The 113932-nt window shown below is 73.3% G+C and carries 105 protein-coding genes, 1 pseudogene and 1 riboswitch (2 of these 107 only partly in view); of the genes and pseudogenes, 66 read left to right on the forward strand and 40 right to left on the reverse strand.

The features are described from left to right. From O7602_RS02540 to truA, 3 genes are all read left to right on the forward strand, one after another. On the forward strand, positions 1-167 hold the end of the coding sequence (locus tag O7602_RS02540; protein WP_007073009.1) for a DNA-directed RNA polymerase subunit alpha. 856 nt of this gene lie to the left of the window's left edge; only the last 167 of its 1023 coding nucleotides appear in the window; the start codon falls outside the window, past its left edge; its stop codon occupies positions 165-167. Between the two features lie 34 nt (positions 168-201). Beyond that, positions 202-762, forward strand: a complete 561-nt coding sequence (rplQ, locus tag O7602_RS02545) for a 50S ribosomal protein L17 (protein ID WP_281586619.1) — start codon at positions 202-204, stop codon at positions 760-762. Between the two features lie 73 nt (positions 763-835). Then, the gene (truA, locus tag O7602_RS02550; RefSeq protein ID WP_281586620.1) at positions 836-1669 is read left to right on the forward strand and encodes a tRNA pseudouridine(38-40) synthase TruA; all 834 of its coding nucleotides are present in this window, start codon (positions 836-838) and stop codon (positions 1667-1669) included. Positions 1670-1731: 62 nt separating this feature from the next. Here the strand turns inward: truA and O7602_RS02555 are convergent, their stop codons facing one another. Beyond that, positions 1732-2883 (reverse strand): hypothetical protein, encoded by a 1152-nt coding sequence (locus tag O7602_RS02555; protein ID WP_281586621.1) that lies wholly within the window; start codon positions 2881-2883, stop codon positions 1732-1734. Positions 2884-2990: 107 nt separating this feature from the next. On the opposite strand from O7602_RS02555, the gene O7602_RS02560 reads away from it, so the two are divergent. The 4 genes from O7602_RS02560 (at position 2991) to O7602_RS02575 (ending at position 7341) form a co-directional block, all read left to right on the forward strand. Beyond that, on the forward strand, positions 2991-3596 hold the full coding sequence (locus O7602_RS02560; RefSeq protein WP_281586622.1) for a methyltransferase: 606 nt from the start codon (positions 2991-2993) through the stop codon (positions 3594-3596). Positions 3597-3637: 41 nt separating this feature from the next. Beyond that, positions 3638-5317: an ATP-binding cassette domain-containing protein gene (locus O7602_RS02565; RefSeq protein WP_281586623.1), complete on the forward strand. Its 1680-nt coding sequence runs from the start codon at positions 3638-3640 to the stop codon at positions 5315-5317. Then, positions 5314-6111, forward strand: coding sequence for a nucleotidyltransferase domain-containing protein (locus O7602_RS02570; RefSeq protein WP_281586624.1), 798 nt, complete (start codon positions 5314-5316; stop codon positions 6109-6111). The genes O7602_RS02565 and O7602_RS02570 overlap by 4 nt, the downstream gene beginning before the upstream one ends. Positions 6112-6378: 267 nt before the next feature. Beyond that, positions 6379-7341 (forward strand): aldo/keto reductase, encoded by a 963-nt coding sequence (locus tag O7602_RS02575; RefSeq protein WP_281586625.1) that lies wholly within the window; start codon positions 6379-6381, stop codon positions 7339-7341. Between the two features lie 51 nt (positions 7342-7392). Here the strand turns inward: O7602_RS02575 and O7602_RS02580 are convergent, their stop codons facing one another. Further along, a complete protein-coding gene (locus O7602_RS02580) occupies positions 7393-8457 on the reverse strand; it encodes a DUF559 domain-containing protein (RefSeq protein WP_281586626.1) in 1065 nt (354 codons plus the stop codon). Positions 8458-8666: 209 nt separating this feature from the next. After that, a riboswitch (TPP riboswitch) is annotated at positions 8667-8778 on the forward strand. Here O7602_RS02580 and O7602_RS02585 point away from each other — a divergent pair. From O7602_RS02585 to thiC, 7 genes are all read left to right on the forward strand, one after another. Continuing rightward, on the forward strand, positions 8773-9399 hold the full coding sequence (locus tag O7602_RS02585; RefSeq protein WP_281586627.1) for a thiamine phosphate synthase: 627 nt from the start codon (positions 8773-8775) through the stop codon (positions 9397-9399). (Overlaps the previous riboswitch by 6 nt.) Further along, entirely contained in the window at positions 9393-10523 is a 1131-nt protein-coding gene (thiO, locus tag O7602_RS02590; RefSeq protein WP_281586628.1) for a glycine oxidase ThiO, read from the forward strand. Before O7602_RS02585 ends, thiO begins: the two co-directional genes overlap by 7 nt. Continuing rightward, entirely contained in the window at positions 10514-10714 is a 201-nt protein-coding gene (gene thiS / locus O7602_RS02595; protein ID WP_281586629.1) for a sulfur carrier protein ThiS, read from the forward strand. Before thiO ends, thiS begins: the two co-directional genes overlap by 10 nt. After that, entirely contained in the window at positions 10711-11484 is a 774-nt protein-coding gene (locus tag O7602_RS02600) for a thiazole synthase (RefSeq protein WP_281586630.1), read from the forward strand. Before thiS ends, O7602_RS02600 begins: the two co-directional genes overlap by 4 nt. Before the next feature lie 80 nt (positions 11485-11564). Continuing rightward, positions 11565-12236: a thiamine phosphate synthase gene (locus O7602_RS02605; RefSeq protein ID WP_281586631.1), complete on the forward strand. Its 672-nt coding sequence runs from the start codon at positions 11565-11567 to the stop codon at positions 12234-12236. Between the two features lie 79 nt (positions 12237-12315). Beyond that, complete coding sequence (gene thiD / locus O7602_RS02610; RefSeq protein ID WP_281586632.1) at positions 12316-13104, forward strand: bifunctional hydroxymethylpyrimidine kinase/phosphomethylpyrimidine kinase; 789 nt, start codon at positions 12316-12318, stop codon at positions 13102-13104. Positions 13105-13121: 17 nt separating this feature from the next. Then, a complete protein-coding gene (gene thiC / locus O7602_RS02615; protein WP_281586633.1) occupies positions 13122-14705 on the forward strand; it encodes a phosphomethylpyrimidine synthase ThiC in 1584 nt (527 codons plus the stop codon). Positions 14706-14935: 230 nt separating this feature from the next. On the opposite strand, the gene O7602_RS02620 is transcribed toward thiC, so the two are convergent. The 4 genes from O7602_RS02620 to O7602_RS02635 all read right to left on the reverse strand — a co-directional run bounded on the left by O7602_RS02620 (position 14936) and on the right by O7602_RS02635 (position 19799). Beyond that, positions 14936-17650, reverse strand: coding sequence for a hypothetical protein (locus tag O7602_RS02620; protein WP_281586634.1), 2715 nt, complete (start codon positions 17648-17650; stop codon positions 14936-14938). Between the two features lie 75 nt (positions 17651-17725). After that, positions 17726-18034 (reverse strand): cupin, encoded by a 309-nt coding sequence (locus O7602_RS02625; protein ID WP_281586635.1) that lies wholly within the window; start codon positions 18032-18034, stop codon positions 17726-17728. Further along, complete coding sequence (locus O7602_RS02630; RefSeq protein WP_281586636.1) at positions 18031-18981, reverse strand: LLM class F420-dependent oxidoreductase; 951 nt, start codon at positions 18979-18981, stop codon at positions 18031-18033. The genes O7602_RS02625 and O7602_RS02630 overlap by 4 nt, the downstream gene beginning before the upstream one ends. A 2-nt stretch (positions 18982-18983) precedes the next feature. Continuing rightward, complete coding sequence (locus O7602_RS02635; protein ID WP_281586637.1) at positions 18984-19799, reverse strand: ABC transporter ATP-binding protein; 816 nt, start codon at positions 19797-19799, stop codon at positions 18984-18986. Positions 19800-20087: 288 nt separating this feature from the next. Between O7602_RS02635 and O7602_RS02640 the strand changes: the two genes are divergently transcribed. Next, positions 20088-21116: an ABC transporter substrate-binding protein gene (locus O7602_RS02640; RefSeq protein WP_281586638.1), complete on the forward strand. Its 1029-nt coding sequence runs from the start codon at positions 20088-20090 to the stop codon at positions 21114-21116. A 99-nt stretch (positions 21117-21215) separates the two neighbouring features. Then, positions 21216-22058 (forward strand): ABC transporter permease, encoded by an 843-nt coding sequence (locus O7602_RS02645; protein ID WP_281586639.1) that lies wholly within the window; start codon positions 21216-21218, stop codon positions 22056-22058. Positions 22059-22109: 51 nt separating this feature from the next. On the opposite strand, the gene O7602_RS02650 is transcribed toward O7602_RS02645, so the two are convergent. Next, positions 22110-23291 (reverse strand): ABC transporter substrate-binding protein, encoded by a 1182-nt coding sequence (locus O7602_RS02650; protein WP_281586640.1) that lies wholly within the window; start codon positions 23289-23291, stop codon positions 22110-22112. Between the two features lie 449 nt (positions 23292-23740). Here O7602_RS02650 and O7602_RS02655 point away from each other — a divergent pair, with 449 nt between their 5' ends. The 6 genes from O7602_RS02655 (at position 23741) to O7602_RS30945 (ending at position 29139) form a co-directional block, all read left to right on the forward strand. Next, entirely contained in the window at positions 23741-26770 is a 3030-nt protein-coding gene (locus O7602_RS02655) for a nitrate- and nitrite sensing domain-containing protein (protein WP_281586641.1), read from the forward strand. Next, the gene (locus O7602_RS02660) at positions 26767-27174 is read left to right on the forward strand and encodes a roadblock/LC7 domain-containing protein (protein WP_089155226.1); all 408 of its coding nucleotides are present in this window, start codon (positions 26767-26769) and stop codon (positions 27172-27174) included. The genes O7602_RS02655 and O7602_RS02660 overlap by 4 nt, the downstream gene beginning before the upstream one ends. Positions 27175-27236: 62 nt before the next feature. Next, a complete protein-coding gene (locus tag O7602_RS02665) occupies positions 27237-27599 on the forward strand; it encodes a DUF742 domain-containing protein (protein ID WP_089155225.1) in 363 nt (120 codons plus the stop codon). After that, entirely contained in the window at positions 27580-28197 is a 618-nt protein-coding gene (locus O7602_RS02670; protein ID WP_281586642.1) for an ATP/GTP-binding protein, read from the forward strand. Before O7602_RS02665 ends, O7602_RS02670 begins: the two co-directional genes overlap by 20 nt. 161 nt (positions 28198-28358) lie before the next feature. Then, on the forward strand, positions 28359-28739 hold the full coding sequence (locus tag O7602_RS02675) for a hypothetical protein (protein WP_281586643.1): 381 nt from the start codon (positions 28359-28361) through the stop codon (positions 28737-28739). Positions 28740-28893: 154 nt separating this feature from the next. Next, positions 28894-29139 carry a ferritin family protein gene (locus O7602_RS30945; protein WP_348651308.1) on the forward strand — a complete coding sequence of 82 codons (246 nt, stop codon included), beginning with the start codon at positions 28894-28896 and terminating at the stop codon, positions 29137-29139. Positions 29140-29148: 9 nt separating this feature from the next. Here O7602_RS30945 and O7602_RS02685 read toward each other — a convergent pair whose 3' ends face one another. Genes O7602_RS02685 through O7602_RS02705 form a run of 5 tightly spaced genes read right to left on the reverse strand, consistent with a single transcriptional unit; the run spans position 29149 to position 36717 of the window. Further along, entirely contained in the window at positions 29149-30237 is a 1089-nt protein-coding gene (locus O7602_RS02685; protein ID WP_281586644.1) for a uroporphyrinogen-III synthase, read from the reverse strand. After that, on the reverse strand, positions 30238-30585 hold the full coding sequence (gene nirD, locus O7602_RS02690; RefSeq protein ID WP_281586645.1) for a nitrite reductase small subunit NirD: 348 nt from the start codon (positions 30583-30585) through the stop codon (positions 30238-30240). It abuts the gene before it with no gap. Beyond that, entirely contained in the window at positions 30582-33113 is a 2532-nt protein-coding gene (gene nirB / locus O7602_RS02695; RefSeq protein WP_281586646.1) for a nitrite reductase large subunit NirB, read from the reverse strand. The genes nirD and nirB overlap by 4 nt, the downstream gene beginning before the upstream one ends. Then, on the reverse strand, positions 33113-34612 hold the full coding sequence (locus tag O7602_RS02700; protein WP_281586647.1) for an FAD-dependent oxidoreductase: 1500 nt from the start codon (positions 34610-34612) through the stop codon (positions 33113-33115). The genes nirB and O7602_RS02700 overlap by 1 nt, the downstream gene beginning before the upstream one ends. After that, positions 34609-36717 (reverse strand): molybdopterin oxidoreductase family protein, encoded by a 2109-nt coding sequence (locus tag O7602_RS02705; RefSeq protein WP_281586648.1) that lies wholly within the window; start codon positions 36715-36717, stop codon positions 34609-34611. Before O7602_RS02705 ends, O7602_RS02700 begins: the two co-directional genes overlap by 4 nt. Before the next feature lie 146 nt (positions 36718-36863). Between O7602_RS02705 and O7602_RS02710 the strand changes: the two genes are divergently transcribed. Continuing rightward, a complete protein-coding gene (locus O7602_RS02710; RefSeq protein WP_281586649.1) occupies positions 36864-37574 on the forward strand; it encodes a class I SAM-dependent methyltransferase in 711 nt (236 codons plus the stop codon). A gap of 8 nt (positions 37575-37582) precedes the next feature. On the opposite strand, the gene O7602_RS02715 is transcribed toward O7602_RS02710, so the two are convergent. Continuing rightward, complete coding sequence (locus O7602_RS02715; RefSeq protein ID WP_281586650.1) at positions 37583-38182, reverse strand: PIN domain-containing protein; 600 nt, start codon at positions 38180-38182, stop codon at positions 37583-37585. Positions 38183-38222: 40 nt separating this feature from the next. Further along, a complete protein-coding gene (locus O7602_RS02720; protein ID WP_281586651.1) occupies positions 38223-38687 on the reverse strand; it encodes a helix-turn-helix domain-containing protein in 465 nt (154 codons plus the stop codon). 202 nt (positions 38688-38889) lie between these two features. On the opposite strand from O7602_RS02720, the gene O7602_RS02725 reads away from it, so the two are divergent. The 6 genes from O7602_RS02725 to glmM all read left to right on the forward strand — a co-directional run bounded on the left by O7602_RS02725 (position 38890) and on the right by glmM (position 43527). Next, positions 38890-39150: a DUF6364 family protein gene (locus O7602_RS02725; protein WP_281590081.1), complete on the forward strand. Its 261-nt coding sequence runs from the start codon at positions 38890-38892 to the stop codon at positions 39148-39150. Further along, entirely contained in the window at positions 39128-39433 is a 306-nt protein-coding gene (locus O7602_RS02730; protein WP_281586652.1) for a type II toxin-antitoxin system PemK/MazF family toxin, read from the forward strand. Before O7602_RS02725 ends, O7602_RS02730 begins: the two co-directional genes overlap by 23 nt. A gap of 122 nt (positions 39434-39555) precedes the next feature. Next, complete coding sequence (locus O7602_RS02735; RefSeq protein WP_281586653.1) at positions 39556-40929, forward strand: nitrate/nitrite transporter; 1374 nt, start codon at positions 39556-39558, stop codon at positions 40927-40929. A 197-nt stretch (positions 40930-41126) separates the two neighbouring features. Then, positions 41127-41570: a 50S ribosomal protein L13 gene (rplM, locus tag O7602_RS02740; RefSeq protein ID WP_281586654.1), complete on the forward strand. Its 444-nt coding sequence runs from the start codon at positions 41127-41129 to the stop codon at positions 41568-41570. Between the two features lie 20 nt (positions 41571-41590). Beyond that, entirely contained in the window at positions 41591-42055 is a 465-nt protein-coding gene (gene rpsI, locus O7602_RS02745; protein ID WP_281586655.1) for a 30S ribosomal protein S9, read from the forward strand. Between the two features lie 116 nt (positions 42056-42171). Next, entirely contained in the window at positions 42172-43527 is a 1356-nt protein-coding gene (gene glmM / locus O7602_RS02750) for a phosphoglucosamine mutase (RefSeq protein ID WP_281586656.1), read from the forward strand. A gap of 67 nt (positions 43528-43594) precedes the next feature. On the opposite strand, the gene O7602_RS02755 is transcribed toward glmM, so the two are convergent. Genes O7602_RS02755 through O7602_RS02765 form a run of 3 tightly spaced genes read right to left on the reverse strand, consistent with a single transcriptional unit; the run spans position 43595 to position 46411 of the window. Continuing rightward, positions 43595-44701 (reverse strand): beta-eliminating lyase-related protein, encoded by a 1107-nt coding sequence (locus tag O7602_RS02755; protein ID WP_281586657.1) that lies wholly within the window; start codon positions 44699-44701, stop codon positions 43595-43597. After that, positions 44698-45885, reverse strand: coding sequence for a pyridoxal phosphate-dependent aminotransferase (locus tag O7602_RS02760; protein WP_281586658.1), 1188 nt, complete (start codon positions 45883-45885; stop codon positions 44698-44700). Before O7602_RS02760 ends, O7602_RS02755 begins: the two co-directional genes overlap by 4 nt. A 31-nt stretch (positions 45886-45916) precedes the next feature. After that, entirely contained in the window at positions 45917-46411 is a 495-nt protein-coding gene (locus tag O7602_RS02765) for an MmpS family transport accessory protein (protein WP_281586659.1), read from the reverse strand. 1176 nt (positions 46412-47587) lie between these two features. Between O7602_RS02765 and glmS the strand changes: the two genes are divergently transcribed. Continuing rightward, positions 47588-49501, forward strand: coding sequence for a glutamine--fructose-6-phosphate transaminase (isomerizing) (gene glmS, locus O7602_RS02770; protein WP_281586660.1), 1914 nt, complete (start codon positions 47588-47590; stop codon positions 49499-49501). A 38-nt stretch (positions 49502-49539) separates the two neighbouring features. Here the strand turns inward: glmS and O7602_RS02775 are convergent, their stop codons facing one another. Next, a complete protein-coding gene (locus O7602_RS02775; protein ID WP_281586661.1) occupies positions 49540-51156 on the reverse strand; it encodes an alpha/beta hydrolase in 1617 nt (538 codons plus the stop codon). Next, complete coding sequence (locus O7602_RS02780) at positions 51153-51458, reverse strand: hypothetical protein (protein WP_281586662.1); 306 nt, start codon at positions 51456-51458, stop codon at positions 51153-51155. The genes O7602_RS02775 and O7602_RS02780 overlap by 4 nt, the downstream gene beginning before the upstream one ends. A 203-nt stretch (positions 51459-51661) precedes the next feature. Between O7602_RS02780 and O7602_RS02785 the strand changes: the two genes are divergently transcribed. From O7602_RS02785 to O7602_RS02825, 9 genes are all read left to right on the forward strand, one after another. After that, a complete protein-coding gene (locus O7602_RS02785) occupies positions 51662-53131 on the forward strand; it encodes an NAD(P)H-hydrate dehydratase (RefSeq protein WP_281586663.1) in 1470 nt (489 codons plus the stop codon). An 84-nt stretch (positions 53132-53215) separates the two neighbouring features. After that, on the forward strand, positions 53216-54334 hold the full coding sequence (gene alr / locus O7602_RS02790) for an alanine racemase (RefSeq protein ID WP_281586664.1): 1119 nt from the start codon (positions 53216-53218) through the stop codon (positions 54332-54334). Further along, positions 54331-55425, forward strand: coding sequence for an alpha/beta hydrolase (locus O7602_RS02795; protein WP_281586665.1), 1095 nt, complete (start codon positions 54331-54333; stop codon positions 55423-55425). The genes alr and O7602_RS02795 overlap by 4 nt, the downstream gene beginning before the upstream one ends. Beyond that, complete coding sequence (gene tsaE / locus O7602_RS02800) at positions 55422-55907, forward strand: tRNA (adenosine(37)-N6)-threonylcarbamoyltransferase complex ATPase subunit type 1 TsaE (protein WP_281586666.1); 486 nt, start codon at positions 55422-55424, stop codon at positions 55905-55907. Before O7602_RS02795 ends, tsaE begins: the two co-directional genes overlap by 4 nt. A gap of 53 nt (positions 55908-55960) precedes the next feature. Beyond that, on the forward strand, positions 55961-56662 hold the full coding sequence (gene ung / locus O7602_RS02805; protein WP_281586667.1) for a uracil-DNA glycosylase: 702 nt from the start codon (positions 55961-55963) through the stop codon (positions 56660-56662). Positions 56663-56814: 152 nt separating this feature from the next. Continuing rightward, a complete protein-coding gene (tsaB, locus tag O7602_RS02810; RefSeq protein WP_281586668.1) occupies positions 56815-57495 on the forward strand; it encodes a tRNA (adenosine(37)-N6)-threonylcarbamoyltransferase complex dimerization subunit type 1 TsaB in 681 nt (226 codons plus the stop codon). Continuing rightward, positions 57492-57935, forward strand: a complete 444-nt coding sequence (gene rimI / locus O7602_RS02815; RefSeq protein ID WP_281586669.1) for a ribosomal protein S18-alanine N-acetyltransferase — start codon at positions 57492-57494, stop codon at positions 57933-57935. Before tsaB ends, rimI begins: the two co-directional genes overlap by 4 nt. 5 nt (positions 57936-57940) lie before the next feature. Continuing rightward, positions 57941-59008 (forward strand): tRNA (adenosine(37)-N6)-threonylcarbamoyltransferase complex transferase subunit TsaD, encoded by a 1068-nt coding sequence (gene tsaD, locus O7602_RS02820; protein ID WP_281586670.1) that lies wholly within the window; start codon positions 57941-57943, stop codon positions 59006-59008. Next, positions 59005-59259 carry a hypothetical protein gene (locus O7602_RS02825; protein WP_281586671.1) on the forward strand — a complete coding sequence of 85 codons (255 nt, stop codon included), beginning with the start codon at positions 59005-59007 and terminating at the stop codon, positions 59257-59259. The genes tsaD and O7602_RS02825 overlap by 4 nt, the downstream gene beginning before the upstream one ends. 64 nt (positions 59260-59323) lie before the next feature. Here O7602_RS02825 and O7602_RS02830 read toward each other — a convergent pair whose 3' ends face one another. From O7602_RS02830 to O7602_RS02860, 7 genes are all read right to left on the reverse strand, one after another. Further along, positions 59324-60061 carry a DUF4142 domain-containing protein gene (locus O7602_RS02830; RefSeq protein ID WP_281586672.1) on the reverse strand — a complete coding sequence of 246 codons (738 nt, stop codon included), beginning with the start codon at positions 60059-60061 and terminating at the stop codon, positions 59324-59326. A 101-nt stretch (positions 60062-60162) separates the two neighbouring features. Continuing rightward, on the reverse strand, positions 60163-61338 hold the full coding sequence (locus O7602_RS02835; RefSeq protein ID WP_281586673.1) for an ROK family transcriptional regulator: 1176 nt from the start codon (positions 61336-61338) through the stop codon (positions 60163-60165). Positions 61339-61369: 31 nt separating this feature from the next. Beyond that, a complete protein-coding gene (locus O7602_RS02840) occupies positions 61370-62629 on the reverse strand; it encodes an ABC transporter permease (protein ID WP_281586674.1) in 1260 nt (419 codons plus the stop codon). Beyond that, entirely contained in the window at positions 62626-63444 is an 819-nt protein-coding gene (locus O7602_RS02845; protein ID WP_281586675.1) for an ATP-binding cassette domain-containing protein, read from the reverse strand. Before O7602_RS02845 ends, O7602_RS02840 begins: the two co-directional genes overlap by 4 nt. Before the next feature lie 118 nt (positions 63445-63562). Further along, positions 63563-64663, reverse strand: coding sequence for a substrate-binding domain-containing protein (locus tag O7602_RS02850; protein WP_281586676.1), 1101 nt, complete (start codon positions 64661-64663; stop codon positions 63563-63565). A 175-nt stretch (positions 64664-64838) separates the two neighbouring features. Continuing rightward, entirely contained in the window at positions 64839-65318 is a 480-nt protein-coding gene (gene ybaK, locus O7602_RS02855) for a Cys-tRNA(Pro) deacylase (protein ID WP_281586677.1), read from the reverse strand. Positions 65319-65434: 116 nt separating this feature from the next. Next, positions 65435-66667 carry a methyltransferase domain-containing protein gene (locus O7602_RS02860; RefSeq protein ID WP_281586678.1) on the reverse strand — a complete coding sequence of 411 codons (1233 nt, stop codon included), beginning with the start codon at positions 66665-66667 and terminating at the stop codon, positions 65435-65437. A 257-nt stretch (positions 66668-66924) separates the two neighbouring features. On the opposite strand from O7602_RS02860, the gene groES reads away from it, so the two are divergent. From groES to O7602_RS02875, 3 genes are all read left to right on the forward strand, one after another. After that, positions 66925-67239 carry a co-chaperone GroES gene (groES, locus tag O7602_RS02865; protein WP_088998427.1) on the forward strand — a complete coding sequence of 105 codons (315 nt, stop codon included), beginning with the start codon at positions 66925-66927 and terminating at the stop codon, positions 67237-67239. A gap of 70 nt (positions 67240-67309) precedes the next feature. After that, positions 67310-68956: a chaperonin GroEL gene (gene groL, locus O7602_RS02870; RefSeq protein WP_281586679.1), complete on the forward strand. Its 1647-nt coding sequence runs from the start codon at positions 67310-67312 to the stop codon at positions 68954-68956. Positions 68957-69080: 124 nt separating this feature from the next. Beyond that, on the forward strand, positions 69081-70826 hold the full coding sequence (locus O7602_RS02875) for a sulfite oxidase (RefSeq protein WP_281586680.1): 1746 nt from the start codon (positions 69081-69083) through the stop codon (positions 70824-70826). A gap of 528 nt (positions 70827-71354) precedes the next feature. Here the strand turns inward: O7602_RS02875 and O7602_RS02880 are convergent. Then, positions 71355-71738 (reverse strand): WhiB family transcriptional regulator, encoded by a 384-nt coding sequence (locus O7602_RS02880; protein ID WP_281586681.1) that lies wholly within the window; start codon positions 71736-71738, stop codon positions 71355-71357. 252 nt (positions 71739-71990) lie between these two features. On the opposite strand from O7602_RS02880, the gene O7602_RS02885 reads away from it, so the two are divergent. Continuing rightward, entirely contained in the window at positions 71991-72803 is an 813-nt protein-coding gene (locus O7602_RS02885; protein ID WP_281586682.1) for a response regulator transcription factor, read from the forward strand. A 14-nt stretch (positions 72804-72817) separates the two neighbouring features. Here O7602_RS02885 and O7602_RS02890 read toward each other — a convergent pair whose 3' ends face one another. Next, positions 72818-73222 (reverse strand): DUF5319 domain-containing protein, encoded by a 405-nt coding sequence (locus O7602_RS02890; protein WP_281586683.1) that lies wholly within the window; start codon positions 73220-73222, stop codon positions 72818-72820. A gap of 142 nt (positions 73223-73364) precedes the next feature. On the opposite strand from O7602_RS02890, the gene guaB reads away from it, so the two are divergent. The 4 genes from guaB (at position 73365) to O7602_RS02910 (ending at position 79157) form a co-directional block, all read left to right on the forward strand. After that, positions 73365-74924 (forward strand): IMP dehydrogenase, encoded by a 1560-nt coding sequence (guaB, locus tag O7602_RS02895; RefSeq protein ID WP_281586684.1) that lies wholly within the window; start codon positions 73365-73367, stop codon positions 74922-74924. A gap of 36 nt (positions 74925-74960) precedes the next feature. Then, complete coding sequence (locus O7602_RS02900) at positions 74961-76079, forward strand: GuaB3 family IMP dehydrogenase-related protein (RefSeq protein WP_281586685.1); 1119 nt, start codon at positions 74961-74963, stop codon at positions 76077-76079. A 127-nt stretch (positions 76080-76206) separates the two neighbouring features. After that, on the forward strand, positions 76207-77577 hold the full coding sequence (locus O7602_RS02905; protein ID WP_281590082.1) for a M1 family metallopeptidase: 1371 nt from the start codon (positions 76207-76209) through the stop codon (positions 77575-77577). Positions 77578-77699: 122 nt separating this feature from the next. Continuing rightward, positions 77700-79157, forward strand: a complete 1458-nt coding sequence (locus tag O7602_RS02910; RefSeq protein ID WP_281586686.1) for a M1 family metallopeptidase — start codon at positions 77700-77702, stop codon at positions 79155-79157. A gap of 53 nt (positions 79158-79210) precedes the next feature. On the opposite strand, the gene O7602_RS02915 is transcribed toward O7602_RS02910, so the two are convergent. Continuing rightward, positions 79211-80311, reverse strand: a complete 1101-nt coding sequence (locus O7602_RS02915) for an LCP family protein (RefSeq protein ID WP_281586687.1) — start codon at positions 80309-80311, stop codon at positions 79211-79213. A 131-nt stretch (positions 80312-80442) separates the two neighbouring features. Between O7602_RS02915 and O7602_RS02920 the strand changes: the two genes are divergently transcribed. Next, positions 80443-82125, forward strand: a complete 1683-nt coding sequence (locus O7602_RS02920; protein ID WP_281586688.1) for a GMC family oxidoreductase — start codon at positions 80443-80445, stop codon at positions 82123-82125. Between the two features lie 119 nt (positions 82126-82244). Further along, the gene (gene guaA, locus O7602_RS02925; protein ID WP_281586689.1) at positions 82245-83801 is read left to right on the forward strand and encodes a glutamine-hydrolyzing GMP synthase; all 1557 of its coding nucleotides are present in this window, start codon (positions 82245-82247) and stop codon (positions 83799-83801) included. A gap of 7 nt (positions 83802-83808) precedes the next feature. Here the strand turns inward: guaA and O7602_RS02930 are convergent, their stop codons facing one another. Next, a complete protein-coding gene (locus O7602_RS02930) occupies positions 83809-84147 on the reverse strand; it encodes a PspC domain-containing protein (RefSeq protein ID WP_281586690.1) in 339 nt (112 codons plus the stop codon). A gap of 144 nt (positions 84148-84291) precedes the next feature. Here O7602_RS02930 and O7602_RS02935 point away from each other — a divergent pair, with 144 nt between their 5' ends. The 3 genes and pseudogenes from O7602_RS02935 to O7602_RS02945 all read left to right on the forward strand — a co-directional run bounded on the left by O7602_RS02935 (position 84292) and on the right by O7602_RS02945 (position 87081). Further along, positions 84292-85239 carry an NUDIX domain-containing protein gene (locus tag O7602_RS02935; protein WP_281586691.1) on the forward strand — a complete coding sequence of 316 codons (948 nt, stop codon included), beginning with the start codon at positions 84292-84294 and terminating at the stop codon, positions 85237-85239. Between the two features lie 116 nt (positions 85240-85355). After that, positions 85356-85769 (forward strand): annotated as a pseudogene (locus O7602_RS02940) (NUDIX domain-containing protein); the annotation flags it as partial. A gap of 346 nt (positions 85770-86115) precedes the next feature. Then, entirely contained in the window at positions 86116-87081 is a 966-nt protein-coding gene (locus O7602_RS02945) for a CDP-alcohol phosphatidyltransferase family protein (protein WP_281586692.1), read from the forward strand. 68 nt (positions 87082-87149) lie between these two features. On the opposite strand, the gene O7602_RS02950 is transcribed toward O7602_RS02945, so the two are convergent. The 3 genes from O7602_RS02950 to O7602_RS02960 form a co-directional block, all read right to left on the reverse strand. Then, positions 87150-88397: a phosphatidylserine decarboxylase gene (locus tag O7602_RS02950; protein WP_281586693.1), complete on the reverse strand. Its 1248-nt coding sequence runs from the start codon at positions 88395-88397 to the stop codon at positions 87150-87152. A 173-nt stretch (positions 88398-88570) separates the two neighbouring features. Then, a complete protein-coding gene (locus O7602_RS02955) occupies positions 88571-89170 on the reverse strand; it encodes a hypothetical protein (RefSeq protein ID WP_281590652.1) in 600 nt (199 codons plus the stop codon). Beyond that, the gene (locus O7602_RS02960) at positions 89167-91083 is read right to left on the reverse strand and encodes a PspC domain-containing protein (protein ID WP_281586694.1); all 1917 of its coding nucleotides are present in this window, start codon (positions 91081-91083) and stop codon (positions 89167-89169) included. The genes O7602_RS02955 and O7602_RS02960 overlap by 4 nt, the downstream gene beginning before the upstream one ends. Before the next feature lie 150 nt (positions 91084-91233). Here O7602_RS02960 and O7602_RS02965 point away from each other — a divergent pair, with 150 nt between their 5' ends. The 7 genes from O7602_RS02965 to O7602_RS02995 all read left to right on the forward strand — a co-directional run bounded on the left by O7602_RS02965 (position 91234) and on the right by O7602_RS02995 (position 99605). After that, positions 91234-92511 (forward strand): ATP-binding protein, encoded by a 1278-nt coding sequence (locus O7602_RS02965; protein ID WP_281590084.1) that lies wholly within the window; start codon positions 91234-91236, stop codon positions 92509-92511. 2 nt (positions 92512-92513) lie between these two features. Next, entirely contained in the window at positions 92514-93191 is a 678-nt protein-coding gene (locus tag O7602_RS02970) for a response regulator transcription factor (protein WP_281586695.1), read from the forward strand. A gap of 574 nt (positions 93192-93765) precedes the next feature. Then, positions 93766-95412 (forward strand): ABC transporter substrate-binding protein, encoded by a 1647-nt coding sequence (locus O7602_RS02975; protein WP_281586696.1) that lies wholly within the window; start codon positions 93766-93768, stop codon positions 95410-95412. 144 nt (positions 95413-95556) lie between these two features. Beyond that, entirely contained in the window at positions 95557-96483 is a 927-nt protein-coding gene (locus tag O7602_RS02980; protein WP_281586697.1) for an ABC transporter permease, read from the forward strand. 75 nt (positions 96484-96558) lie between these two features. Next, on the forward strand, positions 96559-97542 hold the full coding sequence (locus O7602_RS02985) for an ABC transporter permease (protein ID WP_281586698.1): 984 nt from the start codon (positions 96559-96561) through the stop codon (positions 97540-97542). Positions 97543-97567: 25 nt separating this feature from the next. Then, a complete protein-coding gene (locus O7602_RS02990; protein ID WP_281590086.1) occupies positions 97568-98596 on the forward strand; it encodes an ABC transporter ATP-binding protein in 1029 nt (342 codons plus the stop codon). After that, positions 98589-99605 (forward strand): dipeptide ABC transporter ATP-binding protein, encoded by a 1017-nt coding sequence (locus O7602_RS02995; RefSeq protein ID WP_281586699.1) that lies wholly within the window; start codon positions 98589-98591, stop codon positions 99603-99605. Before O7602_RS02990 ends, O7602_RS02995 begins: the two co-directional genes overlap by 8 nt. Positions 99606-99700: 95 nt before the next feature. On the opposite strand, the gene O7602_RS03000 is transcribed toward O7602_RS02995, so the two are convergent. Continuing rightward, positions 99701-100054 (reverse strand): chorismate mutase, encoded by a 354-nt coding sequence (locus tag O7602_RS03000; protein ID WP_281586700.1) that lies wholly within the window; start codon positions 100052-100054, stop codon positions 99701-99703. 290 nt (positions 100055-100344) lie between these two features. On the opposite strand from O7602_RS03000, the gene pcrA reads away from it, so the two are divergent. Beyond that, entirely contained in the window at positions 100345-102735 is a 2391-nt protein-coding gene (gene pcrA, locus O7602_RS03005; protein WP_281586701.1) for a DNA helicase PcrA, read from the forward strand. Positions 102736-102790: 55 nt separating this feature from the next. Here the strand turns inward: pcrA and O7602_RS03010 are convergent, their stop codons facing one another. Beyond that, positions 102791-103552: a M23 family metallopeptidase gene (locus O7602_RS03010; RefSeq protein WP_281586702.1), complete on the reverse strand. Its 762-nt coding sequence runs from the start codon at positions 103550-103552 to the stop codon at positions 102791-102793. A 251-nt stretch (positions 103553-103803) separates the two neighbouring features. Then, positions 103804-104523 carry a M23 family metallopeptidase gene (locus O7602_RS03015; protein WP_281586703.1) on the reverse strand — a complete coding sequence of 240 codons (720 nt, stop codon included), beginning with the start codon at positions 104521-104523 and terminating at the stop codon, positions 103804-103806. Positions 104524-104906: 383 nt separating this feature from the next. Here O7602_RS03015 and O7602_RS03020 point away from each other — a divergent pair, with 383 nt between their 5' ends. The 3 genes from O7602_RS03020 to sucD all read left to right on the forward strand — a co-directional run bounded on the left by O7602_RS03020 (position 104907) and on the right by sucD (position 107797). Further along, a complete protein-coding gene (locus tag O7602_RS03020) occupies positions 104907-105311 on the forward strand; it encodes a cobalamin B12-binding domain-containing protein (RefSeq protein ID WP_281586704.1) in 405 nt (134 codons plus the stop codon). A gap of 416 nt (positions 105312-105727) precedes the next feature. Further along, complete coding sequence (sucC, locus tag O7602_RS03025) at positions 105728-106906, forward strand: ADP-forming succinate--CoA ligase subunit beta (protein WP_281586705.1); 1179 nt, start codon at positions 105728-105730, stop codon at positions 106904-106906. Positions 106907-106909: 3 nt separating this feature from the next. Beyond that, positions 106910-107797, forward strand: a complete 888-nt coding sequence (gene sucD, locus O7602_RS03030; RefSeq protein WP_281586706.1) for a succinate--CoA ligase subunit alpha — start codon at positions 106910-106912, stop codon at positions 107795-107797. A gap of 55 nt (positions 107798-107852) precedes the next feature. Here the strand turns inward: sucD and O7602_RS03035 are convergent, their stop codons facing one another. Further along, entirely contained in the window at positions 107853-108122 is a 270-nt protein-coding gene (locus O7602_RS03035; protein ID WP_281586707.1) for a DUF4190 domain-containing protein, read from the reverse strand. Positions 108123-108282: 160 nt separating this feature from the next. Between O7602_RS03035 and O7602_RS03040 the strand changes: the two genes are divergently transcribed. Beyond that, positions 108283-109644, forward strand: a complete 1362-nt coding sequence (locus O7602_RS03040) for a DUF6350 family protein (RefSeq protein ID WP_281586708.1) — start codon at positions 108283-108285, stop codon at positions 109642-109644. A gap of 126 nt (positions 109645-109770) precedes the next feature. Here the strand turns inward: O7602_RS03040 and O7602_RS03045 are convergent, their stop codons facing one another. Continuing rightward, a complete protein-coding gene (locus O7602_RS03045) occupies positions 109771-110295 on the reverse strand; it encodes a DUF4190 domain-containing protein (protein WP_281586709.1) in 525 nt (174 codons plus the stop codon). Positions 110296-110329: 34 nt separating this feature from the next. After that, positions 110330-110626, reverse strand: coding sequence for a CD225/dispanin family protein (locus O7602_RS03050; protein WP_281586710.1), 297 nt, complete (start codon positions 110624-110626; stop codon positions 110330-110332). 173 nt (positions 110627-110799) lie between these two features. Here O7602_RS03050 and purN point away from each other — a divergent pair, with 173 nt between their 5' ends. Then, on the forward strand, positions 110800-111420 hold the full coding sequence (purN, locus tag O7602_RS03055; RefSeq protein WP_281586711.1) for a phosphoribosylglycinamide formyltransferase: 621 nt from the start codon (positions 110800-110802) through the stop codon (positions 111418-111420). Beyond that, on the forward strand, positions 111417-112988 hold the full coding sequence (gene purH, locus O7602_RS03060) for a bifunctional phosphoribosylaminoimidazolecarboxamide formyltransferase/IMP cyclohydrolase (protein ID WP_281586712.1): 1572 nt from the start codon (positions 111417-111419) through the stop codon (positions 112986-112988). Before purN ends, purH begins: the two co-directional genes overlap by 4 nt. Before the next feature lie 46 nt (positions 112989-113034). Here purH and O7602_RS03065 read toward each other — a convergent pair whose 3' ends face one another. Continuing rightward, positions 113035-113932 carry the 3' portion of a dipeptide ABC transporter ATP-binding protein gene (locus O7602_RS03065; protein ID WP_281586713.1) on the reverse strand. The gene runs 125 nt beyond the window's last position, so 898 of the gene's 1023 nt are visible here — the last part of the coding sequence; its start codon lies off the right edge, out of view — the gene reads right to left on this strand; the stop codon is at positions 113035-113037.

Here is a 113932-nt window from a genome sequence, read left to right on the forward strand (position 1 = left end):
TCCGCAACTTCGGTCAGAAGTCGATCGACGAGGTCAAGATGAAGCTCGCCGGGATGGGCCTGGGGCTGAAGGACTCGGCTCCGAACTTCGACCCGGCGCACGTCGTGGACGCCTTCGGCGAGGCCGACTACGACACCGACGACTACCGCGAGACCGAGCAGCTCTAGTCCGCGCTGCCGCCACACCTGAGGAGCACCAAGCATGCCCACGCCCACCAAGGGCCCCCGCCTCGGCGGCAGCCCCGCGCACGAGCGGCTGATGCTGGCCAACCTGGCCACCGCGCTGTTCCAGCACGGCAAGATCCAGACCACCGAGACGAAGGCCCGGCGGCTCCGCCCGCTGGCCGAGCAGCTCATCACCAAGGCCAAGCGCGGCGACCTCGCCTCGCGTCGGCGGGTGGCGGGCGTCGTCAAGGACAAGGACGTGGTCTACTCCCTGTTCGACCAGATCGCGCCCCGGTACGCCAACCGCAACGGTGGCTACACCCGGATCGTGAAGACCGGTCCGCGCAAGGGTGACGCCGCTCCGATGGCGATCATCGAGCTGGTGGAGGAGCTTGCCGTCGCCGAGCCGAAGGCGAACCGGAAGACCGCCGCCCGCAAGGCCGCCCAGCAGGACAAGGTCGAGGCCCTGGCCCCGGCCGAGGAGGCCCCGAAGGCGAGCGCCGGTGACCAGGACGCGGAGGCTCCGGTCTCCGCCTCCGGCGACACCGCCGCCGCCCGTGAGGACAGCGACGAGGCCACCGAGAACGACAAGGCCTGATCGTAGGCAGCACCGTCGGGCCCGGCATCCCCTCGCGGGGTGCCGGGCCCGACGCCGTCAACGGAGGTACGAGGTGGACGAGCGGACCCGGCTGCGGCTGGACGTCTCGTACGACGGCACCGACTTCTCCGGTTGGGCCCCGCAGCCCACCCGGCGCACGGTGGCCGGGGTGCTCATGCAGACGCTCGATCTGGTCCTCGGCACGGGTACGGCCACCGGCCTGACCGTGGCCGGTCGCACCGACGCCGGGGTGCACGCCACCGGGCAGGTCTGCCACCTCGACCTGCCGACCGAGGTGTGGCGCGCGCACGAGGGGCGGCTGCTGCGCCGGCTGGCCCGGCTCCTGCCCACGGACGCCCGGGTCCGCGCGATGACCGAGGTGCCGGCCGACTTCGACGCCCGGTTCTCGGCCACCTTCCGCCGTTACGAGTACCGGGTCACCGACGCGCCCTGGGGCGCCGAGCCGCTGCGCCGGCGGGACACCCTGGCCTGGCCGAAGCCGCTGGACCTGACGGCGTTGAACGAGGCCGCGGCCGGTCTGGTCGGCGAGCACGACTTCGCCGCGTACTGCCGGCGCAAGGAGAACGCCACCACGCTGCGCGAGGTGACCCGGCTGGACTGGCGGCGCGACCCGGACGGCATCCTGGTCGCCACCGTGCAGGCCGACGCGTTCTGCCAGAACATGGTGCGCAGCCTGGTCGGCGCCATGCTCGTCGCCGGCGACGGGCGGCGGCCGGTCCACTGGCCGGCCGGCCTGCTGACCCGCCGGGAACGGTCGAGCGAGGTCACCGTGGCGCCCGCGCACGGCCTGGCCCTGGTCGAGGTGGGTTACCCCACCGATCCGGCCGGGTACGCCCGCCGCGCCGATCTCACCCGCCGGCTGCGGGTCCCGGTCGCCGAGGGCTGAGCCCGCCGCCGGCCGAGCGGCCCGCCACCGGATCAGGTGACGGGCCGCTCGGCCGGCGCGGGTCAGTCGTCCGAGCCCTGCTGGCCAGCGCTGTCGTCGGGGTCGTCGGTGGGTTGGCCGGCCGTACCGCCGGAGGCCCGGCGTTCCAGCACCCCCCGGTTGAGGTGCAGCTCGATCAGGTCGTACATGATCTCGCGAGCGGTCGCGTCGTCGGTCGGGATCCGCTCCCCGTCGGTGCGGGTGACCAGGCAGAAGGCGAGGTAGTGGCCGCGTACCTGCCAGCCGACGCGGGCGGCGGCCTTCTCCACCACCTCGGTGTCCTCGCCCGCGGCCATCCCCCGGAACCGCCCCTGCCGGTCGTCGAGCAGCGGCCGGAGCCGGTCGCGTACCCGTTGGGCGCTGGCCAGGTCGGTCAGGTTGAACAGTCCGGCGGTGAGCAGGTGGTCGCCGTCGGGGGAGCGGAGCGTGCCCCGGACGACCTGGTTGCAGCCGAGTCGCGTCAGCAGGTCGGCGATCTCGCCGGTGGCCGACACCGCGCAGTTCGTACTCGCCTGGGTCTTGAGCACCTGGTAGGCGGGCTTGCCGTCGGTGATCACCAGTTGCTTGCCGGGGAAGAGTTCCTTGGTGGTGAGCGCCGCCTGGTCGGTGTCCCGGGAGTCCAGGTCGGACCGGTCGGGCCTGTTCGGGTCGGCCTCGCCCGGCGGGGTGGTCGGCGCGCTGGCCGGTGGCGTGGTGGCCCGGTCGTCGAGCAGCGCCGCCACGGCCAGCCCGGTGAGCGAGAGCAGGAGCAGCACGGCCGCGCCCCCGATCAGCGTCCGCCAGAGGCCGCCGCCGCGTCGGTCGACCCGTCGGCCGCGGGGCAGCTCGGACACGTTCGTGGCGCGGAAGGACGGGCTGGCCGGGATCGGCACGGTGGGCCGTGCGGTGGCCGCCGGTACCGGCTGCGGCACCGGTGGCGCGGGCTGCGGAACCGGAGCGGGCGCCGGCGGCGGCGCGGGTCGGCCCGGCGTCGGGGCGGGCGGCGCGGGGGCGGGCGCGCGGGCGGCGTCGGGGGCCGGGCCGGCGCCTCGGGCCGGCGGCAGCGACGGCGTGGGGAATCGGGAGGGCGACGGGCCCGCCGGCGGCGGCGTCGGGGTCGCGGGCCCGGTCGGGGCCGACCCGGGCTGCGGGTACTCCAGGAAGGCGTCCTCATCGGACTCGTACCGATACACCATGCGAGATAGAGTAGGGCCGATTGTCCCTTTCAGGGGGAATATCGGGAAATTCCGGCAGAGTGGCGTGCGCCGACGGCCCCTCGCCCGGCCGGTGCGAGAATGCCGGCGTGACCGGCGACCACTACTTCACCGCTGAACCCGCCACCCCGGCCCGCCCGCGCGAGGTCGAGTTCTCCGTCGCCGGGCGCGACTACGCCCTCAGCTCGGCCAGCGGCGTCTTCTCCGCCGACCGGCTCGACCCCGGCACCGCCGTGCTGCTGCGCAAGGCCGACCTGCCGGGCCCCGACGTCACCGGCCCGCTGCTCGACATCGGCTGCGGTTTCGGCCCGATCACCTGCGTCCTGGCCACCGTCGCGCCGACCGCCACCGTCTGGGCGGTCGACGTCAACGAACGGGCCCGCGCCCTCACCACCGCCAACGCCGACCGGATCGGCGCCGCCGACCGGGTCCGGGCCGTCGCCCCCGACCAACTGCCGCCGGACGTCACGTTCGCCCAGATCTGGTCCAACCCGCCGATCCACATCGGCAAGGCGGAACTGCACGACCTGCTGTTGCGCTGGCTGCCTCGGCTCACCCCGGACGGCGTGGCCTGGCTGGTCGTCGCCCGCCACCTCGGCGGCGACTCGCTGCACCGCTGGCTCGTCGAGCAGGGATGGCGGGTCGAGCGGCACGCCAGCCAGAAGGGCTACCGGGTGCTCCGGGTCACCCGGTAATCGGGTGTCGCCCGCACCACTGCCTCGGGCAGGATGCCCGGGTGGGATACGTGGACGTGGCAGGGGTCGGGCACATCCTCCCGGACGGGCGGCAGCTGTTCGGCGAGGTGTCGTTCCGGGTCGGTGAGGGCGCCAAGGTGGCGCTCGTCGGCCCCAACGGCGCCGGCAAGACGACCCTGCTCCGGATGGTCGCCGGCGACCTGCCGGTGCGCAGCGGCGCGATCGCCCGCTCCGGCGGCCTGGGCGTGATGCGGCAGTTCATCGGCATGATCGGCGACGAGTCGACACTCGCCGACCTGGCCCTGTCGCTCGCCCCGCCGGCGCTGCGCGACGCCGGGCGCCGGCTCGTCGAGACCGAGGCGGCCATGCGCACGGCCGAGGTCCGCGGCAAGTACAGCTCCGCCGCCGGCAAGGCCCAGCTCGCGTACGCCGACGCGCTCGCCGCCTGGGGTGAGAGCGGCGGGTACGACGCCGAGGTGCTCTTCGACACCGTCACCACGATCGTGCTGGACCTGCCGTGGGACGACGCCCGCGACCGGCCGGTCCGGACCCTCTCCGGCGGCCAGCAGAAACGCTTCGCCCTGGAGCTGCTGCTACGCGGCCCGGACGAGGTGCTGCTGCTCGACGAGCCGGACAACTTCCTCGACGTGCCGGGCAAACGCTGGCTGGAGGCCCGGCTGCGCGAATCCGGCAAGTCGGTGCTCTACGTCTCGCACGACCGGGAGTTGCTGGCCCAGACCGCCGACCGGGTGGTGGCCGTGGAGGGCGGCAGCGCGTGGGTGCACCCCGGCGGCTTCGCGAGCTGGCACGAGGCGCGGGTGGCCCGGCACGCCCGCCTCGACGAGCTGCGCCGGCGCTGGGACGAGGAACACCAGAAGCTGCGCGAGCTGATGCTGATGTACAAGCAGAAGGCCGCGTACAACGACGGGCTGGCCTCCCGCTACCAGGCCGCGCAGACCCGGTTGCGCAAGTTCGAGGAGGCCGGGCCGCCGCCCGTACCCCCGAAGGACCAGGACATCCGGATGCGGCTGACCGGCGGGCGGACCGGCAAGCGCGCGGTGATCGCCGAGCAGCTCGAGCTGGACGGCCTGACCTATCCCTTCGACCTGGAGATCTGGTACGGCGACCGGGTCGCGGTGCTCGGCGCGAACGGGACCGGCAAGTCGCACTTCCTGCGGTTGCTGGCCCGCGGTGGCACCGACCCCGACCCGGGCAACACCCCCGTCGACGGCGCCGCCGCGCTCACGCCTGTCGCGCACGACGGTGTGGTCCGGCTCGGCGCCCGGGTCCGGCCCGGGCACTTCTCGCAGACCCACGACCGGCCGGAACTGATGGAGAAGACGCTCGTCGAGATCCTGTGGCGGGGCGACGAGCACCGGGCCGGCATGGACCGGCACGCGGCCATGGGGGTGTTGTCCCGCTACGAGCTGGCCGGGCAGGGCGACCAGCGGTTCGGCACGCTCTCCGGCGGCCAGCAGGCCCGCTTCCTGGTGCTGCTGCTGGAGCTGTCCGGGGCCACGCTGCTGCTGCTCGACGAGCCGACCGACAACCTCGACCTGGCCTCCGCCGAGGCGCTTGAAGCCGGCCTGACCGCGTTCGACGGCACGGTGATCGCGGTCACCCACGACAGGTGGTTCACCCGCACCTTCGACCGGTTCGTGCTGTTCCGCGGCGACGGGGACGTGGTGGAGACGCCGGAGCCGGTCTGGGACGTCGGGTGATCGACGCCGAGCTGGTCGACCGGCTCTGCGCGGTCGACGGCGTGGTCGCGGTGGCGCTCGGCGGCAGCCGGGCCCGCGGCGACCACCGGCCCGACTCCGACTGGGACGTCGGCCTCTACTACCGGGGTACGCCGGACGTGGCCGGGCTGCGGGCGGTCGCCGCCTCGATCGCCGACGGCCCGGCGGACCTCACCGCGCCCGGCGGCTGGGGGCCGTGGGTGGACGGCGGTGGCTGGCTGCGCGTCGGCGGGGTCGCGGTGGACTGGATCTACCGTGACCTGGACCGGGTACGCCAGGTCTGGGCCGACTGCCGGGCCGGCCGCTACACGGTGGCGACGCAGGCCGGGCACCCGCTCGGGTTCTACTCCCACGCGTACGCCGGGGAGGTGGCGCTCGGCCGGGTGCTCGGCGACCCGACCGGCGAGCTGACCGCGCTGCGGGCCGAGACCGTCGACTACCCACCGGCGCTCGGCGCGGCGCTTCTGGCCGGCGGATGGGAGACCGGCCTGCTGCTGGACGCCGCGGCCAAGGGCGCGACCTCCGGCGACGCCGGGTACGTGGCCGGCTGCCTGTTCCGGGCGGTCGGCGTGCTGGCACAGGCGCTGCACGGGCGGGCCGGCCGGTGGCTGGTCAACGAGAAAGGCATGATCACCTCCGCCGGCCGGTTGCCCGGTGCGCCGCCGGAGTTCGCCGGACGCGCGCAGGCGCTGCTCGGCGCGGTGGGGCGTACCCCGGCGGAGCTGTCGGCGACGGTGGCCGACGCCCGCGCGTTGGCTGTCGACGTGCTCGGCTGAGCCGCCGTCGCCGGCCGGTGTGGGCCGGTGGCGCGGAATGGGCCGGTGGTGCGGGGTGGGCCGGTGGTGCGCTGTCGGGCCGGCGTTCCGGCGTCGGCCGGCGGGCTGGTGTGGCCGGTGGTGTCGGCGGGCGGGCTGGTGGGCCGGGGGCTGGCGGGGCTGGCGTCGGATGGAGGGTTCGACGTCCGGACGGTGGGTGGTGAGGCGGCTAGGAACTTGATGTCGGGGATGACTCAGCTCGGCGATGGTCCGCTCGCCGGGCATAGGGTGGATCTCGTGAGTGAGATGACCTATCGCCGGCTGGGCGACTCCGGGCTCGTGGTGTCCGTGGTCGGCATCGGCTGCAACAACTTCGGCCGCAAGCTCGACCTCGACGGCACCCGGGCGGTGGTGGACGCCGCGCTCGACGCCGGGATCAACTTCTTCGACACCGCCGACATCTACGGCGAGCCGCAGGGCGGCTCCGAGGAACTACTCGGCCAGGCGCTCAAGGGCCGCCGGGACGACGTGGTGGTCGCCACCAAGTTCGGCATGGAGATGAACGGGGCGAACGGGCCGGACCACGGCGCCCGGGGCGCCCGCCGCTACATCGCCCGCGCGGTCGAGGCGTCGCTGCGCCGGCTCGGCACCGACCACATCGACCTCTACCAGATGCACGAACCCGACCCGGGCACGCCGATCGACGAGACGCTCGCCGCGCTCGACGACCTGGTGACCGCCGGCAAGGTGCGCTACCTCGGCAACTCCAACTTCGCCGGCTGGCAGATCGCCGACGCCGACTGGACCGCGTCGTCGGCGGGCCGCACCCGGTTCATCTCCGCGCAGAACCACTACTCGCTGCTGGAGCGGGGCGTGGAGGAGGAGATCATCCCGGCCTGCGAGCGGTTCGGCCTCGGCATGCTGCCGTTCTTCCCGCTCGCCAACGGGCTGCTCACCGGCAAGTACAAGCGGGGCCAGGAGCCCCCGGCGGGCAGCCGGCTCGCCGGCGGCGGCCGGTACGCCGAACGGCTGGCCGCAGCGCGTTGGGACACCATCGAGGCGATCGAGGCGTACGCGGCGGAGCGCGGGGTGAGCATGCTGAAGGTGGCCATCGGCGGACTCGCCGCCCGACCCGCGGTGACTTCGGTGATCGCCGGCGCGACCACGCCCGAGCAGGTACGCGCCAACGCCGACGCCGGCACCTGGCAGCCCACCGCCGAGGACCTGAGCACCCTCGACGCCCTCCTCTAGCCCTTCCCACCCGCGCTGCCCTCCCACCCGCGGCAACTCGTGAGTGGAACGTCATGGACGTCTCCGGGCGGTTTTGACGTCCATGGCGTTCCACTCGTGGGCGGAGACGCCGGTGAGTGGAACGCCAAGGACGTCTGCGGGGCGGAGCCTGGCCAAGCCGCGAGACCACTCGGCACCGAAGTCAGCACGTGGGACGTGCGTCGGCGTGCTCGGGCCAGCACCGGCACAGCCGGCGCGGGGCCGGCCGTGCGGCGGTCCGGGGCCGGGCCGCGCGGCCGTGCGGCGGTGCGGGGTCAGCGGGGCCGGGTGGTGGCGCGGCGTTCCGTGAGGGCCTGGTGGACCAAAGGCGACCGTGGCCTCGGGGCGGCGCAGCACGTCGTCGGCGGTGAACCGGAGGACGACCCACCCGGCCGAGCGGAGCGCGTTCAGGCGTGCCACATCCCGCCGGAACTGTGTCCGTTCCCGGTGGTGGTCGCCGTCGTACTCGACCGCGATGCGCAGCGCCGGCCAGGCCAGGTCGACCCGGGCCACGAAACGCCCGCCGTGGCGCACCTCGTGCTGGGCGGTCAGCGGGCCGAGACCGGCGTCGAGGAGGAGCAGCCGGAGCCGCGTCTCCATCGGAGACTCGCTCGCCGGCTCGGCCAGCGTCAGCACCTCGCGCAGCAGCGACGAGCCCGGCCAGCCCGGGCGTTCCGCGGCATAGGCGCGTAGCGCGGTCAGTTCCACCATCCGGCGACGCAGCAGCGCGTCGACGGCGACCAGCGCCTCCGCCCGGGGACCATGGCGACCGAGGTCGAATGCGGTGCGCAGCGCGGTGGTCACCGGCAGCCCGGCGAACCGGGTGCGATCCCGCTCGGACACGGGTGACCGCACGATCGACAGCCGGGGATGTGCGCGCAGCCGGGCGGTCGTCGGCAGGAGCACGGTCACCGGATCGCCCCGGGTGAGCAGGTCGACACCGAACAGCCAGGCGGCGCTTCGGCCGGCCACGGCGGCGCCGGGCGGTAGTCGCAGCGCGGCTGCGTCGCACCACATCCGGGGGTCGTCGGCGCGGTGGGCGTCCCGGTGCACGTACACGTCCGGCAGCAGGCGGACCCACGTCGGGCCGCGCAGCATCCGCCGCGTGATGCGTCCCTCGGCAACTGCTCGGCTGGCTCGGAACGGACACGCGGACAGGTCACGCGGGACGCGGGCGCGGGTCGACATCCGGACAGCGTGTCGTGCTGCGACGCCCACCCGCCGACCCGATCCGCCGAGTGGCGTGGTCCTGGGAAAAACGTCACCCGCTCTTCCGTACGGCCGGGGGAGCGTCGTACGGTAGGCCGCAAGTGACCCACGGGAGCCCGGTGTGGACCGGGCTGAGAGGGGGGCTGCCAGCCCCCGACCGTCGAACCTGATCCGGGTAATGCCGGCGCAGGGAGGAGCGTTGCCGTGCCGTCCCTGGGACGACTGCATCTCATCACCGACACCCGACCGGGGCGGGATCCGCTCGCCGTGCTGCGTGCCGCCCTGCCGGTGGCGCGCGCCGACCTCGTCGTGCAGGTGCGCGTGACCGACGACGCCACCGACCGGGAGGCGTACGACCTGGCTCGTCGGGTGGTCGGGGCGTGCCTGCCGTACCGGGCGCGTTGCCTGGTCAATGACCGGTTGCACGTGGCGCTCGCGGTGGGCGCGGCCGGCGGTCACGTCGGGGCGGACGACCTGCCGGTGGCCGCCGCCCGTCGGGTGCTCGGCGCCGACGCGGTGCTCGGCGCGACCGCCCGGGAGCCGGGCGCCGCCCGCGCGGCTGTCGACGCCGGGGCGACCTACCTGGGCGTGGGCCCCTGCCACGCCACCACCACCAAGCCGGGCCTGCCCGCGCCGATCGGCCCGGACGGGGTACGCGCCGTCGCCGGGTCGGTGACCGTGCCGGTGATCGCCATCGGCGGGGTGACCGCCGCGTCGGTGCCGGCGTTGCGGGCGGCCGGCGCGTACGGGGTGGCGGTGGTGGGCGCGCTCAGCGGGGCGGCGGATCCCGCGCACACCACCGCCGAGTTGCTGCGGGCGCTGACGTGTTAAGCGGGGCCCCTTCCTCTACCGAAAGCGTTAAGCGGGGCCCCCGCCTTACCGATGTGGGGGTGGTGGGGGGCGGGCCGGTGGGGTGGGCGATCGCGTGGCGGTGTGCGCAGCGCGGGCTGCGGGTGGTGGTGCACGACGACCGGCCCGGGTCGGGCGCGTCCCGGGTGGCCGCGGGGATGCTCTCCCCGGTCGCCGAGGCGTACTTCGGCGAGCACGAGCTGACCGGGCTGCTCGTCGAGTCCGCCCGCCGCTGGCCCGGCTTCGCCGCCGACCTGACCGAGGCGAGCGGCGTCGATCTCGGCCACCGCACCGACGGCACGCTCGTGGTCGGGCTCACCGCCGACGACGTGGCCGTGGCGGGGCGGCTGTGGGCGTACCAACAGGGGTTGGGGCTGCCGATCACCCGGCTGCGCCCCTCGGCGCTGCGCGACCTCGAACCGGCGATGACCACCCGGGTGCGCGGCGGCGCGGTCGCGCCCGGCGACCACCAGGTCGACCCGCGGCGGCTGGTCGCCGCGCTGCGCACGGCGGCCGAACGGGCCGGCGTGACGCTGCGGCCGGCGCACGTCGGCGCGTTGTCCGAGGTGGACGCCCGGGTCACGGTGGTCGCGGCCGGCTGCGGCGCGGCCCCGCTCACCGGGCTGCCGGTGCGGCCGGTGAAGGGTCAGGTGCTCCGGCTCCGCGCGCCCGGCGGCGGTCCGCCGGGCTTCCGGCACGTGATCCGGGGGTACGCCGACGGCGAGCCGGTCTACCTGGTGCCCCGGGACAGCGGCGAGGTGGTGGTCGGCGCGACCGTGGAGGAACGCGCGGACACCGAGGTCACCGCCGGCGGGGTGCTGACGCTGCTCCGCGCCGCCGTCGAGCTGGTGCCGGAGCTGACCGAGTACGAGCTGGTGGAGACCGTCGCCGGGCAGCGCCCGGGCACGCCGGACAACGCGCCGATCCTCGGGGCGCTGCCCGGACGGCCCGGTGTGCTCGTCGCCACCGGGCACCACCGGCACGGCATCGTGCTCACCCCGGTCACCGCCGACCTGGTCACCGACCTGATCGTCACCGGCGAGCCGGATCCGGCGCTCGCCCCCTTCAGCCCCGACCGGTTCGGGAAGGAGCGCACGTGGAACTGATCGTCAACGGCGCGGAACGGACGCTGCCCGACGGCGTCACGGTCGCCGACGTGGTGCGTACGGTCACCGGGCAGCAGCGCGGCCTCGCGGTCGCGGTCAACGGCGAGGTGGTGCCGCGCGGCGGCTGGCCGGTGAGCGTGCTGCGCGACGGCGACCGCGTCGAGGTGCTCAGCGCCGCGCAGGGCGGGTGAGCGGGATGCCCCTGGAGATCGGTGGCGTCGCGTTCGGCTCCCGGCTGGTGCTCGGCACCGGCGGCGCGGCAAACCTGCACGTGCTGGAGGCGGCGATCCACGCCTCCGGCACCGAGTTGGTGACGCTCGCGCTGCGCCGGGTGGGCAGCAGCACGCCGGGCGGGCTGCTCGACCTGCTGGAACGCTGCGGGGTGCGGCTGCTGCCGAACACGGCCGGCTGCCGGACCGCGGTGGAGGCGGTGAAGGTGGCGCGCCTGGCCCGGGAGGCGTTCGACACCGCCTGGGTGAAGCTTGAGGTGATCGGCGACGAGCGCACGCTCCTGCCCGACGGGGTGGAGCTGCTGCGCGCCGCCGAGGACCTGGTGGCCGACGGGTTCACCGTGCTGCCGTACACCTCGGACGATCCGGTGCTGGCCCGGCGGCTGGCGGACGTGGGCTGCGCGGCGGTGATGCCGGCCGGCTCGCCGATCGGCTCCGGCCTGGGCATCGGCAACCCGCACCACATCCGGCTGATCCGGCAGGCCGTGGACGTGCCGGTGATCCTCGACGCGGGCATCGGCACCGCCTCCGACGCCGCGCTCGCCATGGAGCTGGGATGCGACGGGGTGCTGCTGGCAAGCGCCGTCACCCGGGCCGCCGACCCGGTGGCGATGGCCACCGCGATGCGCCACGCGGTCGAGGCCGGTCACCTGGCGTACGGCGCGGGTCGCATCCCCCGCCGCGACCACGCCCTCCCGTCCACCCCCGACGAAGGCCGACCGGACCTGTGACCGGCCCCGCTGCCACCGATCCCGGCGAGCACCCGCCCATCGAGAGCGATCTTGATACGCGCACGCCCCTCCAGGGGCGGATGCGTACCAAGGTCCGCCGGCGTCCGAGCGGATTGGTGCTGCTGACGGATCGGCGGGTGGCTCGGGGGCCGCTCGTCGAGGTCGTCGCCTCGGCCGTGGGTGGGGGAGTGCGGTGGGTGGTGCTGCGGGAGAGGGACCTGCCGCGCGCCGAGCGCCACGCCCTCGCCGTCGAGCTGCGGGCGGTGCTCGCCGACGTCGACGGCACGCTTGTCGTCGCCGGCCCCGACCCGCTCGACGGGGACGCCGTGCACCTGCCCGCCGCCGGCCCGTACCCGCCACCGCGCCTCGGGTTGGTCGGCCGCTCCTGCCACGACGCCGACGAGCTGGCCCGACTGACCACCGAGGACTACGCGACCCTGTCGCCGGTGTTTCTCACCCGGACGAAGCCCGGCTACGGCCCGGCGTTACGGCCGGAGGGGTTGCGCGCGCTCGTCGACGCGAGCCCGGTCCCGGTGCTCGCCCTCGGCGGCATCGAAACGCCGGAGCAGGTGTGGGCCTGCGTCGCGGCGGGTGCGGTTGGTGTCGCCGTGCTCGGCGCGCTCATGCGCGCCGAGTCCCCGAGCGATACCGCCACGACCCTGGGCAGTGCTTTCAATGAGGCGTCCACCCCGGTGTCGCGCCCCGCACCCGACGGCGGAGATCTCCCCGAGAAGGGCTGCGGCCGACCGTGACCACGGAGGGATCAAGCCTGACCGCCCGGAGTGGGCATGGTCGGCCGCAGCCCTCACCGCAACCAGAGAAGGAAAGACAGTGACGCCGACGACCATCCTCACCATCGCCGGTTCCGACTCCGGGGGTGGCGCCGGCATCCAGGCCGACCTCAAGACGTTCGCCGCGCTCGGGGCGTACGGAACGAGCGTCCTCACGGCGGTCACCGCGCAGAACACCCGGGGCGTGGACGCGGTGCTGCCGCTGCCCCCGCAGACCGTGCGCGACCAGCTCGACAGCGTGCTCGGCGACTTCGACGTGCGCGCGGTGAAGACCGGGATGCTCGGCACCCCGGCGGTCGCCGAGGCGGTGGCGGAGGCGGCCCGGGACGGCCGCCTGCCGCGGCTCGTCGTCGACCCGGTGCTCGTCGCCACCAGCGGGCACCGGCTCGGCGTGGTGGAGGCGGTCGAGCGGCTGCTCCCGTACGCCCAGGTGGCGACGCCGAACTGCGCGGAGGCCGCGGCCCTCACCGGACGCCGGGTGGAGACGGTCGAGGAGATGGTCGCCGCGGCGGAGGCGCTTGCGGCGCGCGGCCCGGCGTTCGTGGTGGTCACCGGCGGCGACGTCGACGCGGCAGGTGAGTCGGTCGACGTGCTTGCCGGCGGTGGGACGACGCGGCTGCTGCGCGCGCCCCGGGTGGCGACGCGGCACAACCACGGCACCGGCTGTTCGTTCGCGGCAGCCGTCGCGGTCCGGCTGGCGGCCGGCGACCCGGCGCCGGTCGCGGTGGCCGCCGCCAAGGAGTACGTGACCCGCGCGCTGACCGGCGCGCGGGGCTGGGAGTTGGGCGCGGGACGCGGCCCGCTGGACCACTTCGGCTGGTCCGCTTGAGCGACAGGGAGGCTGTCATGCAGGCACGTCGCAAGGTGTACGTGGAGGGGACCCGGCCTGATGTCCGGGTGCCGTTCGCCGAGGTGACACTGACCGGGGACAACCCGCCGGTGCGGCTCTACGACACCTCCGGCCCCGGTTCGGACCCGGAGGTGGGCCTGCCCGCGCTGCGCGGGCCGTGGATCGCGGAGCGGGGGGACGTCGCGCCGGTGCGGGGCGCCGGCAGCCCGCTCGCCGGAACCCGGCCGACCCAGCTCGCGTACGCCCGGGCCGGGACCGTCACGCCGGAGATGGAGTTCGTGGCGATCCGGGAGGGGGTGACGCCGGAGTTCGTCCGGGACGAGATCGCGGCCGGCCGGGCGGTGCTGCCGCTCAACGTCAACCATCCGGAGTGCGAGCCGGCGATCATCGGCAAGGCGTTCCTGGTGAAGGTGAACGCCAACATCGGCACCTCGGCGGTGACGTCGTCGGTGGCCGAGGAGGTGGAGAAGCTCACCTGGGCCACCCGGTGGGGCGCGGACACCGTGATGGACCTGTCGACCGGCAGGCGGATCCACGAGACCCGCGAGGCGATCGTGCGCAACTCGCCGGTGCCGATCGGCACGGTGCCGATCTACCAGGCGCTGGAGAAGGTCGGCGGCGATCCGGTGAAGCTGAGCTGGGAGGTGTTCCGCGAGACCGTGATCGAGCAGGCCGAGCAGGGCGTCGACTACATGACGGTGCACGCCGGCGTGCTGCTGCCGTACGTGCCGCTGGCCGTGGACCGGGTGACGGGCATCGTCTCCCGAGGTGGGTCGATCATGGCGGCCTGGTGCCTGGCGCACCACGAGGAGAACTTCCTCTACACCCACTTCCGCGAGCTGGTTGCGCTGCTCGCGCGCTACGACGTGACGTTCTCCCTCGGCGACGGGCTGCGTCCCGGGTCGATCGCGGACGCCAACGACGAGGCGCAGCTCGCCGAGCTGCGGACGCTCGGCGAGCTGACCACCGTGGCCTGGGAGCACGACGTCCAGGTGATGATCGAGGGGCCGGGGCACGTGCCGATGCACAAGATCAAAGAGAATGTGGACCTTCAGCAGGAGTGGTGCCACGAGGCGCCGTTCTACACGCTCGGCCCGCTGACCACCGACATCGCTCCCGCGTACGACCACATCACGTCCGCGATCGGCGCGGCGATGATCGGCATGTTCGGCACCGCGATGCTCTGTTACGTCACGCCGAAGGAGCACCTGGGCCTGCCGGACCGCGACGACGTGAAGGCCGGCGTGATCGCCTACAAGATCGCGGCGCACGCGGCCGACCTGGCCAAGGGGCATCCGGGCGCGCAGGGCTGGGACGACGCGCTGTCGAAGGCCCGGTTCGAGTTCCGCTGGGAGGACCAGTTCAACCTGGCGCTCGACCCGGAGACGGCGCGGGCCTACCACGACGCCACGCTGCCGGCCGAACCGGCGAAGACCGCGCACTTCTGCTCGATGTGCGGGCCGAAGTTCTGCTCCATGAAGATCACCCAGGAGCTGAAGGACTACGCGGCGCGGGGCATGCGCGGCAAGTCCGAGGAGTTCGTCGCCGGCGGCTCCCGGGTCTACCTGCCGCTGGCCTGAGCACCCGTCCGTCCGCCCGTGGGGTGGCCGGACGCCCGTTCGGCGAAGTGGCGGTATCCGGCCGGCAGGGATGCCACCACTTCGCCGTCGTGGCGTCGATCATTGACCGGAACTCGCTACCCACCCTGTCTCGCGTTCCTTCGCCTGCGCGGCGTCCCGAGTGGACCTGCTACTTGGTCCGCAATGTCCCCCTGGAGGAGCCGTTTCGGACCAAGATCTGGGCACCGGCCTCAGTCGCGGTGGTGCCGGCCGGTGCGCAGGGAGCGGGCGTCGTCGGCGTTGTCGTCGGCGGCGAGGCCGGCGACCCAGTCGACGTACTCCTCGTCCGGCGTGGCGCTCGGCCCGGCCGCGTCGTCGGCCGGTTCCGAACCGCTCCGGTCCCGGTTGCGCCGGAACAGGCCGCGTCGGCCCTTCGACTTCCCGCCGGCAGCCTCGGCGTCGTCCGGCCCGGCGTGCCGGCCCGGCGTCGCCTCCCGGTCGGAAGGCTCCGCACCCGGACCGGTCGTGGCCGTTCCCGCGTCGCCGCCCTGAGCCGGCACGGTCGCGCCGGATCCGGTCCGACCGGCGGAGCGGGCGTTGGTGGCGAGGGCGTCCCATCCTGTGCTCCGGCCCGGCTCGGGGGGGCCCTGGTGGCGCGGACGGGGTGCCGACTCGGCCCGGCCCGTCGCGCCGTCGCCGTCCCGCTCGGTCACGGCGCGGCCCCGTGCGCCGGCCGGCTCACCCGGCGCGGCCGGCTCACCCGGCGCGTTGGTCGGCTTGCCTGGCGCGTTGGTTGGCTTGCCTGGCGCGGGCGGCTTTCCGGGTCCGGTCGACGGTTCTCCCGGTGCGGTGGCGTCGGCCGGGCGGGTCGGGCGGCTCGCCGCCGGGGGGATCGGCCAGGCCGGCCGCACGTCCCCCGGTCGTTCGGGCACGTCGTCGAAGATGGAGAACCGCGGCCGGGGCGACGCGGGCGGGGTGGGGCTGTCGGCCGAGTCGGCGGCGAAGAAGAAGCTGCGCGGGCGGCGGGCCGGCTTCGGTGCCGCGGTCGGCGGCTCGGCCGGCGCGATGGGGTCGGCCTGGGCGATGGGATCGGCCTGGGCGATGGGGTCGGCCGGCGCCGGGACGGACGCACCGGCCGTGGCGGCTCCGGCTGCCGGCCGGGTGGCTGCCGGCGGGGCCACGGGCTGCGGGGCGGCTGCCGGCGGGGTCACCCGCTGCGTGGCGGTGGGCGGCGGGGCCACGGGCTGGGGGGCGGTGGGCGGCGGGGCCACGGGCTGGGGGGCGGCAGCTGGCGGGGCCACCGGCTGGGGTGCGGCGGGTGGTGGGCTCACGGGCGACGGAGCGGCGGCCGGCGGGGCGACGCGGCGGCCGGCGGGCCGCCGGGCAGCGGTCGGCGTGCCGTCGTTCCCGATGGGCGCCGGAGCAGGGCCGCCGGCCGGCCTGTCCCCGTCCACCGCCGGCTCCGCGGGGCGGTCCGTCGGCGTCGGCCCGTCCGCCGTCGGCGTGGACCGGGCGGCGGTGCGGCCCCGCCGCGGCCGGGTGGCCCGCGGCGTCGCGGCCGGCTTGGCCGCGTCGACGGGCGCGGCGTCGGCCGTCGCCGGCGCCGTGCGTGGCTCGGCATCGATCGGCGGCGTGCGTGGTTCGACGTCGATCGGCGGCGTGCGTGGTTCGACGTCGGTTGTCGGCGTGCGTGGCTCGGCGTCGGTTGCCGGCGGGGCCGTCCGGGGCTCGGGTCCGGTCCGGACCGGTTCGGCCGTCGCCGGTGGCTCGACTCCGGCCGGCCCGCCCGCCGGCGCCCCGGTGCCGCTGCCGAGCGGATCCGGCCCGGTCGGAGGCTGCGGACCGGGGCGACCGGCGGCCAGGACGTCGATGGCCGAGGTCCGCCGGCCCGGCGGCAACAGGCCGGGCATCGGCAGGCCGCGGGTTGCGCTCTCGTCGTTCGACCCGCCGGCCTCCGGCCAGTCCCAGTGCGCGGGTGCCGGCGCGCCGGCCGAGGTCGGGGTCGGGGTCGGGGTTGCGACGGCGGAGGCCGGGGTGGGCGGGGTGGCCGAGGCGGTAACCCCGGCCGGCAGCGGCGCGAGGATGTCGGTGGGCTCGACGGCGCCGGTGCCGCCGGGGACCGGCCGGCGCAGCACCGAGGTGGCGGTCGAGCCGAGGGCGCCGGCGACGATCGCGATCAACGCGCCGTAGTAGGGCGCGAGCTGGTAACGGTCGGCCGTCGTGCCCGGCCCCGCGGTCAGGTAGGCGAACGCCACGAGCACCGGCCCGGCCGCCCCGGCCGCGCCGCCGACAAGCGGCGGATGCCCGGCCCGACGGGCCAGCAGGCCGATCGCGCCGCCCGCGAGCAGGGCCAGCGTGGGCAGCAGCAGCATCGACAGGCGTTGCGCCGCGGCGGCATCCAGCCAGGACGGCTCGAGGACGCCGAGGCGTACGGTGGTCAGCGGCCGGTTGGCGACGACCGTGGGGGCGACGGAGAGCAGGGCCAGCAACCAGACGACCCCGGCGGTGCACGCGACACCCCAGCCGAACGGCGGCTTGAGCAGTACGGCGATCGCCGCGCCGGCGCCCACCACCGCGCCGAGGACGGCGCAGATGCCGGCGGCCCAGGCCGGGTCGACGGAGCCGCCCAGCTCGGCCGCGCGGGCCGGCTGCATGCAGAGCGGGGCGACGACGATCGCGCCCAGCGCGCTGACGCCGGCGACGGCGAGCAGCTCGGTGGTGCCGCCGGGCCGGTCGTCCCGGCGGCCGAGACGTTCGGTGAGGACGGCCCCGGCGACGGCGGCGACCGCGGCGACCCAGGCGACCCAGGCGAGCTGGGCGGGCCACCTGTTGACCGAGCCGTCGACGAACGCGCCGTCGAGGCGGACGACGCCGAAGCCGTACGCCACGCCCAGCTGGCCGGCGCCGGCCAGCACACTCACCCCGAGCGCCGTGAGCAGCAGCCTGCCCCACGTCCGAAAGGCCATGTCGGGCACGTTACGGCCCGGTGGGGTGGTTCGCCACCTTGCCACCGCGCGGCGCGCTGAACGGCGTCGGCGTGGCTACTTCAACTCGACCAGGCGGGCGAGGTAGGTGGTGTCGCCGACGTTCGTCAACATGTGCACGGCGCCCGGGTCGCGGTAGACCACCCCGCCGGTGGGCTCGTCGGCGTCGATCGTGGTGCCGTCGACCGTCTGCACCACGTTCTTCGCGCCCTCGACCGCCACGACGAGGTAGGGGTGGTCGTGGCGGTGCAGCGGCTGGCGTTCGCCCGGCTCCAGCCGGATGTGCCAGACGCGTACCCGGTCGTTCTCGTAGACGATCTCCTGGCCCACCGGGCCGAGTTCGAGGTCGGTGTGCGGGTGGGTCATCGCGGTCCGTCCAGGTGGGGGAGCACCTCGGCGGCGATGAGCTCCACGTGGTCGAGGTCGTCGAAGTCGATCAGCCGCAGGTGCACCCGGGTGGCGCCGATCGCGGCGAACTCGCCGAGCCGTTCGACGAGCTGGGCGGGGGAGCCGACCACCGGGTCCTCCGGCGGGAGGGCACTCGTGACGTGCAGCGGCGCGGCCCGGCGTCGCGCCTCGGCGTCGGTGCGCCCGATGGCCACCACGATGCCGGCGGAAAGCGTCAGCGGCGCACGTCCGGACGCGTCGCGCCCGAAGCGGTCGCACGCCTCGCGAACCCGCTCGTACGCGGCGGCCGTCTCGTCGACGCTCTTGAACGGCATGTTGAACTCGTCGGCGTACCGGGCGGCCAGCTCGGGGGTGCGCTTCGGTCCCCGGCCACCGATGATCACCGGCGGCCCGGGTTGCTGCACCGGCTTGGGCAGCGCGGGCGCGTCGGTCAGTTGGTAGTGGTCGCCGCGGAAGCTGTACGTCTCGCCGGGCGGGGTGCGCCACAACCCGGTGACGATCTCCAGTTGCTCGGCCAGCCGGTCGAACCGCTCGCCGACGGGCGGGAACGGGATGCCGTACGCGGTGTGCTCCCGTTCGAACCAGCCGGCGCCGATGCCCAGCTCGACCCGTCCGCCGCTCATCCGGTCGACCTGGGCGACCATGACGGCCAGCGGCCCGGGGAGCCGGAAGGTGGCGGAGCTGACGAGCGTGCCGAGCCGGATCCGGGTGGTCTCCCGGGCCAGCGCGGCGAGCGTCAACCAGGCGTCGGTGGGGCCGGGCAGCGCCGGCTCGTCCCCCATCGCCCGGTAGTGGTCGGCGCGGAAGAAGCCCTCGAAGCCGGTCTCCTCGACCAGCCGGGCGAACCGGAGCTGGTCGTCGTAGTCCGCTCCGCGGTGGGGTTCGGTGAAGACCGAGACCCGCATGCTCACCGTCCTCCCGCCGCCGCGGCCCGCGACGGCGTCTCGGTCGACGCGGGTACGCCGGGGGCGTCCCGCTCCATCAGGAGTTCGTGCAGCTCGGCGCTGATCCGCGCCACGTCGGCCAGGTGCGCGTGCCGGCCCAGGGTGCGGGGCCGGGGGACGGCCACCTCGACCACCTGGCGGATCCGGCCGGGACGCGGGCTGAGCACGACGACGCGGTCGGCGAGCAGCACCGCCTCGTCGATCGAGTGGGTGACGAAGACGATCGTCGCCTTCGTGTCCATGTGCACCCGCTGGAGCTCGCCGGAGAGTTCCTCCCGGGTGAGCGCGTCGAGCGCGGAGAACGGCTCGTCCATCAGCATCACCCGGGGGGAGCCGATCAGCGAGCGGCAGAGCGAGACGCGCTGCTGCATGCCGCCGGAGAGCTCGTGCGGGAGGCGCTTCTCGAAGCCGCCCAGCCCGGCCATCTCCAGCAGCTCGCGGGCGCGGTCGCGGTGCTTCGCCCGGCTCCAGCCGAAGATCTCCACCGGCAGCAGGACGTTGTCGAGCACCGTGCGCCAGGGCAGCAGCGCCGGACGTTGGAACAGCATGGCGACGTCCTGGCGCGGCTTCGTGATCGGCGTGCCGGCGACGGTGATCTCACCGGCGGTGGCCGGCAGCAGGCCGGCGATCATGCGCAGCAGGGTGGACTTCCCGCAGCCGGAGCGGCCGAGGACGGCGACGAACTCACCGTCGGCGACGTCGAGGTCGATGCCGCGCAGCGCCTCCACCCGCCCCGAGCGGCCGTCGAAGGTGCGGGACACCCCGGACAGTCGGATCATCTCCCGCCGGCTCCCTTCCACCGTCGTCACGATCGCGAGCCCGGCCAGCCTAGCGGGAACCGTGCTTATAGCACCGTCCGGGGTGGACGTCAGTCCGCTTCCTGTCACGCGACTTCGTTTCCTTTCCGCAACCCGGACGGTTGCGGCACGTCATCAGCCTTCTCGTACGCTGTTGCGCGCGAAGAGTCCCCTCGCGACGGTCCAGTCGGTCGATCCCCCCTGCCGACCCCGTCGAACCCACGACCCGACCGGCGTAGATGTCCTGGTCGGAAAGGACATGGTGTACAGATGAGAAGGTTGACCCGTACGGTCGCCGCCGCGGCGCTGGCGACCGCCCTCGCCCTGGTGGGCGGCTGCAGCAGCGACTCGGATTCCTCCGACGGCGACGGCGGCAGCGGCGGGGCGACGGAGAAGGTGACCTACCTCACCTCGTTCGGTAACTTCGGCCGTGACTCCTACGCCTGGGTGGCGAAGGACAAGGGCTTCTTCAAGGAGGCCGGCTTCGACGTCGACATCAAGCCCGGTCAGGGCACCGGTTCCGTCATCCAGACAATCACCGGCGGCCAGGCCGACTTCGGTCCGATCGACCTGACCGGTGGCATCCTCCAGCTCGGCAACGGCGAGGCCAAGGACTTCGTCGCGGTGGCGGCGATCCAGCAGCGCACCATGGCCGCCATCGTCACGGTCGAGGGCAAGAACATCGCCACCCCGAAGGACCTCGAGGGCAAGAAGCTCGCCGACACCCCGACCTCCGTCGTGCGCAACCTCTTCCCCACGTACGCCCGGCTGGCCGGCATCGACGGCAGCAAGGTGACCTGGGTCAACGGTGACGCGCAGGGCCTCATCGGCCTGCTCGCCGCCGGATCGGTGGACGGCATCGGCCAGTTCGTCGTCGGCCAGCCCACGGTCGAGACGGTGGCGAAGAAGAAGCCTGTCGTCCTGCCCTACAGCAACGTGATGCAGGACCTCTACGGCAATGCGCTGATCACTTCCACCAAGATCGCCAAGGAGAAGCCGGAAATGGTGAAGAAGTTCACCGCCGCGCTGCTCAAGGGTCTGGAGTACTCGCTGGAGCACCCAGACGAGGCGGGCGAGATCCTGAAGAAGAACGTGCCGGCCGCCATCCCGGCCGCCGCCTCCGCCGAGCTGAAGCTGATGGCCGCCTACGTCCGGTCGAGCAACTCCGGCACCGCGATCGGCACGCTCGACAGCGGCCGGGTGGCCAAGAGCATCGCGCTGCTCCAGGGCGCGGGCGCGCTCAAGCAGAACCTCACCCCCGACCAGATCATCAACTTCGACCTCGCGCCGAAGGCCTGACCGGTCGGCTCGGGCACGGGGGTGCGACCGGCCGGACCTCCGGTGGGTCGCACCCCCTTCGCGTGCCGGTCGTCCGACCGGCCGAAGAAGGAGGACACGTTGACGCAGTTGACCGAGGCCCGGCCCGGGGCGCGGGAGGAGCCGGCTCCGGCGGCGACCGCCCGGCGCGGGCCTGTCGTACGCCCGGCCGTGGTCGCCTTGCCGGCGCTCGGGCTGGTCATCGCGGTGGCCGTCTGGTGGCTGGTCACGTCCGTGCTGCACCTGGTGCACCCGGCCGCGTTGCCGCCGCCGCAGGCGGTGACCCGTTCGCTTGCGGACACCACCGACGTGCTGCTGCCCGCCCTGGGGTTCACCACCTGGATGACCCTGTCCGGCTTCCTGCTCTCGTCGATCGTCGGCGTGCTGATCGGGATGGCGCTGGCCGCGTCCCGCCGGGTGGAGCGAATGTTCGCGCCGCTGCTGGTGGCGGTGAACGCGGTTCCGAAGATCGCCTTCGGCCCGCTGCTCGTGGTGGCCGTGGGCTTCGGGCAGAAACCCATCCTGACCATGGTGTTCCTGCTCTGCTTCTTCCCGATCGTGCTCTCCACCGCCACCGGGCTGACCACCACCCCGGCCGACCTGGCGGAACTGGGCCGGTCGCTCAACGCCTCCTGGTGGCAGTCGTTCCGCAAGGTGCGCCTGCCGGCCGCGCTGCCGCAGATCTTCGTCGGCCTCAAGGTGTCCATGCCATTGGCCGCGATCGGCGCGGTGATCGGGGAGTTCTATTCGGACCGGCCCGGCCTGGGCTATCAGATCCTCCAGTACAACGGCGTCGGTGACACCGCGACCGCCTGGGCGGCCATCATGCTCGTGGCGCTGATGAGCATCGTGCTCTACGCGGCCCTGAGCGCGATCGAGCGGCTCGCTCTGCCGTGGGTACGGGCCACCACCTCGGCCCGCTGACCACCGCGGGTGTGGCCCCGTCACGCCCGGGGGCCACACCCGCGGTGGTGACTAGCCAGCCAACCGCCAACGACCGCCCCGCGCGACCAACGTGGTCAACGCCTGCGGCATCAGCCCCGAGTGGTTGTCCGGCGTCAACCGGATCGGGCCGGAGAGGCCGTCGAGCTGCGCCGTCTCCAGCACGTCGCGCAGCGCGTCCCGGTTGATGTCGCCCGCCTCCCCGCCGGCGCGCTGCTCGGCGTCGGCGATCAACTGGATCGCGTCCGCCGCGAACGAGGAGAAGCCGTTGTAGCCGCCCCACCGGGCGGTGTAGTCCTGGAACCACTGCCGGCGGGCCGCCTTGGCCGGGGTGGTGGCGATGACGTCGTCGATCACCATCGTCTGCGTGAAGATCAGGGTGGCCTGCTCGGTGGAGCGGGCCGACGGGCCGAGGAACAGGTCACCGGCGGCCGAGGCGTCGAAGAACAGCGACCCGTTGAACTTGTCCTGCCGGGCGGTGGTGGCGGCGAGCGTCGCCTGCTCCGGGGGCGTCCAGAGGATCAGGGCCTGCGGCTTGCGGTCGGTCAGCTCGTCGATCTGCGTGCTCACCTCGGTGTCGGTGGCCCGCACCGACTCGGCGGCCACCAGCCGCACCGTGGTCTTGTCGAACTCCCGACGCAGCGCGGAGAGCCCTTCCTGGCCGTACCCGTCGGCGCTGTGCAGCACGGCCACCTTCCGGATGCCGCGCCGGGTCAGCTCGGTGGTGAGTGCGGCTGCGCTGTCGACCGCGTTGGGGGCCAGCTTGAAGACGTACCGTCGCTGGTCCACCGGTTCGGTGACGGCGCCGGCGGCAGCGAGCGCGATGGTCGGAATGCGCTTGTCGTTGATCGTGCGGGCCGCGCCGACCGCGCATTCGTTGCAGCCGCCCATGATGACGGCGCTCACCTGTGAGTCGCCGCTGAAATCGTTGATGTTCCGCAGGGACTCGGCCGCGTCCGAACGGTTGTCCTTGATCCTCAGCTCGATCTTCCGGCCGCCAAGCGCGCCGGAGGCGTTGAGCTGCTCCTTCTTCAGTTCCAGAGCCCTCTGGTACACCTTGCCGATCGACGCGGAGGCGCCCGATAGTTCGAGGTCGGCGGCGATGACGATCGGGCTGGTGTCCTGCGGTTCCCCGCCGATCCCGCAGCCGGTGAGCGTGGTGGCCAGCACGGCCGATGCGAGCACCGCGATGCTCGCGGAGCGGATGGGGCTCAACTCAGTCCTCCAGGGTGCGGCGCGGGCCGGCGCCCGATCACCGCCGCTTGTCCGTCCTCAGTGGAGGAACGGGATTGGGGTGCCGTACGGTGTGCGCGAAGCCTGCAAAACCTTGCCAATGCCGGGCCCTGCGGTCAAGCGGAGGATGCGGGATGCCGTTTCGGGACGCTCATCCCACATGGTGGGGACACGAAACCTTAACTGACAATTACTGCCCAGATACGTGTGGCCACTCTGGAGTGACATCCCCTGTTCAGGGGGTTGGAGAAAAGAAGGTATTAGGTGACCGGATCACGGGTTGAGCCGCCCTCGACCGATTCCTGCCTCACCGCGGCTTCCCAAAAAGGATCTCGTCTGATGAAATCGCGGCCGTGCCGCGCGTGGCGGTGGCCGCTGCATCAGGCACGGGTCAGCGGGTCGCGCGTGGAAGAAACGACGGAGGCGATGTCGTGAGCACCCGACCTACGACCCTGCCCGGGAGCCCAAACGCCGACCAGCGGAACCGGCGACGGCGCCTGCCCAGGCTGCGTGACGCGCGGATCCGCTCGAAACTCGCCCTCATCCTGGTCGTCCCGGTGGCCGCTGTCATCGCACTGGCAACAATCCGACTCATTTCGGTGGGTCAGGGCGCGTACGACGCAAACCAGGTCCGCGCGCTGACCGCGGTGTCGGTCGACGTCTCGGCGCTCACCCAGGACCTGCACAAGGAGCGCATGGCGGCGTCCGCCTTCCTCGTCGACCCGAACCAGAAGCCGGACGCCTACAACCTGCGGGTGCGACAGACCGACGAGCGGATCGCGGCGTACCGGGAGGAGCGCGGCACGCTCGGCGACCTGCCGGCTGCGGTCCGGGACCGGCTCAAGGTGATCGACGACCATCTGGAGACGCTCAACGGCACCCGCCAGGAGGTGCTCGACCGGGCGCAGATGCCGGTGGCCGAGGCGAGCCTGCGCTACGGGATCGTCCTCGACGACCTGGTGGCGTACGGCGACACGCTGGCCCAACTGCCCGGTGCGGAGGACCTCGCCGACGCCCGCCGCGCGGTCGCCGCGTTCGCCCACGCCAAGGCCGAGGTGGCGGAGGAGCAGGCGGTCGCCTTCACCGCGCTCGCCGCCAGCAAGCGCATCGACGAGGAGCAGTTCTCCTCCTTCGTGGCCACGCTCACCGGCCAGCAGGAGGCGCTGCTCTCCTTCTCCCGGGCCGCCGCCCCGGACCAGCGGGCCCTGGTCGACCGCACGGTCTCCGGCGACGCGGTCCAGCTCGCCGACCGGATGGCCGCTGACCTGACCCGGTCGGTCGGGAAGGCCGCGCTCGTCGACCGGGACGAGGTGTCCGCCGCCGTCGGCGCGGTCGACGACCTGATGCGGTGGGCCGAGATCCAGCTCCTGGACGAACTGCTCGCCGACGCCGACGCGGCGCGCAGCGACGTGATCCGGCAGGCCATCGTGGAGAGCCTGCTCGTGCTGCTCACGCTGGCGGTCGCCGTGACGCTCGCGGTGGTGCTGGCCCGCTCGCTCAACGACTCGCTGCGCCGGCTGCGTGAGGGCGCGCTCGCCGTGGCGAACCACGACCTGCCGGACGCGGTGAGCCGGCTCCAGAACGTCAACGCCATCGGCGACGGCGGCGTGGACGAGATCGTCCAGCAGGTGCGGGACCCGATCAAGCTGACCAACCGCGACGAGGTCGGCCAGGTGGCGGTGGCCTTCAACGTGGTCCACCGGGAGGCGGTCCGGGTGGCGGCCGAGCAGGCCGCGCTGCGTACCAGCGTCTCGGCGATGTTCCTCAACCTGGCCCGTCGCTCGCAGAGCCTGGTCGACCGGATGATCGGTGAGCTGGACGCGATCGAGCGCGGCGAGGAGGACCCGAAGCGGTTGGCCCAGCTCTTCGAGCTGGACCACCTGGCCACCCGGATGCGCCGCAACGACGAGAACCTGCTGGTCCTGGCCGGGGCGGACTCGGCCGTGCCGCGTCGCGACGATGCGCTCCTGGTCGACGTGCTGCGCGCCGCCCAGTCCGAGGTGGAGCTCTACAACCGGATCGAGTTCGGCACCGTCGACACCGACATCTCGGTCGCCGCGCACGCCGTCAACGACGTGGTCCGGCTGGTCGCGGAGCTGCTCGACAACGCCAGCCGGTTCTCGCCCCCGAACACGGTGGTGGTGGCCGACGGCCGGCGGATCCGCGACTACGTGCTGATCCAGGTCGAGGACCGGGGGCTCGGCCTCACCGACGACCAGCTCGACTCGCTCAACCGTCGGCTGGCCGCGCCGCCGACGGTCGACGTGGCCGCGTTCCGGCTGATGGGTCTGGCCGTGGTCAGCCGGCTCGCCTCCCGCTACGGCATCCGGGTCGAGCTGCGCCGCAATGTCGAGGGCGGCACCGTGGCCCAGGTCACCCTGCCCAACTCGACGGTGGTGCTGCCGGCCAACCGGGGGCAGGCCCCGCTGACCCGGCCGCGTCAGCCGCTGGCCGTCGAGCCGTCGCCGCTCAGCCAGGTCGGCGCCGCCGACGCGCTGGCCGGCGCCGGCCGGGGCGGCACCGCCACCCTGGCCGACCAGTGGCGCGACGTGCACACCCCGCAGCCCGCGCGCTGGCAGGCGCCCGCCGAGGTGCGGGACGACACCCCGGGTGTCCAGCTCGGCGGAGCGACCGGCGCGCGGCCCCCCGCGCCGGGCACCGCCGCACCCGCGCCGGTCTCGGGCGCCGGTTGGTCGGCGGGCGGTCCGACCGTCGCCTACCCGGCCGTCGATCCGCTGCCCAAGCGGACGCCGGGCAGCGAGGCGACGCCGTCCGCCCTCTCGGCCCCGCCGGCCTACCAGCCGCTCGCCGCGCCGCCCACGGTCGAGACCACCCCGGCGGCGCCGGTCATGGCCCGGCCGGACCGGCCGGCGGAGGCACCGATATTCCGGGAGATGGAGGCGGTCTGGTTCCGCTCGCACGGAGAGGACGAGACCACCATCTTCACCCGGCCCCGGTTCGACGAGCCGCCGCCCGCACCGGCGCAACCCGCCGCGTCGGCACGGCCACCGCTGCCCACCCGCACCCCGGGTGCCCAGGCGTCCGGGCTGACCACACCGGCCGCGTACAGCTCGCCCGCGGTGCCGGTCACACCGCCCGCCGCGGCGGCGCCGCCCGCGCCGGCCCCTATCCCGACGCCGACCCCGGGGCCGGCTCCGGAGCCGGCCGGGGCGCCTGTCGACGCCGACGCCTGGCGGACCGCGGCGGACGAGGGTTGGAACCGGGCCAGCCGGGCCGCGGAGCCCACCACCGGCGGCACCACCCGTTCGGGCCTGCCCAAGCGGGTGCCGCAGGCGCAGCTCGTGCCCGGCGGGATCGAACCGAAGAGCGGTCGCGACCGCAGCCGGCGTAGTCCGGACGAAGTGCGGGGCCTGCTCTCCGCCTACCACCGTGGCGTCCAGCGGGGCCGCACCGCCGGCACCGATCTGAACAGCACCTCGACCAAGGAGACGAACCGATGAACAGGCCGGCGGCCATGCAGGACATGGGTTGGTTGCTCACCAACTTCGCCGACAGCGTGGCGGGAATCGCCCACGTGGTGGCGGTGTCCGCGGACGGGTTGCTCCTCGCCTCCTCCCGGGACCTGCCCCAGGACCGGGCCGACCAACTCGCCGCGATCACCTCCGGCGTGGTCAGTCTCACCGAGGGCGCGGCGCGGATGTTCAGCGCCGGCGGGGTGTTGCAGACCGTGATCGAGATGGACAGCGGATACCTCTTCCTGATGTCCATCAGTGACGGCTCGTCGATGGCCGTACTCGCGGCGCGTAGCTGCGACGTCGGCCAGGTGGGCTACGAGATGGCGCTGCTCGTGGAACGGGTCGGCCAGGCGCTGGTGCCGCTGCCGAGGGACGCCGTCCGGTCCTGACCGGCCGTTGACCTGGGGATCCGGGGCCGGTCCGGCTCCGTACGAGGGGAGGTGATCGCGAGATGGAACCGCGACGTGATCCGCGCGGCGCGCTGGTGCGACCGTACGCGGTCACCCGGGGCCGCACCGAGCCGTTGCAGAACATCGCGCTCGAGGCGGTGCTGTCGAGCACGGCCACCCAGTCCGCCGAGGCGCGCTTCGCCGGGCACGACAAGTACCGCATCTCCTCGGTCTGTGAAGGCCGGGCACAGTCGCTGGCGGAAATCGCCGCTTACACCCGGATGCCGCTGGGCGTCACCCGGGTGCTGGTCGCCGACATGGTGGCCGAGGGCCTGCTGACGCTACACACTGCCGCTCCCGCGACGGGTTTCGCGGCGCGCATGAACCTGCTTGGAAGGGTGCTAAGTGGACTTCGCGAACTATGACCCCGACGGGGCGAACCGCGGCCGGGAGATCATCTCCGCGAAGATCGTGATCGCGGGTGGCTTCGGCGTGGGTAAGACCACGCTCGTCGGGGCGATCTCCGAGATCCAGCCGCTGACCACCGAGGCGTTGATGACCGCGGCCGGCGTGGGCATCGACGACGCGTCGAAGGTGCCGGGCAAGGAGACCACCACGGTCGCCATGGACTTCGGCCGGATCACCATGGCCGAGGACCTGATCCTCTACCTGTTCGGCACGCCGGGACAGACCCGCTTCTGGTTCATGTGGGACGAGATCATCCGGGGCGCGGTGGGCGCGGCGGTGCTGGTGGACACCCGCCGGATCACCGACGCGTTCGCGCCGCTCGACTACTTCGAGAACCGCAAGCTGCCGTACGTGGTGGCGTTGAACCGCTTCGGTGACGCGCCGCACTACGAGCTGGAGGAGGTCCGGGAGGCGCTCGCCATTCCGCCGGACGTGCCGATGGTGATGTGCGACGCGCGGCGACGGGACTCGGTCAAGCAGGTGCTGGTGACCGTGGTGGAGCACGCCATGCTCCGGCTCCAGGCGGAGCACGGCTACGCGACGTCGGTGGGCTGAGCCGGATTTGTCGTTGTTCGCGGCGGTGCCCGTAGTGGTCGGGTGGCCCGGCGAGCTGCGGCTATTCCGCCCCTGACCTGCGAAAACTTAGGATTCCCCCGAGCGTCGTCACGCTACGTGAAAGTTTGTTCACGGCGCGCTCAGAGGAGAGGGGAAATCCGATGCGGACAGTTCGAGGCATCACCGCGCTGGTTGCCGGCGCCGCGCTCGGCGTGGGGCTGGTGGCGGCGCCCGCCCAGGCGGCGGTGACGAACGACACGACCCGGGCCAACACGCTCACCGCGATGCACGGGGAGGCGTTCGCCAACGCCAGCTACCTGGCCTACGGGGCGGAAGCGGGCCGCAACGGCCACGACGACATCGCCGCGCTCTACGCCGCCACCGCCGACACCGAGCTGAACGAGCACTTCACCGAGGAAGCCGTACTCATCGACTTCGTCGGCACGGACGTGGCGAACCTGCGCACGTCGATCGCGGGCGAGTGGCACGAGGCCACCGTCGTCTACCCGGGGTACGCCCGGCAGGCCCGCCGGGACCGCTGACCTGGAGGCGACGCTGCACGGCGAGGCGTTCGCGAACGCCTCGTACACCCTTTACGCCCGGCACGCCCGTGACGGCGGCCGGCCGCGGCTGGCCCAGCTCTGGGAGAACACCGCCGGCCAGGAACTCGGTGAGCACTTCTCCGAGACGGCCACCTTGGCCGGGCTGGTACGCAGCGACGCGGAGAACCTCCGCAAGTCGATCGACGGCGAGGTCTACGAGGCGACCACGATGTATCCGTCCTTCTCCCGGCAGGCCGCGTCGGTGGGCGAGGACGAGGCGGCGGACCTGTTCGCCGAGATCGCCCACGACGAGGCCCGCCACGCCTCGGCGTTCCTGCTCGCCCTGGTCGACCTGGAACTCGGCGGCACGGGCGGGGAGCAGCAAGGCCGGCGGAGCTGAGCCGGGCGTTCAGTCCACCCGCAGGCGGTAGCCGCGCTTCACCACGGTCTGCACCACCCGGGGAGCCTTCAGCCCCACCCGCAGCCGGGCGACCGCCATCTCGACCGCGTGCTCGTCCGCACCGCGCGGCAGCGTCCGCAGCAGCGCGGTGCGGGAGAGCACCTTTCCCGGGGACGCCGCCAACGCCCGCAGCACGGCCATCGGGGCCGGTGCCAACTGGCGCAGCTCCCCGTCCACCACCGCGGCGTGGCCGCGCAGCGTGAGCAGGTGCCCGGCGGCCTTCACCGAGACCGTCCGCCGGGGCAGCTCCTCGACGATCGTCCGGACCAGCGCGCCGAGCCGGGCCCGGCTCGGCGCGCTCACCGGCACCCCCCGCCGCACCAGCGGCTCGGCGGTGACCGTGCCCACGCACCCGGCCAGCACGTCGCCGCGCAGCGCCTGAAGCACCGTCTCGGTCCGGTCCCCGGCCGCCCGCAGCAGCGCCTCGGCCGCCGGGGCGGAGGTGAACGTGACCGCGTCGACAAGCCGCCCGGCGACCAGGTCGATGAGCCGGTGCAGCGGCGCCGGGTCGGCCGGCGGCGCCCACCGGTAGACCGGCACCTCGATCACCGTGGCCCCGGCCGCGACAAGCGCCTCGGTGCACTCCGGCTGCCGGTCCCCGTGCAGTTGAAGCGCCACCACCTGACCGGCGATGCCGCGCCGGACCAGGTGCTCGACCACCTCCTCACAGCTCTCCGAGCTGGGGGACCAGTGCTCACGCAGGCCGGCGGCGCGAATCGCCCCGGTCGCCTTCGGCCCCCGCGACACCACGTAGGCGCGGGCGATCGTGGCGCGCAGCGGCTCGGCCAGCCCCCAGCCCTCGGCCGCCTCCAGCCAGCCCCGCATCCCGATGCCGGTGTTGGCCATCAACACGTCCGGCGGGTGCTCCAGGCAGGCCCGGGTCGCCTCGCGCAGGTCGCTGTCGTCGGCCAGCGGCACGATCCGCAGCGCCGGGGCGAGCACCACCCGGGCGCCACGTCGCTGGAACAGGGCGGCCAGTTCGTCGCGCCGCCGGTCCGCGGTGACCCCGATGGTGAAGCCCGCCAGTTCGTCCCGCATTCACTCCTCCTGCCGCAGCCGCACCTCGACCAGGCCGTCCCGGCAGCGCACCCGGTGCCGCCGCAGCGTCACCCCGGGAAGGTCCAGGCAACGGCCGGTGGTGAGGTCGTAGACCTGTTTGTGCAGGGGGGAGGCGAGCGTCGGCACGCCGCCCCGGCTGCCCACCAGCCCCCGCGACATCACGTACGCGCCGCCGACCGGGTCCAGGTTGTCCACCGCGAACAGCCCGGCGGCCGTCCGGAAGAGCGCGACCTGCACCCCGTCCACGAGGGCGGCGGCGCCCCGGTCGAGGTCCAGCCGGTCCAGGGGGCAGACCGGCGTCCAGCGCAGCGTCACGGTCGGGCTCATCGCCGTACCTCCGGCAGGCCCAGCGTGACCGGCTGCCGGCGGTGCCCGGAGCCCGGTGGCCCCCCGCGGGCCGGCACCGGCTGGCCGCGTTCCACGGCGAAGGTGATGGACGGGTCCGGCACGTCCGGTGCGTTGACGAAGGAGGTGAAGCGGCGTAGCCGCTCCGGGTCCTCAAGCACGTCCCGCCACTCGTCGGAGTAGGCGGCGACGTGCCGGGCCATGGCCGCGTCGAGGTCGGCGCAGAGCCCGAGCGAGTCCTCCACGATCACCGACCGGAGGTGGTCGAGGCCGCCGTCCATGGCCTCGATCCAGGCGGCCGTGCGCTGCAACCGGTCGGCGGTGCGGACGTAGTACATCAGGAACCTGTCGATCACCGTGATCAGCGCCTCGGTCGACAGGTCCGTGGCGAACAGGTCGGCGTGCCGGGGCCGGAAACCGCCGTTGCCGCCGACGTACAGGTTCCATCCGGTCTCGGTGGCGATGACGCCAAAGTCCTTGCCGCGGGCCTCGGCGCACTCCCGGGCGCAGCCGGAGACCGCGGACTTCAGCTTGTGCGGCGCGCGCAGGCCGCGATAGCGCAACTCCAGCGTGACCGCCAGCCCGACCGCGTCCTGCACCCCGTATCGGCACCAGGTGTCGCCGACGCAGGACTTCACCGTGCGCAGCGCCTTGCCGTACGCGTGGCCCGACTCGAAGCCGGCGTCGACGAGCCGGCGCCAGATCTGCGGCAGCTGGTCCACCCGCGCGCCGAACAGGTCGATCCGCTGTCCGCCGGTGATCTTGGTGTAGAGCCGGAAGTCCCGGGCCACCTCGCCGATCACGATCAGCTTCTCCGGCGTGATCTCCCCACCCGGAATGCGGGGCACCACCGAGTAGCTGCCGTCGCGTTGCAGGTTGGCCAGGAAGTGGTCGTTGGTGTCCTGGAGCGACGCCGCCTCGCCGTCGAGCACGTGGCCGCTGCCGAGGGAGGCGAGGATCGACGCCACCACCGGCTTGCAGATGTCGCACCCCCGCCCGCGCCCGTGCTCGGCGACCAGCCGGGAGAAGGTGCGGATGCCCCGGACCCGGACCAGGTCGAACAGCTCCTGCCGGCTGAGGTCGAAGTGCTCGCACAGCGCGGTGGACTGCCGCACCCCGGCGGCGTCCAGCAACTGCTTCAGCATCGGCACGCAGGACCCGCAACTCGTGCCGGCCCGGGTGCACGCCTTCAACGCCGGCACGTCTGTCGCCCCGTCGGCGATCGCCGCGTCCAGGTCCGCCCGGGTCACCGCGTTGCAGGAACAGACCTGGGCGGCGGCCGGCAACGCGCCCGCTCCGGCGCCCGGGCCGCCGGCCGGGGCGAGCAGCGCGAGCGGGGGAGCGGGCAACGGCCCGCCGACGCTCGCCCGCAACGTCGGATATGCGCTCGCGTCCCCGACCAGCACGCCGCCGAGCAGCGTCCGCGCGTCGTCGGAGAGGACCAGCTTCGCGTACGACCGGGTGGCCGGATCGGTGTACGTCACGTCGAGGCAGCCGGCGGTGACACCATGCGCGTCACCGAACGAGGCCACGTCCACGCCGAGCAGCTTGAGCTTCGTCGCGGTGTCCGCGCCGGGGAACGTGGCCGTCCCACCGAGCAGCCGGTCGGCGACCACCTCGGCGGTCGCGTACCCGGGCGCGACCAGGCCGTGACACGTGCCGTCCACCGCCGCGCACTCGCCGACCGCCCAGATCCGCTCGTCCGCGCTGCGGCAGGCCGCGTCCACGAGCACCCCGCCGCGCGGACCCAGCGGCAGCCCGGCCGCCCGGGCCAGCTCGTCCCGGGGCCGGATCCCGGCCGCCACCACGACCAGCTCCGCGTCGACCGTGCGACCGTCGGCGAGGTCGAGCGACGCCACCGTGCCGTCCGGTCCGGGCCGCAGCGCGGTGGTGGCCACCCCGAGGTACGGCGTGACGCCCAACTCCTCCACGTACCGGCGCAGCATCGCCCCGCCCGCGTCGTCCACCTGCACCGGCATCAGCCGGGGCGCGAACTCCACCACGCTCGTCGCGAGCCCGAGCAGGCGCAGCGCGTTGGCCGCCTCCAGGCCGAGCAGCCCGCCGCCGATCACCGCGCCGGTCCGCCGGCCCCGGGCGTGCGCCCGGATCGCGGCCAGGTCGTCCAGGGTCCGGTAGACGAAGACGCCCGGCAGGCCGGCGCCGTCGACCGGTGGGACGAACGGGTACGACCCGGTGGCCAGCACCAGCGCGTCGTACCGGTGCTCCCCGGTCGCCGTGGTCACCACCCGCCGCGCCCGGTCGATGCCGGTGGCCGGCTCGCCCAGCCGCAGCTCCACCCCGTCGTCGGGGGTGTGCAGGCTCAGCTCCTCCGCGCTCACCCCGTCGAAGACGGCCGAGAGCCGCACCCGGTCGTACGCCGGGCGTCGCTCCTCGGCGAGCACCGTGACCCGCCACCGCCCGTCCCGGTCGCGGGCGCGCAGCGCCTCGACGAACCGTTGCCCGACCATCCCGTTGCCGACGACGACGACCCTGCTGACCGACTCGTTCATCACGCCACCTCCACCGCTTCGCGCTCCGTCCTCGCGCCTCGTTCGCCCGCGTCCGCGGGTGGGTCCGCCTCGGCCAGCCAGCCGGCGATGCCGGCCACCGCGTCCCGGCAACCGCCGCATCCGGTGCCGGCCCGGGTCGTCGTGGACAGCGCCGCCGCGGACCGGGCGCCGGCCCGCCAGCACGCCACGAGCGCGCCCTTGGTCACGTCGTTGCACCGGCACACGGTGGCCGCGTCGGGCATCAGCGCCGGGGAGGCGGCCGGCTCGGCCACCGCGCCGACCGCCCGGCCGAGCAGCAGCGAACGCCTGTCGGCCGGCACCGGCGCGCCCCGGTCGAACAGCTGCACGACGGTGCCGACGGCCGGGTTGTCGCCGAGCAGGATCGCGCCGGTCAGCCGCTCGTCGCGGATCCGCAGCCGGGCGTAGGTGCCCCGGGCCGGGTCGGCGAACGTCAACTCCTCCACCGCGCCGTCACCGGCCGGGCCGTTCCCGGCCGGGGCGCCGGCCATGTCGCCCATCGCGGCCAGGTCGATGCCGGCGGCCTTGAGCCGGGTCACCACCGGCCGGGGCCGGTAGTGGACCAGCGGTCCGGCGCCGGTCAGCACGTCCGCCACCACCCGCGCCTGGGCCCAGGCCGGCGCGACCAGCCCGGTCAGCGCCCCGCCGTGCTGGGCGCAGTCGCCGATCGCCGAGATCCGCCGGTCGCTGGTCCGCATCCGGTCGTCCACCACCACGCCCCGGTCGACGGTGAGCCCGGCCGCCCGGGCCAGCGCGGTGTCGGGGCGTACGCCGCAGCAGAGGACCAGCAGGTCGGCCGCGAGCGGCGCACCGGCGTCCAGGTGCAGCCAGACCCCGTCGCCGTCGGTGGTCACCCCGGTCGCGGTCACGCCGAGCCGGACCCGGACGCCCAGCCCGGCGAGCGTGCCGGCGAGGACCGTGCCGGCGGCCGGGTCGAGCTGCCGGTCCATCAGGTGCCCGACCGGGTGGACCACTGTCACGTCGAGGCCCCGGGCGGCGAGGCCGCGGGCCGCCTCCAGCCCGAGCAGCCCGCCGCCGAGCACCAGGGCGCGGCGCGCGCCCCGGGCGGCGGCGAGGATCCGCCGGCAGTCGGCCAGGGTGCGGAAGGGGATCACCCGGGCGGGCAGCGGGTCGAGCCCGGGCAGCGGCGGCACCACCGCCCGGCTGCCGGTGGCGAGCACCAGGTGGTCGTAGCCGTGCCGGCCGCCGTCGGCGGTGCGTACCTCCCGGGCGTCCCGGTCGATCGCGGTGACCGGCGTGCCGGTCCGCACGTCGACGGCGGGGCCGACGGCCTCGACCAGCTCCACGTCCGGCTCGTCGATCTTCCCGGCCAGCAGCGTGGAGAGCATGATCCGGTTGTACGCCCGGTGCGGCTCCGCCCCGAGCACGGTGATCCGCCGGTCGCCGCCGCGCGCGTGCAGCTCGGCGACGAGCCGGGCGCCGGCCATGCCGTATCCGACGACGACGGTCCGCCCGGTCATGCCCGCTCCACCCGGACCGCGCAGATCTTGAACTCGGGCATCCCGGAGACCGGGTCGAGGGCGTCGTTGGTGACCGAGTTGGCCCGCGCCGCGCCGGGCCAGTGGAACGGCGCGAAGACGGTGTCCGGCCGGATCGCCGGGCTGAGCCGGGCCGGCGCGCGCAGTTCGCCCCGGCGGGAGACCACCCGCACCGGTGTCCCCTCGGTCACGCCGAGCCGGGCGGCCAGGTCGGGGTGCACCTCGACGAAGCCCTCCGGGGCGGCCCGGCGCAGCGCGGCGACCCGTCGGGTCTGCGCGCCGGACTGGTAGTGCGCCAGCACCCGGCCGGTGGTGAAGTGCAGCGGGTAGTCGGCGCAGACCGGCTCGGCGGCCGGGCGGTGGGTCACCGGGTGGAAGCGGGCCCGGCCGTCCGGGGTGGGGAACCGGTCGGCGAAGAGGCGGGGACGGTCCGGGCCGTCGGGGTCCGGGCAGGGCCAGAACACGCCGGTGTCGGCGTCGATCCGGTCCCAGGTGATCCCGGCGTAGTCGGCCGGGCCGCCGGCCGAGGCCCGCCGCAGCTCCTCGAACACCTCCCGCGGGTCGGTCGGCAACGGCGCGTCGGCGGTCAGCCGGGCGGCGAGCCCGGCGAGGATCTCCAGGTCGGTCCGGACCCCGGCGGGTGGTACGCGGACCGCGCGCCGGCGCAGCACGCGACCCTCCAGGTTGGTCATCGTGCCGTCCTCCTCGGCCCACTGGGTGACCGGCAGCACCACGTCGGCCAACTCGGCGGTCTCCGAGCGGAGGAAGTCGGCGACCACGAGCAGGTCCAGGTCGCGCAACCGGGACTCGATCCGGGCCGCCCGGGGCGCGGAGACGACCGGGTTCGAGCCGAACACCAGCAGCGCCTTCGGTCCGGACGGGGTGCCGAGCGAGTCGAGCAACTGGTAGGCCGGCACTCCGGGCCCGGGCAGCGTCGCCGGGTCTACTCCCCACACCCGGGCCACGTGCTCCCGGGCCGCCGGGTCGTCGATCCGCCGGTAACCGGGGAGCTGGTCGGCCTTCTGCCCGTGTTCCCGGCCGCCCTGCCCGTTGCCCTGCCCGGTCAGGCAGCCGTAGCCGGAGCCGGGGCGGCCGGGCAGGCCCAGGGCGAGCGCCAGGTTGACGAAGGCGGTGACGGTGTCCACGCCCTTGGCGTGCTGCTCGGCCCCCCGGGCGGTGAGGATGATCGCCCGGTCCACGGCGGCGAGCGCGCGGGCGGCGTACTCCAGATCGGCCACCGGCACCCCGGAGAGGCGTTCCACCTCCGCCGGCCAGTAGCCGGCCACGGTACGCCGGACCTCGTCGAACCCGGTGGTCCGCGCCTTGACGTAAGCCCGGTCCAGCCAGCCCTCGGTGAGCGCGATGTGCAGCAGCGCGTTGGCCACCGCCAGGTCGGTGCCGGGCAGCGGTTGCAGGTGCAGGTCGGCCTGGCGGGCGGTGGCGGTGGCCCGGGGGTCGACCACGATCAGCCGGCCGCCGCGTGCCCGTTGGTCGGTGACGTGGCGCATCAGCGGCGGCATGGTCTCGGCCGGGTTCGCGCCCACGAGCATCAGCGTGTCCGCCCGGCCCAGGTCGGCCAGCGGGAACGGCAGCCCTCGGTCGACGCCGAAGGCCCGGTTGCCGGCCGCGGCGGCCGACGACATGCACCAACGTCCGTTGTAGTCGATGTGCCGGGTGCGCAGCGACACCCGGGCGAACCGGCCCAGCGCGTACGCCTTCTCGTTCGTCAGCCCGCCGCCGCCGAAGACCGCTACCGCGTCCGGCCCGTGTCGGTCGGTGACCGTGCGCAGCGCGGCGGCGATCCGGTCCAGCGCCTCGTCCCAGCCCGTCGGGCGCAGCTCGGCGCCCTTCCGGTCCCGCACCAGCGGCGTGGTGAGCCGTTCCGGGTGGTCGAGCAGCTCGGCGGCGGTCCAGCCCTTCTGGCAGAGCCCGCCGCGGTTGGTGGGGAAGTCCCGCGGGGCGACCTCGACGCCGCCGCCGACCGCGCGCAGCACCATGCCGCACTGCAACGCGCAGTACGGGCAGTGCGTGGCCGCTTCCCGGGGGCGTACCCCGGATTGTGTCGCCACGTGCGCACCGTCTGTCATGTCGGAAAAGCGTGCCGCCGGGGGGTTTCCGGCCCGGGTCCCTTCTGTTTCGGTCCTGTCAAGAGCGCCTCACACCGCACGGGGGTGACGGGTCGGACCGCGAGGTTTAGAATGTGAGAAAATCGTCTCACATAACGGGAGACTCGATGAGCGTGACGGATGCGTTCGACGCCGTGGCCGGCAGCTACGACCAGGCCCGACGCCGACTGGTGCCCTGCTTCGACGCCTTCTACGGCACTGCGGTCGAGGTGGCCGCACCGCCGCTGCGGGCGGCGCTCGCCGCCGGGCGTACCCCCGAGGTGCTGGACCTGGGCGCGGGCACCGGCCTGCTCTCCCTGTTGCTGACCGCCGCCATTCCCGGCGTGCGGCTGACGCTCGTGGACGGCGCGCCCGGCATGTTGGCCGTGGCCGCCGGCCACCTGTCCGCGCGCGGCGTGCCGCACCGCACGGTCCACGCCGACCTGGCCGACCCGCTGCCCGCCGGCCGGTACGACGCGGTGGTCTCCGCGCTCGCCATCCACCACCTCGACGACGACGGCAAGCGGGCGCTCTACCGGCGCGCGGCCGAGGCGCTTGCGCCCGGCGGGGTGTTCGTCAACGCCGAGCAGGTGGCCGGGCCGACGCCGGCGCTCGACCGGCGCTACGACGAGGTGTGGACGGCACGGATCACCGAGCTGGGCTCCGACGCCGAGGAGATCGCCGCCTCCCGGGAGCGGATGCGGCACGACCGGCCCGCTACGGTCGCCGACCAATGCCGCTGGCTGGGCGAGGCCGGGCTGGTTGACGTGGACTGCTTCTTCAAGGAGTGGCGCTTCGCCGTCTTCGGCGGCCGTGCGCCGGCCCTGGCTGACCGATGAGCCCGCGGTCAGCGTACGGGTGGCTCGGGCAACTGTTCCTCCAGCCGCCTGGCGAACCTGGGCGCTCCCGCCTTCCGGAGATAAGCGATCAGCTCGACGGCATCCCGATCCGGGGCCACCAGGCTGCGCCGGTAGTAATCGATCTGGCGAGTCGTCACTCGTTGCACCAGGCTCACAGAACGGTCGGCCACCCAGTTGAGAAAGTCGTCGCTCGTGAGCACCGAAAGGCGTTCTCGCACACACTCCGGAGGGAAGGCGCGTTGGTCATCGGTGACCAGGATGTCGACGGCGCCGTGGATCGCCGCGGCAAGTACGTGCCGGTCGTCCGAGTCCGGCGGGCAGGGCACGTCGCTGGGGGAGTAGCCGGTGACCAGGCCGTAGGGAAAAGCCTCGACGAACCTGCGCCGCTGCCCTCCAATGGCCTGCTCGGAATGTTCGGGTCGCTTCCGGCGTAGCCGATACATCCATTCCGCCAGGACATCCTCGCTGTACCGGAGATCGAAAACGTTGCAGTCGCTCTCGAGCGCCAGGAGGCTGATCCAATCGCGAAGCGTCCTGGAGAAGAGCACATTGGCATCCAGGAACACCAGGGGGGCGCCGGGGATCACAGTGGACACCCTACCCAGCGCCCCCGGTCCCGGCCGGGATCTACTCGTCGTCGTTGAAACCCAGCGCGTCGGATTCCCACATGAGGGCCTCGTACGACTTTCGCCGCTCCTCCATCTGCCGTTGTCGAAAGGCGAGGACATCGGCCAGGAAAACGCGTCGGTGGCTACCGACCCGGTGGGAGGCGATGGAACCATTCTCCAGGAGGCGGACCAGCGTGGGGCGGGACATGCCGAGCAGTTTCGCCGCCTCGGTTGTCGTCAGCTCGCGGGCGATGGCGCTGACCGCAACACCGTCTCCGCGGGAGAGCGTCGCGGTGATCTGCTCCAAAAGGTCGAACAGTTGGGCCGGGACGTCGACCTCCTCCCCATCCGACATGACGAGGCGAGCGGTCTTCCGTCCCGCAGCGTGGTGCCGCATGAGGAATGCCGCCATGGCGGCCAGCTTCTTGTGCTCAGCCCCTTCGGCGGGCGCGACCGAAGCGGTCCTCGTGGCGCCGAGGCTCATGATGCTTCCCCCTGACCGCTCTGCGTTGCGTGCGCCGGGTGAATGACCCTCACGCTCCGTGTGCTGACCGTTCGGACCAGTCTTCCCCAGCAAGCGCAACATCCGCAAGCGAGTTCGGTTGTTGCGCTTGACTCCTGTCCAATCTCTCTGTTGACGCCGCACGGGATGACTAGAGGTCATACCGATGGGTAGTCTGCTTGGCATGACCGCCAAGGTGACCCTGTCGTTCTCCGACGAGACGATCGAGGAAGCGCGCCGGTTCGCCAAGCGGGAAGGGCTCTCCCTCTCCGCCTGGATGGACCAGGCCGCCCGGGAGAAGGCGCTGCGCGAGGTGTTCACCGCGCACGCCGCCGCGGTCGGCCGCGCCGGCCTGGACCTGGAGGCCGACGCCCTGGCCGACGACCAGGAGGCCGCCATGGTCGACGACGCCCTGTTCCGCGGTGGTCGCCCGCGTGCTGCGTAGGGGGGAGATCTGGCGCATCTCCGGCGCCCGGGAACGGTTCGGCCTGGTCATCAGCTCCGACGTCTACAACTCCACAGCGGTGCCGATCGTGATCGTGGCGGAGGTGGTCGACGAGTCGTTGCTGCGCGACTCGCCGCTTGCCGTACGCATGGGTGGCTTCGTGGTGATGCCCGACCGGCTCTCCTCGCCGATGAAGAAGTGGTTCACCGAGTGCGTGGACGTGGCGGACACCGAGACCATGCAGCGGGTCGGGCGCGCGTTGCGGATCCTTCAGGAGCTGTGACCGCCTCACCGCCGCCGTCCGGCGGACGTGCGATCTCCGTATCCGCGCCGACGTGCATGGGGCACCTGACGGAAACCGCCGGTTCCTAGCGTCCCCCTCGTCACCGACGAGGAGGAGTCGCCGTGAGCACGCTCGCTTCAGCCAGCACCCCGGCGCCGGTCGCCACCGACCGGCCGGGACGGATCACCGAATGGCGTCCGGAGGACCCGGCGTTCTGGGCCGCAGGCGGCGCCCGGATCGCCCGCCGCAACCTGTACGTGTCGATCTTCGCCGAGCACGTCGGCTTCTCCGTGTGGAGCCTCTGGTCGGTGACGGTGCTCTTCCTCGGCCCGGCGTACGGCATCGACCCGGCCGGGAAGTTCCTGCTCACCGCCGTGCCGGCCGCGCTGGGCGCGGTGCTGCGACTGCCCTACACGCTTGCGGTGGCCCGGTTCGGCGGCCGGAACTGGACCATCGTCAGCGTGTTGCTGCTGCTGGTGCCGGCGGTGCCGATGACGGTGCTGATCGAGCCCGGGGTGTCGTACACCACGCTCATGGTGCTGGCCTGCCTGTCCGGCGTGGGCGGCGGCAACTTCGCCTCCTCGATGGCGAACATCAACCTGTTCTTCCCGGAGCGGCTCAAGGGCCGGGCGCTGGGGCTCAACGCCGGCGGCGGCAATCTCGGCGTACCGGCGGTGCAGCTCGTCGGGCTGGCGGTGCTGGCCACCGCGGGGGCCGCGTACCCCCGGCTCGTGCCGGCCGTCTACCTGCCGCTGATCGTGCTCGCCGCGCTGGCCGCGGCGCGCTGGCTGGACAACGTGCCGGGGGCGCGCAACGAGCCGGGGGCGCTGCGCGAGGCCGCCCGCGACCCGCACACCTGGGTGATGTCGCTGCTCTACGTCGGCACGTTCGGCTCGTTCATCGGCTTCGGCTTCGCCTTCGGTCAGGTGCTCCAACTCCAGTTCCACGACCGGTTCCCCACCCCGGTCGACGCCGCCTGGCTGACCTTTCTCGGGCCGCTCGTCGGCTCGCTGGTCCGGCCGTTCGGGGGTCAGCTCGCCGACCGGCTCGGCGGGGCCCGGGTCACGTTCTGGAACTTCGTCGCGATGGCCGGCGGCGCCGGGCTGGTGCTCCACGCCGCCCGGGAGCACTCCTTCCCGCTCTACCTGGCCGGGTTCCTGGCGCTGTTCGTGTTCTCCGGGATCGGCAACGGCTCGACGTACAAGATGATCCCGGCGATCTTCCGGGCCCGGGCCACCGCGGAGGCCGAGCTGACCGGGGACCGGGAGGCGGCGCAGCGGCGGGCCCGGCGCTTGGCCGGCGCGTTGATCGGCATCGCCGGCGCGGTCGGCGCGTCCGGCGGCGTGCTGGTGAACGTGGCGTTCCGGCAGTCGTTCCTGACCTCCGGCACCGCCGACGCCGCCTACCTGGCCTTCATCGGCTGGTACGCGCTCTGCTTCCTGGTGACCTGGGCGATCTACCTGCGGCCGGGGCCGCGTAGGCTGGCCGGCGTGTGACCTGTGCCATGAGCGCACACCGGGCCACCCCGTTTTGACCAGCCGCCGGGCGGCCGGGTATCGTTGCCTGCTGTTGTACGACATTCTTAGGCGTGCCGCATCAGGTACGCTTGGTCGTTCGTGCGCGCTGGTTCGACTGGGAAGCCCCGGTTACCTCGGCGCGCGACCCCAGACCGACGACGAGACAAGGTAGACCTGTGCGTACGTACAGCCCGAAGCCGGGTGAGATCGAGCGTCAGTGGCACGTCATCGACGCCTCTGACGTCGTGCTGGGCCGCCTCGCGACCCACGCCGCCACGCTGCTGCGTGGCAAGCACAAGCCGACTTTCGCGCCGCACGTCGACACGGGCGACTTCGTCGTCATCGTGAACGCGGGCAAGGTCGCGCTGACCGGCAACAAGCGTCAGACCAAGGTTGCCTACCGCCACTCCGGCTACCCGGGTGGCCTGAAGCGGGTCGGCTACGACGAGCTGCTCACCAAGCGGCCCGAGCGGGCCGTCGAGCTGGCTGTGAAGGGGATGCTCCCGCACAACAAGCTGGGCCGTCAGATCCTCAAGAAGCTGAAGGTCTACGCCGGTGCCGAGCACCCGCACAGCGCGCAGCAGCCGGCGCCGTTCGAGATCAAGCAGATCGCGCAGTGAGCGCGGGCGAAGGAAGCAGCATGACCGACATCACCGAGACCGAGGTCGCCCCCGAGGCCACCGAGGCGCCGGCGCCCGTCGCGCGCGCGCCCCGCGGTGACCGCCCGATCCAGACCGTGGGCCGTCGCAAGGAAGCCATCGTCCGGGTCCGGATCGTCCCCGGCAGCGGCAAGATCACCTGCAACGGTCGCGAACTCGAGGCCTACTTCCCGAGCAAGGTGCACCAGCAGCTCATCAAGGACCCGCTGGTCACCGCCGAGAAGCCCGAGTCGTTCGACGTGATCGCCAACCTGCGGGGCGGCGGCACCACCGGCCAGGCCGGCGCGCTGCGGCTCGCCATCGCCCGGGCGCTGATCGTCAACGAGCCCGACGACCGCCCGGCCCTGAAGAAGGCCGGCTTCCTGACCCGTGACGCCCGGGTCAAGGAGAGCAAGAAGTACGGCCTCAAGAAGGCCCGTAAGGCTCCCCAGTACTCGAAGCGCTGATCTCCAACAGCGTCTTGTACTTCTGACGGACGGCCGGGTCCGCCTCCCTTCTGCGGGGGCGGCCCGGCCGTTCCGCGTTTCTCTCCTCAACGGCAGTTCCACGGAGGTTGGCGGGTATGGGCCGGTTGTTCGGCACGGACGGCGTACGCGGGCGGGCGAACGCGGATCTCACCCCGGAGTTGGCGCTCGCGGTCGCGGTCGCCGCGGCACACACGCTGGCCGAGACCGACCGGAGCCATCCGCCGCTCGCGGTGGTGGGCCGGGACACCCGGGCCAGCGGCGAGATGCTCGAAGCGGCGGTGGTCGCCGGCCTCACCAGCGCGGGCGCCAACGTGGTCCGGGTCGGCGTGCTGCCCACCCCGGCGGTGGCGTTCCTCACCGCCGAGATCAAGGCCGACCTCGGCGTCATGCTCTCCGCCTCGCACAACCCGATGCCGGACAACGGCATCAAGCTCTTCGCCGCCGGCGGGCACAAACTGCCCGACGAGATCGAGATGCGGATCGAGGCGGCCGTCGAGGCGAACGCCACCACCGCCTGGAAACGCCCGACCGGCGCCGGTGTGGGCCGGGTCAACGACCTGCTCGACGGCGCCGACCACTACGTCCAGCACCTCGTCGGCACCGTGCCGCACCGCCTCGACGGGATCAAGGTCGTGGTCGACTGCGCCAACGGGGCGGCGGCCGACGTCGCCCCGGTGGCCTACCGGGAGGCCGGCGCCGAGGTGATCGCCATCCACGCCGAGCCGGACGGGCTCAACATCAACGACGGGTGCGGCTCCAACCACATCGAGGCGCTGCGCGCCGCGGTGGTCGAGCACGGCGCGCACCTCGGCCTCGCCCACGACGGCGACGCCGACAGGTGCGTCGCGGTCAGCGCCGACGGCACGGAGGTCGACGGCGACCAGGTGATGGCCATCCTCGCCCTGGCCATGCGCGACGCCGGCGAGCTGACCCAGGACACCCTGGTCGCCACCGTGATGAGCAACCTCGGCCTGCGGCTGGCCATGTCCGCGCACGGCATCCGGTTGGTCGAGACCAAGGTCGGCGACAGGTACGTGCTGGAGGAGCTGCGCGCCTCCGGCCTGGCCCTGGGCGGCGAGCAGAGCGGCCACATCGTGCTGCCCGCGTTCGCCACCACGGGCGACGGCGTGCTCACCGGCCTGCACCTGATGGCCCGGATGGCCGCCACCGGCACCTCCCTGGCCGAGCTGGCCGCCGTGGTCACCAAGCTGCCCCAGGTGCTGATCAACGTGCCGGTCGGTGACCGTACCGTCGGCGCCGCCGCGCCGGCCGTCCGCGCCGAGGTCGAGCGGGCCGAGGCCGAACTGGGCGAGACCGGCCGGGTGCTGCTCCGCCCGTCCGGCACCGAGCCGCTGGTGCGGGTCATGGTCGAGGCGGCCACCGAGGCCACCGCGCGCGAGGTCGCCGAGCGCATCGCCGAGCAGGTCCGCTCCGCCAGCCCGGTCGCCTGACCAGTCCGGTCGCCTGACCAGCCCGGTCGCCTGGCCGGTCCGGCGGCCCGGTCCGGCGATCCGCCGGTCAGGTCGTCGGCAGGCGGCGCAGGAAGCGGGCGGCCAGGTCGGTGACCGCGCCGGCGTCCAACTCCAGCGCCGGCCCGGCGACCGTCACCTCGGCCAGCGCCAGCCCCGGCACCTCGCTGTCCCGCCAGCCGCCGACGAACCACGCCCGCTCCCGCTCGGCGAGCGCCAGGTTCGCCGCGTCGAGCACCGCCGCCGGGTACGGCAGCCAGAACCGGAACTGGTGGGTGTGCGGCGGGGTCGGATGCACCCGGGCGCCGGGCAGGGCGGCCAACGCCTCGGCCACCACCTTCGCGTGCCCCACGTATCCGCCGAGCCGGGGCAGCTCCCGCTCCAACCCGGCGAGCCCGGCGAGCGCCGCCGGCCACTGCTGGAACAGCGTGCCGCCGTAGCGGTGCCGCCAGGCGCGGGCATAGCGGACCAGGTCGGCGTCGCCGGCCAGCGCGGCGCCCGAGTGGCCGCCGAGGGACTTGTAGAACGAGACGTACGTGCTGTCGGCCAACGCCGCGATCTCGGCCGTCGAGTAGCCCAGATGAACCGTCGACTCCCAGAGCCGTGCGCCGTCGAAGTGCACCCGGGCGCCCCCGGCCCGGGCCGCCGCGACGACGGCGACCAGGTCGTCCCAGGTCGGCAGCACGAACCCGGCGTCGCGCAGCGGCAACTCCAGCAGGAGCGTGCCGATCGGCTCGTCGAGCGTGGCCACCTCGTCGGCGCTCGGGTTGCGCGGCGCGGTCGTGGTGCGCACCGCCCGCACACCGGCCAGCAGCGCGTACGCCTCGCGTTCGCGCAGCAACGGGTGACTGAGCGGGTGCAGGCCCACCCCCGACCGGCCGGTCGCCTCCGCGCCGTAACGCATGACGACCTGCTGGGCCATCGTGCCGGAGGGGAACAGCACGGCCGCCTCCGTGCCGAGCAGCCCGGCCACCCGCGCCTCCAGCTCCGCGACCGGGCCGCCCTCGCCGTAGACGTCGGGCAGGTCGTCACCGGCCACCGCGCCGAGCGCCGCCACCTGCTCCCGCACCGATTCCGGACGTACGCCGGAGAGCATCGTGTCGCAGCCGCGCTGGGCGGCCAGCCGGCGCAGCCGCTCCGCGTACCCGTCGCTCACCCGTCCGCCCCGAGCCGGCGCAGCCGGGTCACCGCCTCGGCGAGCACCTCCGGCCGCTTGCAGAACGCGAACCGGACCAGCGTGCGACCCGCCGCCACGTCGTCGTAGAAGACCTGCGTCGGCACCGCCACCACCCCGCACCGTTCCGGCAGGGACCGGCAGAACTCCACCCCGTCCCGCCCGCCGAGCGGGGTGACGTCGGCGGTGACGAAGTAGGTGCCCTCCGGCGTGAGCACCCCGAACCCGGCGTCGGCCAGCCCGGCGACGAGTTGGTCCCGCCGGCGTCGCAGGTCGTCGGCGAAACCGGCGAAGTAGGCGTCCGGCAGGCCGAGCGCCACCGCCACGGCCGGTTGCAGCGGGCCCGCGTTGACGAACGTGAGGAACTGCTTCACCCGCAGCACCGCCGCGACGAGCGACGCCGGGCCGCTCACCCAGCCGACCTTCCAGCCGGTGCAGGAGAACGTCTTGCCCGCCGAGGACACCCGCAGGGTGCGCGCCCACATCCCCGGCAGCGTGGCCAGCGGCACGTGCGGCGCGGCGGCGTCGGCGAACACGAGGTGCTCGTAGACCTCGTCGGTGACCGCGTACGTGTCGTGCTCCCGGCACAACTCGGCGACCAGGGCCAACTCGTCGGCGGTGAACACCTTCCCGGTCGGGTTGTGCGGCGAGTTCAGCAGCACCAGCCGGGTCCGCGGCCCGAACGCGGCGCGCAGCTCGGCCGGGTCGAAGGCGTACCGGCCGTCCGGGCCCGGGCGCAGCGTCACCGGGCGGCGCACCGCGCCGGCCAGCGCGATCGAGGCGGCGTACGAGTCGTAGTACGGCTCGAAGCAGACCACCTCGTCACCCGGCTCGCAGAGCGCGAGGATGCTCGCCGCGATCGCCTCCGTCGCGCCGGCGGTCACCACGATCTCGCCGTCCGGGTCGTACTCCAGGCCCCAGAACCGGCGCTGGTGGGCCGCAACGGCCGCGCGCAACGCCGGGATCCCCGGCCCCGGCGGGTACTGGTTGTGACCGGTCCGCAGCGCCTCGGCGGCGGCGGCGAGCATCTCCGGCGGGCCGTCGGTGTCCGGGAAGCCCTGCCCCAGGTTGACCGCGCCGGTGCGCACGGCCAACGCCGACATCTCGGCGAAGATGGTGGTGCCGAACGGCCGCATGCGGGCCACCAGCGGATCCGTCGTCGTCACGGCGGCCAGCCTACGGCCCGTCTCCGGCCCCTCACCAGCCGAAGCAGGACGCCATCCCGCCCGTTGCGCTCGAATCCCGGGACACGACCTTCCCGTCCACGGTGATCCGGCAACTCACCCCGTCGCGCTGCTGGTCATCGGGAATGGCGACGATCTGCACCTGTTTCCGGTCGTTCGCGGTGAACGCCAGCCGCCACGGTGGCTGCATCCCGTTCACGGTGAGGAAGTCGCCGTTGGCGTCGTAGAACTCGACGTTCGCCGCTCCCGTGCCGGTGATCTCGTACACCACCGTGAACCGGCCACGCCCGGCGGACGGTGTGGTGGCCGGGACCACCGGCGTTTCGGTCGGCTCGTCGGTGAATCCGCCGGGTCCGTCCGGCCAGCCCGGCTCCCCGGACCCGTCGACGAACGGCGGCTCGTACGGCTCCCCGGACGTGACCGACCCCTCGCTGAAGCTGCCAAGCATGCCCAGGCCGACGCACCCGCAGACGGCAAGCACCAGCGCGACGACCGCCGCGATGACCACGCCGAGCACCCAGCCCGCGCCCGACCGGCGCGGCGTCCCCCCGGGGTACGCGAACGGCGGCGGATATGGTCCCGGCGGATACGGTCCAGATGGGTAGGGCGCGGGCGGATACGGTCCGGGCTGGTGGGGCGCGGGCGGATACGGTCCGGGCTGGTGGGGCGCGGGCGGATACGGTCCGGGCTGGTGGGGCGCGGGCGGATACGGTCCGGGCTGGTGGGGCGCGGGCGGATACGCGGCCGGTGGCCATCCCGGCGTGTCCGGAGTCGGCTGTCCGGTGGTGCGGGCCTGTCCTTCGACGCCGGCTTGGCCGGTGGCGCCGCCTGCCTGTCCGCTCGTGCCGGCCCCGGGCGTCCAGGGGGTCGGCTCCCAGGGCGTCGGTGTCCATGGCGCGGGCGGCGCCCAGGGCTGCGGCGCGGCCAGCGGGTCCGGCGGCGTCCAGGTGGCGGGCTCGCCGGAGAGCGGCGGCGCCGTCGGGTCACTCGGCCTGGGGGTCGGCTCGGGGGTGGGGGCCGTCTCGGACATCGGCTCAGCTCACAGGGGTACGGCGGCGGGCGACCGCGGAGGGATGGACCCCGGGGATGCCGCCCGGGCCCTCAATGTAGGGCGTGCAAGCCATCCCCGCGCCCCCGCCCGCCCGGCGACCGCTTCACCTCGCCCCGTCGGAGATCTTGGAAGGTAACGGCCCCTCCCGGGGCCGAAATCTTCCAAGTCACCTGGTCTCGTCGGGACGCCGCGCAGGCGTGAAAACGGGCAACCGGCCGCACGGTGGCCTGCTCTCCGGCCGGGTCTCGTGCGAGGAAGCGCGGGCGGTGATCGTTTGGCCATGATCAACACCAGTTCGGTGAAGTGGGGGCATCGCCGGTGGTCGGATACCGCCACATCACCGAACTGGCGTCCGGCCTACCGACGTCTCCCGAGCACCGGGGGCATCAAGACGGCCAAACGGGTGCAAGCTGAGTCTGTTTACCGGTCAGATCCGTCGAGGCGGCTGGACGAAACGGACGGTGAGGGACCAATCGCTTGAGGTGGGTGTTGTGGGGAGGTGCGGCAAAGGAGATCGCGCTGGGTGATTTGTCTGCCGGGTGGGGCGATGTTGATCGGTTCGCTCATGCTTGGTGATCGATGACCCGCCTTCCGCGCACGCACGATGAGCGAAACTCGGCTAGGCTGCGAACCATGTGTGGAATCGTGGGTTACGCCGGTGCGCGCCCGGCGCTCGGCATCGTGCTCGACGGACTGCGGCGGCTGGAATACCGCGGCTACGACTCGGCCGGAGTCGCCGTGGTCTGCGACGACGAGCTGCTGACCGAGAAGAAGGCCGGCAAGCTGGCCAACCTGGAGAAGGTTCTCTCCGAGCGGGCCGCCGACAACCCCGAGGACTGCGCCGCCAGCCCGATCGGCATCGGCGACGGCACCACCGGCATCGGCCACACCCGATGGGCCACGCACGGCGGGCCGACCGACCGCAACGCCCACCCGCACCTCTCCCCGGACGGCCGGGTCGCGGTCATCCACAACGGCATCATCGAGAACTTCGCGAAGCTCCGCGGCGAGCTGGAGGACGAGGGCGTCGAGTTCGCCAGCGACACCGACACCGAGTGCGCCGCACACCTGATCGCCCGTGCGCTCGCCGATCTGCGGTCGGCCGGTGAAGCCGACGGCCCGCAGTTGCTCGCGTCCGCCATGCGGGTGGTCTGCGGGCGACTCGAAGGGGCGTTCACCCTGCTCGCCGTGGACGCGGCCATCCCCGGCGCGGTGGTCGGCGCCCGGCGCAACTCGCCGCTCGTGGTGGGCCGGGGCGACGGCGAGAACTACCTCGCCAGTGACGTGGCGGCGTTCATCGAGCACACCCGGGACGCGGTCGAGCTGGGGCAGGACCAGATCGTCCTGATCACCGGTGACAGCATCGAGATCACCGACTTCGCCGGCCAGCCCGCGACCGGCAAGGACTTCCACATCGACTGGGACTCGTCAGCCGCCGAGAAGGGCGGCTACGACTGGTTCATGCTCAAGGAGATCGAGGAGCAGCCGCAGGCCATCGCCGACACGCTGCTCGGCCGGCTCACCGAGAGCGGCGAGATCGCGCTCGACGAGGTCCGCCTCAGCGAGCAGGACCTGCGCGACGTCGACAAGATCTTCATCGTCGCCTGCGGCACCTCCTACCACGCCGGCCTGGTCGCCAAGTACGCCATCGAGCACTGGACCCGGATCCCCTGCGAGGTGGAGCTGGCAAGCGAGTTCCGCTACCGCGACCCGGTGCTCGACCGCTCCACCCTGATCGTGGTGATCTCGCAGTCCGGCGAGACCATGGACACACTGATGGCGCTGCGCCACGCCAAGGAGCAGAAGGCCCGCGTGCTGGCGGTCTGCAACACCAACGGCTCGACCATCCCGCGCGAGTCCGACGCGGTGCTCTACACACACGGCGGCCCGGAGATCGCGGTCGCCTCCACCAAGGCGTTCCTCACCCAGGTCGTCGCCTGCTATCTGATCGGGCTGCATCTGGCCCAGGTGCGGGGCATCAAGTTCGCCGACGAGGTGGGCGCGGTGGTGTCCCAGCTCCAGGACATGCCGGGCAAGCTGCGCGAGCTGCTGGACCGGATCGAGCCGGTCCGCGAGCTCGGCCGCGAGTTGAAGTCCGAGCCGACCGTGCTGTTCATCGGCCGGCACGTGGGCTACCCGGTCGCCCTGGAAGGTGCCCTGAAGCTCAAGGAGTTGGCGTACATGCACGCCGAGGGCTTCGCCGCCGGCGAGCTGAAGCACGGCCCGATCTCGCTGATCGACAAGGGCACGCCGGTGATCTGCATCGTGCCGTCCCCGGTCGGCCGGGGCATGCTGCACGACAAGGTCGTCTCCAACATCCAGGAGGTGCGCGCCCGGGGCGCCCGCACGATCGTGATCGCCGAGGAGGGCGACCAGGCGGTGGTCCGTTACGCCGACCATCTGATCTACGTGCCGCGTACGCCGACGCTGCTCGCGCCGCTGGTGACCACCGTGCCGCTCCAGGTGCTCGCGGCCGAGATCGCCGCGGCCCGCGGACACGACGTCGACCAGCCCCGGAACCTCGCCAAGTCGGTCACGGTCGAGTAGCTCGGATCGACGCCCGGCACGGAGCGGGCCCCGGCGTCTCACCGGCCCAGCACGATCCGCGCCATCCCGTCCAGGGCCGGGTTGTCGGCATCCCAGTAGCCGGTGTGGCCGTGCCCTGCGCTCGGGAAGCGCCGGCCACCGAAGCCCGGCGCGCTCGGGTCTGCGCCGAACCAGAGCCGGTCGGAGTGCGGGTCCAGCACGGCCAGCGCCGGCCCGAGCGGCGTGCCGGCCAGCACGGCCCGGCGGGCCAGCTCGTCCGGCTGGCGGACGAGCCGGATCACGTCGTCCGGCGCGGTCGACGCCCAGACCTGCCCGGCCGGCATCCGCAGCTCGGTGGCGTGGTCGACGCCGACCCCGGGCGACCCGACGAAGACCAGCGCGTCCGCGCCCAGCCCGTGGTCGCGAGCGGCGGCGCCGACCACGAGCGAGCCGTAGCTGTGCCCGAGCACGGTCTGCCGGGCCGGCGACCCCTCGTGCGTGGCCCGCAGCCCCTCCTGGAACCGGTGCAGGGCCGGCCCGGCGTCCTCGGCCTGCCGGGCGCCGGCCGCCTCGGTGAGGAAGTCCGGCGCGTCGTAGTCCAGCCAGAGCACCGCCGCCGTCTCCTCGCCCGGCCCGATCGCCGCGCACCGGTCCAGCACCCGGGCGGCCCGGCCCAACTCGGCCGGCGCGTCGGCCAGGTCCGCGGTCATGCCGGGGACGTAGGTCAGCACCGCGCCGGCCCGGTCCGGGTTGCCGAGCGCCACCATCGCCCGCCCGTCCCCGGCGAGGTCGAGCCCCAGCAGGTACGCCCGCGGCGCGGACGGCGTCGCCAGCCGCTCACCCAGCCCGTCCAGGCCGCGTAGCGCCGCCTCCACCCCGGCCAGCCGAGCACGCCGGGTCACCTCGAACGGACCTGCCGGCAGCGGACGTAGCAGGGCGAGGCGGCGAGCGAGCAGCTCCTGACGCCGGTCGGCGAGCAACAGCCGGTTGGCCCGGTCACGCGCGGCGGCCGGCACCCCGTCCAGGCGGCCCACCCGGCCCGGCTCGTGCCCGACCAGCCACCGCTGCTCGGCCGGGCTCAGACCGGTCCACCAGCGGCGCACCTCGACCGGCCCGGCTCCGGGCCCCGGCCGCCAGCCGGGTGGGACGCTCACCCACCCGGTCACCGCCGCCGTGGCGATCTCCGCCAGCCGGCCGGTCGCCTCCCGATCCGCCGCGCCCGCCAGGGCCAGCGCACGGCGGATCCCGGCCTGCGCCTGAACCACCGCGGGCCCGGCCCGGTCGACGGGCCGGGCCGGGTCGGGCCGGACGGCGCCGGTGCGGTCCACGGACAGGCCACCGGTCTCGGCGCGGGCCACCTCGGCGCCGAGCCGGGCCTTCGCCGCGCCCACCCGGGCGGCGAACTCGGCGAGCGCCTGGTCGATCTCGAACAGGGCGGGCAGCCCGTCGGTGAGCGCGGTGCGCAACTCGGCGAGACGCCGCTGGGCGGCCGTCGAGGCGGCGCCGGACCAGCCCGACCGGAGGTCGCCGGCCCGGGCGGTCAGCCCGTCGGCCCGACGGCGCACCGGGTCGACGAGCCCGCGCCAGGCCGCTCCGGTGGCGAGCCAGGCGCCCGGATCCGCCCGCCACAGCTGCGCGTAGCCGACCGGACCCGCGCGGACGCCGTCGCCGCTCATCGCGACGCCCCGGCGACACGGCGGGCGGCCCGCTCGTCCACCGCCTCGTAGCCGTCCGCGCCGCCGCGTAGCGCCTCGGCGCCGGCGGCCACCCCCGCCGCGATCGTGCCGGACCAGCGCCGCACCGCGGTCTCCAGATCATCGAGCGCCACCCCGGTCCGCCAGCCGTCCGGCGGCGGCGCCGGCGGCGTCGGCATCCCGCCCGGCCCGTGGGCCAGCCGGTAGGCGTCGTCGGTCAGCCCCCGGGCCACCGCGCGCAGCAACTCCGGATCGACGGTGAACGGCTCCTCGACCACGACCACCTCCCCACCCCGCCGGCCCCACCTGCCGGACCCGGACAGCGGCGACGCTAGGCGGGACGGCACCCTTCGCGCCGTCCCTGTGGACAACGTCGCCGGTTTTCCACAGGGGGCGTTCGCCGGCCTGCCCGGGACCCGGCCCGCCGGTAGGGTGAGTTCGTGATCGAGGCCGATCCGGCCGGCGGGGACGAACGGGACGGGATGGCATGAGACCGGTGTGGCGGGTCGCGGATGTCCGCGCGGCGGAGGCGGGGCTGATGGCGACCCTCCCGTCCGGGGCGCTGATGCAACGGGCCGCAGCCGGGCTGGCCCGCCGGTGCGCGCTGCTGCTGGCGGACCGGGGCGGGGTCTACGGCGCCCGGGTGCTGCTGCTCGTGGGCTCCGGCGACAACGGCGGTGACGCCCTCTACGCCGGCGCGCGCCTGGCCCGCCGGGGCGCCGCGGTCGACGTCCTGCTCCTCACGCCCGGGCGGGCGCACCCCGACGGTCTGGCCGCGCTGCGCGCCGCCGGTGGGCGGGTGGTCGACCGGCCGTCCGCCGTGGTCGACCTGGTGCTCGACGGCATCGTGGGCATCGGCGGCACCGGCGGCCTGCGGGAGACGGCCGACCAGCTCGCCGGGAGCCTGGCCGAGCGCGTCGGCCGGGACGGCACCCGGGCCACGGTGGTCGCGGTGGACGTCCCGAGTGGCGTCGCGGTGGACACCGGCCACGTCCCGCTGACCGGCGCCGGTCGGCCCGCAGCGGTCCGCGCCGACGTGACCGTCGCCTTCGGCGCGCTCAAGCCGGCTCTGGTGGTCGGTCCGGCCGCCCCGCTCGCCGGCCAGGTCGACCTGGTCAACATCGGGCTCACGCCGTGGCTGCGCGGCTCACCGGCGCTGCGGGTGACCGAGTGGTCCGACGTGGCCGACTGGTGGCCGGCGCTCGGCGTCTCGTCGGAGAAATACTCCCGGGGTGTGGTCGGGGTGGCGACCGGCTCGGCCACCTACCCGGGTGCGGCGGTGCTCTCGGTCGGCGGTGCGCTCGCCGGTCCCACCGGCCTGGTCCGCTATGCCGGCGGCGCGCGGGCCGAGGTGGTGCGCCAGCACCCGTCGGTGATCGCCACCGACCGGGTCGCCGACGCCGGCCGGGTGCAGGCATGGGTCTGCGGCTCGGGGCTCGGCACCGGCGAGGACTCCGCCGCCGAGTTGCGCGCGGTGCTCGCCGCGCCGGTGCCGGTGGTGCTGGACGCCGACGCGCTGACGCTGCTTGTCGACGGCAAGCTCGCCGACCGGCTGCGTGGGCGGGACGCCCCGATCGTGGTGACCCCGCACGACCGGGAGTTCGCCCGGCTCTGCGGCGAGATGCCGGGGGAGGACCGGGTCGCCGCGGCGCTGCGACTGGCCGCCTGGATGAACGCGGTGGTGCTGTTGAAGGGCGACCGGACGATCGTCGGCACCCCCGACGGCCGGGCGTACGTCAATCCGACCGGCACGCCGGCGCTGGCCACCGGCGGCACCGGCGACGTGCTGGCCGGGCTGCTCGGTTCGCTGCTCGCCGCCGGGCTGGCTCCCGAGCGGGCGGCCGCCGCCGCGGCGTACCTGCACGGGCTGGCCGGCCGGGAGGCGGCGGGCGACGGTCCGGTGACCGCGCCCGACGTGGCCGCGGCGTTGCGTCCGGTGCTGGCCCGTCTGGGTTGATCCAGGGCCCGGCGGCGGCCGGGTGGCGGGGCCGACCGCGCGGCTCACGGCCAGGATGATCACCGGCGGAAGTAGGCTGGGGGCATGTGGCAGTCCGAGGTGCGGGTCGATCTCGACGCGATCCGGGAGAACGTGGCCCGGCTGAAGGCCGGAACCAGCGCCGAGCTGATGGCCGTGGTCAAGGCCGACGGGTACGGGCACGGCATGTTGCCGGCGGCCCGCGCGGCGCTCGACGCCGGGGCGGACCAGCTCGGTGTCTGCACCCTCGACGAGGCGCTCCGGCTGCGCCAGGAGGGGATCACCGCGCCGGTGCTGGCGTGGCTGCTCGACCCGGGCCTGCCGCTGCACGACGGGATCGCGGTCGGCGTCGATCTCGGCTGCGCCAGCCTGGCCCAGCTCGACGAGATGACCGAGGCGAGCCGGCGGGCGGACCGGCCGGCCCGGCTGCATCTCAAGATCGACACTGGGCTCTCCCGCGGCGGCGCGACCGTCGCCGACTGGCCGGCGCTGCTGGAGGCCGCCGCGAAGGCCCAGGCCGACGGTCTGGTCGAGGTGGTGGGCGTGTGGAGCCACTTCGTCTACGCGGACTCGCCCGGCCACCCCACCACGGACCGCCAACTCGCCGTCTTCCACGAGGGGCTGGAGATGGTGGCGCGGGCCGGCCTGCGCCCCCGCTATCGCCACCTGGCCAACTCGGCGGCCACGCTGACCCGACCGGACACCCACTTCGACCTGGTCCGTCCGGGCATCGCCATCTACGGCCTGTCGCCGGTCGCGGGCGAACGGTTCGGCCTGCGCCCGGCGATGACCGCGCGGGCCCGGGTGATGCTCACCAAGCGGGTCCCGGCCGGCACCGGCGTCTCCTACGGCCACACCTACCTGACCGAGAACGAGAGCAACCTGGCCGTGGTGCCGCTCGGCTACGGGGACGGAGTGCCGCGGCACGCCTCGAACACCGGTCCGGTGCTGCTCGGCGGTGAGCGGCGGACCATCTCCGGGCGGGTCTGCATGGATCAGTTCGTGGTCGACTGCGGCGATGACGAGGTGGCCGCCGGCGACGTGGCGACGCTGTTCGGCAGCGGCGCGGACGGCGAGCCCACCGCCGACGACTGGGCCGAGGCGGTCGGCACCATCAACTACGAGATCGTCACCCGGTTCGGCGGGGTCCGGGTCCCGCGCGTCTACGACGGCGAGAAGACATGAGCCCGCGGCTGCGGGTGCCTCGGCCGCGCGGCGCCGCCGGCAAGGTGGCCGGGCTGGTCGGCGCCGCCGTCGGGGTGGCCGCCGCCGGGCTCGCGGCGGGTGTGGCAAGCGAGCGGGTCCTGGTCCGCCGGCTCAAGAACGACCCCGCCGACCGGTACGCCCACGAGGTGTTCGACCGGCAGCGTTACGACGAGGCGTACGAGCTGGAGATGCCGGACGGCACCGACATCCACGTGGAGGTGGTCGAGCCGACCCGGCCGGTCGCCGGGCACCCGACGGTCGTGCTGGTGCACGGCTTCTGTCTGGACATGGGCACCTTCCACTTCCAGCGCAAGATGCTCGCCGACCGGGGCGACTACCGGGTGGTCGCGTACGACCAGCCGGGGCACGGCCGTTCCGGGCGACTGGAGACCGGCGAGTACGACCTGGCCGCGCTGGGCCGCACGTTGCGCCGGGTGCTCGACGAGGTGGCCCCGGAGGGGCCGCTGGTGCTGGTCGGGCACTCGATGGGCGGCATGACCATCATGGCGTTGGCCGAGCTCTGTCCGGAGCTGTTCGGCGACCGGGTGGTCGGCACGGTGCTGATGGCCACCTCCGGCGGTCTGGCGGCGGAGACCAAGCTGGTGGCCCCCGCGCTGCTCGGCCGGGTCGGCGCGCCGGTGCTCCACATGATGAGCAACGCCACCCGGTACGGCGGCACGGTGATCGACAAGGCCCGCCGGTCCACCTCGAACGTGGCCTGGTTGCTGACCCGCAGGTACGGCTTCGGCACCCCGAAGCCGAGCCCGGCTCTGGTGTCGTACGTGGAGATGATGAACTCCCGCACCTCGGCGGACACGGTGACCCGCTATCTGCGGACCCTGGCCACCCACTCGCGTTTCCCGGCGCTGGCCGCGCTCGCCGGCACGCCGGTGCTGGTGATCGTGGGGGACAAGGACATGATCACGCCGGTGACGCACTCGGAGGAGATCGTCCGGCGGCTTCCGGAGGCCGAGTTCGTGCAGATCCACGACAGCGGGCACGTGGTGATGCTCGAGCACGCCGACGAGGTCAACGCGGCGTTGGCGAGGTTCCTGGAGTCACTGGGGTGAGTGTGGTCGTGGTGGAGCTGAAGACCGTCGACGACACCCGCGAGTTCGGCCGGCGGCTGGCCGGCGTGCTGCGCGCGGGGGACCTGCTGCTGCTCAGCGGTCCGCTGGGGGCCGGCAAGACCGCGCTGACCCAGGGCCTCGGCGCCGGCCTCGGGGTACGCGGCGACATCACCTCGCCCACCTTCGTCATCGCCCGGGTACACCGGCCGGACCCGGCGCGGGGCGGGCGGGTGACGCTCGTGCACGCCGACGCGTACCGCCTGGGTGAGGCCGCGGATCCGCGGGCCGAGATCGACGACCTCGACCTGGACGCCTCGGTCGACGAGGCGGTGACCGTGGTGGAGTGGGGCGAGGGGATGGTCGAGCAGTTGGTCGACGCGCACCTGCGGGTCCGCATCGACAGGCGGGACGACGACAGCCGGGTGGTCACGCTGGAACCGGCCGGCGGCGACTGGGCGGCCCGGCTGGCCACCCTCGACTGAGCGCTGTCGTACCCGCTGCCTAGAGTCCCGGGGACGACTGCGAAAGGTTGCCGATGCCCGACGATGCCCCCGCCCTCGACCTGTTGGCGCTCCTGCCCGAGCCGTGGCGTGCGGCCCTCTCCCCGCACCTCGACCCGGCCCGCACCGCGGCGTTGGCCGAGTTCGTCGCCCGGGAATACGCCACCGCCACGGTCTTCCCGCCGCTGGCCGACCTGTTCTCCGCCTACCGGTTGTGCGGGCCGGGTCAGACCCGGGTGCTCATCCTCGGTCAGGACCCCTACCACAAGGCGGGGCAGGCGCACGGCCTGAGCTTCAGCGTGCGCGAGGGTGTGCCGGTGCCGCCGTCGCTGCGCAACGTCTTCAAGGAGCTGGAGGCGGATCTGGGCGTGCCGAAGCCACGCGGCGGCAACCTGGACGGCTGGGCGGCGCAGGGTGTGCTGCTGCTCAACTCGGTGCTGACGGTCCGGCAGGCCGCCCCCGGCTCGCACGCCAACCGGGGCTGGGAGGAGTTCACCGACGCCACCATCCGGGCGCTCGACGGGCTCGACCAGCGGGTGGTCTTCCTGCTCTGGGGCGGCTACGCGCGCAAGAAGGCGGCCCTGGTCACCAACCCGCTTCACGTGGTGCTGGAGGCCGGGCATCCCAGCCCGATGAACCCGAAGGGCTTCCTGGGCAGCCGTCCGTTCAGCGCGGCCGACAAGGCGCTCGCCGACGTGGGCCTGCCCACCGTCGACTGGGCGCGTTCCGCAGGCTGACCGCCCCGCTCACCCCGATCCGGCCCGCGCCGGATTGAACGGTCCGGCCCGCGCCGGACCGCTGACCCGATCCGGTTCGCGCCGGGCACCCGGTCCGGTTCGCGCCGGGCTGACCCGCGTCGGCCGAACCGGGCCGGATAGGCTGGCAAACCGTGCTCGTACTCGTGGTGGACTCCTCGACGTCCGCGGTGACCGCGGCGTTGGCCGAGGTCTCGGCGGACGGCGTCGCGCTCCGCGCGTCCCGGTGCACGGTCGACGCCCGCGCCCACGGCGAGTTGCTCGCGCCGCAGGTCGACGCGGTGCTCGCCGACGTGGGCGCGCGCCCCGCCGACCTGGCCGCGATCGTCGCCGGGCTCGGCCCCGGGCCGTTCACCGGCCTGCGGGTGGGTCTGGTCACCGCCGCCACGATGGGCCAGGTGCTGGGCGTGCCGACGTACGGCGTCTGCTCGCTCGACGGCCTCGGCCTGCCGCCGTCGGACGACGGTGAGACGGTGCTGGCGGCGAGCGACGCGCGGCGGCGGGAGGTCTACTGGGCCGTCTACGACGGCGCCGGCCGGCGCGTCGCCGGGCCGGACGTGGCCGCACCGGCGGTGGCCGCCGAGCGCGCCCGCGACCTGGCCGTCGCCGTCGCCGTCGGCGACGGCGCGCACCGGTACGCGGACGTGCTGGGGCTGCCGGTGCGGGCCGAGCCGCGTTACCCGGACCCGATGGCGCTGGCCGGCCTCGCCGCGGAACGGATCCGGGCGGGCGCGCCGGGCGAGCCGCTCACCCCGCTCTACCTGCGCCGGCCGGACGCGGAAGCGGCCACCGGCCACAAGCCGGTCCTGCGATGAGGCTGAGTCGGTTCCGCTGGTGGCAGGTGGACGAGGTGCTGCCCATCGAGGCGGACCTGTTCGGCGCCGAGCAGTGGTCGCCGGGGATGTTCTGGAACGAACTCGCCAACGGGCACTTCTATCTGGTCGCCGTCGACGACGACGGCGGCGTGGCCGGGTACGCCGGGCTGGCCGTGGCCCCGCCGGACGAGGCGTGGGTGCAGAACATCGCGGTCCGCCGGGACGCTCAGCGCCGCGGCGTGGGTCGGGCGCTGCTGGAGGCGCTGCTCGCCGAGGCGGCCCGGCGCGGCGTCCGCAGCACGTTGCTGGAGGTCGCCGCCGACAACGCCCCGGCGCAGCGCCTGTACGCCACGTACGGCTTCGAGCCGATCGGCGTGCGGCGCGGCTACTACCAACCGAGCAACACCGACGCGCTGGTCATGCAGCGCACCGAGGACTGACGCGGATGGCTGACGAACCACTGATTCTCGGCATCGAGACCTCCTGCGACGAGACCGGCGTGGGCATCGTGCGCGGGCACACGCTCCTGGCCGACGCGCTTGCGTCGAGCGTCGAGGAGCATGCCCGGTTCGGCGGGGTGGTGCCGGAGGTGGCCAGCCGGGCGCACCTGGAGGCGATCGTGCCGACCATGGACCGGGCGCTGCGGGAAGCCGGCGTCACCATCGCCGACGTGGACGCGATCGCGGTGACCTCCGGGCCGGGCCTGGCCGGCGCGCTGCTCGTCGGCGTCGCCGCCGCGAAGGGCTACGCGGTGGCCGCGGAGAAGCCGGTGTACGGGGTGAACCACCTCGCCGCGCACGTGGCCGTGGACACGCTTGAGCACGGCCCGTTGCCCGAGCCGGCGATCGCGCTGCTGGTCTCCGGCGGGCACTCGTCGCTGCTGCGCGTCGACGACCTGGCCCGGGGCGTCGTGCCGCTCGGCGCCACCATCGACGACGCGGCCGGGGAGGCGTTCGACAAGGTGGCCCGCCTGCTCGGGTTGCCCTTCCCGGGCGGGCCGCACATCGACCGGGAGGCGCGCGCCGGTGATCCGGCCTCGATCGCGTTCCCGCGCGGGCTGACCGCCGCGAAGGACCTGGCCGGGCACCGCTTCGACTTCTCCTTCTCCGGCCTGAAGACGGCGGTGGCCCGCTGGGTGGAGGCGCGGCAACGGGCCGGTGAGCCGGTGCCGGTGGCCGACGTGGCGGCGTCCTTCCAGGAGGCGGTCTGCGACGTGCTCGTCGGCAAGGCACTCGACGCCTGTCGCAGCAGCGGGATCGACACGCTTGTGATCGGCGGCGGGGTGGCGGCCAACTCGCGGCTGCGGGCGATGGCCGAGCAGCGGGCCGCGAGGCACGGCGTCCGGGTGCGTACGCCCCGGCCGAAGCTCTGCACGGACAACGGCGCGATGGTGGCGGCGCTCGGTTCGCACCTGGTCGCCGCGGGTGTCGCCCCAAGCCGGCTGGACCTGCCGGCCGACTCGGCGATGCCGCTGACCGTGGTCAGCGTCGGACCGCAGGAGGGGACCGAATGATCGTCCGGATGTGGGAGGCGAAGGCCGAGCCGTACGGCTTCGCCGACCTGATCACCTGGGTCTGCGAGACCGCGCTCCCCGAGTTCGAGCACGACCCGATGCACGTCGCCAGCGAGGTGTTCTCCTCCACCGACCATCGGCTGGTGGTGATCTCGAAGTGGCGGAACAACCCGCAGGCTCTGCCCGAGCCCCCCATGCGCCTGGTCGCCCGCCCCCCACACAGTTGGGACTTCACCTCCGTCGACCGCTGAGGGTGTTAGGAGGGGGCCCCGCCTATACCGGAGGCGTTAAGCGGGGCCCCCTCCTAACGCCTGCTCAGGAGCGGCGCATCAACCGCCAGGTCGTGTATCCACCGGTGCCCAGCGCGATCAGGAAGACCGCCCACACGATCCCGGTGCCCACCTGGAGCCCGCCACCGCCGGCGGCGTTGGCCTGGGCGGCGGCGACAAGCGAGTCCCGCTGCGCCGCCGGCAGCGCGGGCGGCGGCAACTGCTGCCAGCGGACCAGCCCGGTGCTCTCCAGCATGGTCATGTGGTCGTTGACGAACTTGTTCGCGTCCTCGGCGAGCTTGCGCACGACCGGGTCCTTGGTGCTGGCCCGGACCGCGCCGATCACCGGGAAGATGTTGCCGTGGGCGACCCGGAGCCGGGTGACGAAAATCTGGTCGAACTGTGCGCCGGTGGCGTTCTGCATCTCGGTCAGCCACCCCTTCTGCTGGGTCGTCGGGTCCGTCGGCAGGACCGCGCCCAGCTTGTTGGCCGCCTCGACCACCAACTCGTCAAGCACGCCGTGCTGGCGGGCGATCTCCGCGCCGACCTCCCGTACCCGGGGGGACTGGCCCCTCTCGGCGGCCATCATCCCGGCCGGCATCTCCCAGAGCCCGGCCAGCCGGACGCCGTTGAGCAGCGTCATGTCGGCGGCGTTCATCTGCACGCCGGGATTGGGTGCGGCCAGCGCCGCGCCGGGAAGAACGCCGATCCCCGCGCCGATCGCGACGAGCAGCAGGGTCACCCGGTGCGCCAGCCGGCGACGTGCGGATTCCAGCGATGCCATGGTTGCGGTGCCTCCTCGGTCCGGACCGTTACGCGGGTCGCGGACGGCCGCACCCGCCGGCCGTCCCGCCGTCCGCACACTGGTACGGATCCCCGGGCCGATCAGTTCAGCGGGTCGGCAAGGAGGCGTTCGAAAGCCAACTCGGCGGCGCCGACCAGCGCCGCGTCGTCGCCGAGTTTCGGGGTACGCAGCCGCACGTGTTCCAGGCAGGCGGGCAGCCCGTTGCGGTTGAGCCGGCTGCGCACCTGGGCGGCGGCGGCCAGGTAGAGGTCGCGCATGGTGCCCCCGAAGATGACCATCTCCGGGTTGAAGATGTTGACCAGGTTCGCCACGCCGAAGCCGAGCCAGTCGCCGGCCTGCCGGACCGCGCTCTGCGCCCGGGCGTCCCCGCGGTCGGCCGCGTCGAAGACCCCGAGCAGGGCGTCGCGACCGCGCGCGTCGGCCCGGTCGGCGGCGCGCAGCAGCCCGTACTCGCCGATCTCGGTCTCCCAGCAACCGCGCCGGCCGCAGTCGCAGCGCGCGCCGTCGCGGACCACCACCATGTGGCCGACCTCGCCGCCGTAGCCGCCGTGCCCGGTCAGCCGCCGCCCGCCGGCGATGATGCCGGCGCCGACGCCCACGTCGCCGTACAGGTAGATCACGTTGTCGCAGCCGGTGGCCGCGCCGCGGGCGTGTTCGGCGAAGGCGGCCACGTCAGCCACGTTGCCCACCGTGATGGGTACGTCGATGCCCAGCTCGGCGGCGAGCGCCGCGCCGATCGGCTCGTCCACCCAGCCGGTGGTGGGGCTGAGCCGCACCAGCCCGTCGTCGCGGCGCACCATGCCGCAGACCGCGACCCCGGCGCCGACGCAGAACGACTCCGCCGGCACCGTCTGGTGCATCTCCTTGACCGCGCCGGCCAGCAGCGGGGCGGCCTCTCCGGCGACGAGGTTGCGCGGCCGGTCCAGCTCCCGGCGGTCGAGCACCTCGCCGCCGAGCCCGACCCGCGCGGCCCGCAGCCGGTCCACCTCGACGCTGTACGCGTACGCGTAGACCCGGCCCGACTCGGGCCGGACGACGAGTGACGGTCGTCCGGCCCGGCCGGTCTCCTTCGGTGTCCCCTCGCTGACCAGGCCGGCGGCGGCCAGGTCCGCGGTCAGCGCGCCGATGGTGCTGCGGTTGAGCCCGAGCGCGGTGGTCAGCTCGGCGCGGGTGGTGGCGCCGTGCACGTGCACGTAGCGGAGCAATGCGCCCAGGTTCTGCCGGCGGATCTCGTCCTGGCTGGGACCCGCGCGCATTGCCACTGCCATGGTGTGTCCGCGCCCGAGGTCAGCGCGTGCCGGTGGCGGCGGCTCGCCGCCTCGACAGCGCGTCGATGGTCGCGGCGGCGAGCAGGACCACGCCGGTGACCACGAACTTGACGCCCGAGCTGTACCCCATCAGTCCCATGCCGTTGTCGATCACCGCGACCACCGCGCCACCGAGCACGGCGTCGAGGACGCGGCCCTTGCCGCCGAAGAGGCTGGTGCCGCCGATCACCGCCGCGCCGACGGCGTAGAGCAGCACGTTGCTGCCGCCGGTGTTGGGGTCGACCGAGTTGGCCCGGCTGGCCGCCACGATGCCACCGATGGCCGCCATCCCGGAGCAGATGACGAAGACGGAGACGCGGATCCGGTCCACGCTGATGCCGGCCCGGCGGGCCGCCTCGGCGTTGCCGCCGACCGCGTAGATGTGCCGGCCGTAGCTGGTGCGCTGGAGCACGAACGTCCAGACGACAAGCAGCAGCGCGATGATCGGCACCACGATCGGCACGCCCTTGAGCGAGACCACCAGGACGTTGCGGCTGCGCTCCAGGTTGAGCACGTAGACCGCGACGCCGAGGATCACGGCGAGGCCACCGATGCGGGCGGCCACCACCGCGATCGGGTCGGTGACCAGACCACGGGCCGACCGGTTGCGGTAGCGCAGCAACTGCACGGCCGCGTACCCGGCGACGGCCAGCACGGCCAGCGCCCAGCCCAGCACGGGCGGGAGGTTGCGGTTGGCGATCGCCACCAGCACGCTGTCCCGGACCGAGATGTTGGCGCCCTCGTCCATCAGCGTCAGCACGACGCCCTGGAACGCGAGGAAGCCGGCGAGCGTGACCACGAAGGACGGGATGCCGACCTTCGCGACCAGCAGGCCGAGCACGACGCCGATCACCACGCCGGTGCCGACGGCGGCGACCACCGCCACGTACCAGGGATAGCCGAGCACGGTGACGGTGTTGGCCAGGATGGCGGCGCAGACACCGCTGGCGAAGCCGGCGGAGAGGTCGATCTCGCCGAGCAACAGGACGAAGACCAGGCCCATCGCGATGAGCGTGACGGCCGCGCCCTGGGTGAACAGGTTGGCGAGGTTGCCGGCGGTGAAGAACGACGGGCGGGCGATCGAGAAGCCGACGGCGAGCGCGACGAGCATCACCACGGCCGGCAGGGCGCCGATGTCGCCACCGCGTACCCGGCGCCAGTAGTTGTTCACGTGGGTGCCCACGGTCGGTGCCGGTGCCAGGCCGGCCGGGCGTTCCTTCTTCACGGCGGTGGCGGTCATCGGACGGCTCCTGGAGTGGTGTCGACGGGCGCGGCGCCGGTGCCGTTGCTGCCCGGTTCGCCGGCGAGGCCGAGGTCGCCGGAGCGGCCGGCGGTGATCAGCTCGACCACCTGCGAGTGGGTGATGTCGGTGGTCTTCACCTGGGCGACCATCTGGCCGAGGTAGAGCGCGGCGATCCGGTCGGAGACCGCGAAGACGTCGTTCATGTTGTGCGAGATGAGCACCACGGCCAGGCCGTTGTCGGCGAGCCGGCGGACCAGCTCCAGCACCTGGGCGGTCTGCGCGACGCCGAGCGCGGCGGTGGGCTCGTCCAGGATGACCAGCTTGCTGTTCCAGAGCACGGCCTTGGCGATGGCGACGGTCTGCCGCTGCCCGCCGGAGAGGCTGGACACGTGCTGGCGCAACGACTTCACGGTGCGGACGCTGAGGCCGTCCAGGGTCTCGGCGGCCATCTGCTCCATGGTCGGCTCGTCGAGCACGATGCCGCTGTGCTTCTCCCGGCCGAGGAACATGTTCTGCACGATGTCGAGGTTGTCGCAGAGTGCCAGGTCCTGGTAGACGACCTCGATCCCGAGCGCGGCGGCGTCCCGAGGGCTGTTGATGCTCACCGGCCTGCCGTCGAAGAGGAACTGGCCGGCGTCGGTGGGATAGATGCCGCTGATGCACTTGACCAGGGTCGACTTGCCGGCGCCGTTGTCACCGACGAGCGCGGTCACCTCGCCGGCGTGTGCCGTGAGCGCGACGTCACGCAGCACCTGGACGGGACCGAAGCTCTTGTCGATCCCGCGTAGCTCCAGCAGGGGGGTTGCGGACACGGGGGTCTCCTTCAAACGGAGGGGAGGTCTCGGATCCCGTCCGGGCGTGGGGCGGGGAGCGCCGCCCGGCGCGGGAGTGTTTCCCCGGGCCGGGCGGCGCCGCCTGATGCGGGGTGGGTCAGCTCACGCCGGCGTCGGTGCAGAGCTTGGCGAAAGCACCGGTGCAGAGCTCGTCCTTGGTGACGTAGCCGTCTGCCACGACGTCCTTGACGTTCTCCTTGTAGATGGCCTTCGGCTCGAGCAGCACGGACGGGACGTCCCGGTTGCCCTCCGGGTCCTTGACGGTCTGGCCGGTGTCCTTCTTCTCGCCCTTGGCGAGCGCGATGGCCAGCTCGGAGGCGGCGTCCGCCTCCTTCTTGACCGCCTTGTAGACGGTCATGCACTGGTCACCGGCGAGGATGTTCTGCAGACCCTCCTTGGTGGCGTCCTGGCCGGTCACCGGGACCTTGCCGTTGAGCTTGTTCTTCTTCAGCACCGAGATGGCCGCGTTGCCGAGGCCGTCGTTGGCGGCGAGCACGCCGTCGATCTTGCCGCGGGCCTTGGTCATCTGCTGCTCGAAGATGGTCGCGGCCTGCGCGTTGTCCCAGGCCGGCACCGAGTCGTCGGCGACCTTGGTGTATTCGTTCGCGTCGAACTTCGGCTTGAGCACCGAGTCGTACCCGTTCTTGAACAGGGTGGCGTTGTTGTCGGTCGGCGAACCGTTGAGGTAGGAGATCGCCGGGTTCTTGGCGCCCTTGTCGGTCAGGCACTTGACCAGGCCCTCGCCCTGGAGCTTGCCGACGGCCTCGTTGTCGAAGCTGACGTAGTACTGGGCGGAGCCGCCCAGGGTCAGCCGGTCGTAGTCGATGGTGGCCACGCCCTGCGACTTGGCCTTGTCGAGCACGGCCTTACCGGTGCCGGAGTCCAGGTTGACGATCATCAGCACGTTGACGCCGTTGGTGATCATCTGGTCGGCGATGGTCTGGAACGCGGTCTTGTCGTTCTGCGCGTTCTGGATGTCGGACTCGACCCCGGCGGCGTCGAACGCCTCCTTGAGGTACTTGCGGTCCGCGCCCTCCCAGCGGGCGGAGGACTTGCTGTCCGGCAGGATCACGCCGATCTTCGGCTTCTTGTCGTTCGAACCGCCGGCCTGGTCGGAACCGCCGTCGTCGCCGCAGGCGGCCATGCTGCCGGTCGCGAGGAGGCCGACGGCCGCGAAGGTGAGGAAGCCCTTGCGCATGTGCACGGGTCCTTTCGGGGGTGGGGAGTTGCATTCGGTTGTTTTGTTGTGTCCGGCAACGTATTCCGCGCTTCCCGCCCTCCGCAAGAGTGCCGAGGTCAGAAGTTTGTTGGCGGCGGTAACAATTCAGCAACGCGGTTGTCACCCGGCCGACACCGGGGAAAGAACCGCCCGCTCAGCGCCCGGCGACGGGGGCGGTCACGGCCCCGGTCAGCGCGACCAGGTCGGCCGGGGCGAGCTGCACCTGCAGACCCCGGCGGCCGGCCGAGACGTACACCGTCGGGTGCGCCAGCGCGGAGGCGTCGACCACTGTCGGCAGCGCCCGGCGTTGCCCGAGCGGACTGATCCCGCCCCGCACGTACCCGGTCGCCCGCTCGGCCGCGATCCGGTCGGCCAGCATGGCCCGCTTACCGCCGACGGCCGCGGCCAGCGCCTTCAGGTCCAGCTCGCCGGTCACCGGCACCACCGCCACGGTCAGCTCGCCGTCGACGTCCGAGACAAGCGTCTTGAACACCCGCTCCGGTGGCACCCCGAGCGCGGCGGCGACAAGCGCGCCGTAGTTCGGCGCGTCCGGCGAGACGTCGTACGGATGCGTGCTGTGCACGATCTTGCGCTTGGTCAGCAGCGCGGTCGCCGGAGTGCCCCGTCCCGCCATGACCGCCAAGCTAACCCGGCCGCCGCTCCCGGGCGAGTCGAAACCCGACCGTGCTCAACGTAGGCCGGCGCCGGTGCCGTCGGGGCGATGGCGACGCGCCCGGCCGGTGACGCCGCTCAGCCGGCGGCCGGCACCGGCCGGCAGATCAGCGTGGTGGGCGCGCCGGCCACCCGGGTCAGCACCAGGCTGGCCGCCGCGTCGCCGGCCAGGCGCAGGTCGCGGCGCAGCTTCTCCGGCTCCAGCGCCGACCCGCGTTTGCGGATCTCCACCCGGCCGACCCGGCGCTCCCGCAGCAGGGCGCGCAGCCGCTTCAGCGAGAACGGCAGCACGTCGGTGATCTCCAGGCAGCGGGCGAACGGGGTGGGCCGCGCCGCGTCCGCGTAGAGGTAGGCGATCGACGGGTCGGCGAGGGTGGCGTCGAGGTCGGCGGCCAGCTCCGCGACCAGGTGCGCGCGGACCACGGCCGGGTCCGGGTCGTACAGGAACCGCCGCACGGGCCCCACCGTCGCCTCCTCTCCACCGGTGCCGGTGAGGTGATAAGAAGGGGCCCCTCCTCTACCGGAGGCGTTAAGTGGGGGCCCTTCCTTCTCGTGCAGCAGGGTGGCGCGGCGGGGGACCTCGGCCAGCGCGCCGCACCAGAGGGCCGCCTCGACGAGGTCGCCGTCCACGCTTACCCACTCCGCCTCGGCGCCGGCCGGGATCAGCGCGTGGTCCAGGCCGGGGGCCACCTTCACCACGGTGTGCGGCACCCGCGCGGCCAGCCCGGTGACGAAGTCCCAGGGCGGCGAGTAGGCGTTCGGGTCGAAGATCCGCCGGCCGGTGCCGGCCCGCCGCCGGGCCGGGTCGCAGAAGACCGCCTCCACCCCGGTCACGTCGAACGCCGTGGCGTCGCCGCACTCCACCGTCAACAGCTCCGCCAGCCCGGCGGCCTCGGCGTTCGCGGCGGCCATCGCGGCGGTCACCGGGTCGGCCTCCACCCCGTACACCCGGATGCCGGCGCGGGCGGCGGCGAGCGCGTCCGCGCCCAGGCCGCAACCCAGATCGGCCAGCGTGGTCACCCCCGCGGCGCGCAGCCGGGCGGCCCGCCGGTCGGCGACCACCCGCCGGGTGGCCTGTTCCAGCCCGGCCCGGGTGAGGAACATCCGGGCCGCCGCCGACCCGAACTTGCCGACGGCGCGGCGACGCAGCTCCGCCTGGGTCAGCGCCGCCGCCGCGAGCCCGGCCGGCACCCCGGCCGACCGGAGCGCACCCGCCGCCGTCAGCGGGTCGCCGCCGGCCACCCGCGCCGCCGCGTCGAGCGCGGCCGACCCCTCGGGGGTACGCAGGGCGGCGAGCTGGTCGAGATCCACCCGCCCATTGTCCCGACCCGCCTCGCGGAGCGACACGGCGGACGACGCGCTGGCACTCTCCTTGACGGAGTGCTAGCCGAGGAATAACCTGCGATTAGCACTCTCACCCTGAGGGTGCCAACGCCCGGGCCCTGGTGTCCGGGGGTTGAACGCCAGGCGGACCGGCACCCGCGACGACGGCCCCGCCCGGTGGCATGTGGCAGATTGACGCTGGTCGGCGTGCCGACCGGTAACGACACCAAGTACCCCAGGAGGGTATGCCCGTGACTACCGCGACCAAGGTTGCGATCAAGCCGCTCGAGGACCGCATCGTGGTGCAGGCGAACGAGGCCGAGACCACCACCGCCTCGGGCATCGTGATCCCCGACACCGCCAAGGAGAAGCCGCAGGAGGGCACCGTCCTCGCTGTCGGCCCGGGCCGGATCGACGACAAGGGCAACCGCGTGCCGGTCGACGTGAAGGTCGGCGACACCGTTCTCTACTCGAAGTACGGCGGCACCGAGGTCAAGTACGCCGGCGAGGAGTACCTGGTGCTCTCCGCCCGCGACGTCCTCGCGGTCATCGAGAAGTAAGCAACCGATCAGTGTCGTTGCCCCGGTCCGGCTCGCCGGGCCGGGGCAACGATGCTTCGAAGGGATACTGATGGCAAAGATCCTGAGCTTCTCGGATGACGCCCGGCACCTGCTCGAGCACGGTGTCAACGCCCTCGCGGACGCGGTCAAGGTCACCCTCGGCCCCCGCGGGCGCAACGTCGTCCTGGACAAGAAGTTCGGTGTGCCCACGATCACCAACGACGGTGTGACCATCGCCAAGGAGATCGAGCTCACCAACCCGTACGAGAACCTCGGCGCGCAGCTGGTCAAGGAGGTGGCGACGAAGACGAACGACGTCGCCGGCGACGGGACCACCACCGCGACCGTGCTGGCCCAGGCCATGGTGCGCGAGGGCCTGCGCAACGTGGCCGCCGGCACCAACCCGACCGCCCTGAAGCGGGGCATCGACGCGGCGGCCACGAAGGTCTCCGAGGCGTTGCTCGGCAGGGCCGTCGAGGTCGCCAGCAAGGAGTCGATCGCGCACGTGGCGACCGTCTCCGCGCAGGACGCCACCATCGGCGAGCTGATCGCCGAGGCGATGGAGCGGGTCGGCCGCGACGGTGTGATCACCGTCGAGGAGGGTTCCGCGCTCACCACCGAGCTGGAGGTGACCGAGGGGCTCCAGTTCGACAAGGGCTTCATCTCGCCGAACTTCGTCACCGACGCGGAGGGTCAGGAGTCGGTCCTGGAGGACCCGTACATCCTGATCACCACGCAGAAGATCTCGGCGATCGAGGAGCTGCTGCCGCTGCTGGAGAAGGTCCTCCAGAACAGCAAGCCGCTGCTCATCATCGCCGAGGACGTCGAGGGCCAGGCGTTGTCCACGCTCGTGGTCAACGCCATCCGCAAGACCGTCAAGGTCTGCGCGGTGAAGGCCCCCGGCTTCGGCGACCGGCGCAAGGCGATGCTCCAGGACATGGCGATCCTGACCGGCGCCGAGCTGGTCGCCCCGGAGCTGGGCTACAAGCTCGACCAGGTCGGCCTGGAGGTGCTCGGCACCGCCCGCCGCGTCGTCGTCGACAAGGAGAACACCACCGTCGTCGACGGTGGCGGCCAGTCCGCCGAGGTCGCCGACCGGGTCGCCCAGATCCGCAAGGAGATCGAGGCCTCGGACTCCGAGTGGGACCGGGAGAAGCTGGCCGAGCGGCTGGCGAAGCTCTCCGGCGGCATCGCGGTGATCAAGGTCGGCGCGGCCACCGAGGTCGAGATGAAGGAGCGCAAGCACCGCATCGAGGACGCCATCGCCGCGACCAAGGCCGCGGTGGAGGAGGGTACGGTCCCGGGTGGCGGCGCCGCCCTGGCCCAGATCCTGCCGGTGCTCGACGACGACCTGGGCTTCACCGGTGACGAGAAGGTCGGCGTCTCGATCGTGCGCAAGGCGCTCGTCGAGCCGCTGCGCTGGATCGCCCAGAACGCCGGCCACGACGGCTACGTGGTGGTGCAGAAGGTCGCCGGCCAGGAGTGGGGCACCGGACTCGACGCCGCCGTCGGCGAATACGTCGACTTGGCCAGGGCCGGCATCCTCGACCCGGTGAAGGTGACCCGCAACGCGGTCACCAACGCCGCCTCGATCGCCGGCCTGCTGCTCACCACGGAGAGCCTCATCGTGGAGAAGCCGGCCGAGCCGGAGCCGGCCGCCGCCGGTGGGCACGGCCACTCGCACGGCCACGGCCACCAGCACGGCCCGGGCTTCTGACCCGAGGAACACAGCCCGACCTCAGGGCACACCGCCGAGCCGGCGGTGTGCCCTGAGGCGTATTCGCTTACGGAACGCTGACGGAATTGGCAGCGGACCCGACCTGTCGACCAGACTGGGCCGCGTGAGCACGATCTCCCGCCGTTCCGCGGCCCTGGCCGGTGTCGTCGCCGCCGTGGTGGCACTCGGTGTCGCCGAGCCGGTGGCCGTCCTGACCGGTCCCCGGTCCGCCCCGCTGATCGCCGTCGGCGGTCTCGTGGTCGACCTGGTGCCCGAGCCGCTCAAGCAGTTCGCCATCGACCTCTTCGGCACGTACGACAAGATCGCGCTGCTGGTCGGGACCGCGCTGCTGCTCGCCGGCTTCGCGGCGCTGCTCGGCCTGGCGGCGGCCCGGCGGCTGGCGGTCGGCCTGGCCGGCATCGGCGCGTTCGCCGTGCTCGGGGTGGCCGCCGCGCTGACCCGGGCCGGCGCGAACGCGTTCGACGCGCTGCCCTCGCTCGTCGGCGCCGCCCTCGGCGGGCTCACGCTCTGGGCGTTCGTGGCCGGCCCGCTGCGGCCGGACCGCGACCCGGCCGCCCCGGCGACGTTCTCCGGCAGCGCCACCGGACCCGCGTCGGCGTCCCGGCCCGGCCCCACGTCGCTTCCGGCGGTCCCGGAACGGACGTCGTCGCCCGGACCCACGCCGCCTCCGGCGGTCCCCGGACCCGCGTCGCGGCACCGGCCGCCGCCGCCTCCGGCGGTGGCCGCGCTCGCACGCGAGGAGGAGACGCCGGGTGGCTGGGAGCCGCTGGAGGGTCGGGCCGCGGAGTCGAGGCGCCGGTTCCTGCGCGGCGCCGGCCTGGTCAGCGGCGCGGCCGTGGTGGCCGGGCTCGGCGGTCACTGGCTGGCCGGCCGGCGGGGGGTCTCGGCGGCGCGGGAGGCGGTGACGCTCCCCGCCCCGGCGACACCGGCCCCACCGGTGCCGGTCGGCGCGGACCTGTCCCTGCCCCGGCTCGCCCCCTACGTCACGCCCAACCGGGAGTTCTACCGGATCGACACCGCGCTCGTGGTGCCGCAGGTGGACCCGGTCACCTGGCGGCTGCGCATCCACGGCCGGGTCCGCAACCCGATCGAGCTGAGCTTCGACGACCTGCTCGCCCGGCCGATGGTCGAGCGCTACGTGACGCTTGCCTGCGTCTCCAACGAGGTGGGTGGCGACCTCATCGGCAACGCCCGCTGGCTCGGCGTACCGCTCAAGGAGCTGCTGGACGAGGCCGGCCCGGAGGACGGCGCGGACCAGGTGGTCGGGCGCGCGGTCGACGGCTGGACCTGCGGCACCCCCACGTCGGTGCTGCGCGACGGGCGGGACGCGCTGCTCGCGGTGGGGATGAACGGCGAGCCGCTGCCGATCGAACACGGCTTCCCGGTGCGGATGGTGGTGCCCGGCCTCTACGGGTACGTCTCCGCGTGCAAGTGGGTGACGGAACTGGAGCTGACCAGCTTCGCCGACTTCGACGCGTACTGGGTGCCGCGTGGCTGGTCCGCGCAGGGCCCGGTGAAGACGCAGTCCCGGATCGACACGCCGCGAGCGCGCAGCCGACCCGCCGCCGGCCCGGTGACGGTCGCGGGCGTGGCGTGGGCGCAGCACCGGGGCATCCGCCGGGTGGAGGTACGGGTCGACGACGGCCCCTGGCGCGAGGCGACGCTGGCCCCGGCGGTGTCGTCGGACACCTGGGTCCAGTGGTCGTGGCGCTGGGACGCGACGCCGGGCGAGCACACCCTCGCGGTACGGGCCACCGACGCGGCCGGCGAGACGCAGCCGGAGCGCCGCAGCCCGGTGGCCCCGGACGGCGCGACCGGCTGGCACACCGTGAAGGTGACCGTGCCCTGACCCGTCCCGGTCCGCCGCCGGCCCGCGGGCCCGGCCACCCGGTCGCCGCCGCCGGCCCGCGGGCCCGGCCACCCGGTCGCCGCCGCCGGCCCGTGGGCCGGCCAGCCGGGCGTCACGGCGTCCCGCCCAGCCAACTGGCCGGCCCGGACGTCACCGCGCGGGCTGGCCCGGCCGTCGTTCGCAACTGCCTGGCAAGTTGATGGCGTCAATGGTTCGGCTTCGGCTGGCCGGCGGCGTCGTGCTGCGGAACACCTCCGGGGCCGCTGCCTGAGTCACCTGCGTCATCAAGTTTGTAGGCGCCGGACGGGTACTCCCTGGCGCGGGGCAGGCCGGGTCTCGGGCTACCGGGTCGGGCGGGTGCTCACCGTGGTCTCCGCGGATCGGCCGGGGGTGGCGGGTGGAAGGCGGCGCAGACGCCTGGCCCGGATGGCGGCTCGGGCGAAGAAACGCCGCCGTGCCCCGGAAATGCGGGGACACGGCGGCGGGAAGTGTGGCGGGTCGGGCAACCCTGCGTCAGGCGACCGTGGTTCAGGCGACCTTGCGCTGGTCCGGCACGGCGGTCTTGTGGGACCGGCCGAGACGGGCCTCGAGCCGGGCGACGTCCACCTGGGACTGCCGGCGGTCGGCCAGGTCCTCCCAACCGAGGGCGAGCAGCCGCAGCCGCTCGGACTCGCTGAATCCGCCCCAGACGCCGTACGGCTCGCGGACGGCGAGGGCGTGCGCGGCGCACTCGGCGCGCACCGGGCAGGCGCGGCAGACCGACTTCGCGCCGGACTCGCGGCGCAGCCGGGACGAGCCGCGCTCGCCGTCCGGGTGGAAGAACTGGGCGCTGTCGCGGCCCCGGCACGCGCCGAGCCGCTGCCAGTCCCACAGGTCGACGATGGGTCCAGGCAGCCTACGTACGTTCGACATCAGCACCCCTCCTCCCGCGCGGCACCGCGGAGAATGTTCGTGGCCAGCTACCGGGCGGCGGTCCGCGCGGGATGCCGGTTCCGGATGAACGTCTCGGTACCCGAGCCGTCCCCGGCTCACACATGTGTGATCGAAAAGCTCGGACAACCGGTGGCATATGACCCATATGCCGGAAAAGTTCGGATGATTGCCCGGAACCCCCTCCCGACCGGAGCCGCACGTGGTCTGCTCTGAGTCGGAGAGGAGCCCACTGTGCGTAGCGTTCTCGTGTGCGTTCGGACACCATTGGCGGCCCAGCATCTGACCTCGGCGGCGGCGCGGCTCGGGCTGTCCGGCGTCGTCCGGACGGCAGTGTCCGATCCCGAGGTGATGCTGCGGCTGGCCGAGCGCCCGGTGGACGTGGTGCTCGCCGACACCGCCCTGACCCGGCCGGACAGCGCCGGCTTCGTGCGTCGGGTGCTGGCCCGCGCCCCGCAGGCCGCGGTGCTGCTGCTCGGCGTCGAGGAGTCGGAGTCGGCGGCGGCCACCATCAGCGCCGGTGCGCGCGGTCTGATCCAGAACGCGGACCACGACCTGACCAGCGCGGTGGCGAAGGCCCTGCTGCTGCTCTCCGCCCCCGGCCGGGCCCACCGGAACCGGGTGGCCGACACCGCCCGGGACGCGGCGGCGGTGGGCGGGCCGGTCCGGGCGACGGCGCTGGGGCGTACCCCCGGTGGGCCGGGCTGGCCGGGGACGCCGACGGATGCCGCGGGCCTGCCCACGATGGTGCCGGTGCAGCGCGGCGAGGACGCCAACGACCCGGCCCCGGACGGGGCGGAGACGCCCCAGCCGGGTCCCGGCCAGCGCCCGGCGCGGTCACCGCGCGGCGCGGTCGGGCTCACCGAACGCGAGCTTCAGGTGCTGCTCGGCATGGCGGAGGGAAAGAGCAACGCGGAGATCGGGCGGGAGCTGTTCGTCTCCGAGGACACGGTCAAGACGCACGCCCGGCGGCTGTTCCGCAAGCTCGGCGCACGCGACCGGGCGCACGCCGTGGCCGCCGGCTTCCGGGCCGGCCTGGTGGCCTGATCAGTGGTGGGGCGTCACTCCGTGGTGGCGTCGTCGGTGCCCTCGGTGAGGGTGTCGTGCACGCCGTCCGCGTAGCCGCGGGCGTAGTCCCAACTCACGTAGTGGTCGGGATCCGGGTCGTAGGCCGGCTCGTGCACCCGGGGGCGGCCCGAGTTGAGCAGGTGCCGCAGGTTGCCCCGGAGCAGATCCCAGTCGAAGTAGTGCGGCTCGCGACAGTCCTCACACTCGATCACCAGGCCGCGCACCCCGATCGGCTGGAGCAGCGCCTGGTAGATCTCCAGGTCGGCCAGATCCTCGAGCACGTCCTGTCGCTCGACCTCGGTCAGCGGGTCGAGTGCGTCCTCCTCGCCGGAATCGTGCAGGCCGGCAGCCGGATCGGCCGGGTCGCCGTTGAACGGGTCGATGGGCTCGTCGTGCACCCCCTCACCGTAGACCCCGCGCCGCCGGAAAGCCCGCCCCCGGCCGCGCTGTGGCCCGGCCTACGCAGGGCCCGCCACCGGCCGGAGCCGGCCGGGCCAATGGGTACGATGAGGCGACGCGCCGTCACCTAGGGGAGCAATCGTGGAGAATTCGCCCAGCACCGAGATCCCGACCGGCCCGGACGGCGAGCTGGGCGGCCATCTGCCCGAGCTGCCGGCCGGCTCCGCCCGGGTGGTGCCGCTCGGGCTGACCTTCGACGACGTGCTCCTCCAGCCGGGCGAGTCGGACGTGGTGCCCAGCCGGGTCAACACCCGGACCCGGCTCACCCGCACCATCGAGCTGACCGTGCCGCTGCTCTCCAGCGCGATGGACACCGTCACCGAGGGGCGGATGGCGATCGCCATGGCCCGCCAGGGCGGCATCGGCGTGCTGCACCGCAACCTGTCCGTCGAGGACCAGGCGCTCCAGGTGGACCTGGTGAAGCGCTCCGAGTCCGGCATGATCACCAACCCGGTGACCGCCAGCCCGGATGACACGCTCCGCGACGTCGACGCGCTCTGCGGTCGTTACCGCATCTCCGGCGTCCCGCTCGTCGACGGCCAGGGGCAACTGGTCGGCATCGTCACCAACCGTGACATGCGCTTCGTCTCCGACCCGGCCACGCCGGTCCGCGACATCATGACCCGCACCCCGTTGATCACCGCGCCGGTCGGGGTGAGCAAGGACGAGGCGCTCGCCCTGCTGCGCCGGCACAAGGTGGAGAAGCTGCCGATCGTCGACGACGCCGGCAAGCTGCGCGGCCTGATCACGGTCAAGGACTTCACCAAGAGCGAGCAGTACCCGAACGCCACCAAGGACGAGGCGGGCCGGCTCCGGGTCGCCGCCGCGGTCGGCGTGGGCGAGGACGGCTACAAGCGGGCCCGCGCCCTGGTCGACGCCGGTGTGGACGTGGTCGTCGTGGACACCGCGCACGGCCACCAGCGGGCCGTGCTGGAGATGGTCGCCCGGCTCAAGCGGGACGTGACCGTCGACATCGTGGGCGGCAACATCGCCACGTACGCGGGCGCGAAGGCGCTCGTCGACGCCGGCGCCGACGGCATCAAGGTGGGCGTCGGGCCGGGCGCCATCTGCACCACCCGGATCGTGGCCGGGGTGGGCGTACCGCAGGTCACCGCGATCATGGAGGCGGCCCGGGCCGCCCGCCCGGCCGGCGTGCCGGTGATCGGCGACGGCGGCATCCAATACTCCGGCGACATCGCCAAGGCGCTGGTGGCCGGCGCCGACGCGGTAATGCTCGGCAGCCTGCTGGCCGGCTGCGAGGAGAGCCCCGGCGAGCTGATCTTCATCAACGGCAAGCAGTACAAGGCGTACCGGGGGATGGGCTCGCTCGGCGCGATGCAGTCCCGCGGTCAGGGCAAGTCCTACTCCAAGGACCGCTACTTCCAGCAGGACGTGATGGCCGAGGACAAGCTGGTCCCCGAGGGCGTCGAGGGTCAGGTGCCCTACCGCGGTCCGCTGGCCCAGGTCGCCCACCAGCTCACCGGCGGCCTGCGCGCCGCGATGGGATACGTCGGCGCGGAGAGCATCCCGGAGCTGCACCGGCGTGGACAGCTCATCCGGATCACCGCGGCCGGGCTCAAGGAGAGCCACCCGCACGACATCCAGATGACCGTCGAAGCGCCCAACTACCACTCCCGCTGACCCCTCCCACCACCCCCGAACACACCTGGAGCATCCATGCGTGACGTGGTCGAGATCGGGCTGGGCAAGACCGCGCAGCGCGGTTACCACCTGGACGACATCGCCATCGTGCCGAGCCGCCGCACCCGGGACGTCGACGACGTCTCCACCGCGTGGCAGCTCGACGCCTACCCGTTCGGCATCCCCTGCGTCGCGCACCCCTCGGACGCCACCATGAGCCCCGCCTCCGCGGTGCGCCTCGGTGAGCTGGGCGGACTCGGCGTGCTCAACGTCGAGGGCCTCTGGACCCGGTACGAGAACCCCACCAAGATCCTGGAGGAGCTGGCCGGCCTGGGCGAGGACGCCCGCACCACCAAGCGGCTCCAGGAGGTCTACGCCGAGCCGATCCGTCCCGACCTGATCGCCGAGCGGGTCCGCGAGCTGCGGGCCGGCGGCGGCACGGTGGCGGTCCGGGTCTCGCCGCAGCACACCCTGGCGCTGGCCCCGGTGATCCTCGACGCCGGCGTGGACATCCTGGTCATCCAGGGCACCCTCGTCTCCGCCGAGCACGTCTCCACCACCGACGAGCCGCTCAACCTCAAGGAGTTCATCGCCGACCTCGACCTGCCGGTCATCGTCGGCGGCTGCACCGACTACAAGACCGCGCTGCACCTGATGCGCACCGGCGCGGCCGGCGTGATCGTGGGCATCGGCGGCGACGACTGGTCGACCACCGAGTCGGTGCTCGGCATCCGGGTGCCGATGGCCACCGCGATCGCCGACGCCGCCGCGGCCCGCCGCGACTACCTGGACGAGACCGGTGGCCGGTACGTGCACCTGATCGCCGACGGCGACATGCAGACCTCCGGCGACATCGCCAAGGCGCTCGGCTGCGGCGCGGACGCGGTGATGCTCGGCGAGCCGCTCTCGCTCTGCGCGGAGGCGCCGGCCGGCGGCGCCTGGTGGCACTCGGCGGCCAGCCACCCGTCGCTGCCCCGGGGCGCGTTCGAGGTGTCCGGTGAGCCGCTCGGCTCGATGGAGAAGCTGCTGTTCGGCCCGGCCGACGAGCCGGACGGCCAGCTCAACCTCTTCGGTGGCCTGCGCCGCGCGATGGCCAAGTGCGGCTACCGCGACCTCAAGGAGTTCCAGAAGGTCAGCCTGGTCCTGGACCGCTGACCGGTCTCCCGCACCTGGTCGGCCCCGCCGGTCGCGGCAACCGTTTCGCCGCGACCGGCGGGGTCGACGCCGTCGTACGGCCTAGGGTCGATGGGTGGCACGGAGACGGGTCTGGGCGGCGGGCGTGCTGGCGGTGGCGCTCGCGGCGGGCGGATGCACGGGCGGGGACGGTGACGACGACGGCGGGTTCCGACCCGGGGCGGCGGACGCCGGTGACCCGTACGTGCCGGGGGCCGGCAACGGCGGCTACGACGTCGGGCACTACGCGCTCGACGTCCGCTACGACCCGGCCGACGACCGGCTCACCGGCACCGCCACGCTGACCGCGACCGCCACCACCGCGCTGTCCCGGTTCCACCTCGACCTTGCCGGCCTCGACGTGGACCAGGTCCGCGTGGACGGCGAGCCGGCGAAGCGCCGGCGGGACGGCGCGGAGCTGATCGTCACGCCCGCGCACGGGCTGCCGGCCGGGAAGCGGTTCACCGTCGAGGTGGCCTACGGCGGGGTGCCCCGGGCGCTGCCCGACCCCGAGCTGGGCGACGGCGGTTTCCACCACACGCCGGACGGGGCGATCGCGCTCGGCCAGCCGCAGTCGGCGAGCACCTGGTACCCGGTCAACGACCACCCGTCGGACAAGGCCACCTACGACGTCGCGGTCACCGTGCCGGACGGGCTCGCCGCGCTCGCCAACGGCGTCCCGAAGGGGCGGACGACCGCCGGCGGCTGGACCACGTGGCGCTGGTCGGAGCGCTCGCCGATGGCCAGCTACCTGACCACGCTGGTGATCGGCGACTACCGGGTCACCACCGGCACCCACGACGGCAAGCCGCTCGTCACCGCCGTCGCCGCGACGCTGCCCGCGGACGGTCCGGCCGCCGCGTCGGTGGCCCGCACCGGCGAGGTCGTGGACTTCCTGGCTGCGCGCTTCGGGCCGTACCCGTTCGACGCGTACGGCGGGGTGGCGGTGGCCGACGACCGGATCCGGTACGCGCTGGAGACCCAGACCCGCCCGGTGTACGGGCCGGGCTTCTTCCGCGGCGGTCGGCCGAACACCGAGGTGGTCGCGCACGAGCTGGCCCACCAGTGGTTCGGCGACAGCGTGTCGGTGGCCCGGTGGAGCGACATCTGGCTCAACGAGGGCTTCGCCACGTACGCCGAATGGCTCTGGGCCGAGCACGACGGCGGGCGGACCGTGGCGCGGACCGTCGCCGACCGGTACGCCGCCACCGACTGGTCGAAGCCGTCGGTCGACCCGGGCCGGGCCGGGATGTTCGGTGACGCGGTCTACCAGCGGGGCGCGCTCGCGGTGCACGCGCTGCGCCGCGCGGTCGGCGACGACACGTTCTTCCGCGTGCTGCGCGGGTGGCTGGTCGAGCGACGCGACGGCAACGCCACCACCGCCGACTTCATCGGGTACGCGGAGCGGGCCGCCGGCCGCCCGCTGCGCGCGCTCCTCGACGCCTGGCTGGTCGGCGCTACCCCGCCGGGCCTGCCCTGATGCGAGCCTGCCGGGACGCGGGGCTGCCGTGACGCGGGCGTGATCGGCACTGGGTAGGCTGCCGCGGGCGAAGCGGCCCTGGGGCGGGGCCGCCGAACGGGGTCCGGGGAAGGATCGAGGCGATGGCGCGGCGCGGCGGACGACGACGGCTCGGGCTGCTGGCCTGCGGGACGCTGCTGCTGGCCGGCTGCGGATCAGCCGAGCCGGACCGGAGCGCCGCGGTGCCCTCCGAATCCGGTCCGACCGCCGCCCGCAGCTTCGCGCCCGGCGCGGCCGGCGCCGGCGACGCCTACTTTCCCACCTACGGCAACGGCGGCTACGACGTCGCGAGCTACACGATCAAGGTGCGTTACGACCCGGACACCGACAAGCTCACCGGCACCACCACGGTGCGGGCCACCGCGACCGCCGACCTGTCCGCGTTCAACCTGGACCTGGCCGGGCTCACCGTCCGCTCGGTCACCGTGGACGGCGCCGCCGCCCGGCACGCCCGCACCGACGACGAACTGGTGGTCACGCCGGCCGCCGGCCTCACCTCCGGCAACGGGTTCGTCGCCGAGATCCGGTACGGCGGCAGGCCCGAGGCGCTGCGCAGCGAGGCGCTCGGCGAGGGCGGCTGGCTGCACACCGCGGACGGGGCGATCGCGCTCGGCCAGCCGCAGTCGGCGAGCACCTGGTTTCCGGTCAACGACCACCCGTCGGACAAGGCCACCTACGACGTCGAGATCACCGTGCCGAAGGGGTTGACGGCGGTCGGCAACGGCGTGCCGAAGGGAAAGACGACCGCCGGCGACTGGACCACCTGGCGCTGGTCGGAGGGCTCGCCGATGGCCAGCTACCTGACCACCGTGGTGATCGGGAAGTTCCGCGTCACCACCGCCGAGCACAAGGGCCGCCCGGTCTGGAGCGCGGTCACCACCCAACTGCCGGAGGGCGCGCCGGACCGTTCGATCGCCCGCACCGTCGAGGTCGCCGACTACCTGGAGAGCATCTTCGGGCCGTACCCGTTCGGCGCGTACGGGGGCGTGGTGGTGGCGGACAGCCGGATCCGGTACGCGCTGGAGACGCAGAGCCGGCCGGTCTACGGGTCCAGCTTCTTCCGTCGGGGCGACAACACCGACGTGGTGGCGCACGAGCTGGCCCACCAGTGGTACGGCGACAGCGTCTCGATCCGGCGCTGGCAGGACATCTGGCTCAACGAGGGGCTGGCCACGTACGCGGAGTGGCTGTGGGCCGAGCACACCGGAAAGTCGACCGTGCAGCGCACGTTCGAGCAGAAGTACGCCGGTGCGTCCGCGCTGCTCTGGCGGACGCCGCCGGGCAAGCCGGGGGTGGAGAACCTGTTCGGCAGCTCGGTCTACGACCGGGGCGGGATGACCGTGCACGCGCTGCGGGTGGCGGTGGGCGACACCGCGTTCTTCACGATCCTGCGCACCTGGGCGGCGGAGCGGAAGGACGGCAACGCCACCACGGCGGACTTCGTGGCACTGGCGGAGCGGGTGTCCGGGAAGAAGCTCGACAAGCTCTTCGACGCCTGGCTGTTCGGCACCGAGCGCCCCGCCGCCCCCAAGCCGAAGTAAGGCGGGGGCCCCGGTTAACGCTTTCTGCATAAGAGGGGCCCCCGCCTAACACCTCAGGTCTTGACGCGCAGGGACGGGTGCGCGGCCAGGAACGCGTCGACCCGGCCACCGCGCAACGCGGTGAGGAAGTCCCGGCCCAGCTTCTGGAGCTGCTCGCCGCGGTAGGACCCGCCGCTGCCCACGCCGCTGCCGGGGAGCCCGACCAGGGTGATCCGGTCCGTCGGGATCCCGCCCAGGGCGTAGGAGAAGTCGATCAGTTTCCGCCCGCCCCCGACGTACACCAGGGTCTTGCCGAGCGCGGCGACGACCTGCTCGACCCGCTGCGGGTCGCGGGCCGTGCCCTGCCCGACGAGCTGGCCGGCCAGCGCGCGGATCAGCTGCTGCTGGTGCCGCTGCCGGGTGTAGTCGCCGCCGGCGGTGTAGCGCTGCCGCGCGTAGTCGAGCGCCTGCCAGCCGGTGAGGTGCCGGTTGCCCTTCTGGTAGACCATCTGCGGCCCGTGGTAGCCGCCCCCGCTCAACGGCCGCATCTTCCCGTCCGGGCGGCGGTGCCGGGAGGCGACCTTCTGGTCGACGTAGAGGTCGACGCCGCCGAGCGTGTCCACCAGTTTGTCGAAGCCGCCGAACGTGATCACGGCGCCGGCGTCGATGCGCAGCCCGGTGTAGCGGGAGACGGTGGTGCGCAGCAGTTCGTACCCCTGGGCGGTGCTGGGGTGGGCCTTGTCGCCCGGGACCCGGCTGCCGTAGCTCATCGCGTGGGTGAGCTTGGTCTTCCCGCCCGGGTAGCGCGCCTTCGGGTAGGCGGGGATGTCCACGACCAGGTCGCGGGGGAGGGAGAACAGGTACGCCCGGTCCAGCCCGGCGGGCACGTGCAGCACCAGCACGGCGTCGGCGTGCGGCTCCCAACCGGGGATGCTGACCCGGGTGTCGACGCCGACGAGCATCAGGTTGAGCGGGCCGGTCAGGTCGGCGCCGGGCGGCGGGGTCGGGCTGGCGCTCGTCGGCGCCGGCGTGGGTGAGCCGGGTGGTGAGGTGGCCGGCGCGGCGGCCCGGGTCGGCGAGTGGTGCCCGACCAGCCGGGTGGTCACCACCGCGCCGCCGGCGACCATCAGCGCCGCCACCAGGACGGCCAGGCCCAGCAGGCGTCGTCTCGTCACGTTTCCGTCCTCTCCCCGTGAAGTTCGACGCGGCCGGGGGCACCGAAGGTTGCACCGGCGGTCGAGCGCTCTGCATGATCTGCGAAAAACTCGTCCTGGCGCCATAGCTACCCGTCGGTAATGATGCGTTCATGCACTACGACGTGGTCGTCATCGGATCCGGCTTCGGGGGCAGCGTCACCGCGCTCCGGCTGGCCGAGAAGGGCTACTCGGTCGGCGTTCTGGAGGCCGGCCGGCGCTTCGCCGACGAGGAGTTCCCGAAGACGTCCTGGCAGGCGCGGCGGTTCCTGTGGGCGCCACGGCTCGGCTGCTTCGGGCTGCAACGGATCACCCTGCTCCGCTCCGCCGACCGGAGGACCGGCGGCGGCGTGCTCGTGCTCTCCGGCGCCGGGGTGGGCGGCGGCTCGCTCGTCTACGCGAACACGCTCTACGAGCCGCCTGACGCCTTCTACGCCGACCCGCAGTGGCGGGACATCACCGACTGGCGCGACGAGCTCGCCCGCCACTACGACCAGGCGAAGCGGATGCTCGGCGTCACCGCGTACCCGCTCGACACCGGCGCGGACCGGGCCATGCGGGCGGTGGCCGAGCGGATGGGGGTGGCGCACACGTTCCACCCGACCCCGGTCGGCGTGCACATCGGACGGCCGGGGCAGCGGGCGTCGGACCCGTACTTCGGCGGCGTCGGGCCCGACCGCACCGGGTGCAGCCACTGCGGCTCGTGCATGACCGGCTGCCGGCACGGCGCGAAGAACACGCTCGTGAAGAACTACCTCTGGCTGGGCGAGCGGAGCGGCGTCCAGGTGCACCCGCTGACCACGGTGACCGCCGTGCGGCCGGACCCGGCGGGCGGCTACGCGGTGCACACCGAGCGCACCGGGGCCTGGCTGCGCAAGCGTCGCGAGGTGATCCACGCCGACCAGGTGGTCTTCGCCGCCGGCGCGCTCGGCACCCAGCGGCTGCTGCACCGGATGAAGGCGACCGGCGCGCTGCCCGGGCTCTCGCCCCGGCTGGGCGAGCTGACCCGCACCAACTCGGAGGCGATCCTCGGCGCCTCGGTGGCCTCCGGGGCGGCCCGGCGGCGCGGCCTCGACTTCTCCGAGGGCGTGGCGATCACCAGTTCGTTCCACCCCGACCCGCAGACCCACATCGAGCCGGTCCGCTACGGCAAGGGCTCCAACGCCATGGGCCTGCTCCAGTCGCTGCTCGTCGACGGCGGTCCGCACCGGGTCCGGCGCTGGCTGGGCAGCATCGTCCGGCAACCGGGGCTGGCCGCGCGGATGCTGTCGGTCCGCGGCTGGTCCGAACGCACCGTCATCGCTCTTGTCATGCAGTCGGTCGACAACTCGCTCACCACCCGCTGGCGGGGGCGCCGCCTGGTCACCGGCCCGGGCCACGGCGCGCCCAACCCGACCTGGATCCCGGCCGGCAACGAGGCGGTCCGGCTGCTCGCCGAGGAGATCGACGGCACTCCGGGCGGCGCGGTGACCGAGCCGTTCAACATCCCGGTGACCGCGCACATCCTCGGCGGCGCGGTGATCGGCGCGACAGCGGCCGACGGCGTCGTCGACCCCTGGCACCGGGTGTACGGCCACCCGGGGCTGCACGTGGTCGACGGCGCGGCGGTCTCGGCGAACCTGGGCGTCAACCCGTCGCTGACGATCACCGCGCAGGCGGAGCGCGCCATGTCGTTCTGGCCCAACAAAGGCGAGGCGGACCCGCGCCCGCCGCTCGGCTCCCCGTACACCCGGGTGCCCCCGATCCCCCCGCGCGCGCCGGCGGTGCCGCCGCACGCTCCCGCCGCGCTGCGGTGAAAGGAGGGGCCCCCTTTTAACGCCTTTGGTAGAGGCGGGGCCCCTTATTAACACGTTCCGGCCGCGACACCGCCGGGGCGCGTCCGCGCCGCCGGTGACTGTCGGTAGGCTTTGCGCACATGAGCACGCCTCGCCCCGTCCTCGTGGTGGACTTCGGAGCCCAGTACGCCCAGCTCATCGCGCGCCGCGTCCGCGAGGCGAAGGTCTACTCGGAGATCGTCCCGCACTCCATGCCGGTGTCCGAGATGCTGGCGAAGAACCCGGCCGCGATCATCCTGTCCGGTGGCCCGTCGAGCGTCTACGCCCCGGGCGCCCCGCAGATCGACGCCGGCATGTTCGACGCCGGCGTGCCGGTGTTCGGCATCTGCTACGGCTTCCAGGCGATGGCGCAGGCACTCGGCGGTACGGTCTCGCGGACCGGCAACCGGGAGTACGGCGGCACCCCGCTGCGTCCGCGCCTGACCGACCCCGGTGTGCTGCTGCGTGACCTGCCGGCGGACCTGCCGGTCTGGATGAGCCACGGCGACTGCGTGACCGAGGCGCCGGCCGGCTTCACGGTCACCGCCGAGTCGGCCGGGGCCCCGGTCGCCGCGTTCGAGGACGTGGCCGGCCGGCGGGCCGGGGTGCAGTTCCACCCCGAGGTGGGGCACACCGCGCACGGCCAGGAGATGCTGACCCGCTTCCTCTACGACATCGCCGGGGTCGCGCCGACCTGGACGCCGGAGAGCATCATCGACGAGCAGGTCGCCCGGATCCGCGAGCAGGTCGGCGACAAGGAGGTCATCTGCGGCCTCTCCGGCGGCGTGGACTCGGCGGTCGCGGCGGCGCTCGTGCACCGGGCGGTGGGCGATCAGCTCACCTGCGTCTTCGTGGACCACGGGTTGCTGCGGGCCGGCGAGGCCGAGCAGGTGGAGAAGGACTACGTGGCGGCGACCGGGATCAAGCTCAAGGTGGTCGACGCCCGGGAGCGGTTCCTCGGCGCGCTCGCCGGGGTGACCGATCCGGAACAGAAGCGCAAGATCATCGGCCGCGAGTTCATCCGGGTCTTCGAGGCCGCCGCCCGGGAGATCGCCGCGCACGGCGACGTGGAGTTCCTGGTGCAGGGCACGCTCTACCCGGACGTGGTGGAGTCCGGCGGCGGCACCGGCACCGCCAACATCAAGAGCCACCACAACGTCGGCGGCCTGCCCGAGGACCTGAAGTTCGCCCTGGTCGAGCCGCTGCGCACGCTGTTCAAGGACGAGGTCCGCACGATCGGCCTGGAGCTGGGGCTGCCCGAGGCGATGGTGTGGCGGCACCCGTTCCCCGGCCCCGGCCTGGCCATCCGGATCATCGGCGCGGTCGACGAGGAGCGTCTCGCCCTGCTCCGCAAGGCCGACCTGATCGCCCGGCAGGAGCTCACCGCGGCCGGCCTCGACCGGGGGGTCTGGCAGTTCCCGGTGGTGCTGCTTGCCGACGTCCGCAGCGTCGGCGTGCAGGGCGACGGACGCACCTACGGGCACCCGGTGGTGCTGCGCCCGGTCTCCAGCGAGGACGCGATGACGGCCGACTGGTCCCGCCTGCCCTACGACGTGGTGGCCCGGATCTCCACCCGGATCACCAACGAGGTCGCCGAGGTCAACCGCGTGGTGCTGGACGTGACGAGCAAGCCGCCGGGCACCATCGAGTGGGAGTGACGCCGGGTCACGCGGCCGGCGGCGGCCCGGCCTCCGGCCGAGGCCCCGTCCCCGGCGGGACCGGCGCGGTCGGCGGGACCGGCGGCCAACCGGGCGCGGTGCCCGGCGGGTGCGGCCAGGCGGGCGCGCCGGCCGGCTCCTCGGGCATCAGGAACCACATGATCGGGTACGCGAGCGCGGCCAACCCGCCGGTGAGCACCGTGGCAGTGGCGAAGACCACCCGCACCAGGGTGGGATCGAGGGCGAAGTAGCGGCCGACACCGCTTGCCACCCCGGCGATCATGCGGTCGCTCACCGGCCGGCGGAGTTGCTTGTACGGGGCCTGGGAAGGGTTCGTGTAGGTCATGTGTCCACGGTCCCGCGCCGGTCGCCAGGCGACCTCGGTGACCGCCCGGACGCCTACCCTGATCCATCCCTGAGGCACCAGCAATGTGTCAGGAATCTGACTCTTTTCGATGGAGGTAACCCGCTCCGGGGAGAATTTGCTTCCGTGACCACCTCGCTGGAGCCGCTACGCAGGATCGCGGCATACGCAGTTTGTGCTGATTCAAACGGCCGAGTGTTGCTGGTCCGCGCATCGGAGCGCTCCGGCACCCCCGGCACCTGGTCGCTCCCCGGAGGCGCGGTCGACCACGGTGAGGACCCCAAGCACACAGTTGTCCGGGAGACCGCGGCCGAGACCGGGCTCTCGGTCGCCGTCGCCGGCCTACAGGACGTGCTCGCCGACATGCGGGCGCTGCCCGAGCGGCGCATCACGATCCACACCGACCGCCTGCTCTACACCGTCTCGGTCCGCGGCGGGACGCTCACCGAGCGGATCGACCGTCCGACCGACCTGGCCCGCTGGTTCACCCTCGACGAGGCCCGCGAGCTGCCGTTGCGGTCGTTCACCGCGCGTGCGCTGGGCCTGCCCACCTCCAGCCACGACGTCGTGCCGGAAGAGGTCCCGGAGTTCCCCTCGTTCTACGCCGTCCCCGGTCCGGACGGGCTGCACCGGGCGCAGCGCTTCGCCGCGTACGCGGTGGTGACCGACCCGGAGGAGCGGGTGCTGCTGACCCGCGTCTCCGACGGTTATCCGGGTGCTGGCTGCTGGCACCTGCCCGGCGGCGGCACCGACTACGGCGAGCAGCCCGCCGCGGCGCTGATCCGGGAGTTGGTCGAGGAGACCGGGCAGACCGGCCGCCTGGTCGAGCTGCTCGGGGTGGCCAGCCACCGCGACGCCGCCTCGCTCGGTCCGGAGGGCTACCCGATCGACTGGCACGGCGTCCGCGCCTTCTACCGGGTGGTCGTCGACCAGCCCGCCCCGCCGACGGTGGCGGACGTCGGTGGCTCGACGTGCGAGGCCCGCTGGTTCCGCCGCGAGGAACTGGGCGCTCTCCCCACCGACCGCCTGACCGAGGTGACCGCCGAGGCAGTCCAGGCCGCCCACCTTCTCTAGCCCTCTCACACCCCGTGGCCCCACTCTGCTGATCATGAGGTTGGCGGCGCGAAATGTCCGCCCCGCTGCCGCTAACCTCATGATCGACGAGGTGAGGCCCCGACCGCACCGGCCGTTACGGGCTGGTCACCGACCCGGACGACCGGGTGCTGCTGACGATGATCGCCGACGGGTACCCGGGCGCGGGGCGGTGGCACCTGCCCGGCGGCGGCACCGACCACGGGGAGCAGCCGGCCGCCGGGCTGCTCCGCGAGTTGGTCGAGGAGGCCGGGCAGCTGGGCCGGGTGGTCGACCTGCTGGCCGTGGACAACCTGCATACCCCCGCCGCGCTGGGCCCCGAGGGCCGACCGTTGGACTGGCACGGCGTCCGGGTGATCTATCGGGTACGGGTGGACGCGCCGACCGAGGCCGTGGTGACCGAGCTGGCCGGCGGCTCCACCGCCCGGGCCGCCTGGTTCTTTCGGGAGGAGGTCACCGCTCTGTCGATGACCGACGTGGCCAGGCGAGCGACCGGGCAGCGGGTGAGCTGAACCGCTCGCCGAGCCGCTCTGGGCCACCTCCGGTACAGTCAGGAGTTGGGACGAGCCAAGGAAAATGGGCGTTGTGGCCCGAGATGGGAATGACTGAGCGGTTCGCGCGGTTATGGCAGTTATAAGTACCGCCGGCAGCTATCGCCAAGCCCTTGTCCCCTGTGCAATGGTGTACTCCGCAAATGGGCTGCCGGGCCCGAAAGGTCCGGCACGAGACAGCCGGACACCCGCCCCGACGTGGGCGGCCAGTCGATCCGGTGATGGAGGAAACGTGCCGAGAGCCCCATGGCGCCGGCGTCGTACGACTGACAGTCCGCGCCCCGCAGGGCGTCGCTGGGCGGGCCGGTTGCGCCGCAGCAGCACGTTCGCCCGCCAGGTGCTGCTGGTCCGGGTGGGCCGCCGGGACGGCCTGGCCGGTTCCAGGACCGACCTGGTCACCCCCGACCACCGCTACGCCGACCGCCAGCGCCGTCGCTACGGCCGGTTCGAGGCCGACCTCGAAGCGGTACGCCCGATCAGCTCGACGTTCGCCCCGGTCGCTGCGGTCGCTCCGCCCGAGCCGGTCGCTGCGCCCGAGCCGGTCGCTCCGCTCGCCCCGGTCGACGACGCTCCGGCGATGTCGATCCCGCTACTTCCGGGTGACCGCACCGCCGCTCGGCGGGCCAAGTTCGCGCTCGTCAACGCGTGCACCCTGAGCAGCCTGATGCTCGGCATGCTGGCCATCTTCCTGGCCATGCAGGGTGAGGTGCGGATCGCCGCGGTCTGCCTGATCGCGTGCGTCGCGTTCGACGGTCTCGACGGCGCGCTGGCCCGCAAGCTCGGCGTGGCCAGCCCGTTCGGCGCGCAGATGGACTCGCTCGCCGACATGTGCTCGTTCGGCCTCGCCGCGCCGGTGGTGGTCTACGCCTCCCTCGCCGGTTCGGCGCCGCCGGCCGCCGCCGCGGTCGCCTGCGCCCTGGTCGCCTCGTGCGCGGCCATCCGGCTCGCCCGGTTCAACGTCTCGCCGAAGGACGGCCGCTTCTTCTGCGGCGTGCCGACCACCATGGCGGCGATGGTGCTCGCCCTGACCGTGGCGATCGGGCTCCCGGTCCCCGGCCTGGTGATGGTCGCCGGCGTGGCGTTGCTCGCCTTCGCCATGGTGTCCAGTTTCCCGTACGCCAAGCTGGCCCGGTTGGTGAAGCTGCCGCCGTGGCTCTGGCTCGCCCCGGTGGTCGGCGCGCTCGTCGACATCCGGCTCACCTTCGCGCTCGTGGTGGTGGGCTACCTGGTCAGCGGCCCGCTGCTCTGGCTGCACCAGCGTCGCGCCGCCTGAGGCAGCACGTACGACAGGAAAAGGGCGCCGCTCGCACGAGCGGCGCCCTTTTCCCGCTTGTCCGGTGGTCAGCGCCAGCGGGCGATGACGGTGGCCCCGCCGACCACCTTGTCGCCCGGGCCGACCAGCGGTTCCGCCGCGTCGGCCGGCAGGTAGACGTCGGTACGCGAGCCGAACCGGATCAGCCCGAAGCGTTCACCCTTCGCGAGTAGTGAGCCGACCGGCGCCCGCTGCACGATCCGGCGGGCGATCAGCCCGGTGCGCTGGGCCACCACCACCGTGCCGTGGTCGGTGTCCAACACCGTGTACGCCGCCACGTTGTGTTCGGCGTCCGGCTTCATCGCGTTGACGAAGCCGCCGTCGGCGACGAAGTAGTCGACCACCTTGCCGGCCACCGGAGTGCGGTTGACGTGCACGTCCAGCACCGACAGGAAGACCGCGATCCGCAGCCACTCGCCGTCGCCGAAGCGCTCGTCGGTGAGCCGCTGCACGGACAGGACCTGGCCGTCCGCCGAGGCGACCACGGCCGACGGGTCCTCCGGGACGTCCCGCTCCGGGTCCCGGAAGAACGCGGCCACCGGTGCCGTGGCGAGCGCCGGCAGCAGCCAGAGCCGGGACTTCGGCCGGGCGGCCCGGGCCAGGGCGGCCAGGCCGAGCGTGATGCCGGCGGCGGCCACCCCGTTGGAGTCGATGTGCATCCGGCGGGTCAACGGCACGCTCGACGGCCGGTACGCCGGCGAGAGCGAGGCGGCAAGCAGGGCCGGCGCCGGGGTGAAACGGAGATGGTGTACGCGTACCGGCGGGGAGTTGCGCAGCACCACGTCGGTGCGGACGCCGTGCAGCACGCCCTGCCGATCCAGCTCCGGGCCGGCGCCCTCGGTGCGGAACAGCGGCGCGGCGACACTGAGCACCGCGCCCTCGGCCAGGTATTTGGTGAGCCCGTCCACCGCGGCGCGGGCCTCCTCGGCGGTGCCGGTGAACGGCTCGGCGACGATCACCACCGCCGCCGCGTCCGCCTCGGCGAGCGTGTCGACCACGCGTACCCGGTCGGCGACCCAGCGACCCTGGGCCGTCACGTGCTCCCGCAGCGCCACCGCCGCGGCGCCCTCCGCCGGCGCGACCACCAGGCGGTCGCCCGGGAGCAGCGCCTCGATCGCCGCGGCCAGCACCGCGGACTCCGGGGTCGCGCCGACCAGCAGGCCGGCCTTCGGGTCGTTACGCCGGGCGAACTCGGCGACGAGCGTACGGGCGGCGCGCTCGCCGAGGCGGACCGCACCGGACGGGCCGGTGACGCGCACGGCGGGGGACTGGGTCATGTCGGGCGAGCTCCTGACGAGGTAGGGACGGGCGTGGAGGCTTCGGCGACCCGACCGGCCGACCGGTGGGACCGGGAGCGCCCGGCGTGGTCGGGTGGCTCGGACCGGACGACGAAGGCGAGATCTCCCTCAGCCAGCATAGGCCGCGTTTTCGCGCCGTCACATCGGCGCGGTCAGACCGGCCGCCCGCCGGAGTCGTGTGGTTCGTCGTTCTCCTGGCGTACCGGTGGCAGCTCGCGGGTGGCCGGTCCGCGCGAGCCCTCGGACTCGACGGTGGACAGTTCCTCGGTCGCCGGTTCGGCCGGTGACCGGACCGGATCGTCGTCGGCCGGCCGGTCCACCCGCGCCGGTGCCGGCTCGTCGGTCACCGCGCTGGTGGCCCACTCGTCGGCGTCGGCGGGGGCCGGGACGGCGCCGGTCGGGCTGCCGTCGCGGTACGGCGCGGCCACGGTCGTCTCCGGCCCGGCCGGCTGGTCGGACCGTTCCGGCTGCCCGGGTCGGGTGGCCTGGTCCGGCGGGGCCGCCTGATCCGCCGCGGCCACATGGTCCGGCTGCCCCGGCGAGGCGGGCGGGGCCGGTTGTTCCGGGCCGCGGACCGAGCGCAGCGCGCCGACCAGGCCGAGCAACCCGATCACGACAAGCCCACCGGCCAGGAACCAGCCGACCGGGGGCACCGCCAGTCCGAGGATCCGGGCCAACAGCCACCACAGGGCGAGCCCCAGGAAGATGAGGCCGAACGCGAACGACACGAGGTCCGTGCGGTGGGCCTTCATCGGGTCACCTCCAGGTTTCCGGCGTTCACGTGGACGTAGAGCCGGAGCGTGCCCCCGCCGGGGCCGTCCGCGCCGGCATCGGTGCTCTCCCAGAGCCGGCCGTTGAGCCCACTGGTGTGCCGGCCGAAGACGGAGGCGTCACCCGCGTTGACGTCGGCCACCGTGGTCACGTCCACGTTCGGCGGCACGACCACTGTGGCCTTGCCGAAGTTCACCGCGACCGTCACCTGGGTGTCCTGCTTGTCGAAGTCGATCGCCCGCAGGTCGAGCACGGCGTCGCCGAAGTTGTTCTCGTACCGGTCGGCCAGGTCGTTGCGGTCGGACGGCGCCCAGGTGACGTTGCCGTCGATGCCCCGGACCCGGTCGTAGGACTCGGCGACGGTGGCGACGCCGAGCGCCGCCCCGGCCACCAGACCGAGGGCGATCAGCCAGCGGGCCCGGCCGAACCAGGTGCCCACGAGCAGTCCGAGGCCGATGGTGGCAAGCGTCGCGGCGAAGTAGCCGGCGGCGCCGACCGGAAACACGTCCATCAGGTCGAGCATCGCCACCAGGCCCAGCGCCAGGAAGATCAGCGAGAAGGTGATCGCACCGAGCGGGGAACGTTCCTTCGGCCTTTTCGGCGGGCGGGGGGGACGGGCCGGCGCCGGGGCGGGAGGCGAGCCGGCGTACGGACCGTGCGGAGCGAACGGCGGTCGGTAGCCGCCCGGCGGCGGCGCGCCGGTCGGCGCGGTGACCGGCTCGCCCACCGGGGCGCCTGCGGTCGGGGGGGCGGGCCACGCCGCGCCGGAGGTCGGCCACGCGCCGGTGTCCCCGGCCGTCCCGGGCAGCGCGGCGGTCACCGGCCCGGACCGCGTCGGCCGGGTGCTCGCCGCGGCCGGCCAGCCCGGAGCGGACAGCGGCGTGGCCGGATAGCCGGGCTCGACGCGGGTGGCCGGATAGCCGGGTTCGACGCGGGTGGCCGGGTAGCCGGGTTCGACGCGCGTGGCCGGGTCGGCGGGGGCGGTGGGCGGGGGCGGGTAGCCCGGCTCGATGTGCCCGGCGGGGTGGTCGGATTCGGCCCGGGTGGGAGTGGCGCCCCGGTAGGCCGGATCGGAGCTGACGACGGGCGGGGAGCCGATTCCATCCTCGGCCCGGCCGGCGGGCCAACCCGGCGACGCGGATCCGGCCGGTTCGCCGGGCCGAGCCGGGGTGGCCGGCCCGGCCGGTGCCGCGTACCCGGCGGACCCGCCGGTCCACGGCGCCCCCGGCCCGGCCGGCGGACCGACCCAGGACGCGGTGCCAGGCCCGGTCGCCGGCGGCGGCCAGGCGCCCGGCGGCACCGGACCCGGCGGCTGGCCGGGCGCGCCGGTGCGGAAGGCGGGTCCGCGCTGGTCGCGGTTGAGCATCAGCGCGCCACCGATCAGGATCACCGCGCCGAGCAGGATGGCCCGGAATCCGTCGGTGACGACGTAGCCGAAGCCGACCGCGACCACGATGCCGAGGACGATCACGGTGACCGGGGACATGCTGGAGCGACCCCGACCGAGCATCGACTCCACCGGGGATGCGGTGTCCCCCTCGCCGGGGATGATCAGCCAGGCGGCGACGTAGACGAAGATGCCGATGCCACCGAAGAAACCGAGCACGGCCAGGAGGACGCGCCACAGCACCGGGTCGGTGTTCGTGGCCCGGCCGATGGCCGCGCACACCCCGGCCAGGTAGCGACCCTCCCGGGGACGGACCAGACCGTACCGGGTGGTGAAGCCGGCGGCGCCGGGCGGTGGGGCGTACCCGCCCGGTGGTGGGTCGGCGAACGGCGTGTCGCCGCCGGGCGGTGGCCCGGCGTCGGCGGCGGGTGCCGGCCCCGGCGGGGGCGGTGGATCGCCCGGTGCTGCCGCCCAGTGGCGGCGCGAATGGGCAGCGTCCTCGGTCATGCCTTCGATACTGCTGCCCCGGCCGCCCGGACGACCTCAGGACCCGACCCTGACCCCACCCTGAGATCCGGCGGCGGCGAATGTCCGGGGCGTCCCCGTGGTCCGGGGCGTTCCCGCCGTGTGACGATCGGAGCGTCGGCCGCCGCCGGCATCTCCGCGCCGACCCGGGAGTTTCCGATCAGCAGCACCGTCACGCCGCATCCCCCGCGTCTCTACCGGGCCACCGAGCACCGGTTGGGCGCCGGGGTGGCCGCCGGCATCGCCGACCACCTGGGCATCCCGGTGCTCCGGGTACGGGTGGCGTTCATGGTGCTGCTCGGGCTGAGCGGGCTCGGGTTGCTGCTCTACGCGGCCTTCTGGGCGGTGGTCCCGCCCCGGCCCGGCGACACCGCCGCCCCGCCCCGCCGCGACCTCAACCAGCTGCTGCCGTTCGTGGCGATCGGGCTGGGCGTCCTGCTGCTCCAGGTGGTCGCGTTCGACTCGGTCGGCGCGGCCGGCACCGCCGGATGGCTGGTTGCGATCATCGCGGTGGGCGCCGGCGTGATCTGGCACCAGTCCGGCCCGGAGCGACGCCGGCAGTGGGGCGACTCCGCGGTGCCCTGGTTGGGCGCGGTGGTGGAGGAGAGCGACCGCCGGGCGTTCGTGCTCCGCTTCATCGGCGGTGGGGTGCTCGTCGCGGTCGGGATCATCGGCGTGGCCGCGGTCTACTCGCCGGCGCAGAACTTCGACGCGGTGCTCAACGGCGTCATCTTCGCACTGGTCGGGCTGGCCGGGGTGGGTGTGGTCACCGGCCCGGTGCTCTGGCGCACCTGGAACCAGCTGCGGTCGGAGCGGGAGGGCCGCATCCGTGAGCAGGAGCGGGCCGAGCTGGCCGCCATGGTGCACGACCAGGTGCTGCACACGCTCGCGCTGATCCAGCGCAACGCCAGTGACGTCAAGACGGTGCAGCGGTTGGCCCGGGGCCAGGAGCGCTCGCTGCGCAACTGGCTCTACAAGCCGACCGCCTCGCCGACGGAGCGCTTCGCGGCCGCGCTGGAGCAGGCTGCCGCAGAGGTGGAGGACACGTTCGCGATCACGGTCGAGGCGGTGGTGGTCGGCGACCGGGAGACGGACGAGCGGGTCGGCGCGCTCGTCGCCGCCGCCCGGGAGGCGCTCGTCAACGCGGCCCGGCACGCCGGGGTGCAGACCGTGTCGCTCTATGCCGAGGTGGAGCCGGAGCAGGTGAGCGTGTTCGTCCGGGACCGGGGGAAGGGCTTCGACCCGGATACGGTGGAGAATCACCGGCACGGCGTCAGCGGTTCGATCATCGGACGGATGAAGCGGCACGGTGGCCGGGCGGAGATCCGGTCCGAGCCGGGAGAAGGGACCGAGGTCCGGCTGATCCTGCCGATCAGCGGCTCCGGCGCCACGGCGGAAAGGGACAGATGACCATGTCCGAGCAGGAACCGGTCGAGGGCGCGACGCCGCGAGGCCCGCTGCGGGTGTTCCTCGTCGACGACCACGCGATGTTCCGGGCCGGCGTCCGCGCCGAGCTGGGCACCCGGGTCGACGTCGTGGGCGAGGCCAGTTCGGTGGCCGAGGCGGTGACCCGGATCGCCGCCACCGGCCCGGACGTGGTGCTGCTCGACGTGCACATGCCGGACGGGGGTGGCCGGGCGGTGCTGGAGGCGATGCGGCGGACCCACCCGCAGGTGAAGTTCCTGGCGTTGAGCGTGTCCGACGCGGCGGAGGACGTGATCGGTCTGATCCGGGCCGGCGCCCGGGGTTACGTCACCAAGACCATCTCGCCGGAGGAACTGACCGACGCGATCCGCCGGGTGGCCGACGGCGACGCCGTGTTCAGCCCGCGGCTGGCGGGGTTCGTGCTCGACGCGTTCGCGTCCCGGCCGGACGCGCCGGTCGCCGACCCCGAGCTGGACCAGCTCACCAACCGGGAGCGCGAGGTCCTGCGGCTGCTCGCCCGGGGGTACGCCTACAAGGAGATCGCGAAGGAGCTCTTCATCTCGATCAAGACGGTCGAGACGCACGTGTCCAACGTGCTGCGCAAGCTCCAGATGTCGAACCGGTACGAGTTGTCCCGGTGGGCTGCCGACCGCCGGCTCGTCTGACCGCGACCCCGGACACCCGCGACGCCCTCGTCCACCCAGCCGGGGACGGTGCCCGCACAGCGGACGACGCCATCAGCCGGATGGGTAGAACTCGGTGTGATCGGCACCAATTCGGGGGGTGCCGCGGCGGGTGGGAGCGCGCTCACCGAGCCGGGCGGCCGGGGTGGTCTCCGTCGGTATGGGCGTGTCTTACCTGTTCAGGGGCGTGCGATCCGCGCCGTTTGTGATCTTTTCTCAAGTATCGGCAACGTGGCGGGCAACTAACGGCTTGATAACGGCACCTTCACGGAATGGGCCGGTGGGTGTCACAGTGGCAGCACCTCACCCCCCGGTGTGAGGCATCTCGTCGGGTCCACCGACCGCGGAACGCCGCTACCCGCGTCGCCCGTGGTCGTCGATCCTGCGCGGTGTCCTCGTCGAAGGGTGTGGCGCCCGGCGGATCGGTACCCCAGGGGTGTCCCGATTTCCTCTGCGGTAAACCGACGACCTGTGGTCCGGGTCGTCGGCGGTGTCACCCCCCACACGTGCGTGAAACCCACGACGGAACCAGGTTAGAAAGAGGAGGCCCCTCGGAATGAGAGTCTCGAAGCGGGCGAGCGGCGCGCTCGCGGTGGGCGCGGCATTCGCGCTCATCGCGTCCGGCTGCTCCAGCGGGAACAACGACGACGGTGACGGCTCCGGCGCGAGTTCGGACGGCGCCATCGTCGTCGACGGCACCCAGCCGGAGAACCCCCTGGTTCCGGCGAACACCACCGAGACCGGTGGCGGCAAGATCATCGACTGGGTCTGGAGCGGCCTGGTCGAGTACCCCAACAACGGTGGGGCGCCGCAGAACCTGCTCGCCGAGTCGATCGACACGAGCGACTCGAAGGTCTTCAAGATCAAGATCAAGCCGAACACCAAGTTCCACGACGGCACCACCGTCAAGGCCGAGAGCTTCGTCAAGGCCTGGAACTGGGCGGCGTACGGGCCGAACGGCGCGCAGAACGCCTCGTTCTTCTCCGACATCCAGGGCTTCGAGGACGTCTACACCGAGGACCCGGACGGCCCGGACGGCCCGAAGAAGGCCCCGGAGCCGAAGGCCAAGGAGATGTCCGGCCTCAAGGTCGTCGACGACACGACCTTCGAGGTCACGCTCGCCGCGCCGACCGCCGTGTTCCCGACCAAGCTCGGCTACAGCGCCTTCATGCCGCTGCCGGACGCGTTCTTCGCCACCACCCCGGCGGAGTTCGGCAAGAAGCCGATCGGTAACGGCCCGGTCAGTCTCGTCTCCTGGCAGGACGACGTCGAGATCAAGCTCACGCGCTTCGACGACTACAGCCTGCGTGACAAGATGAAGATCAAGGACGTCACCGTCAAGATGTACCAGGACGACACGGCGGCGTACAACGACCTGCTCGCCGGCAACCTGGACTTCCAGCAGCAGGTTCCGGTCTCGTCGCTGGCCGGCGACAAGTGGAAGACCGACCTGGGCGAGCGCGCGATCCAGACGACCGTCCCGTCGAACGGCATCATCGCCTTCCCGATCTACGACAAGAAGTTCCAGAACGCCAAGCTGCGTAAGGCGATCTCGCTCTCCATCGACCGGCAGGCCATCACCGACAAGATCTTCTTCGGTAACCGGAAGCCGGCCGACAGCTGGGCCAACCCGCTGACCCCGGGCGCGACCCCGGGCGACTGCACCTCCTGCAAGTTCGACCCGGCCCAGGCCAAGCAGCTCCTCCAGGAGGCCGGCGGCTTCCAGGGCAAGCTGACCCTGTCGTACAACGCGGACGCCAGCCACAAGGAGTGGATGGAGGCCGTCGCCCAGCAGATCAAGACCAACCTGGGCATCGACGCGGTCGCCGTCGGCGTGCCGACCTTCGCGGTCTTCCGCGCCAACATCAACGCCTACAAGATGGACGGCATGTACCGGGCCGGTTGGCAGCAGGACTACCCGGACGTGGAGAACTGGATCAACCCGCTCTACGTGACCGGCGGTTCCTCGAACGACGGCAAGTACAGCAACCCGCAGGTGGACGCCCTCGCCAAGGAGGCCTCCTCGGCCCCCAGCCTCGAGGAGGCGCACAAGAAGTTCGCCGAGGCCACCAAGCTCATCGACCAGGACGTCCCGGCGATCCCGGTCTACTTCAGCGGCGAGCAGTCCGGCCACTCGGAGAAGATCAAGAAGCTGGAACTGACCAACGTCGGCGAACTCGACATCACCTCGGTCGAGCTCTGATCCGAACGGTCTGACCCCGGGTCGGGCTCGCCTAACCGGTGAGCCCGACCCGGGGCCGTTCCGCGAGGGGGTGTACAACGAACCCCTCGCACGTTGTCGTCACCGCGTCGGGTGCCCGGCGCTCCCTGTCTGGAGGACCACCCCATGGGCCGTTATCTCTTGAGACGGCTGCTGCAACTCGTGCCGGTGTTCATCGGCACGACGTTCCTGATCTACTGGCTCGTCTGGTCGGTGCCCGGTGACCCCTTCGCCGGCAAGTGCGGCGACCGCGGGTGCCCGCCGAACTACCGGGCCATGATGACCGAGAAATATCATCTCGACGACTCGATCTGGGTGCAGTACGCCAGCTACATGAAGAACCTTTTCCAGGGTGACTTCGGTATCACGTTCGGTGGTCGCGAGATCAGCGACATCATCGCCACGTCGTACCCGAACACCCTGAAGCTGGCGGTGGTCGCGCTCGCCATCGAGGCCGTGATCGGCCTCGGCGCGGGTGTCCTGACCGGTCTGCGACGCAACGGCTTTTTGGACAACCTGGTCCTGATCTCCACCCTCTTCCTGATCGCCCTGCCGGTCTTCGTCATCGGCTTCGTGCTCCAGTGGGTGCTGGGCGTCAAGTGGGGCCTCATCAACCCGACCGTCTCCAACGAGATGCGGTTCAGCGAGCTGATCGTGCCCGGCTTCGTGCTCGGCAGCGCCTCGATGGCGTACATCGCCCGGGTGGCGCGGACGAGCATCGCCGAGAACCGGCGGGCCGACTACGTCCGCACCGCGATCGCCAAGGGCCTCCCGATGCGCCGGGTGGTCGGCGTGCACCTGCTGCGCAACTCGCTCATCCCGGTGGTCACGCTGCTCGGCACCGACCTCGGCGCGCTGATGGGCGGCGCGATCGTCACCGAGGGCATCTTCGGCATCAACGGCATCGGCCGGCAGGTGCTGCGCTCCATCGTCACGAAGGAGAGCGCTACCGTTGTCGGCATCGTGGTGGTGCTCGTGCTCGTCTACCTCGTGATGAACCTGCTGGTGGACCTGCTCTACGCCGCCCTCGACCCGAGGATCCGCTATGAGTGACCGCCGCAGCGAACGAATCGTCCCAGCAGTCTGCGCGGGTAACCACGCCCGTGCCGAGCGCATCGAGGTGCGGGCATGAGTGAACCGAATAGCGCGTCGGTCGTCGCGCCGCCGCCGTCGACCATGCCCACCGAGGCGGGTTCCGGCGCCCCCGCCGACGCCGGCCTGCCGGAGAACGCCAAGCAGCAGAAGCCCCGTGGCCTGCTCGGCGACGCCTGGCTCGACCTGCGCCGCAAGCCGCTGTTCTGGATCTCGGCGGCGTTCATCGTGCTGTTCATCGTGATGGCGGCGTTCCCGTCGCTGTTCACCTCCGGCGACGCGGTCAACGGCGCGCTGGAGCGCAGCCGGGTCGAGCCGTCGTCCTCCGCCTGGTTCGGCTACGACGTGCAGGGCCGCGACGTCTACTCCCGCGTCATCTACGGTGCCCGAGCGTCGATCGTGGTGGCTCTGGTCTCCACCACCCTCACCCTGCTGTTCGGTGGCGCGATGGGCGTCATCGCCGGTTACCGCGGCGGTTGGGTGGACGCGCTGCTCTCCCGGGTCGCGGACATCTTCTTCGGCCTGCCGTTCGTACTCGGCGCGATCGTCATCCTGACCACTTTCAACGGCTCCGGCACCGACAACGGCGAGTGGACGATCATGGGGCTGGTCATCCTGTCCCTGAGCGTGCTGAGCTGGCCGGTGGTGATGCGGCTGATGCGCTCCTCGGTGCTCGCCACCAAGGAGGCCGACTACATCGTGGCGGCCCGCGCGCTCGGCGCCGGCACCGGCCGGATCATCCTCAAGCACCTGCTGCCCAACTGCCTGGCGCCGCTGCTGGTCTACGGCACGATCATGGTGGGTTCGTTCATCGGCGCCGAGGCCACGCTCTCCTTCCTGGGCATCGGCCTGAAGAGCCCGGTGGTCTCCTGGGGCATCATGATCAGCGAGGCGCAGAACTACATCCGGGTCTCGCCGTACCTGCTGTTCTTCCCCTCCGCGTTCCTCGTCACCGCCGTGCTGAGCTTCGTGATGCTCGGCGAGGCGGTCCGCGAGGCCCTCGACCCGAAGCTCCGATAGGGGAACTGAGTTGTCCGACATTCTCGTGTCCGAGCAGTCCGCGGCGGGCGCCGACGGATCCGGCCGCCCCTCGGGCCGCCTGCTCGAGGTCGACGACCTGCGGGTGGAGTTCCGCACCCGGGACGGCGTCGCCAAGGTGATCAACGGTGTGACGTACCACGTCGACGCGGGGGAGACCCTCGCCGTGCTCGGCGAATCCGGCTCCGGCAAGAGCGTCACCGCGCAGACGATCATGGGCATCCTGGACACCCCGCCCGGGTTTGTCACCGGCGGCGAGGTCCGCTTCCACGGCAAGGACATGCTCAAGCAGTCCGCCGAGCAGCGGCGACGGATCCGTGGCGAGGGCATCGCCATGATCTTCCAGGACTCGCTCTCGGCCCTCAACCCGGTTTTCACCGTCGGCTTCCAGATCGCCGAGCAGTTCCGCATCCGGCGCGGCCTCAGCCGCTCGGACGCCAAGAAGCGCGCGATCGAGATGCTCGACCAGGTGAAGATCCCCAACGCCAAGGGCCGGTTCAGCAACTACCCGCACCAGTTCTCCGGCGGTATGCGGCAGCGCGCCATGATCGCGATGTCGCTGGCGCTGGACCCCGAGGTGCTGATCGCGGACGAGCCGACCACCGCGCTGGACGTGACCGTGCAGGCCCAGATCATGGATCTGCTCGGCGAACTCCAGCGGGAGCGGCAGATGGGCATGATCCTGATCACCCACGACCTCGGCGTGGTCGCCGACGTCGCGGACCGGATCGCGGTCATGTACGCCGGTCGGATCGTCGAGGAGGCAAGCGTCTACGAGCTGTACGCCAAGCCGGCGCACCCGTACACCCTGGGCCTGCTCAACTCGATCCCGCGGATGGACGAGAAGGGGCAGGAGCTCCGGACCATCAAGGGGCTCCCGCCGAACCTGATGAACATCCCGCCGGGCTGCTCCTTCAACCCGCGCTGCCCGATGGCGCAGCCGGTGTGCCGGGAGAAGGTCCCGCCGCTGCTCCAACTGGGCAACGGCCGGACCAGCGCCTGCCACTTCGCCGAGGAGCTCGTGAGCCGTGACTGAGAACATCATCGAGGTTCGTGATCTGGTCAAGCACTACCCCGTGACCCGGGGCGTCGTGTTCAAGAAGACCATCGGTCACGTCAAGGCGGTCGACGGCGTCTCCTTCGACCTCAGGGCCGGCGAGACGCTCGGCGTGGTCGGCGAGTCCGGCTGCGGCAAGTCGACGCTCGCCCGGGTGCTGATGAACCTGGAGAAGCCGACCGCAGGTCAGGTGCTCTACAAGGGCCAGGACATCTCCAAGCTCTCCGGTGGCGCGCTGCGGCGGCTGCGCCGGCAGATCCAGCTGGTGATGCAGGACCCGTACACCTCGCTCAACCCGCGGATGACGGTCGGTGACCTGATCGGCGAGCCGTTCGAGATCCACCCCGACGTGGCTCCGCGCGGCAGCCGGCGGGCCAAGGTCAAGGAACTGCTCGACCTGGTCGGCCTGAACCCCGAGCACATCAACCGCTATCCGCACCAGTTCTCCGGCGGCCAGCGGCAGCGCATCGGCATCGCCCGGGCGCTGGCGCTGCGGCCCGAGGTGATCGTCTGCGACGAGCCGGTGTCGGCCCTGGACGTCTCCATCCAGGCCCAGGTGATGAACCTGCTGGAGAAGCTCCAGGGCGAGCTGGGTCTGTCGTACGTCTTCATCGCCCACGACCTGTCGGTCGTGCGGCACCTGTCGGACCGGGTCGCCGTGATGTACCTGGGCAAGATGGTGGAGGTGGGCACCGAGGACGAGATCTACGAGCGGCCCACCCACCCGTACACCCAGGCGCTGCTGTCGGCGGTGCCGGTGCCGGACCCGACCCTGCGGGAGAGCAAGGCGATCATCCGGCTCCAGGGTGACGTGCCCTCGCCGGTCAGCCCGCCCTCGGGGTGCCGGTTCCGCACCCGGTGCTGGAAGGCGCAGGACATCTGCGCCCAGGAGGTGCCGCTGCTCCAGATCCGGCCGGGCTCGGACCACCCGAGCGCCTGCCACTTCGCGGAGAAGCGGAATATCGTCGTCACCCACGAGGTGGCCTGAACCAGACCGGACCGTCTGCCGGCGTCACCTCGACGCCGGCAGACGGTTCGTCGTCTCCGGCGGCCCGCAGGCCGTCCGCCTTTCCGCCGGGCGGGTCACAACGGGCCGCGACCGGCGCGCAGCAGCAGCAGCGCGAGCTGCGTGCCGTCGGCGCCGAGTTCCGCCCGGAACCGCTCCAGGATCTGCCGCTCGCGGGAGAGCACCAGCCGGGTCCCGCCGGAGGCCATCCGCGTCGCGCCGACCTCCTGGGAGAGCGCGGCCCGCTCCTGCCAGAGCGCGATGAGCGTGCTGTCGATCTCGTCGATCCGCCGCCGGATGTCGCCGATCCGCTCGGCCGCGGCCGAGTCGTCGGTGCCGGTCCGCGCCGCCGCGGCGCCGGTCGGGTCGCCGCCCGCCGGCCGTTCGTGCCGCGCCGGGCCGCCGCTGGACTCCACCACGTCAGTCATCATCGTCGTCCCTCTCGGGGGTCGGGCCCGGTACCCGGATCCCGGGACGGAAAAGCCCCGGGCTCGGGGAGCCCGGGGCTTTTTCGTAGGTCTGTCGATCAGGCGCGACCCACGGCTGCCGGACTCCCGGTGCCGTAGTAAAAGGAGAAGCGCCTGTCGAACACGTCGTCGAGTATGCCGACCGCCGGGGTGGGCGCGCAAGGAAGTCGGCCAACAGATGGGACGCGGCCGGGCGGTGGGACCGGCCGCGCGGGCGCGGAAGTGTCCGGCCGACGGCATAGACTCGGGCTGCGATGCATCCTCTCTTCGACATTCCCGCGTCCCCGCCCGCGCCGGAGTCCCGGCCGACCCCGCCGCGCCGTCCCGGGGGCGCGCGGCCGGATCCGCAGGCCCTCCTCGACGGCCTGAACGGCCCCCAACGGGACGCGGTGACCCACGCCGGCTCCCCACTGCTGATCGTGGCCGGTGCCGGCTCGGGCAAGACCCGGGTGCTCACCAACCGGATCGCCTACCTGCTGGCCGCCCGGGACGTGCACCCCGGCGAGATCATCGCGATCACCTTCACCAACAAGGCCGCCGGCGAGATGAAGGAGCGGGTGGCCGCGCTTGTCGGCCCGCGCGCCCGGCTGATGTGGGTGTCGACGTTCCACTCGGCCTGCGTCCGGATCCTGCGCGCCGAGCACGAGCACGCCGGTCTCAAGTCGACCTTCTCGATCTACGACGCGGACGACTCGCGGCGACTGATGCAGATGGTGGCCCGCGAGCTGGACCTCGACCCGAAGCGCTACCCGGCCCGGGGCCTGGCCGCCCAGGTGTCCAACCTGAAGAACGAGCTGGTCGACCCGGAGGAGTTCGCCGGCCGGGCCAAGGGGCCCAACGAGCGGGCGCTCGCCGAGGCGTACGCGCTCTACCAGCGGCGGCTGCGCGAGGCGCACGCGCTCGACTTCGACGACCTGATCATGACCACGGTGCATCTGCTCCAGTCGCACCCGCACGTGGCGGAGAGCTACCGTCGCCGGTTCCGGCACGTGCTCGTGGACGAATACCAGGACACCAACCACGCCCAGTACGTGCTGATCAAGGAGTTGGTCTCCGGCACCGAGGGGATCCCGCCGGCCGAGCTGTGCGTGGTGGGCGACGCCGACCAGTCCATCTACGCCTTCCGCGGCGCGACCATCCGCAACATCCTGGAGTTCGAGCGGGACTTCACCGACGCCCGCACCATCCTGCTGGAGCAGAACTACCGCTCCACCCAGACCATTCTCAACGCGGCCAACGCGGTGATCGACCGGAACACGTCGCGCAAGCCCAAACGGCTGTGGAGCGACGCCGGCGCCGGCGAGCAGATCGTCGGCTACGTGGCCGACACCGAGCACGCCGAGGCGGACTGGGTGGCGCGGGAGATCGACCGGCTGGTCGACGCCGGTGACACCCGCCCGGGCGACGTGGCCGTCTTCTACCGCACCAACGCGATGTCCCGGGTGTTCGAGGAGGTGTTCATCCGGGTCGGCCTGCCCTACAAGGTGGTCGGCGGGGTGCGCTTCTACGAGCGCAAGGAGGTCCGCGACGCGCTCGCCTACCTGCGCGCGGTGGTCAACGACGACGACACGGTCAGCCTGCGCCGGATCCTCAACACCCCCCGCCGGGGCATCGGCGAGCGGGCCGAGGCGTGCGTCGAGGCACTTGCCGGGCGGGACCGCATCTCGTTCGGCGCCGCGCTGCGTCGGGCGAAGGACGCGCCGGGGATCTCCAGCCGGGCCGCCAACGGCATCGCCGAGTTCGTCGCGCTGCTCGACGCCGCGCGCGAGCTGGCCGCCACCGGCACCCCGGAGGAGGTCCTGGAGGCGCTGCTGACCCGCTCGGGCTACCTGGCCGAGCTGGAGGAGAGCCTCGATCCGCAGGACGCCGGCCGGGTGGACAACCTCCAGGAGCTGGTGAGTGTCGCCCGGGAATACACCGAGCGGGTCGAGGCGCTGGGCGCCGACGACGAGCGGGCCACCCTGGCCGGTTTCCTGGAGCAGGTGGCGCTTGTCGCCGACGCCGACCAGATCCCCTCCGACGATCCCGATCACCAGGGCGTGGTCACCCTCATGACGCTGCACACCGCCAAGGGGCTGGAGTTCCCGGTGGTCTTCCTGAGCGGCCTGGAGGACGGCGTCTTCCCGCACCTGCGCTCCCTCGGCGACACCCGCGAGCTGGAGGAGGAACGGCGCCTGGCGTACGTGGGGATCACCCGTGCCCGGCAGCGGCTCTACCTGTCCCGGGCGGTCACCCGCTCGGCCTGGGGCGCGCCGGCCTACAACCCGCCGTCGCGGTTTCTGGAGGAGTTGCCGCCGGAGCTGGTGCGCTGGGAGCGCACCGAGGGGTCGTACACCTCGTGGGGTGGCGGTGGGGCCGGGGTCGGCGGCCGGGCGGACCGGTCGTCGGGTGGCTTCACCGGTGGCACGCCCAAGGCCACCCAGCTCGCCAAGCGTCTCGGTGTGGACGCCAGCCGGCTGGCCACCGCGAGCGAGTTGAAGCAGGCCCCGAAGGTCTCGGCGGGCGACCGGGTCAACCACCAGCGCTACGGCCTGGGCCGGGTGCTGGCGGTGGAGGGCGCCGGGCCGGGTGCGCGGGCCCAGATCGACTTCGGTGACCAGACCATGTGGCTGGTGCTGCGGCACGCGCCGATCGACAAGCTCTGAGCGCGGGGCCGGTCCGGCGTCGCGCCGGACCGGCCCCGTCCTCGTGCGGTGGCGGTCAGCAGGCCACGTCGATGCCCCGGGCGCGCAGGAACGGCGCCGGGTCGATCTGGTTCCACATGGCGCCTTGGTGCACCTCGAAGTGCAGGTGCGGGCCGGTGGCGTCGCCGGTGGCGCCCTCGTAGCCGATGACCTGGCCGACCTTCACCCGGTCGCCGACGTCGACGAGGAGCCGGCTCTGGTGTGCGTAGTGGGTCAGGTAGCCGTTGTGGTGGTCGACGAAGACGGAGTTGCCGTACCCGTCGCCCACGTCGCCGGCCTTGACCACGGTGCCGGCCGCGGCGGCCCGGATCGGGGTGCCGGCGGGCATGGCGAAGTCGATGCCGGCGTGCAGGGTGCCCCACCGCTGCCCGTAGCAGGAGGTGATGTCGGCGCCCTCCATCGGGATGACCCAGCTCGGCTTCGGCGCGGCCTTCTTGGGCTTGGGCTTCGCCGTTACCTTCGCCGTCACTTTCTTCTTCGGCTTCGGGGTGGTCGTGCTCGGGCTCGGGGACGGGCTGGCCGGGCCGGCGGACGGGGTGACCGGAGCGGCCGGTTCGCGGGCCGACCGGTCGGCCCGGGCGGCGGCGTCGGCGCGCGCCCGCGCGTCGAGGTCGATCGCGGCGGGCGGCGGGGCCGGGTCGTCGGCGGTGACGACCACGACGCCACCGAGGCCGAGGCCGAGCAGGGCCACTGCGGCGGTGGCCAGATATGCGGTACGCCGGCCGGTGCGCCGGTGCCGGGCGGGGGTGGGGCTGCGGTGCTGCACGGGAACCTTCACCAGTCGAGGGGCACGTGTGACCTGGAAATACTGGTGTCGGCGTATGGCCGGGCCGGTGGCGGGTTCGTGGCGGCGGCGGGGGCGGCGCGGGATGGTGTCCGGCTTTCGGGTCGACTGGGTGGTTCGCCGAAAGAGTCGATCATCGAGGGCTGTGGGGCCGCTCACATCCACAGGTGTGACGCGCCCCACGTGTGGAGACGCGAAACCGCCCGGATCGCGTGATCCGGGCGGCTATCGGGCGGTGCGGAGAGTCAGGAGGCGGCTACGTCGCCGTAGAGTGCCTCGGTTTCGAGCTTGATGTCCACTCCGCGCTCCTGGAGCCACGGCACCGGGTCCAGCGGCTGGCCGTTGACATGCACTTCGAGGTGCAGGTGCGAGCCGTACGAGTGGCCGGTGTTGCCGACGAGGCCGAGCTGGTCGCCGGCCTTCACCTGCTGGCCCTCCTTGACCGTCACCGCGGAGGAGTGGCCGTAGATCGCCTCGGTGCCGTCGGCGTGCCGGACGATCACGGCGTAGCCGTAGCCGCCGAACCAGCCGGCCTTGGTGACCGTGCCGGAGTGGATGGCCTGGTAGGGGGTGCCCTCCGGGGCGACCAGGTCGACGCCGGTGTGCAGCTTGCCCCAGCGCACGCCGTAGGGCGACTTGAAGTCGTAGCCGTGCAGGGGGAGGAGGTAGGGGTCCTGCTCCGTGGCGTCCGTGGTCGCGTCGCTCGACCGGTCGGAACGGGTGGCCCGGTCGGCGCTGTCGGCCCGGGCCGCGGCGTCCTGGCTGGCGATCGACGCCTGCCGGAGCTCGTCGAGAACCGAGGGGCTGACGCTCTTGGCGTCGGGGAGGGCGTTCGCGCCGAGGGCGACGATGCCGGCGCCGACGAAGGCGGTGGTGACGACCGCCGCGTAGCGGCTCCGCGGGGGGGTGGGTACGCGGCGACGGCCGCGATATCTATCGGGCTCAGACGACAGGCGCTGGCGCACGCACACCCTCCGTTGTCGGGGATCCGATGCGACCTCGGACCGTTCGGTGAAGCTCGGTCGAACCTCCGGTGTCGCGTCGTCACCCGTCCGTGGACTCGATGACAACCGAGCACACGTTAGCCAACCGCCACTCCTGTCACAAGCTGAAGCGCCGAACCGGCGATTCGTTATGTCCGTTTCCGTCTGCCCTTGTCAGGTTTCGTGCCGCTGGTTGGATGGCCCCGCCCCTGTCCATTCGTAGCGGACGGTGACCATTCGGCGGAGGTGTCCGGCTTCCTGCGTACGCGATCGGGCGGTAGGGGTCGGCCCGGGTTCCGGCAGCCCACCCGGCCGGGTTACCGTTCGTTCAGGTCAGGAGTGCCGCCGGTGAAAGGTGTACGTAGATGAGCTCTCGTATCCGGGTCGTCGTCGCGAAGCCCGGCCTGGACGGCCACGACCGGGGCGCGAAGGTCGTGGCCCGTGCCCTGCGCGACGCGGGCATGGAGGTCATCTACACCGGTCTGCACCAGACCCCGGAGCAGATCGTCGAGACGGCGATCCAGGAGGACGCGGACGCGGTCGGGCTCTCGGTGCTCTCCGGCGCGCACATGACCCTCTTCAAGCGGGTCGTCGAGCTGCTCGCCGCGCGCGAGGCCGCCGACATCGTGGTCTTCGGCGGCGGCATCATCCCGGAGGGCGACATCCCGGAGCTGGAACGGCTCGGGGTCGCGAAGATCTTCACCCCGGGTGCCACCACCGGATCGATCGTGGACTGGGTGCGGGAGAACGTCGCACAGCCGGTCGGCTGAGAGCGTCGGCACCGGAACGCGGGCAGGGGGAGGGGCCGGACGCACCCCTCACACGCCCGGCCCCTCTATGCACGATGCCCCGCCGCCACCCCTCGACCGACAGGGCATCGGCCGCTCCCGTCATCGCGCTTGACCAGCGCTCCGACATCACACTCAACGACGCCCCTGACCGGGGGTTACGCCCCGTTCGGGAGATCCCCCGGACGGCTGACGCCGCACCCCGCACGCCGGCCCCGGCCCACGACGACGGCTGTGCATTACCGCACACCGGACACCCGCTCGGTTGCCCCCGGTTCCCATCTCGTTAGGCTGCGGCAAATGGCCTGTCCGTTCTGATGACAGGCGTCAAACTGATTTTTTCCAACGCTGGTAGCGGCGCGACGGCGCGCCGCGGAGACGGGACGGGACGCGCAATCGTGGACCTGTACGAGTACCAGGGGCGGGACCTGTTCGAGCGGCACGGCTTGCCCGTGCTGGCCGGCGGCGTCGCCACGACCCCGGAGGAGGCCCGCGCGATCGCCGAACGCCTCGGCGGCCGGGTGGTCGTCAAGGCACAGGTGAAGGTCGGTGGCCGCGGCAAGGCCGGCGGCGTGAAGCTGGCCGAGGGCGCGGAGGAGACGGTGGCCCGGGCCACCGACATCCTCGGCATGGACATCAAGGGCCACACCGTCCACAAGGTCATGATCACGGTGACCGCGGACGTGGCCGAGGAGTACTACTTCTCGTACCTGCTCGACCGGGCGAACCGCACCTTCCTCTGCATCGCCAGCGTGGCCGGCGGCATGGACATCGAGGCGGTCGCCGCCGAGACCCCCGACAAGGTCGTCAAGGCGCCGATCGACGCCAACACCGGCGTGGACGAGGCAACGGCCCGCGAGATCGTCACCGCGGCCAACTTCCCCGCCGAGGTCGCCGACCAGGTCGTCGACGTCGCGGTCGGGTTGTGGCAGGCGTTCGTCGCCGAGGACGCCACCCTGGTCGAGGTGAACCCGCTGGCCACCACGAAGGACGGCAAGCTGCTGCTCCTGGACGCCAAGGTCACCCTGGACGAGAACGCCGGGTTCCGGCACCCGGACCACGAGGCCCTGGTCGACCAGGCGTCGGTGGACCCGCTGGAGCAGGCGGCCAAGGAGAAGAACCTCAACTACGTCAAGCTCGACGGCGAGGTCGGCATCATCGGCAACGGCGCCGGCCTGGTCATGTCCACGCTCGACGTGGTCGCGTACGCGGGTGAGCGGCACGGCGGCGTCAAGCCGGCCAACTTCCTCGACATCGGCGGCGGCGCGAGCGCCGAGGTGATGGCGAACGGCCTGGAGATCGTGCTCTCCGACCCGTCGGTGAAGAGCGTCTTCGTCAACGTCTTCGGCGGCATCACCGCCTGCGACGCGGTCGCCAACGGCATCGTGCAGGCGCTGGCGCTGCTCGACCAGCGCGGCGAGAAGGCCACCAAGCCGCTCGTGGTCCGCCTCGACGGCAACAACGCCGAGGCCGGTCGGGCCATCCTCGACGGCGCGGCGAACCCGCTCATCCAGCGGGTCGACACCATGGACGGCGCGGCCGAGCGGGCCGCCGAGCTGGCAGCGGCGGGGGTCTAGACAATGGCTATCTGGCTGACCAAGGACTCCAAGGTCATCGTGCAGGGCATGACCGGTTCCGAGGGTTCCAAGCACACCCGGCGGATGCTCGCCGCGGGCACCACCGTCGTCGGTGGCGTCAACCCGCGCAAGGCCGGCACGACAGTCGACTTCGACGGGACCGAGCTGCCGGTGTTCGCCTCCGTCGCGGACGCGATGAAGGAAACCGGCGCCGACGTCACGGTCATCTTCGTGCCGCCGCAGTTCACCAAGGCCGCGGTGGTCGAGGCGATCGACGCCGGCATCGACCTGGCCGTGGTGATCACCGAGGGCGTGCCGGTGCACGACACCGCCGCGTTCTGGGCGTACAACGTGGCCCAGGGCGAGCGGACCCGGATCATCGGCCCGAACTGCCCGGGCATCGCCTCGCCGGGCGCGTCGAACGCCGGCATCATCCCGGCCGACATCACCGGCGCCGGCCGGATCGGCCTGGTCAGCAAGAGCGGCACGCTGACCTACCAGATGATGTACGAGCTGCGCGACATCGGCTTCTCCACCTGTGTCGGCATCGGTGGTGACCCGATCATCGGCACCACCCACATCGACGCGCTGGCCGCGTTCGAGGCGGACCCGGAGACCGACGCGATCGTCATGATCGGTGAGATCGGCGGCGACGCCGAGGAGCGCGCGGCCGAGTTCATCAAGGCCAACGTCACCAAGCCGGTGGTCGGCTACATCGCCGGCTTCACCGCTCCGCCCGGTAAGACCATGGGTCACGCCGGCGCGATCATCTCCGGCTCGGCCGGCACCGCCGACGCCAAGAAGGCGGCGCTGGAGGCGGTCGGCGTCAAGGTCGGCAAGACCCCGACCGAGACCGCCAACCTGATGCGGGAGATCATGTCCGGCCGCTGAGCGGTCCGTGCTGTGCCGAGGGGGTCGACCGGTTCGCGGTCGGCCCCCTCGTCGGTCAGCGGTACCAGTACGGGTAGTAGTAGTTGCCCCGGGCCCGCACGATCGCGCTGGCGATGATGTTGACGACGCCGAACGCGACGGCCAGCCAGCCGAGCAGCGGCGACTTACCGAAGCGCCGGGCGTCCCGGATCGACAGCACGCCGAAGACGATGCCCAGGATGCCGCAGCAGATCAGGCCGAGCACGATGCCGAGGACGCCCCAGAGCGTGGTCCGGTCCCGGCCGGCGGCCGGGGGCGGCGGTGGCGGCGGGTAGGGAGCGTTCACGGCTTCCTCCGGGCGGTCGGTGCCGCGACAGGAAAGGTCGCGCCTGAAGCCGAGGCTAGACCGGATCTCCGCCGCCGATCCGGGGGTTCGGCGAACTCGCCCCGGTCCCGGCCCGGTATCGGACTGCCGTCCGTCGCGCGGCGTGCCAGAGTAGACGACGATGTCACGTCCCACCCCTGACCAGCCCCGCCGGGCCGCCGGTCCTGCCGCCGGCGCCCGGCCCCGAGGGCGTGCCCGCCCCGCCACCCCCGCGCCCCGCCGCGCCGCACGCGTGACCGCGCCCCGGCCGGGCGAGCCGTCCCGGGCTCCGCTGCCCGTCGCCGCCGGGGTGGCCGCGCTCTGGGCCGCGGTGACCTCCTGGCTGCCGGTCACCGTGGTGCTCGGCCTCGCCCAGCTCACCGAGGACGCCGGCTCGTTCTCCGGCGCCCTGCGCGCCGGTCTGGCCGGTTGGCTGCTCGGGCACGGGGTGCCGTTGCAGACCGACGCCGGGCCGCTCGGCCTGGCGCCGCTCGCCCTGAGCGTGCTCGTCGCCTGGCGACTCACCCGCGCCGGGGTGCACGTCAGCCGGGCCGTGGGCGCCCGCGGCACCGGCTCACCCCGGCAGGCACTCACCGTCGCGGTCGCGGTCGGCTTCGGGTACGCGCTGCTCGGCGCGCTCGCCGCGCTCGTGGTCGGCACGGGCGGGTTGCGGGTCTCGCCGGTGACCGCCGCGCTCACGTTCGCCGCGTTCGGCGCCCCGGCCGCCCTGGTCGGCGCGTTGCGCACCACGGGCGTCTGGGCGCTGCTGGCGCGGAGTTGCCCGCCGGTCGTCCGCGACGGGCTGCGCGCCGGGCTGGTCGCGGCCCTGCTGCTGCTCGCCGCCAGCGCCGGGGCGGCCGGGCTCGCGGTGGCCACCGGTGGCGGTGACGCGGCCGACATGATCGGGGCGTACCGGACCGGGGTGGCCGGTCAGGCGGGCATCACGCTCGTCAGCCTCGCCTACGCGCCGAACGCCACCGCCTGGTCGGCCAGCTACCTGCTCGGCCCCGGGTTCGCCGTCGGCACGGACACCGCGGTACGCACGAGTGAGGTGTCGGTCGGCGCGCTGCCGGCCGTACCCTTGCTCGCCGGCCTGCCGCGCGGCCCGGTGGACGGGCTGGAGGCCGCGCTGCTCGCGGTGCCGGTGCTGGCCGCGATGGCGGCCGGCTGGCTGCTGGCGCGGCGGCTGCTGCGGGCGGCGGCCGAGGCGCGGGCCGAGGTCGGATGGCCGGAGCTGCTGGTCCCGGCCGCGCTCGCCGGCCCGGTCGCGGGCGTGCTGCTGGGGCTGGCCGCGGCGGCGTCCGGCGGGTCCCTCGGCGGTGGCCGGCTGGCCGAGATCGGCCCGTCGCCCTGGCCGGTGGCCGGCGTGGCCACGCTCGTGATCGCCGTGGGCGCGATGCTCGGCGCCGCCGCCACCCGCTCCCTGACCCGTCCCACCCCGCCACCTCGCCGGCGACCCCGCCCCGAACCCTCGTCCTCCCCGCCCCTGAACTCCGCACGCTGATGCCCGGAAAGCGTGGCCATTCCGCCTGGGATGGCCACGCTTTCCGTGAAAGAGGCCGCGTTCTGCGCGGCGCGGGCGAGGCGAGGGGCGTCCGACGGTCGCCGGACGCCCCTCGTTTCCAGCCGGTCAGGAACCGAAGTTGCCCGCGTTGATCAGGGTGCCGGCGATGGCGCTGATGATGCCGAGGACCACACCGACGCCACCGCAGATCAGGGCGGCCTTGGCCTGGCCCGGGTTGCTGGCCTCGCCCGCCTGGACCTTCTTCTGGCCGAGCACGCCGAGCACCACGCCGGCGATGCCGGCCGGGACGCCGAGCAGCGGGCAGCAGAGGCCGAGCACGATCGAGGCGATGCCGACGATCATGCCGATCAAGCCCATGGTGTTGTTCTGACCCTGCCCCTGGCCGGGGCCGGCCGGGTAGCCGGCGGCCGGGTACTGCGGCGCGGCGCCGTACGGCTGCTGCTGCTGCGCGTACGGGTCCTGGCCGTAGGGCTGGCCGGAGGTGGGCTGGCCGTACGGCTGGCCGGAGGTCGGCTGCTGCCCGTACTGCGGGGCCTGCGGCGGCTGGCCGTACGGGTCGTGCGGCTGGGCGGTCGGGTCCTGGTTCGGCTGCTGGCCGTACGGGTCCTGTCCGGGGTAACCGGGCTGCATCTCGGGGAACTCCTCAGATTGGTGTCGCTGTCGGTCAGTTCGTGCCGGTGCTGCCGCCGACGAAGGTCGCCAGGCCACCGAACAGGCAGCACACCACAATGATGCCGATCCAGATCAGGCCGACGATCAGGGCCCACTTGGACCACTTCCTGGACTCGGCGGCGGCGGCCTGGGCGCCGGCGTAGTCACCCTGCTGGAGCAGCGGGTTGACCCTGGAGGCGTTGATGATCGCCGGGATCGCGAGCGGCCAGAACAGGAAGATCGTGACGATGGACATCGTCATGTTGTTGTCGAGCTGCGGCGGCTGCTGCTGGGGGTGTCCGGGCTGCATCGGGGTGACTCCTCGGTCCGGCGGCACGGCGTGCCTGGTCTGACTGGTGCGGGTCGGGCGTACGCCGAACACCGGGCGACCGGCAGCGTACCGCGAGGACGCCACCGGGGAGGTCACCCGATGGGCCGCCGCCCGGCAGCCGGACCGCCCGGCCTGCCCGATAGGGTTGCCGGGTGACCGAGCCCGCGTCCGTCGCCCGCCTCGTCGTCCTCGTCTCCGGTTCCGGCAGCAACCTCCAGGCGCTGCTGGACGCGACCGCCGATCCCGGCTACGGGGCCCGGGTGGTGGCGGTGGGCGCCGACCGGGACGGGATCGCCGGTCTGGACCGGGCCGCCGCCGCGGGCGTGCCGTCCTTCGTCGAGCGGGTCAAGGACCACCCGACCCGTGGCGACTGGGACAAGGCGCTCACCGCCCGGGTCGCCGAGCATCGCCCCGACCTGGTCGTCAGCGCGGGCTTCCTCAAGCTGGTCGGGCCGGAGTTCCTCACCGCGTTCGGCGACCGCTACCTGAACACACACAACACCCTGCTCCCGGCGTTCCCCGGCATCCACGGCCCCCGGGACGCGCTCGCGTACGGCGTGAAGGTCACCGGGGCCACGCTGTTCTTCGTCGACGCCGGGATGGACACCGGCCCGATCGTCGCCCAGGTCGCCGTACCGGTGCTCGACGGCGACGACGTGGAGACGCTCACCGAGCGCATCAAGTCCGCCGAGCGCCGCCAGCTCGTCGAGCAGGTGGGCCGCCTGGTCCGTGAAGGTTGGACGATCACCGGCAGAAAGGTCAGCATTCCGTGAGCACGACAGAGGACGGCCGCCGCCCGATCCGGCGCGCGCTGGTAAGCGTCTACGACAAGACCGGCCTGGTCGAGCTGGCCCGCGCCCTGCACGGGGCCGGCGTGGAGATCGTCTCGACCGGCAGCACCGCGTCGACGATCTCCGGCGCGGGCGTGCCGGTCACCCCGGTCGAGCAGGTCACCGGCTTCCCGGAGATCCTGGACGGCCGGGTGAAGACGCTGCACCCGAAGATCCACGGCGGCCTCCTCGCCGATCTGCGCCGGGACGCGCACGCCGGCCAGCTCGACGAGCACGGCATCGCCGGCATCGACCTGCTGGTCTCCAACCTCTACCCGTTCCAGGCCACGGTCGCGTCCGGCGCCGACCAGGACGAGTGCGTCGAGCAGATCGACATCGGTGGTCCGGCGATGGTCCGGGCCGCCGCGAAGAACCACGCCTCGGTCGCGGTGGTGACCGACCCGGCCGCGTACCCGGCGGTGGTGGCCGCGCTCGCCGACGGCGGCTTCACCCTGGCCCGCCGCCGCGCGCTCGCGGCCCGGGCGTTCGCCGACATCGCCGACTACGACGTGGCGGTGGCCGACTGGTTCGCCACCACGGTGGCCCCGGCCGAGGACGGCTGGCCGGAGTTCGCCGGCCTGGCGCTGCGCCGCCGGGCCGTGCTGCGGTATGGCGAGAACCCGCACCAGTCGGCCGCGCTCTACACCGACCCGGGCGCCCCGGCGGGGCTGGCCCAGGCCGAGCAACTGCACGGCAAGGAGATGTCCTACAACAACTACGTCGACGCGGACGCCGCCTGGCGGGCCGTGCACGACTTCCCCGGCCAGCCGGCGGTGGCGGTGATCAAGCACGCCAACCCGTGCGGCATCGCGGTCGGCGCGGACGTGGCCGAGGCGCACCGCAAGGCGCACGCCTGCGACCCGGTCTCCGCGTTCGGCGGCGTGATCGCGGTGAACGGTCCGGTCGGCGTGGAGCTGGCCCGGCAGGTCGCGGAGATCTTCACCGAGGTGCTCGTGGCGCCCGGGTTCGACGCGGACGCGCTGGAGCTGCTGCGGGCGAAGAAGAACCTCCGGCTGCTGCGCGCGCCGGCGTACGCGCCGAGGCCGGCGGAGTGGCGGCCGGTCAGCGGCGGCGTGCTGGTGCAGGCGCGGGACGCGGTGGACGCGCCCGGCGACGACCCGGCCGGCTGGACGCTCGCCACCGGTGACCCGGCCGACGAGGCGACGCTGCGCGACCTGGCGTTCGCCTGGCGGGCGGTCCGCGCGGTGAAGAGCAACGCGATCCTGCTGGCCCGCGACGGCGCGACCGTCGGGGTGGGGATGGGTCAGGTCAACCGGGTGGACTCGGCGCGGCTGGCGGTCGCCCGGGCCGGCGACGAGCGGGCCCGCGGCTCGGTCTGCGCCTCGGACGCCTTCTTCCCGTTCGCCGACGGCCCGCAGATCCTGATCGACGCCGGCGTGCGGGCGATCGTGCAGCCCGGCGGTTCGATCCGCGACGAGGAGACGATCGCGGCCTGCAAGGAAGCAGGCGTGACGATGTACCTCACCGGCACCCGGCACTTCTTCCACTGACGCTCGGGACCCGGGTGCGTCCGGCGGACGCACCCGGTCGCGTCGCTCAGACGTCCGGGCGCACCTCGGCGAAGTGGCAGGCCGACGGGTGCGGGTCGGCGGCGCGGGGCACCGTCTGCGGGTCCTGGACCGCGCAGACCTCTTCCGCCTTCCAGCACCGGGTGCGGAACCGGCAGCCCGACGGCGGGTCGGCCGGGCTGGGCACGTCGCCGGTGAGCCGGATGACGGTCCGCCGGTCGCGGGCCTCCGGGTCGGGCACCGGCACCGCCGACAGCAACGCCTGGGTGTACGGGTGGGTGGCCCGCTGGTAGATCTGCTCCTCGGTGCCGATCTCCACGATCCGGCCCAGGTACATCACGGCCACCCGGTCGCAGATGTGCCGGACCACCGACAGGTCGTGCGCGATGAAGATGTAGGAGAGCCCGAACTCGTCCTGGAGCTGCCGCAACAGGTTGATCACCTGGGCCTGGATGGAGACGTCCAGGGCCGACACCGGCTCGTCGCAGACGATGATCTCGGGGCGCAGCGCGAGCGCGCGGGCGATGCCGATGCGCTGCCGCTGGCCGCCGGAGAACTGGTGCGGATAGCGGTTAATGTGTTCCGGGTTGAGGCCGACCACGTCCAGCAGCTCCCGCACCCGCTGCCGCCGGCTGCCCTTCGGCGCGGCGTCCGGGTGGATCGCGAACGGTTCGCCGACGATGTCGCCCACAGTCATCCGCGGGTTGAGCGACGTGTACGGGTCCTGCATCACCATCTGCATGTTCCGCCGCACCCGGCGCAGCTCGGCGCCCCCGGCCCGGAACAGGTCCCGCCCCTCCAGGGTGGCCCGCCCGGCGGTCGGCGTCTCCAGCCGCATCAGCAGCCGGGCGAGGGTGGACTTGCCGCAGCCGGACTCGCCGACCACGCCGAGCGTCTCGCCGCGGCGCAGCTCGAAGCTCACCCCG

Source organism: Micromonospora sp. WMMD1128, from assembly GCF_027497235.1.
Lineage (GTDB): Bacteria > Actinomycetota > Actinomycetes > Mycobacteriales > Micromonosporaceae > Micromonospora.

Excerpts from the sequence above, each read along its gene's own strand:
- rpsI (WP_281586655.1), top strand. The coding sequence starts at position 41,591 with ATGACCGACATCACCGAGACCGAGGTCGCCCCCGAGGCCACCGAGGCG.
- pcrA (WP_281586701.1), top strand. The coding sequence starts at position 100,345 with ATGCATCCTCTCTTCGACATTCCCGCGTCCCCGCCCGCGCCGGAGTCC.
- O7602_RS02960 (WP_281586694.1), bottom strand. The coding sequence starts at position 91,083 with ATGACCGAGGACGCTGCCCATTCGCGCCGCCACTGGGCGGCAGCACCG.
- O7602_RS02675 (WP_281586643.1), top strand. The coding sequence starts at position 28,359 with ATGCGGACAGTTCGAGGCATCACCGCGCTGGTTGCCGGCGCCGCGCTC.
- O7602_RS02725 (WP_281590081.1), top strand. The coding sequence starts at position 38,890 with ATGACCGCCAAGGTGACCCTGTCGTTCTCCGACGAGACGATCGAGGAA.
- O7602_RS02620 (WP_281586634.1), bottom strand. The coding sequence starts at position 17,650 with ATGGCCTTTCGGACGTGGGGCAGGCTGCTGCTCACGGCGCTCGGGGTG.
- O7602_RS02795 (WP_281586665.1), top strand. The coding sequence starts at position 54,331 with ATGAGCCCGCGGCTGCGGGTGCCTCGGCCGCGCGGCGCCGCCGGCAAG.
- O7602_RS02630 (WP_281586636.1), bottom strand. The coding sequence starts at position 18,981 with ATGCGGGTCTCGGTCTTCACCGAACCCCACCGCGGAGCGGACTACGAC.
- alr (WP_281586664.1), top strand. The coding sequence starts at position 53,216 with ATGTGGCAGTCCGAGGTGCGGGTCGATCTCGACGCGATCCGGGAGAAC.
- O7602_RS02900 (WP_281586685.1), top strand. The coding sequence starts at position 74,961 with ATGCGTGACGTGGTCGAGATCGGGCTGGGCAAGACCGCGCAGCGCGGT.
- O7602_RS02835 (WP_281586673.1), bottom strand. The coding sequence starts at position 61,338 with ATGCGCGCGGGTCCCAGCCAGGACGAGATCCGCCGGCAGAACCTGGGC.
- O7602_RS02580 (WP_281586626.1), bottom strand. The coding sequence starts at position 8,457 with ATGCTGCGCGGCCCGACGTGGGTCCGCCTGCTGCCGGACGTGTACGTG.
- groL (WP_281586679.1), top strand. The coding sequence starts at position 67,310 with ATGGCAAAGATCCTGAGCTTCTCGGATGACGCCCGGCACCTGCTCGAG.
- O7602_RS02635 (WP_281586637.1), bottom strand. The coding sequence starts at position 19,799 with ATGATCCGACTGTCCGGGGTGTCCCGCACCTTCGACGGCCGCTCGGGG.
- O7602_RS02910 (WP_281586686.1), top strand. The coding sequence starts at position 77,700 with ATGGCGCGGCGCGGCGGACGACGACGGCTCGGGCTGCTGGCCTGCGGG.
- O7602_RS02880 (WP_281586681.1), bottom strand. The coding sequence starts at position 71,738 with ATGTCGAACGTACGTAGGCTGCCTGGACCCATCGTCGACCTGTGGGAC.
- ung (WP_281586667.1), top strand. The coding sequence starts at position 55,961 with ATGCCCGACGATGCCCCCGCCCTCGACCTGTTGGCGCTCCTGCCCGAG.
- thiC (WP_281586633.1), top strand. The coding sequence starts at position 13,122 with ATGCAGGCACGTCGCAAGGTGTACGTGGAGGGGACCCGGCCTGATGTC.
- O7602_RS02640 (WP_281586638.1), top strand. The coding sequence starts at position 20,088 with ATGAGAAGGTTGACCCGTACGGTCGCCGCCGCGGCGCTGGCGACCGCC.
- O7602_RS02555 (WP_281586621.1), bottom strand. The coding sequence starts at position 2,883 with ATGGTGTATCGGTACGAGTCCGATGAGGACGCCTTCCTGGAGTACCCG.
- glmS (WP_281586660.1), top strand. The coding sequence starts at position 47,588 with ATGTGTGGAATCGTGGGTTACGCCGGTGCGCGCCCGGCGCTCGGCATC.
- O7602_RS02625 (WP_281586635.1), bottom strand. The coding sequence starts at position 18,034 with ATGACCCACCCGCACACCGACCTCGAACTCGGCCCGGTGGGCCAGGAG.
- O7602_RS02850 (WP_281586676.1), bottom strand. The coding sequence starts at position 64,663 with ATGCGCAAGGGCTTCCTCACCTTCGCGGCCGTCGGCCTCCTCGCGACC.
- O7602_RS02955 (WP_281590652.1), bottom strand. The coding sequence starts at position 89,170 with ATGAAGGCCCACCGCACGGACCTCGTGTCGTTCGCGTTCGGCCTCATC.
- nirB (WP_281586646.1), bottom strand. The coding sequence starts at position 33,113 with ATGAACGAGTCGGTCAGCAGGGTCGTCGTCGTCGGCAACGGGATGGTC.
- O7602_RS02985 (WP_281586698.1), top strand. The coding sequence starts at position 96,559 with ATGAGTGAACCGAATAGCGCGTCGGTCGTCGCGCCGCCGCCGTCGACC.
- O7602_RS02930 (WP_281586690.1), bottom strand. The coding sequence starts at position 84,147 with ATGACCTACACGAACCCTTCCCAGGCCCCGTACAAGCAACTCCGCCGG.
- O7602_RS02660 (WP_089155226.1), top strand. The coding sequence starts at position 26,767 with ATGAACAGGCCGGCGGCCATGCAGGACATGGGTTGGTTGCTCACCAAC.
- O7602_RS02785 (WP_281586663.1), top strand. The coding sequence starts at position 51,662 with ATGAGACCGGTGTGGCGGGTCGCGGATGTCCGCGCGGCGGAGGCGGGG.
- O7602_RS02665 (WP_089155225.1), top strand. The coding sequence starts at position 27,237 with ATGGAACCGCGACGTGATCCGCGCGGCGCGCTGGTGCGACCGTACGCG.
- O7602_RS03020 (WP_281586704.1), top strand. The coding sequence starts at position 104,907 with ATGAGCTCTCGTATCCGGGTCGTCGTCGCGAAGCCCGGCCTGGACGGC.
- O7602_RS02970 (WP_281586695.1), top strand. The coding sequence starts at position 92,514 with ATGTCCGAGCAGGAACCGGTCGAGGGCGCGACGCCGCGAGGCCCGCTG.
- O7602_RS02720 (WP_281586651.1), bottom strand. The coding sequence starts at position 38,687 with ATGAGCCTCGGCGCCACGAGGACCGCTTCGGTCGCGCCCGCCGAAGGG.
- O7602_RS02825 (WP_281586671.1), top strand. The coding sequence starts at position 59,005 with ATGATCGTCCGGATGTGGGAGGCGAAGGCCGAGCCGTACGGCTTCGCC.
- rplQ (WP_281586619.1), top strand. The coding sequence starts at position 202 with ATGCCCACGCCCACCAAGGGCCCCCGCCTCGGCGGCAGCCCCGCGCAC.
- O7602_RS03045 (WP_281586709.1), bottom strand. The coding sequence starts at position 110,295 with ATGCAGCCCGGTTACCCCGGACAGGACCCGTACGGCCAGCAGCCGAAC.
- O7602_RS02775 (WP_281586661.1), bottom strand. The coding sequence starts at position 51,156 with ATGAGCGGCGACGGCGTCCGCGCGGGTCCGGTCGGCTACGCGCAGCTG.
- guaA (WP_281586689.1), top strand. The coding sequence starts at position 82,245 with ATGAGCACGCCTCGCCCCGTCCTCGTGGTGGACTTCGGAGCCCAGTAC.
- glmM (WP_281586656.1), top strand. The coding sequence starts at position 42,172 with ATGGGCCGGTTGTTCGGCACGGACGGCGTACGCGGGCGGGCGAACGCG.
- ybaK (WP_281586677.1), bottom strand. The coding sequence starts at position 65,318 with ATGGCGGGACGGGGCACTCCGGCGACCGCGCTGCTGACCAAGCGCAAG.
- O7602_RS03050 (WP_281586710.1), bottom strand. The coding sequence starts at position 110,626 with ATGCAGCCCGGACACCCCCAGCAGCAGCCGCCGCAGCTCGACAACAAC.
- groES (WP_088998427.1), top strand. The coding sequence starts at position 66,925 with ATGCCCGTGACTACCGCGACCAAGGTTGCGATCAAGCCGCTCGAGGAC.
- sucD (WP_281586706.1), top strand. The coding sequence starts at position 106,910 with ATGGCTATCTGGCTGACCAAGGACTCCAAGGTCATCGTGCAGGGCATG.
- O7602_RS02710 (WP_281586649.1), top strand. The coding sequence starts at position 36,864 with ATGAGCGTGACGGATGCGTTCGACGCCGTGGCCGGCAGCTACGACCAG.
- O7602_RS03000 (WP_281586700.1), bottom strand. The coding sequence starts at position 100,054 with ATGATGACTGACGTGGTGGAGTCCAGCGGCGGCCCGGCGCGGCACGAA.
- O7602_RS02700 (WP_281586647.1), bottom strand. The coding sequence starts at position 34,612 with ATGACCGGGCGGACCGTCGTCGTCGGATACGGCATGGCCGGCGCCCGG.
- O7602_RS02840 (WP_281586674.1), bottom strand. The coding sequence starts at position 62,629 with ATGACCGCCACCGCCGTGAAGAAGGAACGCCCGGCCGGCCTGGCACCG.
- O7602_RS02920 (WP_281586688.1), top strand. The coding sequence starts at position 80,443 with ATGCACTACGACGTGGTCGTCATCGGATCCGGCTTCGGGGGCAGCGTC.
- O7602_RS02950 (WP_281586693.1), bottom strand. The coding sequence starts at position 88,397 with ATGACCCAGTCCCCCGCCGTGCGCGTCACCGGCCCGTCCGGTGCGGTC.
- O7602_RS02980 (WP_281586697.1), top strand. The coding sequence starts at position 95,557 with ATGGGCCGTTATCTCTTGAGACGGCTGCTGCAACTCGTGCCGGTGTTC.
- rimI (WP_281586669.1), top strand. The coding sequence starts at position 57,492 with ATGAGGCTGAGTCGGTTCCGCTGGTGGCAGGTGGACGAGGTGCTGCCC.
- O7602_RS02605 (WP_281586631.1), top strand. The coding sequence starts at position 11,565 with ATGCGTACCAAGGTCCGCCGGCGTCCGAGCGGATTGGTGCTGCTGACG.
- O7602_RS02830 (WP_281586672.1), bottom strand. The coding sequence starts at position 60,061 with ATGGCATCGCTGGAATCCGCACGTCGCCGGCTGGCGCACCGGGTGACC.
- O7602_RS03040 (WP_281586708.1), top strand. The coding sequence starts at position 108,283 with ATGTCACGTCCCACCCCTGACCAGCCCCGCCGGGCCGCCGGTCCTGCC.
- O7602_RS02975 (WP_281586696.1), top strand. The coding sequence starts at position 93,766 with ATGAGAGTCTCGAAGCGGGCGAGCGGCGCGCTCGCGGTGGGCGCGGCA.
- nirD (WP_281586645.1), bottom strand. The coding sequence starts at position 30,585 with ATGAGCCCGACCGTGACGCTGCGCTGGACGCCGGTCTGCCCCCTGGAC.
- O7602_RS02705 (WP_281586648.1), bottom strand. The coding sequence starts at position 36,717 with ATGACAGACGGTGCGCACGTGGCGACACAATCCGGGGTACGCCCCCGG.
- O7602_RS02685 (WP_281586644.1), bottom strand. The coding sequence starts at position 30,237 with ATGCGGGACGAACTGGCGGGCTTCACCATCGGGGTCACCGCGGACCGG.
- tsaD (WP_281586670.1), top strand. The coding sequence starts at position 57,941 with ATGGCTGACGAACCACTGATTCTCGGCATCGAGACCTCCTGCGACGAG.